The sequence below is a fragment of the Shewanella sp. OMA3-2 genome (assembly GCF_021513195.1).
Lineage (GTDB): Bacteria > Pseudomonadota > Gammaproteobacteria > Enterobacterales > Shewanellaceae > Shewanella.
On record NZ_CP090974.1, the window covers coordinates 779,044 to 894,386 of the forward strand.

General features: G+C 41.6%; 94 protein-coding genes, 1 other RNA gene and 4 pseudogenes (2 of these 99 only partly in view). 47 read left to right on the forward strand and 52 right to left on the reverse strand.

What is annotated here, in order from left to right; genetic code table 11:
• From L0B17_RS03535 to gmk, 27 genes and pseudogenes are all read right to left on the reverse strand, one after another.
• On the reverse strand, positions 1 to 1,118 hold the 5' portion of the coding sequence (locus L0B17_RS03535) for a beta-ketoacyl-[acyl-carrier-protein] synthase family protein (RefSeq protein WP_235087619.1). 79 nt of this gene lie to the left of the window's left edge; the window shows 1,118 of its 1,197 coding nt (coding positions 1–1,118); the start codon lies at positions 1,116 to 1,118; the stop codon falls past the left edge of the window.
• 62 nt (positions 1,119 to 1,180) lie between these two features.
• The gene (locus tag L0B17_RS03540) at positions 1,181 to 1,768 is read right to left on the reverse strand and encodes a DUF3261 domain-containing protein (RefSeq protein ID WP_235087621.1); all 588 of its coding nucleotides are present in this window, start codon (positions 1,766 to 1,768) and stop codon (positions 1,181 to 1,183) included.
• Positions 1,769 to 1,853: 85 nt separating this feature from the next.
• Positions 1,854 to 3,113 (reverse strand): NAD(P)/FAD-dependent oxidoreductase, encoded by a 1,260-nt coding sequence (locus L0B17_RS03545; protein ID WP_235087622.1) that lies wholly within the window; start codon positions 3,111 to 3,113, stop codon positions 1,854 to 1,856.
• A 1-nt stretch (position 3,114) separates the two neighbouring features.
• The gene (locus L0B17_RS03550; RefSeq protein ID WP_235087624.1) at positions 3,115 to 5,493 is read right to left on the reverse strand and encodes an MMPL family transporter; all 2,379 of its coding nucleotides are present in this window, start codon (positions 5,491 to 5,493) and stop codon (positions 3,115 to 3,117) included.
• Positions 5,490 to 6,425 (reverse strand): outer membrane lipoprotein carrier protein LolA, encoded by a 936-nt coding sequence (locus tag L0B17_RS03555; protein WP_235087626.1) that lies wholly within the window; start codon positions 6,423 to 6,425, stop codon positions 5,490 to 5,492. Before L0B17_RS03555 ends, L0B17_RS03550 begins: the two co-directional genes overlap by 4 nt.
• Positions 6,409 to 6,897, reverse strand: coding sequence for an acyl-CoA thioesterase (locus tag L0B17_RS03560; RefSeq protein WP_235087627.1), 489 nt, complete (start codon positions 6,895 to 6,897; stop codon positions 6,409 to 6,411). The genes L0B17_RS03555 and L0B17_RS03560 overlap by 17 nt, the downstream gene beginning before the upstream one ends.
• Positions 6,897 to 8,462 (reverse strand): HAL/PAL/TAL family ammonia-lyase, encoded by a 1,566-nt coding sequence (locus L0B17_RS03565; protein WP_235087629.1) that lies wholly within the window; start codon positions 8,460 to 8,462, stop codon positions 6,897 to 6,899. The genes L0B17_RS03560 and L0B17_RS03565 overlap by 1 nt, the downstream gene beginning before the upstream one ends.
• Before the next feature lie 4 nt (positions 8,463 to 8,466).
• Positions 8,467 to 10,164 carry a glycosyltransferase family 2 protein gene (locus L0B17_RS03570; protein WP_235087631.1) on the reverse strand — a complete coding sequence of 566 codons (1,698 nt, stop codon included), beginning with the start codon at positions 10,162 to 10,164 and terminating at the stop codon, positions 8,467 to 8,469.
• Between the two features lie 3 nt (positions 10,165 to 10,167).
• Positions 10,168 to 10,530, reverse strand: coding sequence for an ApeI family dehydratase (locus tag L0B17_RS03575; RefSeq protein ID WP_235087633.1), 363 nt, complete (start codon positions 10,528 to 10,530; stop codon positions 10,168 to 10,170).
• Positions 10,523 to 11,893: an AMP-binding protein gene (locus L0B17_RS03580; RefSeq protein ID WP_235087635.1), complete on the reverse strand. Its 1,371-nt coding sequence runs from the start codon at positions 11,891 to 11,893 to the stop codon at positions 10,523 to 10,525. Before L0B17_RS03580 ends, L0B17_RS03575 begins: the two co-directional genes overlap by 8 nt.
• The gene (locus tag L0B17_RS03585; RefSeq protein ID WP_235087637.1) at positions 11,886 to 12,437 is read right to left on the reverse strand and encodes a hypothetical protein; all 552 of its coding nucleotides are present in this window, start codon (positions 12,435 to 12,437) and stop codon (positions 11,886 to 11,888) included. Before L0B17_RS03585 ends, L0B17_RS03580 begins: the two co-directional genes overlap by 8 nt.
• Positions 12,437 to 12,685 (reverse strand): acyl carrier protein, encoded by a 249-nt coding sequence (locus tag L0B17_RS03590; protein WP_235087638.1) that lies wholly within the window; start codon positions 12,683 to 12,685, stop codon positions 12,437 to 12,439. Before L0B17_RS03590 ends, L0B17_RS03585 begins: the two co-directional genes overlap by 1 nt.
• 9 nt (positions 12,686 to 12,694) lie before the next feature.
• Positions 12,695 to 12,952 carry a phosphopantetheine-binding protein gene (locus L0B17_RS03595; protein ID WP_235087640.1) on the reverse strand — a complete coding sequence of 86 codons (258 nt, stop codon included), beginning with the start codon at positions 12,950 to 12,952 and terminating at the stop codon, positions 12,695 to 12,697.
• 9 nt (positions 12,953 to 12,961) lie between these two features.
• Entirely contained in the window at positions 12,962 to 13,801 is an 840-nt protein-coding gene (locus L0B17_RS03600; protein WP_235087641.1) for a lysophospholipid acyltransferase family protein, read from the reverse strand.
• The gene (locus tag L0B17_RS03605; RefSeq protein ID WP_235087643.1) at positions 13,794 to 14,531 is read right to left on the reverse strand and encodes a beta-ketoacyl synthase chain length factor; all 738 of its coding nucleotides are present in this window, start codon (positions 14,529 to 14,531) and stop codon (positions 13,794 to 13,796) included. The genes L0B17_RS03600 and L0B17_RS03605 overlap by 8 nt, the downstream gene beginning before the upstream one ends.
• A gap of 213 nt (positions 14,532 to 14,744) precedes the next feature.
• Entirely contained in the window at positions 14,745 to 15,644 is a 900-nt protein-coding gene (locus L0B17_RS03610) for a DUF3014 domain-containing protein (RefSeq protein ID WP_235087644.1), read from the reverse strand.
• Between the two features lie 120 nt (positions 15,645 to 15,764).
• A complete protein-coding gene (recG, locus tag L0B17_RS03615; RefSeq protein ID WP_235087646.1) occupies positions 15,765 to 17,840 on the reverse strand; it encodes an ATP-dependent DNA helicase RecG in 2,076 nt (691 codons plus the stop codon).
• Positions 17,841 to 17,972: 132 nt separating this feature from the next.
• Entirely contained in the window at positions 17,973 to 18,599 is a 627-nt protein-coding gene (locus tag L0B17_RS03620; RefSeq protein ID WP_235087648.1) for a response regulator transcription factor, read from the reverse strand.
• 55 nt (positions 18,600 to 18,654) lie between these two features.
• Entirely contained in the window at positions 18,655 to 19,749 is a 1,095-nt protein-coding gene (locus L0B17_RS03625; protein ID WP_235087650.1) for a sensor histidine kinase, read from the reverse strand.
• A gap of 126 nt (positions 19,750 to 19,875) precedes the next feature.
• Positions 19,876 to 20,565 (reverse strand): hypothetical protein, encoded by a 690-nt coding sequence (locus tag L0B17_RS03630; protein ID WP_235087651.1) that lies wholly within the window; start codon positions 20,563 to 20,565, stop codon positions 19,876 to 19,878.
• 298 nt (positions 20,566 to 20,863) lie between these two features.
• The gene (locus L0B17_RS03635) at positions 20,864 to 21,796 is read right to left on the reverse strand and encodes a calcium/sodium antiporter (protein ID WP_235087653.1); all 933 of its coding nucleotides are present in this window, start codon (positions 21,794 to 21,796) and stop codon (positions 20,864 to 20,866) included.
• A 152-nt stretch (positions 21,797 to 21,948) separates the two neighbouring features.
• On the reverse strand, positions 21,949 to 23,604 hold the full coding sequence (locus L0B17_RS03640) for an AMP-binding protein (RefSeq protein ID WP_235087655.1): 1,656 nt from the start codon (positions 23,602 to 23,604) through the stop codon (positions 21,949 to 21,951).
• Between the two features lie 387 nt (positions 23,605 to 23,991).
• A pseudogene (trmH, locus tag L0B17_RS03645) lies at positions 23,992 to 24,693 on the reverse strand (tRNA (guanosine(18)-2'-O)-methyltransferase TrmH).
• Positions 24,694 to 24,774: 81 nt separating this feature from the next.
• On the reverse strand, positions 24,775 to 25,158 hold the full coding sequence (locus L0B17_RS03650) for a RidA family protein (RefSeq protein WP_235087657.1): 384 nt from the start codon (positions 25,156 to 25,158) through the stop codon (positions 24,775 to 24,777).
• 42 nt (positions 25,159 to 25,200) lie between these two features.
• A complete protein-coding gene (spoT, locus tag L0B17_RS03655; protein WP_235087659.1) occupies positions 25,201 to 27,306 on the reverse strand; it encodes a bifunctional GTP diphosphokinase/guanosine-3',5'-bis pyrophosphate 3'-pyrophosphohydrolase in 2,106 nt (701 codons plus the stop codon).
• Between the two features lie 13 nt (positions 27,307 to 27,319).
• Positions 27,320 to 27,598 (reverse strand): DNA-directed RNA polymerase subunit omega, encoded by a 279-nt coding sequence (rpoZ, locus tag L0B17_RS03660; RefSeq protein WP_188735731.1) that lies wholly within the window; start codon positions 27,596 to 27,598, stop codon positions 27,320 to 27,322.
• A gap of 61 nt (positions 27,599 to 27,659) precedes the next feature.
• The gene (gene gmk, locus L0B17_RS03665) at positions 27,660 to 28,283 is read right to left on the reverse strand and encodes a guanylate kinase (RefSeq protein WP_235087661.1); all 624 of its coding nucleotides are present in this window, start codon (positions 28,281 to 28,283) and stop codon (positions 27,660 to 27,662) included.
• A gap of 186 nt (positions 28,284 to 28,469) precedes the next feature.
• Here gmk and L0B17_RS03670 point away from each other — a divergent pair, with 186 nt between their 5' ends.
• From L0B17_RS03670 to yjjG, 3 genes are read left to right on the forward strand one after another with little or no spacing between them, the layout of a single operon-like run.
• The gene (locus L0B17_RS03670; RefSeq protein WP_235087662.1) at positions 28,470 to 29,786 is read left to right on the forward strand and encodes a DUF805 domain-containing protein; all 1,317 of its coding nucleotides are present in this window, start codon (positions 28,470 to 28,472) and stop codon (positions 29,784 to 29,786) included.
• Between the two features lie 48 nt (positions 29,787 to 29,834).
• Entirely contained in the window at positions 29,835 to 30,902 is a 1,068-nt protein-coding gene (locus L0B17_RS03675) for a phosphotransferase enzyme family protein (protein WP_235087663.1), read from the forward strand.
• 44 nt (positions 30,903 to 30,946) lie between these two features.
• Complete coding sequence (gene yjjG / locus L0B17_RS03680; protein WP_235089528.1) at positions 30,947 to 31,630, forward strand: pyrimidine 5'-nucleotidase; 684 nt, start codon at positions 30,947 to 30,949, stop codon at positions 31,628 to 31,630.
• Positions 31,631 to 31,713: 83 nt separating this feature from the next.
• Here the strand turns inward: yjjG and L0B17_RS03685 are convergent, their stop codons facing one another.
• Entirely contained in the window at positions 31,714 to 34,263 is a 2,550-nt protein-coding gene (locus L0B17_RS03685) for a penicillin-binding protein 1A (protein ID WP_235087665.1), read from the reverse strand.
• 186 nt (positions 34,264 to 34,449) lie between these two features.
• Between L0B17_RS03685 and L0B17_RS03690 the strand changes: the two genes are divergently transcribed.
• From L0B17_RS03690 to L0B17_RS03730, 9 genes and pseudogenes are all read left to right on the forward strand, one after another.
• Positions 34,450 to 35,529, forward strand: a complete 1,080-nt coding sequence (locus tag L0B17_RS03690) for a pilus assembly protein PilM (RefSeq protein WP_235087667.1) — start codon at positions 34,450 to 34,452, stop codon at positions 35,527 to 35,529.
• A pseudogene (locus tag L0B17_RS03695) lies at positions 35,517 to 36,099 on the forward strand (PilN domain-containing protein). The gene L0B17_RS03690 and the pseudogene L0B17_RS03695 overlap by 13 nt, the downstream one beginning before the upstream one ends.
• The gene (locus tag L0B17_RS03700) at positions 36,096 to 36,713 is read left to right on the forward strand and encodes a type 4a pilus biogenesis protein PilO (protein ID WP_235087669.1); all 618 of its coding nucleotides are present in this window, start codon (positions 36,096 to 36,098) and stop codon (positions 36,711 to 36,713) included. Before L0B17_RS03695 ends, L0B17_RS03700 begins: the two are co-directional and overlap by 4 nt.
• Positions 36,714 to 37,232, forward strand: coding sequence for a pilus assembly protein PilP (locus tag L0B17_RS03705; RefSeq protein ID WP_235087670.1), 519 nt, complete (start codon positions 36,714 to 36,716; stop codon positions 37,230 to 37,232).
• A gap of 22 nt (positions 37,233 to 37,254) precedes the next feature.
• Positions 37,255 to 39,303, forward strand: a complete 2,049-nt coding sequence (locus tag L0B17_RS03710) for a type IV pilus secretin PilQ (protein ID WP_235087672.1) — start codon at positions 37,255 to 37,257, stop codon at positions 39,301 to 39,303.
• Between the two features lie 224 nt (positions 39,304 to 39,527).
• Entirely contained in the window at positions 39,528 to 40,043 is a 516-nt protein-coding gene (gene aroK, locus L0B17_RS03715; RefSeq protein WP_188842299.1) for a shikimate kinase AroK, read from the forward strand.
• Between the two features lie 5 nt (positions 40,044 to 40,048).
• Complete coding sequence (gene aroB / locus L0B17_RS03720) at positions 40,049 to 41,128, forward strand: 3-dehydroquinate synthase (RefSeq protein WP_235089530.1); 1,080 nt, start codon at positions 40,049 to 40,051, stop codon at positions 41,126 to 41,128.
• Between the two features lie 19 nt (positions 41,129 to 41,147).
• Positions 41,148 to 42,539 carry an AAA family ATPase gene (locus L0B17_RS03725; protein ID WP_235087674.1) on the forward strand — a complete coding sequence of 464 codons (1,392 nt, stop codon included), beginning with the start codon at positions 41,148 to 41,150 and terminating at the stop codon, positions 42,537 to 42,539.
• 61 nt (positions 42,540 to 42,600) lie between these two features.
• Positions 42,601 to 43,443 carry a Dam family site-specific DNA-(adenine-N6)-methyltransferase gene (locus tag L0B17_RS03730; RefSeq protein WP_235087675.1) on the forward strand — a complete coding sequence of 281 codons (843 nt, stop codon included), beginning with the start codon at positions 42,601 to 42,603 and terminating at the stop codon, positions 43,441 to 43,443.
• Between the two features lie 10 nt (positions 43,444 to 43,453).
• On the opposite strand, the gene L0B17_RS03735 is transcribed toward L0B17_RS03730, so the two are convergent.
• Together L0B17_RS03735 and L0B17_RS03740 are read right to left on the reverse strand one after the other, a co-directional pair.
• Positions 43,454 to 43,633 (reverse strand): DUF2970 domain-containing protein, encoded by a 180-nt coding sequence (locus L0B17_RS03735; RefSeq protein ID WP_235087677.1) that lies wholly within the window; start codon positions 43,631 to 43,633, stop codon positions 43,454 to 43,456.
• Positions 43,634 to 43,635: 2 nt separating this feature from the next.
• Positions 43,636 to 44,001 carry a hypothetical protein gene (locus tag L0B17_RS03740; RefSeq protein ID WP_235087679.1) on the reverse strand — a complete coding sequence of 122 codons (366 nt, stop codon included), beginning with the start codon at positions 43,999 to 44,001 and terminating at the stop codon, positions 43,636 to 43,638.
• Positions 44,002 to 44,383: 382 nt separating this feature from the next.
• On the opposite strand from L0B17_RS03740, the gene rpe reads away from it, so the two are divergent.
• The 3 genes from rpe to trpS are packed head-to-tail and all read left to right on the forward strand — an operon-like array spanning position 44,384 to position 46,800.
• Positions 44,384 to 45,052, forward strand: coding sequence for a ribulose-phosphate 3-epimerase (rpe, locus tag L0B17_RS03745; protein ID WP_235087681.1), 669 nt, complete (start codon positions 44,384 to 44,386; stop codon positions 45,050 to 45,052).
• Between the two features lie 36 nt (positions 45,053 to 45,088).
• Entirely contained in the window at positions 45,089 to 45,769 is a 681-nt protein-coding gene (locus L0B17_RS03750; protein WP_235087682.1) for a phosphoglycolate phosphatase, read from the forward strand.
• A gap of 32 nt (positions 45,770 to 45,801) precedes the next feature.
• Entirely contained in the window at positions 45,802 to 46,800 is a 999-nt protein-coding gene (gene trpS / locus L0B17_RS03755; RefSeq protein WP_235087684.1) for a tryptophan--tRNA ligase, read from the forward strand.
• A 42-nt stretch (positions 46,801 to 46,842) separates the two neighbouring features.
• Here the strand turns inward: trpS and L0B17_RS03760 are convergent, their stop codons facing one another.
• A complete protein-coding gene (locus tag L0B17_RS03760; RefSeq protein WP_235087685.1) occupies positions 46,843 to 47,742 on the reverse strand; it encodes a LysR substrate-binding domain-containing protein in 900 nt (299 codons plus the stop codon).
• A gap of 281 nt (positions 47,743 to 48,023) precedes the next feature.
• Between L0B17_RS03760 and L0B17_RS03765 the strand changes: the two genes are divergently transcribed.
• A complete protein-coding gene (locus tag L0B17_RS03765; RefSeq protein ID WP_235087687.1) occupies positions 48,024 to 48,926 on the forward strand; it encodes a DMT family transporter in 903 nt (300 codons plus the stop codon).
• Between the two features lie 63 nt (positions 48,927 to 48,989).
• On the opposite strand, the gene L0B17_RS03770 is transcribed toward L0B17_RS03765, so the two are convergent.
• From L0B17_RS03770 to L0B17_RS03785, 4 genes and pseudogenes are all read right to left on the reverse strand, one after another.
• Positions 48,990 to 49,571 (reverse strand): BON domain-containing protein, encoded by a 582-nt coding sequence (locus L0B17_RS03770; protein WP_235087689.1) that lies wholly within the window; start codon positions 49,569 to 49,571, stop codon positions 48,990 to 48,992.
• Positions 49,568 to 50,161 (reverse strand): phosphoheptose isomerase, encoded by a 594-nt coding sequence (locus L0B17_RS03775; RefSeq protein WP_226412843.1) that lies wholly within the window; start codon positions 50,159 to 50,161, stop codon positions 49,568 to 49,570. Before L0B17_RS03775 ends, L0B17_RS03770 begins: the two co-directional genes overlap by 4 nt.
• A gap of 113 nt (positions 50,162 to 50,274) precedes the next feature.
• Positions 50,275 to 50,601: a YraN family protein gene (locus tag L0B17_RS03780; RefSeq protein WP_235087691.1), complete on the reverse strand. Its 327-nt coding sequence runs from the start codon at positions 50,599 to 50,601 to the stop codon at positions 50,275 to 50,277.
• A pseudogene (locus tag L0B17_RS03785) lies at positions 50,598 to 52,425 on the reverse strand (penicillin-binding protein activator). Before L0B17_RS03785 ends, L0B17_RS03780 begins: the two are co-directional and overlap by 4 nt.
• An 89-nt stretch (positions 52,426 to 52,514) precedes the next feature.
• On the opposite strand from L0B17_RS03785, the gene rsmI reads away from it, so the two are divergent.
• The 6 genes from rsmI to L0B17_RS03820 all read left to right on the forward strand — a co-directional run bounded on the left by rsmI (position 52,515) and on the right by L0B17_RS03820 (position 63,596).
• On the forward strand, positions 52,515 to 53,357 hold the full coding sequence (gene rsmI, locus L0B17_RS03795; RefSeq protein WP_235087696.1) for a 16S rRNA (cytidine(1402)-2'-O)-methyltransferase: 843 nt from the start codon (positions 52,515 to 52,517) through the stop codon (positions 53,355 to 53,357).
• Positions 53,358 to 53,423: 66 nt separating this feature from the next.
• Positions 53,424 to 53,791, forward strand: an RNA gene (gene rnpB, locus L0B17_RS03800) — RNase P RNA component class A.
• A gap of 212 nt (positions 53,792 to 54,003) precedes the next feature.
• Complete coding sequence (locus L0B17_RS03805) at positions 54,004 to 58,908, forward strand: PAS domain S-box protein (protein WP_235087698.1); 4,905 nt, start codon at positions 54,004 to 54,006, stop codon at positions 58,906 to 58,908.
• Positions 58,908 to 59,843, forward strand: coding sequence for a diguanylate cyclase domain-containing protein (locus L0B17_RS03810; RefSeq protein WP_235087699.1), 936 nt, complete (start codon positions 58,908 to 58,910; stop codon positions 59,841 to 59,843). Before L0B17_RS03805 ends, L0B17_RS03810 begins: the two co-directional genes overlap by 1 nt.
• 483 nt (positions 59,844 to 60,326) lie before the next feature.
• Entirely contained in the window at positions 60,327 to 61,943 is a 1,617-nt protein-coding gene (locus L0B17_RS03815) for a methyl-accepting chemotaxis protein (RefSeq protein WP_235087701.1), read from the forward strand.
• A gap of 186 nt (positions 61,944 to 62,129) precedes the next feature.
• Positions 62,130 to 63,596 (forward strand): carbon starvation CstA family protein, encoded by a 1,467-nt coding sequence (locus L0B17_RS03820; RefSeq protein WP_235087703.1) that lies wholly within the window; start codon positions 62,130 to 62,132, stop codon positions 63,594 to 63,596.
• 252 nt (positions 63,597 to 63,848) lie between these two features.
• Here L0B17_RS03820 and L0B17_RS03825 read toward each other — a convergent pair whose 3' ends face one another.
• Positions 63,849 to 65,522 carry a hypothetical protein gene (locus L0B17_RS03825; RefSeq protein ID WP_235087705.1) on the reverse strand — a complete coding sequence of 558 codons (1,674 nt, stop codon included), beginning with the start codon at positions 65,520 to 65,522 and terminating at the stop codon, positions 63,849 to 63,851.
• A 312-nt stretch (positions 65,523 to 65,834) separates the two neighbouring features.
• Positions 65,835 to 67,055 carry a threonine/serine ThrE exporter family protein gene (locus tag L0B17_RS03830; RefSeq protein ID WP_235087706.1) on the reverse strand — a complete coding sequence of 407 codons (1,221 nt, stop codon included), beginning with the start codon at positions 67,053 to 67,055 and terminating at the stop codon, positions 65,835 to 65,837.
• 186 nt (positions 67,056 to 67,241) lie between these two features.
• Here L0B17_RS03830 and L0B17_RS03835 point away from each other — a divergent pair, with 186 nt between their 5' ends.
• Complete coding sequence (locus L0B17_RS03835) at positions 67,242 to 67,637, forward strand: MAPEG family protein (protein ID WP_235087708.1); 396 nt, start codon at positions 67,242 to 67,244, stop codon at positions 67,635 to 67,637.
• 207 nt (positions 67,638 to 67,844) lie between these two features.
• Positions 67,845 to 70,193 (forward strand): YgiQ family radical SAM protein, encoded by a 2,349-nt coding sequence (locus L0B17_RS03840; RefSeq protein WP_235087709.1) that lies wholly within the window; start codon positions 67,845 to 67,847, stop codon positions 70,191 to 70,193.
• A gap of 142 nt (positions 70,194 to 70,335) precedes the next feature.
• Here L0B17_RS03840 and L0B17_RS03845 read toward each other — a convergent pair whose 3' ends face one another.
• Positions 70,336 to 71,127, reverse strand: coding sequence for an AraC family transcriptional regulator (locus L0B17_RS03845; protein ID WP_235087711.1), 792 nt, complete (start codon positions 71,125 to 71,127; stop codon positions 70,336 to 70,338).
• A gap of 106 nt (positions 71,128 to 71,233) precedes the next feature.
• Between L0B17_RS03845 and L0B17_RS03850 the strand changes: the two genes are divergently transcribed.
• Together L0B17_RS03850 and L0B17_RS03855 are read left to right on the forward strand one after the other, a co-directional pair.
• Positions 71,234 to 72,442 (forward strand): MFS transporter, encoded by a 1,209-nt coding sequence (locus tag L0B17_RS03850; protein ID WP_235087712.1) that lies wholly within the window; start codon positions 71,234 to 71,236, stop codon positions 72,440 to 72,442.
• Between the two features lie 245 nt (positions 72,443 to 72,687).
• On the forward strand, positions 72,688 to 73,281 hold the full coding sequence (locus L0B17_RS03855) for a hypothetical protein (RefSeq protein ID WP_235087714.1): 594 nt from the start codon (positions 72,688 to 72,690) through the stop codon (positions 73,279 to 73,281).
• A 669-nt stretch (positions 73,282 to 73,950) separates the two neighbouring features.
• Here the strand turns inward: L0B17_RS03855 and L0B17_RS03860 are convergent.
• The 4 genes from L0B17_RS03860 to L0B17_RS03875 form a co-directional block, all read right to left on the reverse strand.
• Entirely contained in the window at positions 73,951 to 76,569 is a 2,619-nt protein-coding gene (locus L0B17_RS03860; protein ID WP_235087716.1) for a family 20 glycosylhydrolase, read from the reverse strand.
• 4 nt (positions 76,570 to 76,573) lie between these two features.
• Entirely contained in the window at positions 76,574 to 77,425 is an 852-nt protein-coding gene (locus L0B17_RS03865; protein ID WP_235087717.1) for an ROK family protein, read from the reverse strand.
• 77 nt (positions 77,426 to 77,502) lie between these two features.
• Positions 77,503 to 78,783, reverse strand: a complete 1,281-nt coding sequence (locus tag L0B17_RS03870) for an MFS transporter (protein WP_235087719.1) — start codon at positions 78,781 to 78,783, stop codon at positions 77,503 to 77,505.
• Between the two features lie 350 nt (positions 78,784 to 79,133).
• Entirely contained in the window at positions 79,134 to 80,408 is a 1,275-nt protein-coding gene (locus L0B17_RS03875) for a carbohydrate-binding protein (RefSeq protein ID WP_272491884.1), read from the reverse strand.
• Positions 80,409 to 80,954: 546 nt separating this feature from the next.
• On the opposite strand from L0B17_RS03875, the gene L0B17_RS03880 reads away from it, so the two are divergent.
• From L0B17_RS03880 to L0B17_RS03890, 3 genes are all read left to right on the forward strand, one after another.
• A complete protein-coding gene (locus L0B17_RS03880) occupies positions 80,955 to 83,525 on the forward strand; it encodes a TonB-dependent receptor (RefSeq protein WP_235087721.1) in 2,571 nt (856 codons plus the stop codon).
• 67 nt (positions 83,526 to 83,592) lie between these two features.
• Complete coding sequence (locus L0B17_RS03885; RefSeq protein ID WP_235087722.1) at positions 83,593 to 85,068, forward strand: tryptophan halogenase family protein; 1,476 nt, start codon at positions 83,593 to 83,595, stop codon at positions 85,066 to 85,068.
• Positions 85,069 to 85,205: 137 nt separating this feature from the next.
• Positions 85,206 to 86,075 carry an AraC family transcriptional regulator gene (locus L0B17_RS03890; RefSeq protein ID WP_235087724.1) on the forward strand — a complete coding sequence of 290 codons (870 nt, stop codon included), beginning with the start codon at positions 85,206 to 85,208 and terminating at the stop codon, positions 86,073 to 86,075.
• Positions 86,076 to 86,279: 204 nt separating this feature from the next.
• On the opposite strand, the gene L0B17_RS03895 is transcribed toward L0B17_RS03890, so the two are convergent.
• The 4 genes from L0B17_RS03895 to L0B17_RS03910 form a co-directional block, all read right to left on the reverse strand.
• Positions 86,280 to 86,858 carry a lipid-binding SYLF domain-containing protein gene (locus tag L0B17_RS03895; RefSeq protein ID WP_235087725.1) on the reverse strand — a complete coding sequence of 193 codons (579 nt, stop codon included), beginning with the start codon at positions 86,856 to 86,858 and terminating at the stop codon, positions 86,280 to 86,282.
• 127 nt (positions 86,859 to 86,985) lie between these two features.
• The gene (locus L0B17_RS03900; RefSeq protein ID WP_443019934.1) at positions 86,986 to 89,025 is read right to left on the reverse strand and encodes a S9 family peptidase; all 2,040 of its coding nucleotides are present in this window, start codon (positions 89,023 to 89,025) and stop codon (positions 86,986 to 86,988) included.
• 36 nt (positions 89,026 to 89,061) lie between these two features.
• Positions 89,062 to 89,949, reverse strand: a complete 888-nt coding sequence (locus L0B17_RS03905) for a hypothetical protein (protein ID WP_235087729.1) — start codon at positions 89,947 to 89,949, stop codon at positions 89,062 to 89,064.
• 68 nt (positions 89,950 to 90,017) lie between these two features.
• A complete protein-coding gene (locus L0B17_RS03910; RefSeq protein WP_235087730.1) occupies positions 90,018 to 90,404 on the reverse strand; it encodes a nitrous oxide-stimulated promoter family protein in 387 nt (128 codons plus the stop codon).
• A 322-nt stretch (positions 90,405 to 90,726) separates the two neighbouring features.
• On the opposite strand from L0B17_RS03910, the gene L0B17_RS03915 reads away from it, so the two are divergent.
• The 7 genes and pseudogenes from L0B17_RS03915 (at position 90,727) to L0B17_RS03945 (ending at position 96,562) form a co-directional block, all read left to right on the forward strand.
• Positions 90,727 to 91,431 (forward strand): hypothetical protein, encoded by a 705-nt coding sequence (locus L0B17_RS03915; protein WP_235087732.1) that lies wholly within the window; start codon positions 90,727 to 90,729, stop codon positions 91,429 to 91,431.
• Between the two features lie 246 nt (positions 91,432 to 91,677).
• Positions 91,678 to 92,013 carry a hypothetical protein gene (locus tag L0B17_RS03920; RefSeq protein ID WP_235087734.1) on the forward strand — a complete coding sequence of 112 codons (336 nt, stop codon included), beginning with the start codon at positions 91,678 to 91,680 and terminating at the stop codon, positions 92,011 to 92,013.
• A 45-nt stretch (positions 92,014 to 92,058) separates the two neighbouring features.
• A complete protein-coding gene (locus tag L0B17_RS03925; RefSeq protein WP_235087735.1) occupies positions 92,059 to 93,537 on the forward strand; it encodes a protein adenylyltransferase SelO in 1,479 nt (492 codons plus the stop codon).
• A 12-nt stretch (positions 93,538 to 93,549) separates the two neighbouring features.
• Positions 93,550 to 93,849: a DUF3630 family protein gene (locus L0B17_RS03930; protein WP_235087737.1), complete on the forward strand. Its 300-nt coding sequence runs from the start codon at positions 93,550 to 93,552 to the stop codon at positions 93,847 to 93,849.
• A 98-nt stretch (positions 93,850 to 93,947) separates the two neighbouring features.
• Positions 93,948 to 94,936 (forward strand): annotated as a pseudogene (locus L0B17_RS03935) (serine/threonine protein kinase).
• Positions 94,937 to 95,112: 176 nt separating this feature from the next.
• On the forward strand, positions 95,113 to 95,730 hold the full coding sequence (locus tag L0B17_RS03940) for a thiol:disulfide interchange protein DsbA/DsbL (RefSeq protein ID WP_235087739.1): 618 nt from the start codon (positions 95,113 to 95,115) through the stop codon (positions 95,728 to 95,730).
• A gap of 625 nt (positions 95,731 to 96,355) precedes the next feature.
• Entirely contained in the window at positions 96,356 to 96,562 is a 207-nt protein-coding gene (locus L0B17_RS03945) for a DUF1107 domain-containing protein (RefSeq protein WP_235087741.1), read from the forward strand.
• A gap of 14 nt (positions 96,563 to 96,576) precedes the next feature.
• On the opposite strand, the gene L0B17_RS03950 is transcribed toward L0B17_RS03945, so the two are convergent.
• Entirely contained in the window at positions 96,577 to 96,777 is a 201-nt protein-coding gene (locus L0B17_RS03950; protein WP_235087742.1) for a cell division protein ZapB, read from the reverse strand.
• Between the two features lie 253 nt (positions 96,778 to 97,030).
• Between L0B17_RS03950 and L0B17_RS03955 the strand changes: the two genes are divergently transcribed.
• The 3 genes from L0B17_RS03955 to L0B17_RS03965 all read left to right on the forward strand — a co-directional run bounded on the left by L0B17_RS03955 (position 97,031) and on the right by L0B17_RS03965 (position 99,581).
• Positions 97,031 to 97,381: a RidA family protein gene (locus L0B17_RS03955; protein WP_235089541.1), complete on the forward strand. Its 351-nt coding sequence runs from the start codon at positions 97,031 to 97,033 to the stop codon at positions 97,379 to 97,381.
• A gap of 159 nt (positions 97,382 to 97,540) precedes the next feature.
• The gene (locus tag L0B17_RS03960) at positions 97,541 to 98,632 is read left to right on the forward strand and encodes a branched-chain amino acid aminotransferase (protein ID WP_235087744.1); all 1,092 of its coding nucleotides are present in this window, start codon (positions 97,541 to 97,543) and stop codon (positions 98,630 to 98,632) included.
• A gap of 226 nt (positions 98,633 to 98,858) precedes the next feature.
• Complete coding sequence (locus L0B17_RS03965; RefSeq protein ID WP_235087746.1) at positions 98,859 to 99,581, forward strand: SDR family NAD(P)-dependent oxidoreductase; 723 nt, start codon at positions 98,859 to 98,861, stop codon at positions 99,579 to 99,581.
• A 65-nt stretch (positions 99,582 to 99,646) separates the two neighbouring features.
• Here the strand turns inward: L0B17_RS03965 and L0B17_RS03970 are convergent, their stop codons facing one another.
• The 3 genes from L0B17_RS03970 to L0B17_RS03980 are packed head-to-tail and all read right to left on the reverse strand — an operon-like array spanning position 99,647 to position 101,498.
• Entirely contained in the window at positions 99,647 to 100,657 is a 1,011-nt protein-coding gene (locus L0B17_RS03970) for a phosphotransferase (protein WP_235087747.1), read from the reverse strand.
• 1 nt (position 100,658) lies between these two features.
• On the reverse strand, positions 100,659 to 101,297 hold the full coding sequence (locus L0B17_RS03975) for a flavin reductase family protein (protein WP_235087749.1): 639 nt from the start codon (positions 101,295 to 101,297) through the stop codon (positions 100,659 to 100,661).
• A 60-nt stretch (positions 101,298 to 101,357) separates the two neighbouring features.
• Complete coding sequence (locus L0B17_RS03980; RefSeq protein ID WP_235087751.1) at positions 101,358 to 101,498, reverse strand: hypothetical protein; 141 nt, start codon at positions 101,496 to 101,498, stop codon at positions 101,358 to 101,360.
• Between the two features lie 222 nt (positions 101,499 to 101,720).
• Here L0B17_RS03980 and L0B17_RS03985 point away from each other — a divergent pair, with 222 nt between their 5' ends.
• From L0B17_RS03985 to L0B17_RS04015, 7 genes are all read left to right on the forward strand, one after another.
• The gene (locus L0B17_RS03985) at positions 101,721 to 103,046 is read left to right on the forward strand and encodes a M20 metallopeptidase family protein (RefSeq protein WP_235087752.1); all 1,326 of its coding nucleotides are present in this window, start codon (positions 101,721 to 101,723) and stop codon (positions 103,044 to 103,046) included.
• A gap of 98 nt (positions 103,047 to 103,144) precedes the next feature.
• Positions 103,145 to 103,642, forward strand: a complete 498-nt coding sequence (locus L0B17_RS03990) for a peptidylprolyl isomerase (protein WP_235087754.1) — start codon at positions 103,145 to 103,147, stop codon at positions 103,640 to 103,642.
• Positions 103,643 to 103,917: 275 nt separating this feature from the next.
• Positions 103,918 to 104,709 (forward strand): EcsC family protein, encoded by a 792-nt coding sequence (locus L0B17_RS03995; RefSeq protein ID WP_235087756.1) that lies wholly within the window; start codon positions 103,918 to 103,920, stop codon positions 104,707 to 104,709.
• Positions 104,710 to 104,772: 63 nt separating this feature from the next.
• On the forward strand, positions 104,773 to 106,353 hold the full coding sequence (locus tag L0B17_RS04000) for an FG-GAP repeat domain-containing protein (RefSeq protein WP_235087758.1): 1,581 nt from the start codon (positions 104,773 to 104,775) through the stop codon (positions 106,351 to 106,353).
• Positions 106,354 to 106,476: 123 nt separating this feature from the next.
• Entirely contained in the window at positions 106,477 to 108,261 is a 1,785-nt protein-coding gene (locus L0B17_RS04005; protein WP_235087759.1) for a hypothetical protein, read from the forward strand.
• Positions 108,262 to 108,631: 370 nt separating this feature from the next.
• On the forward strand, positions 108,632 to 110,251 hold the full coding sequence (locus tag L0B17_RS04010; protein ID WP_235087761.1) for a methyl-accepting chemotaxis protein: 1,620 nt from the start codon (positions 108,632 to 108,634) through the stop codon (positions 110,249 to 110,251).
• Between the two features lie 179 nt (positions 110,252 to 110,430).
• Positions 110,431 to 112,080 carry an amidohydrolase gene (locus L0B17_RS04015; protein WP_235087763.1) on the forward strand — a complete coding sequence of 550 codons (1,650 nt, stop codon included), beginning with the start codon at positions 110,431 to 110,433 and terminating at the stop codon, positions 112,078 to 112,080.
• Between the two features lie 159 nt (positions 112,081 to 112,239).
• Here L0B17_RS04015 and ubiK read toward each other — a convergent pair whose 3' ends face one another.
• Positions 112,240 to 112,488 (reverse strand): ubiquinone biosynthesis accessory factor UbiK, encoded by a 249-nt coding sequence (gene ubiK, locus L0B17_RS04020; protein ID WP_226412923.1) that lies wholly within the window; start codon positions 112,486 to 112,488, stop codon positions 112,240 to 112,242.
• Between the two features lie 142 nt (positions 112,489 to 112,630).
• Here ubiK and rep point away from each other — a divergent pair, with 142 nt between their 5' ends.
• A complete protein-coding gene (gene rep, locus L0B17_RS04025) occupies positions 112,631 to 114,643 on the forward strand; it encodes a DNA helicase Rep (RefSeq protein ID WP_235087764.1) in 2,013 nt (670 codons plus the stop codon).
• A 90-nt stretch (positions 114,644 to 114,733) separates the two neighbouring features.
• On the opposite strand, the gene L0B17_RS04030 is transcribed toward rep, so the two are convergent.
• Positions 114,734 to 115,343, reverse strand: the 3' portion of a protein-coding gene (locus L0B17_RS04030; protein ID WP_235087766.1) for a sensor domain-containing diguanylate cyclase. Its footprint extends 1,985 nt past the window's final position; the window shows 610 of its 2,595 coding nt (coding positions 1,986–2,595); its start codon lies off the right edge, out of view — the gene reads right to left on this strand; it ends in the stop codon at positions 114,734 to 114,736.

Consider the following 115,343-nt stretch of genomic DNA (forward strand, 5'->3'; position numbering starts at 1 on the left):
ATTTTTGCGCGGGTTTGCCCTTGTATAACGAAGGGTAATGCGGGGTTGTTGGGGTCAATTACTTGGTCCCATAATTGTGGTGGCAAGCCATTTTTGTCATTAAGATCACTTAATACTAAATAACAAAAAGCAGCCTCAATAGCGCCAGCTGCACCAAGTAAGTGACCGACTATTGGTTTAGTTGAACTGCAGGGGGGAATCGCGCCTTTAAATAAGCAACTTACGGCGCGGGACTCCATCGCATCATTCTTAGGTGTGGCAGTGCCGTGTAAGTTAATATAATCAATATCGTTAATGCTGATATTGGCCGCTTGAAGTGCTTGCTGCATTGCTGATATCGCGCCATGCCCTTCAGGATGCGGGGCTGATATATGGTGGGCGTCGGCAGATTCACCTACGCCAGCTAACATCACTTGAGTCATTTTTTTCTCTAAGGTAAACAGCACCGCACCTTCACCGATATTGATCCCGTCTCTATTAAGGCTAAACGGGTTACATTGACCTTTTGATACTGACTCTAAGGCATTAAAGCCGTTTAATGTCAGTTGACAAAGGCTGTCAACGCCTCCAACAATGACCATATCGCATAAGTTGGCTTGTAATAACCGTTTGGCTGCAGCAAATACTTTGGCACTGGATGAGCAGGCTGTAGATATGGTGTAACAAGGGCCTTGTAAGTCGAACAGCATTTGTAAGTATAAACTGGTGCTACCAAGTTCTTGTTGAGAATAATGGTAACTTGGCGGAAATTTGCCGTGTTCTGCGCGGTAACTTAATGCAGCTTCGCCTTTTGAGATGCCTGAGGTGCTTGAACCTAAGATAACGCCAATGCGATCAGCGCCATATTCAAGTTTTGCTTGTTGTACGCTATGTTGAATTTGCATTGCTGCGGTATGAAGTAGGCGATTATTTCGACAGTTAAATTTTTGTAAGTGCTGAGGAATGTCGAGCAAGACATCATCACTAATGCTACCCACCAATGTAGGCTTTTCAAATAATAAGTCGTCACGCCATTGCATTGCAGAGGTGTCACCTTGCAATAATTTTGTTAACACGGATTCTGGAGTGTTACCCAGAGGAGTACACAATCCGATGTGTGTGATGCCTATGCCTGTCATGTTTTTTGTCTTTCGCGTGTTAATTAGTGAGGTCGTTTATTTGTAGCGCTTATGTATGATGCTTATTGTAACGCTTGAATCTTTATCTGCACATTAGCTTGTGCAATACGAATGTCGATAGCAGCCTGCCAAGGGTCAATATGGCTATATTCAGCAGTTAATACTGGTTCGTTACCGTACTGTACTAGTTGACGGCATAAAGGTGAACCGCATTGTTTTTGTTCCCATGTACCCGCGGATAGGTGTTGATTTACTGTTTCTGTCGGCCAGTATGCAAGTTGTAATATCGCCATTAAGTATTCTGCTTTAAATTGCTGCCCAAGTAAGCTACTTTGCTGACTGACCAAGGTACTACCATTGTAAACTATGGTAAACAGTGGTTGGCCTAATGGTGCTAATCCGACTAATGTCATGGTTTGATTATCAATTTGCAGCTCGGTAATTAACTGGTGTGATTTACCATCATGGGTAAACTGCACCATTTGGCTGTGAGCATCCTGTTTAACCTGATCAATAAGAGACGCTAAGCAGTAATCAATATTATTGGATAAGGTTACGCACGTTTGGCGTTGCAGTTGCTGGCTACAAGCTCCCAATAACAAACAGAAAAATATTAATAGTCCTAACGGGTATCGCGGATTCAATATCATTTATTTAGTACCATTAATGGGTTGCTCGCCATGACCGTTATTTATATTTTTGAGGTTATTTTTAATTGTCATTTACTCGCTGACGTTAGGCTACGGTTGTACTACAAAGGGCGATAATGGTGTTTAAGCGCCTCTCTGATTCAGCCACAAATGGATTTGTTTCATCCCAGGCGTAACCCGCAAGAATAGAGCAAATCATTTGCTTAATTTGAGGGTTGGCTTGTTGATAAAAAATCACATCTTGAAAACGACCATCGTACCAAGCTTGCACATAGGTTCTAAAGGTATTAACTCCTTTCATCAATGGCTCGGCATAGTCTTGTTGCCAATCAATCAACTGACCATCAAGCTGTTTTAGCAAGCTGTCTACTGCCATAGTTGCTGATTGCATTGCAATGGTTACGCCAGATGAAAACACCGGATCTAAAAATTCACCCGCATTACCCAGTAACGCAAATTTATCTGTTGCTAGGGTGCTGACATTGGCTGAGTAACCTTTTAATGTGGCGCACTCTTGCACAATGTTAGCGTTAGCCAATAAGCGCTTTAAACCAGGCTCTTGATTCACAATGGTCAATAATTGCTGCGCGAGAGTGCCTTCAAGGTATTTAAGTAAGTGTGGCTCACCCACCACACCCATTGAGCAGCGGTTATTGCTGAAAGGAATTAGCCAATACCAAATATCTTTATGCTGTGGATGTACGCTGATCAGTATTTTATTACGGTCAAATGCTGGATCACTAATATTGTCTTCTATGTGGGTGAAGATTGCACTGCGAGAAGGCAGGTTTGATGGTTTTTCTAAATCTAATAAGCGCGGTAATACGCGGCCAAACCCACTGGCATCAAGAATAAACTTAGCGTTAATTTGATAGGCTTGATTGCGTTCATCGCTGACGTATAGCACAGGTTCAGCGGTTAAATCGACTTGATTAACCGTATGACCATAATGAATCGTTACACCTTGCTTGGCAGCTGTATCGGCTAATACTTTATCAAACTGAGCACGCTGTACTTGAAAGGTGGTACCTGGGCCTGGGGTAAATTTATCGGTGAAATCAAAGGTGGTGTACTTGTCTTGATAGCGAAAAGCCGCACCATTTTTAAACTGAAAACCGGCTTGTTCAACCGCTTCTAACATGCCGGCTTGTTCAATAAACTGCATGCAGCAGGGGAGCAAGCTTTCGCCGATAGAAAATCGGGGGAAATGTTGTTTTTCTAGTACTACAACGCGCTTACCTTGCTGGTGTAAAAGGCTGGCGGCAATAGTGCCCGCTGGGCCTGCACCAATAATAGCGACATCAACGTCCAAATTGTTGAGTAGAGTTAACGGTTGGCTGTGCATGTTAATGCGATTTCCTTGTTATTAATGTCATAAAGGGGGCAAGTAAAAAGGTGAAACCGATACCAAACAATAGGGTTAAGCCAAAAAAATGTATGGCGTGGGTTTGGCTAAAAGCCAGTAAGCCAAAGGCTAATAATGTTGAGCACGCCGACATAAATATCGCCATCATCACGCCGCGGTTAGCTTGCTTGGCCTCTGCAAAAAATAAGCTGTAGTCTATGCCAATACCGAACACTAAAATGAGCGCTAGTGCATGAAATAAGCTTAATGGCGAGCCAACAATACCTAAGCTGCTAATAGTTAATATAATGGCAGCCGTTGGCACACCAATAACCGTTAATGCCAGTTTTATCGGGTATTTTATGCTAAAAATGATCGTTGCTATGAGTAATACCACGGCTAGCAGATATAAGGTAAGTTGGCGATACTGGCCCATAAGATCAGAAATATCACCGACTTTATCGACCAGTTGCACTTTTGCCTGCACTAAATTGGTGTGTTGAATACGCAGCTTTAAGGCGGGTAAGTCTGCAATGTTAGTCAATAACACTATGGCACCGACTTGCCCATTATCATTAGGTTTTAGCCATAAGTCGGTGAATGTGTTTTCACCGAATTTGAGTAAGTCTGTTACGGTTAAGTAATCATACTTTGCTGCTTGATAATCCGTTAGTAATGCCTGGGTTAGTGAGCCGGAGTCATCAGTTAAACCCAGTCGGTTGATGATGTCGGTTAAATGTTGCTGATAAATCAAACCCTGAAGCTGGTAGTTTTGATCTTGCTGCTGGCGACTTGGCAACATGTTGGCAAGACTAAAAAACCGCTCCAGTTGCTGTTGCTTTACCGCGTCGTTAAGTACAGGCGTTAGTTGATGTAACCCTTCTAAAAGCTGCGCTTCATTATTGGCAGTGACCAGAATAAACTGATTGTCAGCACCACCGCTTAACCACTGTCTTAGCTGGTTGTCTTCATCTGTGAGGTGTTGTGGACTTTGTTGTAAATTGCGAATGTCATCGTTATGACTTAATTGGCTTAACCCCAATGCGCTGTGCATGACTAATAGGCAAGCTAACGTCATGGTGATTTGCTTTTTAGCAGCAATGTGACCGATAAAATTTAAGTAATCTTGTGCCCAATTCAGTGCCTTTGAGGGAGTTAAAGGACGATTAGCCAGTAGCGGAAAGGCCAGTACTAAGGTTAAATATGCCCCTAATAAGCCTGCGGCACAAAATACTGCCACTTGTTGCATCCCCGGAAAAGGCGTAAAACCAATGCCAATAAAAGCCAGTGAGCTGGTGGCTAGCGCTAATGTCATTACAGGTAAAATACTGTGAATAACTTGGTTAGCGTTTGCTTCAGGACGATTCAGCTTTTCGCAGTAAAAATGAAAGCTGTAATCAATGGCTATACCAATCAAGCTAGTGCCAAATACTAATGTCAGTAGATGAAGTTCGTGAAACAAGCTTAGCGTTGCAACTAAGGCCATAACAAAGCCGCTGGATAAGGTCAGCAATGCCAAGCTTAAAGGCATTAAAGTACCAAAGCCTAACCAGACTAAAATCATTACTCCCAATAACGATAGGCCGCCAATAAAGCTAATTTCTTGTTTGGCCGACTCAGTAGCTGCTTGGGCATGAAACAGTGCACCAGCTTTTAATATAATGACCTTTTGCCCGTCTACAGCGGCAAACGCATTTGCCAGTGCATGTAATTGTTGTTGCTGAGCGTTAGGATTAAATGCGCTTTTTGTCCCCTTCGCCATGACTATTGCGGCCACATTGTCTGCTTGTTGATTAAGTAAAATGCCATCTTCTTGGCTCAAAGAAGAGTGAGCGCTTAACGCCAACAGGTTATCGGTAAACAGAAGCAGTGGGTCTTGACTAATAAGCTGGCTGCTGGCAAAACCAAATGCGCTATATAATTGCTGTTGGACGTTGGCGATTAAACTGTCGAGCTGATTTGTGCTCAGTGCTTGTTGCTGTTGATGGGTGAGTAGCTTAAATCTGTGCTTGAAATACCATTGACCGATAGCATTAATATCTGTGTCGTCGGCACTACCTATCTGGGTAAAAGCCTGTGTTGGATCTTGCTGTAGGCTGTTGATAATCGTTTTAGCGGCATCAATTACGCTACTTTTTTGCGGTGCAATAATGGCGATATACACTTGGTCGGCCAAACGTTGTTCAACTTGCTCAAGGGCTGCATGGGTTAACTCATCTTGTTGGAGCTGAGGTAGCATGGCCAAAATATCACTTTGAATTTTGGCCCCTGATTGCCATAAATGAATGCCATACAAAACCACTGAACTAAACAGTAGGCACCAAATTACCAAGCGCCATTTGGCTGTGAGTGATTGTTTATCTTGTTGCGGGTTATTCACGGCTGTACCGTCACTTTAGGCTGTTTTTCTGCTGATGGTTGAGCGTCTGTGTTGATATTAGCCGCTTTAAACCAAGCAGTATGTTCAGGTGTGAGAGGGCCATTATTCACATCAATAAATATGATGTCGGTGATATCAAACGGACTATTTGGGCCTGCTAATGATGTACTTTGCTGCTGACTGAGCATAACAATGCGGCTAACCTGTTGCTGACCCTGTAGAATGATTTTGCCTAAAGCCTGCTGTAAACGCGTGTCTTTGGCTATGAGTCCTAAGGTCCAAACTTGAGTGTCAGTCGTGACTGTCGGCAGGTAAAATAATGAAAAATCGGCTTGTAGCGCGATTAATTCTCCGCTGAGTAAATGCTGCATTAATTGAGGGGTTTGCTGCATTAAAGGATTATTTTGTTGGCCAGTATTTGACTGTGTTTGTTGGATATTGCCTTCACTATCTATAGTGGTCAGCTGCTGGTTTTGCATCACCATAGTGGTTGCAAAGGGAGATTGCTGATGCCAAATCATGCCCCACTCAGGGTTAAAAGCAAATGTCCCGCTGCTGAGCAAGGGACGCTTTAACACGGCTAAACGCCTTGTTTGGGTAAATTGCCCTTGGGTGTTGTGCTGTGACAAAGACACCTGTTTAGCCAGTTGTTGCAGGTTTTTCTCGTTGGCAGGGTATTCAAATACCCGCGCTAAATCAATAATTGAACTCGATGGACTTTCCGTTGTTGCCGCTGTTGTTGCCGCTGTTGTTGCCGCTGTTGTTGCCGCTGTTGTTGCCGCTGTTGTTGCGGTAACTTCGGCGGCTTGTAGCGGATTAAATTTAACCAGTATCAAGCATAAAAATACCGTTAGCAGGCACAGCTGGCAGATAAATATCAGCTGTTTAATGATTTTGGCAGCCTTACTACGGCTATTACTGGGCGGATTCATTTAACGGTCCGTTATTGTCATTATCGCTAGGTAAATGATTTTGTAAATTGTCTACCTCAAGCCAAGGCCGAATTTTATCTTGAAACACATCCGGCGTAATAAAACATAACTCTTCAGTGCGCATATCGACAGCTGCTTGAATAGTGTGCCCCTTGGTAATACGTTGCTGGGTGTGACTGTCTATGATTTGATAGTTAATTTTTAACCGGTTTTCCCATTCGACAATGTTGGCTTTTACGGTGATTTGTTGATCAAAAACACTGCTTTTTACATATTTTATGTGCACGTCAACCACAGGCCAGGCAAACCCAGATGCCTGCATTTGGCGGTAGTTATAGTCCAGTTTGTCGAGTAACTTACAGCGAGCAACCTCAAAGTAACGTAGGTAATTACCGTGCCAGGTAATTCCCATAGAATCGACATCATGGAAGGGGATAATCATATCTATTTCAATGCTGAGTATGCTTTTCATTAACATACCTCCCATTCACCTTGCTGGATTTTGGTTACCGTTTGTCGTAATACCGCTTCTAGTGGACGGTCTTCTACCAGTAATTCAAAGTCTGCACTGACCTGAGCAAGGGTTATGGCTAATGATGGCGTTAAGCTATTAGCGGCTAATTCATTTTGGCTGATACGTAGGTTAATACCCTGGCTCATGGCCAATAGCGCTGCAGCAGCAACCTGTTCTGTCAGTTGTAAAATGCGCATGCAGTCACGGGCGGCTATTGTGCCCATACTGACTTTATCCTGATTGTGGCATTCGGTAGAGCGGGAGAATACACTGGCTGGCATGGTGTTTTTCAATGCTTCAGCTGTCCATGCCGATACGCCAATTTGTACCGCTTTAAAACCATGGTTAATGGCGCGGCGATCACCGGTTGCAGCGGATAAATTAGCAGGTAAACCATTATTGAATTTAGTGTCCATTACTAACGCCATTTGGCGATCAATTAAATCGGCAATATTGGCGATGGTGTTTTTCATCGAATCCATTACAAAGGCAATGTGGCCACCATAGAAATGCCCACCATGAAGAATATGCTCACCTTCAGCATCGACAATTGGATTATCGTTGGCGCTGTTTAATTCGGTTTCAATGAACTGGCGCATAAAGGGTAGAGCATCTTGCAGTACGCCAATCACATGTGGCGCGCAGCGAATTGAATACCTGTCCTGTAGGCGGTCAGAATTACGTGGGTGGCTATGATGGTTTAAGTCTTCACGTATCCATGTTGCCACCTGACTTTGGCCAGGGTGTGGTTTTGCGGTAAATAAAATTTCATCAAAATGATTTGAATTCCCTTTTAACGTCAAGGAGGCCATGGCAGTAATACGGCTGGCTAAGCGTGATAAATATTGGGCGCGATCATAGGCTAAGCAAGCTAATGCCGTCATTACCGCTGTGCCATTCATTAAGGCTAACCCTTCTTTAGGGCGTAACGTTAGCGGGGTAATATTAAGCGCTTGATAGACCTCTGTAGTTGGGAGACGCTTACCTTGATAAACAACATCGCGTTCACCAATTAATACCGCTGCAAGGTATGATAGTGGCGTTAAATCTCCGCTGGCACCAACAGAGCCCTCTTCGGGGATAACCGGAGTAATATTGTTATTTAATAACCATTCAATGCGTTGTAATAATGCATAACTGACGCCTGATTTGCCCACGGCTAATGAGTTTAAGCGGCACGCCATCACCGCTCGGGCTTGGGTTGGGCTAAATACATCGCCTAAACCGCAGCCATGAAAACGTGATAAGTGCAGTGGCAATTCATGGACTAGTTCTAAGCTAACATTAACCGTGCAGGAATCGCCATAACCTGTGGTTACACCATAAACCACGCCTTCTTCATGTAGCAGGCTATCGATAAAGCGGGCGCCTTTTTCAATATAATCTTGATATTCTGGCGTGTCATTTAATTTGACTGGTGCGCCTTTAGCAATAGCGACAACTTGTTCAATAGTCAGCTGGCCTTGGTAAAAATCAATGTGACCTAAATGAATAGTTTCAGACTGCGAAATCGAATGCGTCATCGGGTTACTGTTCCTGCTTAGATGGGGCGGATTGGCGCAGACTTTTATCGTCTTCTCGCCAAAAATCATAAAAATTAAACCACTGTAATGGGCTGAGTTGGGCAAAGTGGGCTAAACGTTGACTGTATTCGGTCATGGCCTGGGTTAATCGCTCAGTGCGGCCTTTTCTTGGGCCTTTTAAACTATTGGATAACGGTGTCACATGGACTTGATAACGGCCATTTTGACGCAGGCAAAACATAGTAAACACTGGGCAATCTAACAAGCTGGCCAAAATAAATGGCCCTTGAGGAAATGGCGCAGGCTTACCCAGAAATGGCAGATTAACCACTCGGCCTTGGCTATTAGATGATGTTCTGTCGGCCGCAATAACAACCAATTCACCTTGGTCGACTTTTTGTTGCAGTAGCATGGCGGTACTGGGGTCGAGTTCGTTGACTTGAATTAAGTTTAAACTACTTTGTGGATTCAATTGCTGAAGTACTTTATTGAAGTTTTCCGCATGGCTGGTCAGTACCATCACGTTCACTTTTACTTTTTTCTGGTGAATAGAAATTGCGCGACACAATTCTAGGTTACCTAAATGCGATACCAATAATACCGCGCCTTTTCCAGTGTCAATTTGGTCTGCCAGAATGCGCCTATCGGCAAAGTCTACTTCATCGAGTTTAATGCGATCGCACCAGGCATCAATTCTGTCTAATGCGGCGTTACCAAAAGACAAAAAGTGCTTGAGGCTATCACGCCATGTAATGTCTGAAGATAAATCAACATGCTGTGGATTATGCAATTTCGCTTGCTGTAAAAATGCCATTGAAGCGTTGCGAGTTGCGCCGCCAGTCAGGAAAAAGTAGCCAATCACTGGATACATAATGGCGCGACACAGCCAATGCCCGCCGAAACGGTAACTTTCGGCCAGTATTTTTATGCCCCAATAACTGCCGCGCTCTTGCATTGCAGACCAATGTTGCTGGTCGTTATTATGCAATAGCTTTTGCGGTAGGCGCGTTAGCATGCCGAAAAACAGCTTAGTGTGCATCCAACTTATACGCACATTATCTTGTATTCCTTGGAAATGGCTAATGCCATTTTCTGGATAAATCACTTTAGTGGGCAGTTGAATGATAGATGTGTGTTGCCAATGCAATTTCACCATCACTTCAATATCAAAATCCATACGCTCACCCAATGATTGGGTTTTAAATAACGCTTCGGTTGCAGCCAAGGGATAAATTCTAAAACCGCACATTGAATCTTCAATATCGAAACTTAGGGTTTCTATCCATACCCAAAAATGGGTGATATAACGGCCATATAAACGCCCCTTGGGTACCGACTCATCGTATACAGGTTTGCCTGAAATCAATGCTTGAGGATTAGCTGTAGCGCATTCAATCATGGCTGGGATATCGGCTAGGTTATGCTGTCCATCAGCATCAACTTGTAAGGCATGGCTGTAGCCGTCAGCAAAGGCGCGTCTTAAACCGGTGACTACAGCGGCGCCTTTACCACGATTAAAAGGGTGGTGGATCAGGGTGACCCAGGCAAACTTGTCCGCCATTGCTTGTAGCGCATAGCGAGTCTCATCTTGGCTGCCGTCATCGATAAGGTAGCAAGGCAGATCAAATTGCGCCAGTGCGCTCAGCGTATTTTCAATTTCAAGGTGATGATTGTAATTGGGGATAATAAGCGCCAGTTTCATACGCTATACTTCAGTTTCTGTGGCGATGACAATACGCCCTGATGAATAACATTTATCACCTTCGCTATATTGGAAAGTTAGTTTTGCTTTGTCTTTATTATGACTGATAGTGAGATCCACATGACTATCGGGTAATAGTAGCTGCTGGAATTTCAACACTTCAAGGCTAGCCACTTTGGATTGATAGCCAAACGCTTTACAGCCGAGTTGCACTGCCCAATCTAGCTGAGTCACTCCTGGGAGCACAGCTTGCTCAGGAAAATGACCTTTAAAAAAATCTAAACCGCCATCAACAAATAAACGCCAAGTGATGCTGTTATCTTGCTGCTGTTGGTTAACAATTTGCGGTAATACGGATTTAATCATGTTTTTTAAATAACGAAATCAGCTCGGCTTGAACTCGTTTTCCTTGCGAATTTTGCGGTATAGTTTCTGGGTAACGCCAACGTCTAGGTAATGTGACTCGTTCAAACTGACTTAATAAGTGTTTTTTTATCAAGTTGTTGATAGTGAGCTTACCGTCACTGGCTAATATTTTTTTACCTTCATCCGTCAAAGTAATAATCGCGCCTAGCATATGTCGTGGCTTGGTCAGTATGGTTACCGCAGCATCAAGTACTAAAGGATGCTCGCACAGTAATAGCTCCATTTGCACCATAGAAATGCGCTTTTCTTCAACCTTAACAATGCGATCAAGCCGGTTGAGTAAGGTAAATTGCTGTGGGTTAATCAGTTCGATGCTGTCATCACACTTATGCCACTGGGTAGTATTTTCTAGATATGATGATTGAATACATAATGCGCCATCGTCTTCATCTTGCTTGATGTTAACCGGGCTGAATATCTGCCAGGGCTCGTCGGCATTATGCTGGCGTCGATAAGCTATGCCGCCAGTTTCAGTGCTACCGAATATTTCGATAGGCAGTTGACGATAACATTGCTCAATATCTGTGGCGGCTTCAAAACTGAGTGGCCCACCTGAGCTGAAAATCAAGCTGGGGCAGCGATGTTGTAATTGCTTGTCTAACGCGTCTGGTAAACGAGAAAGCTGAGCCAGGCTACTGATCAAGCAAAGGTTAGGCATAATGGCCAAATAGTAACTTAGGGTTTCTGGGTATTCTATTTGTTCACTTAAAAAAGGCCGGTTTGCCGCCAGCGGCCATAATATTTTAAACAACAAACCATAAATATGTTGGTGCGAAACGGTTGATACCACAGAGCAATGGGGCAGATGATCGGCAAAGGTACGCTCGAGTGTGCTCACTTCTGCATCTAACTGTGCAATAGACTTTTTAACGGCTTTAGCTTCGCCGCTACTGCCAGAGGTAAACAGGATTAATTCACCTAATTGGGCGCTTTGAGGCCATTTTGCTGCCGGTGGTGTTATGTCACTGGTCAGCGGTATATAGATTCCGGCATCACAAATAGGCTCATCGGCAATAACAGCATCAAATTGGTGCTCGAGTTGAGTTATAGTGCCCGCTTGGATGTTGGCGGGTAAAATGATGGTTTTGCCTGCTAATAGTCCAGCGCAAAGCCCAGCAGCAAACAAGTCACTTTGCTTGGCTGCAAGTAACCAACGTTTAGCGGGTTGGTCGTGTAATTGTTGGTACAGGTAAGTTACCTGTGCACAAAAACGGGTGCTGGTCATAATAGCGTGATGATTAAAACTGATTAATTGCTGGGTGTTGGGCCCTGTTTTAAGCCAATTAAGTAATAAATTATCCATGTTTTTTCAACCATAAAGTACGATATAGCCATTCACCACCCAATAAAGCCCCTATTAACATATATGCAATAAGGCCATTATAAAGGGTCCATGTTTCTATGCTTGTTGCCAGCGCAGTATAAAGCGCCATTAATCCATTAAATACAAACAGCGCACACCATAACTTTGTCACTTTGATTAAATAAGGTGTCGCTTTTGCAGGTAAATCAGGCTCTTTTAATTTAGCAAGGCGCTCAATCATACTTGGGCCATGATTAAGTGAGTGGATAAATAAAGCCAACATACTGAGGTTAATTACCACAGGGTAAAACAATAACCAGTCATGCCGTTGGGCAATAAAACTGGCGGCGGTTAGCCCTATGCCTACTAGCAATGGAGCTAACAGGGGGGTTAACTGTTTTTGACTTAATGACAGCCGAGTGATTAACAAACCACATAACACTAAGGCGATTACCCCGTTAGGTAAATATTGCAAACCGAAATAAACCGCGATGGGATAGCCCATGACAGCCAGCGCAGATATTACCTGCAATAGCGCTTTCATTATTGCTGCATTAAACCATCAATGGCATTCACGACATCATTGACTGTGCGAACGGATTTAAATTCCTCAGGTTGAATTTTTTTACCGGTCAATTGTTGTAATTTGATTACTAAATCAACAGCATCAATACTGTCTAAGTCCAGCTCATCATAGAGTGTGGAGTCGAGACTAATATCAGCGGGCTCTATTTCAAATTCGTCGACTAAAATGCTACACAGCATGTCATAAATTTGTTCACGACTTTGCATTTTTAACTCCTATGCTCGCTGCGATTCAATAAAACTGGCAAGGCTGGCAATACTATAAAAGTGTGCTTTAGTCGTATCTGAGTTAGCTTCAATTTTAACATCAAATTTCTTTTTAATCGCTAAACCTAACTCTAGAGCGTCAATAGAATCTAAACCTAAGCCTTCACCAAAAAGTGCTGCGTCGGTGTCAATATCATCAATAGCGATGTCTTCAAGGTCTAAACACTCAATGATGAGTTGTTTAATTTCATTATTTAAATTAGTCATTTACTGTTCTTATGGTTGTTGTTTTTCAAAAGTAATTGGATGCACTAATTGTGCTTTATAAAATTGTTCAAGCTCTCGCGTTAGTTGCCTAGCAAGTTTTGCTTCACCAGCATCACGCTGATGATAAGTTTGATAAGCAAAAGTATGGCCTATTTCTACTGACATATTAATCGTTTGGCGAGGAATTTCATACCATGGTTGTTGTTTGGTGAGGCCTGCAACATCGGTACGCAGCACAACGGGAACAATATCAGTGTGGGTGCGTAAGGCAATATTAGCGGCTCCTCTAGCAAAGGGGTTAATGATGTTACCGATTAAGGTGCGCGTGCCCTCAGGGAAAATAATTAAATTAGTGCCGCGTGATAAAACTTGAGTGCAATCATCTAGCAAGAGTGCTGCGCCGCGGTTAGGTATGTAGCCTGCACAGGACAGGACTCCGCGCATAAAAGGGTTGTGCCATAGGGTTTGTTTTACCACGCAGCCAACGTTGGGCATTAAACTTATTAATACAACTACATCAACTAAAGTCGGGTGATTGGCGACAATAATACTGCCTTTAATATGACTCAATTGCTGCTGTGCTGTTTGGCTGACTCTAATTACGCCCGCAAAAGCTAACATGGTCACAAATAAGCGAAACATCCAACTCACAAAGCGTTGTACTCGTGCGATTCTGACGGCATAACTACCAGGCCAAAATCGTAAAGCAGGCACAATGGTTAGCGAACTGAGCAAACCGCCCAATCCAAAGGCAAAGTAACAGCACACGCCGCCTACCCAGCGAGGGAAATAAGCGATACCAGAAAGTTTGCTCGCTGAGGCTGAGTCGCTATTTTTAATGTTAGCCATTAGGAGTTAAAGTCCAATGCCATTGGCACATTTCGCCTTGTAATGCTGTTTGCGTCGCAAGATGATGGATTAATTGGCTTAAGCCAATGGCACTATAGGGAGCCGTTTGGGGTAAGGAATTGTTAATCGAAACCTGAGCGATACTTTGTGGGTGTGGATGCTCACTTGCAATTGTCAGTAATAAGCCGAATCCGATGGGGAATTCCACTTCATTGAAAAACTCGTTATACACAGGTGGCACGGGATCATCAGCAAAGATCAATAATACTGGTTGGGGTTGCTCTGCAAGTTGGCCGTAGGCTTCGATAAATGCTTGCGGCAAACTTTGGGCGCCAGCGGCAATTGACGTTGAACTGGTTTTGTTAGCGCTTAATATGCCAAATATGCCACTGCCAGTATTGTGTACAGATTGGCTAAAGGCCGTGGGGGAAAGAGGCTGTTTTGCGACCACATCTTCCAGTAGACCTATAGTGCGATTGAGTTCACCGTGTCGGGAAGCAAAGATGCTACGGGTGGAGTTTTCGGCCTGACAGTCAAATGCAACAGTAAGCATCATTTTGGTTAGTCGACTGAATCGACGCCTTTGCATTGCAGGTATTTCAGAAAGTGCCGGAGATACCTTGCTGAGTGCGGTTTGTTGATTTGGCTCCTGCCAGAGCGACCAACTTTCTCTTGTTTGAAAGTCAGGTGTCCAAGCGCTCCACGATAAAATATCAAATGCTAACTGCACTACATTGCCTCTATGTTGCCTAGTCGTCCTTATCTAAGTATTCATTTTTGTTTAATGGCGAACAAATGGGGAGTCATCAAACAAAAATTAACAGGTTAATTGTACACTAAAGTATGACAGGCTAAACAGTCATGCAGGCATAAAAAAGCAGCGAAAGAAGGGTTCTTTCGCTGCTGCTGCATACTGTCACTCAAATGTGGTTGAGTTGGCAGGTTATTGGGGTAATAAAGGTTGTAAGCGTTTTACGGCATTTTTAATTTTACGGGTATTTTCTGGACCCATTCTAACCAGTAGCTTTTGTGCATTAGGTAGCGCCTCTATCCTTGCATCAACATACTGGTAATTAACCGATATTGAGGTTAATTCAATAGGATCTTCAATAATAGGTGCATCGGCAATCATTTTAAAAGCTTGTTGCATGCGTTCATCAAAGTTCATATTGGCGTAACCAAGCTCGATAAATGCTTCTTCAAATAACGGCTTAAGCTCGCGATAAGTGGCGGCTAATTCTTGATCATTTAGCCCAGAAATAAAATCTGCATATAAATCGTAACGGTGATAGCTGTCTGGATTTAAATAGGTTTTGTTAGTTATTTCACTTACAGTAAACTTATTATCAGGACCTTGCATTGGGCTGGCTTTACGGATTAACTCGCCTTGGGCTAAGTTATCAATAAAGACCACAAATTGACGCGCCATATCCTTCTTTAAAATAAGCGGTTCAATTTTCATCCCGTTTGCTACGGCTAAGGTTTTCTTGGCGACAAAGTCGTCAGATTCCGCTAATGGTGGTAAAGGCTCAGCAACCACTTCAGGTGTTTGTGACTCACCCAGAGGCACAATATCTGATGCCGAAGATTCAGGTGCATCTACATCAGTAATCGATTCTTCAATGGGTGCCTCTTCGATAGGATTCATCGGCATAGGTTCAGGTAACTCAATAGGTGTTGGCATGGCCGGTTCTAATTCAGTTGAGTCTTCGCCACTCATATAGAAGTAACCTGCACCGACTATCAGTGCAACGATAACGCCACCGATAATGGCGTTATTGGTATTGGGTTTCGCTTCAGCTTCAGTGGTGGGTGTCGCTCTATCTTCTTTATTAACCTGCATTGCAATTCCTTAGCTGTTTAAAGCTGATAATACGGAACAGAAAAAGTAAATACTGTCTCTATTGTGCAAGATTACGCTTGCATGTCTATAGGATGGTTAAAATATAAATAAAAAATCATCTTATGCTTGCACGTATTGCTGTCGTTCACCTAGCCATCGTTGAATGATTAAGTCGACATTATCGGGCACTTGCTGATAAATATGTACAGCAAGCTTTTGAATGCTGGGGATCAGGTGTTGATCACGGATTAAATCAGCAATTTTCATGTCAGCGAGCCCAGTTTGTTTAGTGCCTAACACTTCGCCAGGGCCTCTGATCTCTAAATCTTTTTGAGCAATAACAAAACCATCATTACTATTACGTAGTACACCTAATCGTTTGGTCGCGGTTTGTGATAATGGTGCTTTATATAGCATGACACAATGACTTGCCACCGCACCACGGCCCACACGTCCTCTTAGTTGGTGCAATTGAGCCAGCCCTAAACGTTCAGGGTTTTCAATAATCATCAAGCTAGCATTAGGCACGTCAACACCCACTTCAATCACAGTTGTCGCGACTAACAGCTGTATTTCACCGGCTTTAAATTTGGCCATGACCTGTTGTTTTTCTGCACTTTTCATTCGTCCATGCACTAAGCCTACCGTGAGTTCAGGTAATATCTCAGTGAGTTCTGCTGCGGTATCTTCTGCGGCCTGACATTCTAACACCTCAGACTCTTCAATTAAGGTACATACCCAATAAGCTTGACGATTATCTTGTCGTGCGGCTTGCCTAACTCTTTCAATTACATCATTACGGCGACTATCTGATACTGCTACCGTGGTAACGGGTGTTCTGCCAGGGGGAAGTTCATCAATCACTGAAGTGTCTAAATCTGCATAGGCTGTCATGGCCAACGTTCTTGGTATTGGGGTGGCGGTCATAATGAGTTGATGTGGATGAAAACCTTGGCTAACGCCTTTTTCGCGTAAACCTAAACGTTGATGAACCCCAAACCTGTGTTGTTCATCAATAATAATTAACGCAAGTTTATGAAAATGAACCGCATCTTGAAATATCGCATGGGTACCTATAACGATTTGTGCCGCACCCGAAGCAATGTCTTCTAATGATTGCACTCTGGCTTTGCCTTTGATTTTACCCGCTAACCAACCCACTTTTACCCCTAAAGGTTCAAACCATTGGGCGAAATTAATCGCATGCTGCTCCGCTAACAACTCAGTGGGTGCCATCATAGCCACTTGATAACCATTTTCTATGGCTTGCAGCGCGGCCATGGCAGCAACTAATGTTTTGCCTGAGCCGACATCGCCTTGCACTAATCTCATCATAGGGTGTGATCGCTGTAAGTCTTGGCTTATTTCAGCGACAACGCGTTGCTGTGCATCTGTTGGCTTAAAAGGAAGGTTTTTTAAAAATGGGTTGAGTAATTGACCGCTGGCAGCGATTGAAATGGCCGCATCACGCTGTGATTTTTGTCTTAGCTGCAACATGCTTAAGTTATGGGCCAGTAATTCTTCTTGCACTAAACGTTGCTGGGCGGGGTGCTGACCTTGTTCAAGCATAAATGGGTCGACATATTTATCTGGTCGATGCAGTAGAATAAGGGCTTGCGGCAATGTCAGGTTGTTGGGTTGTAGATTGACCGGAATAAGCTCAGGCAAGCCGCCTTGATTTAGCATCAATAGGGCTTGGTCGGTTAGCTTGATCCAGCTTGCCTGCTTTAGCCCTTCCGTTGTCGGATAAATAGGGGTTAAGGTTTCACTTAAATTACTGTCATCACCGGGTTGGATAATTTTATATTCAGGGTGAACAATTTCAGCATGATGATTACCACGACGAATTTCACCATAGGCGCGGATCATAGCGCCTTGTTGCATGCCATTACGTTGTGCCATTGAAAAATTAAAAAACCGTAATGTCATTGGCCCGGAGTCATCACGCACATTGCAGATAAGCATTCTGCGACGACCTTGAATAATTTGCGTGGACTGTACTTCGGCTTCTATGGTGCCATAGCTGCCAAATGACAGTGCGCTAATAGGGTAGATTTGAGTGCGGTCTTCATAACGCAGCGGTAAATGAAACAGCACATCTTGTACTGTTTTAATGCCTAGCTTATTCAGCCTTTCAGCCATTTTTTTAGCCACACCTTTTAGCTCGGTGATGGGCACTAAATCTAAACGCAACAAACGTTATTTACTCCACTAAGTTATGCTTAACTCAATTTGCTTAGCACTGACATAGTACTGTGATTATATACATATGTTTTACTATCTTAGCAGAGATTAGATCTAAGGCAATATCAAGATATTAGCTTAAATTTATAACCAACCTTTTTGTTTGGCGATTCGGGCTGCATCAATGCGGTTGCTGGCATTGAGTTTGGCAATAGCTTCAGACAAGTAATTACGTACCGTACCTTCAGCAATAAAAAGTAATTTGGCAATATCGCTGGTGGCTTTACCTTCGCTGGCTAATCGTAGTGCTTGGCGTTCTTTACCATTTAGTGGGTCAATTTCACCTATGGCGGCAAAGGCCAGCTCAGGGTCAATCACGCGTTTGCCTGACATGACCTTGACAATGGCACTGATTAACTCATCTGACGGAGCATCTTTTAATAAAAAACCATTTACACCGTATTCTAATGCGCGTTTGATGTAACCGGCTCGGCCAAAGGTGGTTAAAATAATGACCTTGGTTGTACTGGATTGTGATTGTAGCCATTGGCTTAAATCAAGGCCGGTTTTATGCGGCATTTCTATGTCGGTGAGTAATAAATCAACAGGCTGTTTTTTTAGCAAAGCTAAAGCTTGTTCGCCATTTTCGGCTTCGATAATTTCAAAGCTATTAGCTAACTGGGGGTGAAGTAATTTATCTTTTGCCAGCGTAAGTAATGCGACTAAGGCGCCACGGATCATAGCCTGGTCTTCTGCGAGTAAAATTTTCATCCGGTATCCTTATCCTTGGTCTGTCTTTTATGTTTATAGCGATCTGTTATTCGCTTTATTGGGTGGTATTAGGCAGAGTGATATTAAGCGTAAACACTGGCGTGATTTGATATGAAAATGTGCCATTTAGTAAATCTACCCGTTCACGTATGCCTTTTAAACCATTGCCTTCGTTGATCTCTTTGGTGGCCGTATTTTGGCTAAGACTAAGATGAATATTATGCTCATCTTGGGCGAAAACCAGGCTCACCTTTTCGGCATGACTATGTTTGAGGCAATTGTTAACAGCCTCGGTCAAAATGAGCGCTAATTGCGACTCGACCAACTCTGTTGATGATGGGGTATCTCCTTCGACATGCACTTCCATGCCTTGATCGCGCAAAGATTGTATTAATGTAGGCAAACAAGCTTGCAGGCCTTTGTGTTTGTAATTCGACACAGTTTGCCGAATTTGGCTAAGACTATCACGGGCAATGTCGGCCAATTGGGTTAATTGTATTTGAGCTTGTTCTGCTTGATTGGCCTGGAGTAACTTAGTCGCAAGCTCAGCTTTTAAGGCGATGGAAGATAAATTGTGGCCCATAATGTCGTGTAAATCACGGGCAATACGTTCACGCTCTAATGCCGTTGCCAGTTGGGTTATTTCGTCTTGTGAACGCTGATGTTGACGTTTAATACGCTGACGATTTTGTTCAATAATGCCAAAAATACCTACACCTAAGCTAATGCCCATACCATAGAAAGCAAAATAGTAGCCTTCAATATTGACCACTTGATTCAATGCAAATAGCAGCAAGAAAATCGCTGAAAATCCAAAAAGAGCGGTGGGTAATGTGTAGAAAAAACCAATAAAAAAGCACACAAATGAGAACAATGAAATAGTGCCGGAGGTAAAGGGAGTTGCCACAATCGCGCAGGTTAGCATTACGGCAATGGGATAATGTGCTTTTTGGGTGCTGCTGTTATATGCCCAATAATACCCGAAAATAAAAGGCACTAATATTAACAGTGCCACTATAATATTGAGCCATTGACCTTGCATGAAAAACAGCGGGATAAAATAAAAACCTAAATTTAACAGATAAACCCAAGCAGTTTTTTGCTCATAGCTTTGTTCTGCCGTTTGGCTGTTGTTATTAAAGTAACTCATGGTGCTTATTCCAATATAATCATTAGGCCGTGCAGGCAATTAAGACGCTGTTAATCATATGTTAACTGCGCCTTAATTGCGCGTATATAGGTAAGCCTTTATTTAACAAGGTTTTTAATATGACTCTTACTTTGATATCTGCTTTGCCGTTTGTTGGCTAAGTAAAAATTTAGCCCAACCATATTGTGCATCAACCGTTAATGCGGTTTGCCAGTCAGAAATTGCACCCGCCAGATCGCCATCTTCTTGTTTCGCTAGCCCGCGCCATGTGTAGGCTTCGGCATGTCCCCAGCAAATATTTTCACAGGGTGCTTCAAAAAGGCTAATGGCTTCTGTAGCCAGTGTTTGCGCTTTTTCTATACCGCCACCGAATATTGATGGGGTATTGAATGCGCTAATGGCTTGCACCAACTTAACCCTTGGGTTAGTGGCATCAAGTTGTTCTGCTTGGGTAAGTAAACGCGATGACTTGATACCTAAGGTGGCCGCTTGACGACTATCAAAAGCGATTTTCATGCCATAGATTGATGCTAACAGCGCGCTGGCATCGGCACTGTTTTCTCTGCTAATCAATTGCTCAAGGTTTACTTGGGCCGAATCTAGGTGGGTGTTGGCAAGTTGTCTTTGTCCCAAAATATTAGCGGTTATGGCTAAGCGATAATCAGCATAAGCTTTTTCATAATCAAAAGTTTGGCTACTAATTTGCTTTAGCTGCTCAATATTCATGGTGTTGGCCGCGGCATCAATTTGGTTTATGTCAGCAAAGCTTGCGTGGCTGATAAGGGTTAAGCTGCCAATTAAGAGTAGTGTTTTCATGTCAATCTCCATTTTTTGATGTTAATAAGCCAAACCAGACTGGTTTGAAACTGAGATAATTATGTCGACAAACAGTGAAACTTGGCAGGCACATAGGTCATGGATTTGGTATGACAAATGTCATCAATTACAGGTGAGTTTTGTCGGTAAGCAGAAAAGGGTATCAAAAAACCGTCTATAAAATGAGACGGTTTTTTTGAGGACACCAGGTAGTGACTTTGGTGAGTAAATCAATTTAAGCGTTTATCAACACTTGAGTTAAACGAGGTTTTTAGACCTGATGATGAACATGTTTAAGCTAAGCAACCACTTGAGAAACCAAGAAGCCGGTATAACCCAGATAGCCTGTTAGTAATACCGCACCCTCGCGACGACCGATACGCAGTCCGCTCCAAGCAAAAGGTAGTACCATAATGGCGAAGAGAAGCATGGCGATAAAGTCTATTTGATTAAAGCCTTCAGCAGATACCGGATGGATTAATGCTGTTGCGCCCAATATGCCTAATACGTTAAAGATGTTCGATCCCACTACGTTGCCAATAGCAATATCACTTTGGCCTTTGAGTGCCGCCATAACGGATGTTACTAGCTCTGGCATACTGGTGCCAATAGCCACAATTGTTAAGCCGATAATCACTTCACTAATACCAAACATTTTGGCGAGATCTACCGCGCCATCAACAAACAGAATTCCGCCGCCAACCAACATAGCAATACCAACAACAATAAGCCCTACAGACAGTAATGGGTTTTGCGGTTTGGTATCAATGTCTAATTCTTCGGGTGCATTTTTTGAACTCACATAACTAAAGACTAAGTAACTGACTAATAAGCTAAATAGAATTGCACCGTCGATAAAGCTGACTACACCGTCAAGTAACAAGGTCCACACTAAAATGGATGCACCAATCATGATTGGAATATCACGTTTAACCATTTGTGATTGTATTTGAATCGGTTTAATTAAGGCGGTAATAGCCAGAATTAATCCAATGTTAACAATGTTTGAGCCAACAACGTTACCTAAGGCAATGCCTGGATTGCCGGCAAGAGCTGATTTTATACTGACCGCAAGTTCTGGCGCACTGGTACCAAAAGCAACAATGGTTAAACCAATAATCAACGGGGCAATACCGAGCTTAAGTGCCACAGCACTTGCGCCACGTACTAGGGCTTCAGCCCCAATGGTTAAAATAATAAATCCGCCAAGAATGGCCAATGCAATTAACATGTTACTCTCATTTTAGTCAGTGGTTTTGGGCTTAGCCATTAACCACTTTTTGGTTGTCGATATAATGAGGCGTATGTTGACAGAATATGTCAAAAAAATACACGCATTCAGCGTGTATTTTTTGTCTATTGAATGAATTTTAGTTCATCAATTTATAGCTCATCTTCCCAGCGGATTTTTGCACCACGAACACCCTCTACTTTAGCGCTAAAAGCCTTTTCAAGCACATGGCGTTTAATTTTAAGTGTTGGGGTTAATACATCGTTTTCGATAGTCCATGGTTCTTTGACTACGATAATTGCATCAACATGTTCATGGGATTCAAGGTTAGGGTTAATGCTGTCTAAGGTGGCTTTTAATGACGTACGCACTTCTTCACGGGGTTGTAAATTAGCCCCTTCAGACAATTGAACTAGGGCTACGGGATGCGGTAGGCCTGAGCCGATAACGCAAATTAGTTCAACGTGTGAATCTTGAGCCAGTTTGCGTTCGATAGGTACAGGGGCAACGTATTTACCTTTTGATGTTTTGAAATTATCTTTTACACGGCCGGTAATATCAATATAACCATCACTGTCTATTTCACACAAATCGCCGGTATGAAAAAATCCATCGGAATCAAATGCCGCCGCGGTAGCCTCTTCTTGTAAATAGTACCCTTTCATCAATCCAGGGCTTTTTACCAGCAACTCACCTTGTTCGGTGCGGCGCACTTGGCACCCTTCAATTGCGCGACCCACAGTACCAATTTTATTGACATTAAAAGGGTAGTTAATAATCGAATAAGCGCAGTTTTCAGTCATACCCCAGGCTTCACAAATATTCATTCCAATACTGTGATACCACTTAATTAACGTCGGTGGAATTGGCGCCGAGCCTGAACCGAGTAAACGACAATGTTCTAAGCCTAGGCCTTTCTGAATTTTGCGTTTAATAATGCTATTGATAATAGGTAATTTAAGCAGGAAATTAAGTTTGTTTTCACCAATTTTATTGACAATATTAAGTTGGAATAAAGTCCATAAACGGGGCACAGAAAAGAAAACCGTTGGCCGACAACGTTTTACGTCTTCAACAAAGCTATCTAAGCTTTCAACAAACGCCACCATTGAGCCGGAGTAAAAAGATGACCCTTCCATGGCAATACGTTCAGTGATGTGGGCCAGAGGCAGGTAAGACAGCAGTCTATCAGCAGTGTTGGTTTGTAAATCACGCACTACCGCTTCACAGGTCCAGCTGTAAGTAGCAAAGGTATGAATAGCACCTTTAGGTTTACCTGTTGAGCCAGAGGTATAAATGATGGTCATAGTCGTGTCGGGCGTTGGATGTTCTGCATCAACCAGAGGTTGCCCCAATGACAATAATTGATCCCATTGATACTGGGCTGGCATAGTGTCATAGGGCATGGCGAGGCGTAAAAGTTCACCGCCGACACCGGCTTCTTGGTCTGCCCAGTAGTCTAATTTACCGATAAAGATAGCTTTAGTACCACTGTGTTCTAATACATAACGAATCGTATCGGCATTAGCGGTTGGGTAAATAGGTACACTGATGTAGCCGCCTAGCATTAAGGCTAAGTCGGTAATGAACCATTCGGCACAGTTTTTAGATAAAATAGCCACTTTGTCGCCAGGCACTAACCCTAGATGGCGCAAAGCCCCTGCGATTTGTTGAGCTTTTTGTTGTACTTCTCGCCATGTGAAGTCGTGATAGTTGCCATTGATTGGTTGGCGTAAGTAAACTTTATCACCATGTGTTTCAACCCAATGCTCAAGCATTTCAACGGGTGTTTTAATTGCATTATTCATAGGGCTATTCTCTGATTTATTGTTTTTAATTAAGATTAGTTTAAACATGCGTTTGAACCAGTATGGCGAGTTTTGTGAGCCGGCGCAAATAGTTTGAGCTGATGAGACAGTAAACGTTATGAATCAATGGAATACTCTGGCTAGCTCTGAAGTGGGCAATGATTAACTGTTAGTTATATCGTGATTTTCTATGCGGTGCAGGGAATATTTAAAATGGCGACGTAGTAGGGGTTATCGTATTTGCTGTTAAATGACTTAACTTAACCGTATTACAGATATTACGGAGTTTTAATCTTTTAATCGAAATCTTACTCGACAATACTGAAACGACAACCCACTTGTTAACTTCACTGCAGCTTTCAACTGAGTTACTTTGTTATCTAGTTCTTATACTTCTTCAGCATGAGGATCAGGCTCTCGCATGCGTTGCCACCAATTATCCTCGGCTTTTATTTGTCCTTGCTGATCAATTTGCGGGTAAGGGATATTTTTACGGCGACAAGCTTTGGCATAAACCGGGTGGCCTTGTTCGAACAACATTCTCTGGCAATAAGCCTCATCTTATTGACGGGTGCCATACATGCCTGCTTGTTCCCGTTGGCGTTGTGCTTCATACATAATCAATGCCGAAGCAACCGATACATTCAGTGACTGCACCATACCAAGCATAGGAATAATGATATGTTGGTTAGCAATCGCTAGTCCTTCATCACTGACACCATCGCGCTCGTTACCCATAATGATCACCGTTGGTTTGGTGTAGTCTATTTGGCGAAAGTCGACGGCAGTGTTAGAAAAGTTGGTTGCCAGCACTTGCATGCCTTGGGCCTTAAACTGCGAAGCCGCTTGGTTCATATTGTCGTGCACTATGGTTTTTACCCATTGCTGACTACCAGATGCTGTATTACCTGATACCCGCATCTGAACGTCAGGCCATACCGCATGAACTTGGTGTATACCTACAGCATCTGCAGTGCGGATAACCGCGGCAATATTTTGGCTTTTATGGACAGTATCTAGACATAGGGTCAGATCAACCTGACGATTGTCTAGCATTTTATTGATACGGGCGAAACGTTCTGGGCTCATAATAAATGTTCATGTTGAGAAAACGAAAAGGGCGCATAAGCGCCCTCTATACTGAGTAATTTTGGACGTTAATGACGGAGCTTATAGCTCCATAATACCGTCCATTTCAACCAATGAGCCTTTTGGTAGCTCTTTTACCCCAATAGCAGCACGGGCTGGGTAAGGTTGTTGGAAGTAACGGCTCATGATGTCATTAACCGTAGCAAAGTGTGATAAGTCAGTTAAGAAGATATTTAACTTCACTATGTCTGACATTTTTCCGCCAGCGGCTTCGCACACTGCGGTTAAGTTCTCAAATACTTGCACAACTTGCGCAGAAAACTCATCGCTTACCATAGTCATCGTTTTAGGATCTAATGGAATTTGACCTGATAAATAAACGGTATTGCCAACTTTTACAGCCTGAGAATAAGTGCCAATAGCCTGTGGAGCTTTGTCAGTTGCAATGATAATTTTTTCAGCCATTTTGTGCTCTCTTGTTGATTATTATAATGATTTATAAAAGGGTTATCTGTTCCGTGAGGTACGCAGCACTTCAGGAAGTACTCTTATACGGCGCATCACATTGGCTAAATGTACCCGATCGTTAACCGAAATACGCAAATTAATTAAGTACACGCGACCATCTCGCTCTTCGGTACTCAAGTTATGAATATTTGACCCTGCTGAGGCAATAATTGAGGTGATTTTGGCTAATGCACCTTGATGATTTACAATTTCAACGCGCAAGTTAGCATGATATTCCACACCTTCGGTATTATCCCACTGCACTGAAATATATTTGTCTGGCTCGCCCTGGTAACCGCGAATGTTGGCACAGCTTTCCATATGGACCACTAAACCTTTACCTGGACTGACATGGGCGATCACCGCATCTCCGGGAATTGGGCGACAACAATTTGCATAAGTAACCAGCATGCCTTCCGCGCCGCGAATTGGCATCATGTTGCCGTCTTTACTTGAGGCTGAGTCAAGCTTGTGACCTAACAAACGCTGGGCGATAACAATGCTCATCGCATTGCCCAATCCAATATCTGCTAACAATGAATCTAAGTTAGCATGCTTGGTCTCTTTGATGACCTTTTCGATTAACTCTGGCGGAATCGTGTCAAATTTAGTTGCGCCTAGTGCATGATTCAATAAACGACGGCCAAGTGTGACGGCATTGTCACCCTTTAAGCTTTTCAATACTTGACGAATTTTACCGCGTGCTTTACCTGTTACCACAAAGTTAAGCCATGCAGCATTAGGACGTGCACCTTTTGCGGTAATAATTTCAACGGTTTGGCCTGAAATTAGCGGTTGGCTTAGTGGGTAAGCTTGGCGATTCACTTTTGCACCCACGCAGGTGTTACCCACATCAGTATGCACTTCATAGGCAAAGTCGACCGCGGTGGCATTCACCGGCAACTCTAAAATACGGCCTTCAGGAGTGAATACATAAATTTCGTCAGGGAAGAGTTCAGTTTTAACGTTTTCAACAAACTCAAATGAGCTAGATGCACTTTGCTGTAATTCAAGTAAGCTTTGCATCCATTTACGGGCTCTGACTTGGGTAGTATTTTGCTGGCTAGCATCGGTTTTGTTTTTATACATCCAATGCGCGGCAACCCCTTTATCAGCCATTTGGTCCATTTCTTCAGTACGAATTTGCACTTCAACCGGAACTGCATGGGGGCCAAATAATGAGGTGTGCAATGATTGATAACCATTGGCTTTAGGTATAGCAATGTAATCTTTGAAGCGGCCGGGATGAGGTTTGTATAACCCATGCATGGCGCCAAGTACTCTATAACAAGTGTCAATGCTGTCAACGATCACTCTGAAGGCGTAAATGTCCATTACTTCTTCAAATTGCAGCTCTTTGTTGCACATTTTACGGTAAATGGAGTAAAGATTTTTTTCTCGGCCTTTGACCTTGCCTGCAATGCCAGCATCTTCTAATCGCGTTTCAATGGCACCTTCTATACCAATGATTAATTCTTTACGATTACCTCGAGCAGATTTAACGACTTCTTTTATCACCCGATATCGCATAGGGTAATAAGCTTGAAAGCCTAAATCCTCTAACTCTATTTTGATATTATGAATACCAAGTCGGTTAGCGATAGGTGCATATATTTCGAGGGTTTCGCGGGCAATACGACGACGTTTGTCAGGGCGAAGCGCGCCTAAGGTGCGCATGTTATGAGTTCGGTCAGCCAGTTTGATAAGAATAACCCGAATATCTTGGGTCATGGCCATCATCATTTTACGAAAATTTTCAGCTTGGGCTTCTTTTTTATCGCGAAATTTGATCTTATCTAACTTTGATACGCCTTCGACTAATTCGGCCACATCTACACCAAATAACTCAGCAAGTTCTTCTTTGGTGACAGGAGTGTCTTCGATGGTGTCATGAAGCAGGGCAGCCATTAACGTCTCATAATCAAGACGCATGTCTGCCAGGATGCGGGCAACCGCAACCGGATGGGTAATGTAAGGCTCGCCACTTGTGCGCATTTGCCCTTCATGGGCATCGCGCGCGACCAAATAAGCCTGCTTGAGTAATTCTACTTGCTCCGGCTCTAAATAAGCGGAAGCTGATTCTTTGAGACCTTCAAACAGATACAAGTGGCGCTACTCCTTAAATTACACGACCTTCCGCAATGGCGGCAACAGCAGCTATTTCAGCAGCTTCGCGTTCACGGACAGTTTGACGCTCATCAGCATCTAAAGTATTCGAGGTGACTAAACCTAATTCGATTTCGCGCAATGCGATAACCGTTGGCTTGTCATTCATCTCTTCTACCATTGGATCTTTACCTTGCACGGCGATTTGGCGTGCACGACGCGCTGCAACTAGGATCATATCAAAACGGTTGCCGATTTTATTTACAGCGTCTTCTACAGTTACGCGAGCCATGTGTGGAAACTCCAGTGTTATCTATGGGGAAAAAATGACGCAAAATTGTACACTAAGACAATTAGTTTGCCAATAGATCGACAAGCATATCATTGTGAGTGTGTCTCTGACTAGCACAGGTTAATCTTTGACTACTAATTATGGCTTTTAAATTGTCTAACGCAGTGTCGAAATTATCATTGATGATGACAAAGTCATACTGAGTAAAGTGCGACATTTCTGCGACAGCTTGCGCCATACGACTATCAATAACCTCCTGGCTATCTTGGCCTCGGCCGGTTAAACGGCGCGCTAGCTCGGCTTTTGACGGCGGTAAAATAAATACCCCAATCGCTTCAGGCATAAGATTTTTAACTTGCTCGCCACCTTGCCAGTCTATATCTAAAAAAACATCTACACCTTTGACTAAGGTTTGTTCGATAACAGTACGGGACGTACCGTAGTAATTACCAAATACTTCAGCCCATTCAAAAAAGGCGTTTTCAGCGATTAACGCTTTAAATTGTTCAACCGTGACAAAATGATAATGCTGGCCGTTAACTTCACCAGGGCGTGGTTGGCGAGTGGTATGAGATACAGATACTTGCATATCGCTGGGTTTATCTTTTAACAGTGCGGAGATAAGAGACGATTTCCCAGCGCCGCTAGGGGCTGACACAATAAAAAGATTTCCACGAGTACTCATAGTTTTGCTGTTCTCACAATACGGTTAAGAAAGTTTAATATTATAACTCAACCAAAACTGCCTACAAAGCCATAAAATCCCTGCTGATTGAGATTGAAATTCAATGCTCTCTTTTTTCACTGATTCATACTAAAATACGCCCAGCGACCCAAACGGGTTGCCTTGCTTACGATTCAAGGATTTTTCATGCAGTTAAACACGCTTTGGTGTTATCAGGGCCGCGACAATGCCTTCCGCTTTTTGGCCATCATTTTAGCCAGTTTTAGTTTTTTGTTTTTAGTCGGCTTAGTTTTTCCGCAAAGCATGATTATTTTATTTGCTGCACTGTTAACAACTACTGTGATTAGCTTGTCAGCGCTAAGACGTTTACATGATGCAGGAAGGCCAGCTTTTTGGGTGTTACTTGCTGTATTACCTCATTTATTATTTATATTGAGTTGTTATTTATTTTGGCCTTTTGCTGCTATTGCAGGAGTCGGCCTATTAGGTATTGCCTGTAGTGTTTTTATTAGTTTCTTTCCCGCTAACAGTCAAAAGGTGCCTTATTATATTGAAGGCTATTATGGCCCTAAAGCTCAGGCTAAGTCAGAATTAGGCGGTGTTAGAAGACGCCGTGAACCACAAGTTTTTGGCCAGGCCACTCGTGCAGATGTTAAACCGGTGGCTGCTGAAGTTCATCATGTTGTTGATGATGAGCGGGAGCAAAATGAGGTATCAGATTTTGGTATACATCAAGTCTCATTTGATAATGCAGAAGTTAATGGAACAGAGCCGATAAGTAGCGAACATATCGAAATTGATGCTACCGACGATCCTTTAGTTGCGCCAATGCATTTTTCTGCTAGCAATAAGGAACATACCCCAGAGCCAATGTCTGCTTTTAAGCAATCTTGGCAGGCTTCTCATCGTTTTGATGTTGATCGTGATGCACTTGATACCGGTTCAGTGACTGAACTGATCAAATCTTGGTTAAACCGCTTAAAGGAACATCGTATTCCAGTGATTCTGGGGGCTAAGGTGTTGGGTGTATTACTGGTTTCTGGTTTAATCGTCTGGTTGTTAGTCAGCCTAACTGGTGACGATGAAACAGATCAGAAAGAAATTGCAGAGGTTAAGGTTACTGAGTCGGGGCAAGTTGGCAGAGTTAGCGCTAAGTTGCCCGATGGTTTCTGGATAGTCATGCAAGACAGCATATTTATAGTGCGCTGGTTGGGTGATAACGGTGCGGAAAAAAATCTGTGGCGGCTAGATACTGCTCAAGGCGATAAAACCTGTAGTGAGCTGGTTTTTAACGATGGCAGTGAATATCGACCTATGAGTGTTGATTTAATGAGCGATGAGGCAACAGAGGCGCGTTTTTCACCTTTAGATAACAAATCTATTATTAATCATATTGCAATGCGTGGTAGTTTTAAACTTTGTGGCTATGACTTTAGTTTGAAGGGCAGTCAAGCCACTTTGATGCAGCATCAAGAGTTTGCTGATTATCTACCAACAAATTAACTGAATATATTGATACGATTTAACTTAAAAAGACTATGGAGCATGTGAGTGAGTGATTTTATTAGGCAGCAAGTGTTGCCTCATTTTGGCATTGATTTAGATAAATTCACCATCTCAACGCTTGGAAATGGACATATTAATCAGACATATCTAGTACGCTGGCCTGAAGGTGAATTTGTCTTACAAAGAATAAATGTCGATGTATTTACCCAGCCAGACATACTGATCACCAATGCAGTCCATGTTAGTGAACATCTTCTACAGCAAGCTGAACAAGGGCATTATCAATTACAAGTTGTTAAGCCTGTTATCACCCAAGATAAACAATATGCTATTAATCTTGGTGAAGGTGGTTATTGGCGGGCAATTACTTATTTACCCAATAGCCATACTATTGAAGTGGTCACCAATACTGAACAAGCAAAAATGGCGGCCAGCGCCTTTGGTCATTTTGCCGCGGCATTGAGCTCACTAAACCCCGATTGTATTAATGATGTTATTAAAGATTTTTTGAATTTTCCTTTCAGATTACAACAGCTAAAACAAGCGGTAAGTGATGATAAATGCCAGCGCTTATCAGCATGTCAATACTGGGTTGATTTGGTTTTTAGTCAACATGAGTTATTTGATGAGCTGGAGCAGGTTGAATCGCTATTACCTTTACGTGTTTGTCATAATGATACCAAAATTAACAATATGCTGTTTGACCAGCGTGATATGTCAAGGATGGCCATTATTGATTTAGATACTTGTATGAAAGGCTATTTGATGTATGACTTTGGCGATATGGTGCGGGCCTTTTGCTCGCCAGAGGAAGAGGATTCTACCGCATTAGATAGGGTTATAGCACGACCAGAGATTATTGCCGCTGCCAGCGAAAGTTACATCAAAGCACTAGCTGGGGTGATTACTCCGATAGAAAAGCGAAGCTTATGGTTAGGTATAAAAGTTATGGCATTGATGTTGGGGAGTCGCTTTTTAGCAGACCATATTAATGGCGATGTTTATTTCTGTATTCACAGGCCCAATCATAATTTAGATCGTGCGACTAACCAGTTAACTATTTTTAAAAGTTTGTTAGCGCAAGAGGCGAGATTAAAACCACTTTTCGAATAATATTGAGTCGACTATAAAGGTTAATTAATGGGTGAATTTAAGTGATGCATATTTCAAAATATCAGTGGATTTTATTTGATGCAGATGAAACCTTGTTTCACTTTGATGCTTTTGCGGGACTGAAGTTATTATTTGCAAAATATAATGTTGAATTTAATCATGCTGATTTTGCTCATTATCAAACGGTAAATAAACCTCTTTGGGTTGAATACCAAAATGGGGTGATAGATGCCAAAGAGTTACAGACACAAAGATTTGTTGAGTGGGGGCAGAAGTTAACCGTACAACCTGAGCTGCTAAATCATGGTTTTTTGATGGCAATGGCGGATATTTGTGAACCTCTACCCGGTGCTAGGGCGCTGGTTGAAGCTTTAGTGGGCAAAGTTAATTTAGGTATTATTACTAATGGATTTACCCAACTTCAACAAATTCGCCTCCAAAAAACCGGAATGGATACAGCATTTTCTCAGGTAATTATTTCTGAACAAGTGGGTAAAGCTAAGCCAGATAAAGCGATATTTGATCATGCATTTGAATGCATGGGGCAGCCTGAAAAGCATAAAGTGTTAATGGTTGGTGACACATTGCAGTCAGATATTTTGGGTGGTATTAATGCAGGTATCGACACTTGTTGGCTAAATCCCGCAGGTTTAATGGCTGACAGTAATATTCAACCTCATTATCAAGTCAGCTCATTAACCGAGTTACATCAACGACTATTACCATAATTAATCGATTTTCATATTCAAACGAACATAAAAAACCGTATTAAGCATTCACTTAATACGGCTATATCATCACCTATAAGCTGCTATTGAAATAAATCTTCCGTAGCGCTATCAATAAATATCTCACCAGAACTCTGGGTCTCTACTGCATACTCTTTAGGTTCAGTGCCAGCAACAAAATACTCAAATGCTGTGGTGTGATCTGTTTTTCGAGTCAGTTTGCCAGTTTCTAAATCAATACGAACAGAGACAATTCCTTTTGGTGGCTCAGCCGATACTTCTGCAGTGCCTTTTAGTGCTTTATTCATAAAGTCATTCCAACCCGGACCAGCCGTTTTCGCGCCAGCTTCTCCACCTGATATTTGATCAGGTGCACCGCTTGCCATCCAGCTAGCTCGTCCCAGTTGACGGCCATGATCATCAAACCCAACCCAAAATGTTGAGGTTAAAGTTGGGTTGAAACCACTAAACCAGGTATCACGTGATTCGTTAGTTGTTCCTGTTTTACCAGCAATATCATGGCGCTTAAGTAACTTAGATGCACGCCATGCAGTACCGTTCCAGCCAGTGCCCTTACTCCAATCTCCACCACCCCAAATAACACTTTTAAGTGATTCTGTGATCAAAAAGGCCGTTTGCGCTGAAATGACTTGCTTAGCATAGCGGCCATTTTGACGATTACAGACTAATTCAGTATCCGAGTTAGCAGCTGATAGCTCTTGATTCATTGCCGCAAAAGGATCGCTGCTAGTTTCATCGTTTAATGGCTCGTTAATGGGCTGGTCATTCAACTCTGAGGAACAAGCCAGAGTAGGAGAGGCTTGTTCAATTACATTATCGTATGAATCTGTTACGTGGTCGATAAAGTAAGGTTCAACCAAATAACCACCATTGGCAAACACGTTAAATGCTGTTGCCACTTGCAAAGGTGTCACTGAAGGGGAGCCCAGAGCTAAGGACTCATTGCGTGGTAAATCTTTAGCATCAAAGCCAAATTTTACCAGTTCATCCGTGGCATTTTGCAAGCCCACATGACGCAGTGCGCGCACCGACATAACGTTAATCGATTGAGCTAAACCTACCCGTAATCGAGTTGGACCACCATAGATATCCGGCGAGTTTTTGGGGCGCCAGGCTGTTCCTTGACGAGTATCAGGTTTATTAATAGGCGCATTGTTAATTAAGGTGGCCAGGGTCCAATCTTTCTCCAAAGCCGCAGCATAAATAAATGGCTTAATATTAGAACCTAATTGACGCTTAGCTTGAGTTACCTGGTTAAACTGGCTTTGGCTAAAACTGAATCCACCTACAAGTGAGCGGATAGCGCCATCAAATGGGTCTAAACTAACCGTTGCACTTGAAACCTCAGGGATTTGCGATAATTGCCAGAAGCTGCCGTTATTGCGTACATAGACTTGCTGGCCCTGCGATAAAATATCGGCAGCAAGTTTAGGGGGTAAACCTTGACGTTTATCAGTGATAAATTTACGCGCCCACTTTAACCCAGACCATTCAATGGTTATTTCTGAACCATCGGCAAGCAGCATCTTTGCTTGCTGATCAGTAACAGCCATAACCGCTGCGGGTAAAATACCTTGCATAGGAGGTGTTTTGGCTAACTGTTCAATAATCTCTGCCCGTTCGAGTGGCGTTTCTGTCCAGAGTTGTGAAATTGGACCGCGATACCCGTGACGTTGATCGTATGCGAATACGTTATCTCGTAACGCATCTTGAGCCATTAACTGTAAATCGGATGAAATAGTGGTGTAGACATTATAACCATTGGTATAAGCTGCTTCTTCACCGTATTTTTGGATCATGTAATCACGGGCCATTTCAGAAATATATGGTGCATATAAATCTATTTCAGCACCATGGTATCGTGCGGTAACAGGAGTATTAATCGCTTCTTGATATTCTGCTTCAGTAATGTTGTTTTTCTCCAACATTCTGCTTAATACCCAATTGCGGCGTGCTGTCGCTCTAGCAGGATTACGAATGGGGTTTGCCGCAGAGGGAGCTTGCGGTAAGCCTGCAATCATTGCCATTTCTGGTAATAACAATTCATTTAAGTTCTTACCATAATAAACTTGCGCCGCCGCTCCAACACCGTATGCACGGTTACCTAAAAATGAGCGATTTAAATAAAGCGTTAAAATTTCGTGTTTAGTAAGGGTTTTCTCAATTTTTAACGCGAGAAATATTTCTTTTATTTTACGAATATATGTTTTTTCGTTTGATAAGAAAAAGCCTCGAGCAACTTGTTGAGTAATAGTACTCGCGCCTTGGCTTTTCTTGCCTGTAGTAATTAAAATGGTTGCAGCACGAATAATGCCGATTGGGTCAATACCTTTATGTTCGAAAAACCTCGCATCTTCGGTATCAAGTACAGCATTGATAAGTTGTTGTGGTACATCTTCAAACTCAACTGGAACTCGACGCTTCTCACCAAATTGAGAAATGAGTTTTCCGTCACTACTATATATACGCAGTGGTGTTTGTAATTGAACTGTTTTTAGTGAGTTAACATCAGGTAGGTCAGGTAAAACATAAAAATATGCTGCAGCAATAGCACCTACACCAAGTAAAGAGAGACTAAAAAAAGCAATTAATAATCGTTTAAACCACTTCACGCATGTATTCCAAAAAATCTTAAATAGTGCCCTAGTATATAAGCCGCAACCATTTTGGTGAAGTAAAAACGTATAAACAAAAAAATTGTGTTTGTACAATATAGAAACATTTTATACAAATAAGTGTAACGAGATGATTTTGTGCTACTATATTTTAAAACAATAAAAGAATTGTGATGACGGAATATGCTTTCTAAATTATGGAGGCGTCAAGCTCCGCAAATGGTGGGTGTCGATATAGGCTCCCATGAAGTAAAAGCCATATTGCTTAGTAAGACTGCTGATGGATATAAAATTCAAAATTATGCGACTGTGCCAATTAAAAAGGGTGCAGTAGCCGATCACGACATTCGCGATTCTGAGGCGGTATTAGAATCGTTAAGACAAGTGAAACGATCTTTGCCTAAAGGGGTGAAGTTTGCGTCTGTTGCCGTTTCAGGGTCAGCGGTTATGACCAAAGTGATTTACATGGATGCTTCATTGAATGAAGAAGAAATGGAAGCACAAATTGAAATTGAAGCAGATAACTTGATCCCCTATTCACTTGATGAAGTTAGTATCGATTTCGAAACACTGAGTCAAAACAGTACCGACCCGACAAAGGTGGATGTTTTACTGAGTGCTTGTCGTACAGAAAATATTGACTCACGTGTTGATGCTTTAGATGCGGTCGAATTAGATGTCAAAGTAGTGGATGTTGAAGGATATGCGCTAGGGCGATCAGCTGAGCTGATTTATGCACAACTTCCCGAAGGTGCTAAAGATAAGACCATAGCCATGGTTGACGTCGGTGCTAATATTACTACGTTTGCCGTTGTCGAGCGTGGTGAAACGACATTTATACGTGAACAAGCATTTGGTGGTGAGCTATTTACTCAATCTATTTTATCCTTCTATGGCATGTCATATGCAGAGGCTGAATTAGCTAAAGTGAGCGGCAATTTACCTAGAAATTATATGTTTGAAGTGTTATCCCCATTCCAAACTCAACTGCTGCAACAAATCAAACGTACTTTACAAATATACTGCACTGCCAGTGGTCGCGAGAAAGTGGATTACGTTGTGTTATGTGGTGGGACAGGCAAATTAGAAGGTATGGCAACCGTATTAACCAATGAACTTGGTGTTCACACTATTGTTGCAGATCCTTTTCAAGGTTGTTTGTATGCCGATGAAGCAATTAAATCCCAATTACAACCATCAATTAATAAGTTCATGGTAGCAAGTGGCTTGGCGCTGAGGAGTTACGCTCAATGGCGAACATAAATCTACTTCCGTGGCGCGAAGAGGCGGGAAAAACAAAAGCGCGACTTTATCGGTATCCTCGCGCTAGTCTTTTTAGTGACATCATTATTAGTTTATTTGTTTATTAGCTATATAGAATTAGTGACAGACGATCAACGTCAGCGGAATCGTTATTTAATGTCTGAAATTTCCTTTTTGGATACCCAAATTGCGGAAATTAGCGAAATAACTAAACGTAAAAAAGACATCGAACGTCGAACTGAAATTATTTTAGCGCTTCAGCAATCTCGTAACTTACCGACTCATGTATTAGACGAGTTAGTGAGAATCGTTCCTCCAGGAATTTATTTATCGAGTATTGAGAAGAAAGGCAGCACCCTTTGGATTGAAGGTCGCAGCGAATCAAATAATAACGTAGCGAATATGATGAGGAAAGTCACAACTTCTGACTATTTAACGGATCCAAGCATGCAGTCAATTATTTCTCAAAATGAAGAATTACGCCAGTTGCAGCGGTTTAAGTTAAAAGTATCTATTACTAATGAATTTGGTAATCAAGTCCTTGATATGCAGCAAGGAGCGAAAAAATGAATCTTGATTTAGACCAATTTAATGATATTGATTTTGAAAATATTGGTGGCTGGCCTAAGTTAGTCAAGATCGTTTTTGCAGCGTTCTTATCTATATGTGTTATTGGTGCCAGCTATTATCTATTTATTGCAGATACTATTACGGTAATGGAGTCTGAACAGAAAAAAGAAATCGAATTAAAAGCTGATTTTGAAACTAAATATCGATTAGCTGCTAATCTAAAGTTATACCGTGAGCAACTTGTGATTATGGAAATGCAATTTGCAGAGTTATTAAAAATGCTGCCTTCTGAAAATGAAATGCCAGGATTACTCGATGATATAACTTTTGCCGCCACGGATGCAGGTTTAAGAATAAACAGTTTAGATTGGGATAATGAAATTGAGCGTGATTTTTATATCGAGTTTCCCATTCGATTAAATGTTGAGGGTGATTACCATGAAATCGGCAATATGGTTAGTGGGGTTGCAAAACTTCCTCGTATTGTGAGTTTGCATGATTTTACTATTAGCTATAAAGAAGGCGGTGGTTTATCTATGGCTATTTTAGCTAAAACCTACCGCTTTAAAGAAGGTGCAGAGTTACCTAAAGAAAATGCAAAGGGGAAGAATTAAATGAAACTCTTACCCGTTTTTATTGGTGTTAGCTTGTTATTAACTGGCTGTATTGGTGACCGCAGTGATTTAGAGTTATTTGTAACAACAACTAAAGCACAGCATGTCGCACGTATTCCGCCACTAACAGAAACACCAAAGTTTGAGCATTTTTCATATCAAGCAGAATTAATGCGCAGCCCTTTTGTTCCGCCTTCAAGAGAGTTAACCGAAGAAGTCATTGATACGTCAAAAGACTGTTTACAACCCGACTTGAAAAGACGTAAGGGACGATTGGAAACCTACGCGCTAGATAATTTAAGAATGCGTGGTACGTTAAGTGAAGACGATAGTATTTGGGCATTAATCGAGTCAGCTGATGCTAATGTTTATCGGATGGGAGTGGGCGAGTATTTAGGGCTTTATCATGGTCGCATTTCAAATGTATCGCCCCAATATATCGAAATTATAGAATTAATTCCTGATGGTTCAGGTTGTTGGGCTGAACGCCCTAGCAACTTAGAATTATCAGGCAAGTAACCATGCGAAGGATGAGCGAATAATGAAATCTTCTGCCGCGATGAGAAAATCAATGACGAATTCATCAATAATAAAAACCCTTTTAGGGTCTGTGCTGTTAATTTGTGCTTTGCCGAGTGCGTTTGCGGCTAATCGCCTGCTGGATGTGAAGTATCATTCAGTTGTCGATCATCAATTAGAATTAGAGCTGGTATTTGAGTCTGAAATTACTTCCCCTACAGTGGATCTTTCAGCCAATCCGGCCGAAATTATTTTAAACTTTGATGACACTATCTCTAGTTTAGCTAAAGACAAATTACCTATAGATAGCGTAGGTGTTAAATATCTGACAGCACAGCAACAAGCGAGTGATCTTTCAGTTATTGTCGCGCTTAAAAGTGTTAAGCCTTATCAGGGTAAAATAGAGGGTAATACTTATCGTTTAACGATTAACGATGCGGTATCAGGGCCTTCTAGCGCAGATAACCCATTTGTTAATGCGATAAATAGCATTGATTTTAGACGAAATGCAAAAGGTGGTGGAGAGTTATTATTTAATCTTAGTAATCGCTCTGTGGCTGCCAATGTTGAGCAGGTCGGCGCAAAACTCGAAATTAAACTATATAACACTAATATTGGTGATGACTTATTGTATGTAATGGATGTCCAGGATTTCGCGACTCCAGTCAGTAGTTTTGAAACATTCAAAGAAGATTTAACTGCACGAGTATTAGTCGATGTTGGTGGCAACTATGAATACAATTATAAGCAAGATGGTAATGTGTTTACTGTCAGTATCGATAAAATAGAAAGAGTATCGGTTGCCAAAGAGGCTAAAAAATATAATGGCCGCTCTTTATCATTAAATTTCCAAAATATTTCAGTTAGAACTGTGTTACAGATTATTGCCGATTATAATAATTTCAACTTAGTGACCAGCGATACCGTTGAAGGAAATATTACATTACGTTTAGATGATGTACCTTGGGATCAAGCATTAGATCTAATTTTGCAAACCAAAGGACTAGATAAGCGAATTGAAGGTAATATTTTAATGGTTGCGCCGAGTGAAGAATTGGCTATCCGCGAAAGTAATGACCTTAAAAATAAGCAGGAAGTAAAAGAATTAGCGCCATTATATTCGGAATACTTGCAGATTAATTATGCTAAAGCGGTTGATATTGCAGAGCTATTAAAAGGTACTGATTCCAGCTTGTTATCTACTAGAGGTAGTGTTGCGGTTGATGAGCGTACTAACACTTTATTGGTGAAAGACACTGCTGAGATTTTAGAAAGTATTCATCGTTTAATTGAAGTGCTAGATATTCCAATCAAACAAGTGCTAATTGAAGCCCGTATGGTGACAGTTAAAGATGATGTTTCTGAAGACTTAGGTATTCGTTGGGGCATCACAGATCAGCAGGGAACGAAAGGCTCATCAGGTTCACTTGAAGGTGCAGGAAGTATTGCTGGTGGAATAGTGCCTAGTTTAGATGACCGTTTGAATGTCAACTTGCCTGCAGCGATTTCTAATCCAACCAGTATTGCATTCCATGTGGCAAAGTTAGCCGACGGTACCGTGCTTGATTTAGAATTAAGTGCTTTAGAGCAAGAGAACAAAGGCGAAATTATTGCTAGCCCACGTATCACAACCTCAAACCAAAAAGCGGCTTATATTGAGCAAGGTGTTGAAATTCCATATGTGGAATCAGCATCAAGTGGCGCCACATCAGTCACCTTTAAGAAGGCTGTATTGTCGTTACGTGTTACCCCGCAAATTACCCCAGATAACCGTGTCATTTTGGATCTAGAAATTACCCAAGATTCACAGGGTAAAACGGTTCAGACTCCCACTGGTGAAGCAGTATCTATCGATACACAACGCATTGGTACTCAAGTGCTTGTTGATAACGGTGAAACGATTGTATTAGGGGGGATTTATCAACAGAACCTAATTAGCCGTGTTAGTAAGGTGCCGGTTTTAGGCGATATACCTTTAGTTGGATTTTTATTCAGGAATACTTCGGATAAAAACGAACGCCAAGAGCTATTGATTTTTGTGACACCAAAGATTATTTCTGAAAAGTTATAACATACAATAAAATGATAAAGGCCAGCTAACTCTAAGCTGGCCTTTGCTTTTAGCTAGATTAGTGACTTTTATTTAATATAATTGCCACCATCACTTGCCAGCAGTAGCCTTAAGCTGAGATAATCCTCCGTCAAGTCTCAGTAGAGCAAGGTAATATTTTAAGCGGTCGGCTGTATCTTTAGTCGATCAGGCATTCTTTTATATAAGATTCAGACGTATACGAAATGGCTGAAAAACGTAATATTTTTCTAGTAGGCCCTATGGGCGCAGGTAAAAGCACAATTGGCCGTCATTTGGCTCAAATGCTGCATTTAGAATTCCACGATTCTGACCACGAGATTGAACAACGTACAGGCGCTGATATCGCTTGGGTGTTCGATGTTGAAGGTGAAGAAGGTTTCCGTCGTCGTGAAGCACAAGTTATTGCCGATCTTTCAGAGAGGCAAGGTATTGTGTTAGCAACTGGCGGTGGTTCAGTTCAGAGTAAAGATATTCGCAATTATCTTTCTGCTCGCGGAATTGTGGTGTATTTAGAGACGACTATCGATAAGCAAGTTGCTCGTACGCAACGTGATAAACGTCGTCCATTACTGCAAGTTGATGACCCACGCGAAGTTCTTGAGAACTTAGCAGAATCACGTAATCCTTTGTACGAAGAGATTGCAGATGTCATCGTAAAGACAGATGAACAAAGTGCGAAAATTGTCGCAAATCAAATAATTGAGCAACTCGGTTTTTAGGTAAAATAATGCAACAAATTCAGGTCGACTTAGGTGATAGAAGTTATCCTATTTATATAGGCCAGAGTTTGATGCATGATAGCGCGCTTTTTAGCCGTTACCTTGCAAACAAGAATATACTCATCGTTAGCAATGACACTATTGCCCCTCTGTATTTATCTACATTGGAACAGGCAATGGTGTCTTGTGCGTCAGTTGAAAAAATTATTCTGCCTGATGGCGAGCAATTCAAAAATCTTGATCATCTGGATATTATTTTTTCAGCTTTGCTTGAGAATAACTTTGCCCGTGATTCAGTTCTCGTTGCTTTGGGTGGTGGTGTGATTGGAGATATGACCGGTTTTGCTGCTGCCTGTTATCAACGTGGAATCGATTTTGTTCAAGTACCAACGACATTATTGTCTCAAGTGGACTCTTCTGTTGGTGGAAAAACGGCTGTAAACCATCCCCTCGGCAAGAATATGATAGGCGCATTTTATCAACCTAAAAGCGTTATTATTGACACCGAATGCTTGAAAACTCTTCCTGCTAATGAATTTGCTGCCGGTATGGCTGAAGTTATTAAATACGGTATTATTTGGGATGGGGAGTTTTTTGCTTGGTTAGAGCAAAATGTCGACGCTTTAAAAGCACTAGATACACAAGCGCTTGAATATACCATATCTAAATGCTGCCAGATTAAAGCGGATGTTGTCACACAAGATGAAACAGAGCGCGGTGTTAGAGCGTTACTTAATCTTGGGCATACTTTTGGCCATGCTATAGAAGCTGAAATGGGCTATGGTACCTGGCTGCATGGTGATGCTGTAGCAGCAGGCACAATTCTTGCTGCATTAACTGCGCAAGAACTCGATTTAATAGATAAGTCAATAGTTTGTCGTATAAGGGATTTATTTGTCGCATTTGATCTGCCGGTTAATGCTCCTAAGTCGATGGATTTTGATAGTTTTATTAAGCATATGCGGCGTGACAAGAAAGTGTTAGCTGGTAAGATTCGATTAATTTTACCAACCGCTTTAGGTCAAGCAGATGTTTTCAGTGATGTTAGTGAAGACTTACTTGAGCGGGTGATCAGCCGCGCATAATTGACGTGTGGTGGATTTTTTGACTTCAGCATTATTATTACTTCCAACCCAAGAAGAGCTAGTTGAGCGACTTCAGCATACCGCCAGTTATAGTGGCCAGCTACTGCTATTATGTGGTCAAAAGGGATCGGGTAAATCGACCTTAAGTGCCGCATTAGCTAGTGAACTTGATGATTATAATTCAGCGCTTGTACTTTGCCCTCAGCATGCTGCTTCAGCAGAAATCCGACGTAAAATTTTAGTTCAATTAATTTCTTCGCCTATTTTTGACGATGAAATACCTCTTATGGATACAATTATGCGTATCCAGTCAACGCTGACTAAGCCACTGCATATCATTATTGATGATGCCCATTTATTGCCAAAAACCTTATGGGCAGAATGTATTCTGCTATCAAAAATTCAATGTGCTGGCTCAAATGTGTCAGTGACGATGGCCATGGACTCATCTTATCTATCAAAATTAATGGCTGAGTTATCTAATGACATGCGTGAGTTATTATTGCCTATAACGATTGAGCCATTGCCGATAGCAGAACGAGATGGCTTATATCAAAGCTTATTAATGAGATCCGGTAGCACGTCTTTTATCGCCAGGGATATTATTCATCGTCAGCTGGAGAATCAATCAGGCACACCATTTGAGGTTGTAGAGTTACTGCAATTAGCATTAACAGAGCCTAAAAAAAATAACTCAGGTCGGGGAATAAAAATCAAATTAGCCTGGCTGTTAATACTGTTAACTGTATTGGTGGTAATGGGTTATTTGTTTAAAAATGAGCCAAGGTTTAATCGAATAGAATCAACCCAGCCGCAAAAACAATTGACAGCACTTCAACAGCAACAAAGAGATAGTGCTGAAGTGTTCATCGTATCTTATGGCAAGATATTGATATCACCTATCATGTCAGCAATAAAAAAGAATCAAGCCTATCAGCCCCTTATGATATTAGATAATAAGCCCACTACGGATGAAAAGGTGAGTTACATTCAGGAAGTAGACTCTGTAGCGCTTAATCAAACCAAGTCTAATGCTGATGCCATAAGGCCTAGGTTAAAACCTAAACCCGTTAGTTTAGAGACATCAAGGGGCGGTAAAGCTGCGAGTAAGCCAATATCGACAAAGGAAAGTGACAATAATAAGCTGCCTAACAAGGGTTATACGCTTCAGTTAGCCAGTGTAATAGATAAGAAGTCATTAGAATCGATAGTAACTAAAATCGGTAATAAAGAGGCTGTGTATATCGCTAAACATAAACAGCGATATGTGTTGTTATTCGGTCTATATCTTTCCCCGCAACAGGCTCAAAATCAGGCTCAGCGCTTACAAACTGAGCATGGTATAAGTGCGCCTTGGATGAGAAAGTGGGCTGATTTAAGCGAATATAGAATTGAACTGGAAAGTCGATGATAAATAAGTGTAAACAGAGTACAATCTTCAGCTTTAATTTTAGCCGCAAGTAACTCACTTTATGACAAAAAAGCATCGAGCCTTTCTTAAATGGGCGGGGGGAAAGTTCAAACTCGTCGAGGAGTTGTCGAAGCATCTCCCTGAAGGTCAGCGATTAGTTGAACCTTTTGTTGGTGCTGGCTCAGTGTTTTTAAATACCCATTTTGACGATTACTTATTGTGCGATATCAATCCAGACTTAATAAACCTTTATGAAATAGTAAAGCAACAGCCAGAAGAGTATATTAAAGCGGCTAAAGCATTATTTGTTGCTGAAATGAATAATAAAGAAGCTTATTATCGTATACGTACTGAGTTTAATTTAAGTCGCGACTCCTTCACCCGCTCAGTGTATTTCTTATATTTAAATCGATTTGGGTTTAATGGTTTATGCCGTTATAACCGCAAGGGGGGCTTTAATGTGCCCTTTGGTTCATATAAGAAGCCTTATTTTCCTGAAGCTGAAATTCGGTATTTTTCCGCCAAAGCTAAAAATGCCACTTTTAAGTGTATCGGCTATGAAGATGCATTTGCGCTAGCAGGAGATGGTGATGTTATTTACTGTGACCCTCCATATGCACCGTTATCGACTACTGCCAGTTTTACGACCTACGCAGGTCCAGGCTTTAGCTTAGATGATCAAGCTTTGCTGGCTAGGCACTCACGCCATACAGCGCATAAACGCAATATTCCCGTGCTGATTAGTAATCACGACATTCCATTGACCAGAGAGCTTTATCGGGGCGCAAAACTAGCAACAATATCTGTGCAACGAAATATTAGCCAGAAGGGCAGTTCGCGAACTAAAGTAGATGAAATTATGGCGCTATATGACCACCACTATTTTGATGATGATGCGTGTTAGGCTTGAGGGATTAGCTCAGAACTTGTTGTACAATAAAGATTAACGTTAAAACCATCACTATAGCCAAAGCAATACCCATTAGAATAAAAGGCACAGGCGAAGTTGTTTTAAAATCTCGTTGACGATTGCTATTGGTTTGCACTCCAAAAAATGCCGCAATCGTGCTGCTAAATACCCGCCAAAAAGACACGGTTAAATCTGCTCAGGATTATTTGATGCAGGTATATCCGTAAGCGGCTTATCTTTATGACCATATAATAATTCAATTAAATCGATAAAATGAAACTGACTTGAACGGCTATTACCAGAGATCCAGTTTTTCCAACTGACATCATGCTCTTTAACTGCGCAGCGGTTAACTGGGTGGCTAGAAGGCAGGCTTGAATTATAATTAACATTGGCCTTACAGGCGCAGGCCTGATCGGAACTTTGTTTGGCTGACGATGAAAATGCAAAGCTAATTAGCACAACTAAAGTTGACGTCGTTACCATAGCAAAGATGGAAATCATTGGTTTTGCGCTAAGGTACGAAAATAAACGATGTGGACGTAATTCCATAACAGGATCCTTGCCATTAAATAATGCCAGAACAGTACTGACATTTTTCGTTTTCATCAAACTTAATATAAAAATAATATTTTTACTAAAAAGTAATTTAATAACTTAATTAACAATGTGTTAGGTTGTTAAAGTCATATTTAGCTTTGTTGTATTTATAGCTAACTAGTCATACGAGTGCATCGATATCAGAAGCAGTACTTGTAACATAGCCAACATCTTGGTCATTATACCAAATCCGTATAGTTTATGAACATATACAGCATATTTATTTTTAATATCAAACTTGTTACCTAGGTAAGGCATTTTTTTGTCGTTTAACTAGAGGCTTTTCGCCTCAAAGGGTAAACTATTGCTTCATTCATTTTGCTGCGAGACCAAGATGCAACCTTATTTAATTGCTCCATCAATCTTATCTGCTGACTTTGCCCGTTTGGGTGACGATGTAAAAGCTGTACTCGATGCGGGTGCAGATGTGGTGCATTTTGATGTAATGGATAATCATTATGTTCCTAATTTAACCATTGGTCCTATGGTTTGCACAGCCTTACGACAATATGGGATCACTGCAGATATTGATGTTCATTTGATGGTTAAACCCGTTGATAGAATTGTGCCTGACTTTGCTAAAGCAGGGGCATCAATTATTACCTTTCACCCAGAAGCCTCTGAGCATGTTGATCGCACTTTACAGTTGATTAAAGAGTCAGGATGTAAAGCGGGTTTAGTGTTTAATCCAGGCACGCCATTACATTACCTAGACCATGTTATGGATAAATTAGATGTCATTTTGCTGATGTCGGTTAACCCTGGTTTTGGTGGTCAGTCGTTTATTCCGTCAACATTAGATAAATTACGTCAAGTACGTCAACGTATTGATGCCAGTGGTTTTGATATTCGTTTACAAGTAGATGGCGGGGTAAAGGTTGATAATATTGCCGCAATCGCAGCCGCAGGTGCAGATATGTTTGTTGCCGGTTCAGCTATTTTCAATCAACCTGACTATAAAACCGTGATCGATGAGATGCGCAGCGAGCTAGCAAAAGTATAGGCAATAACGTCAAGTTCATTAGATAGTAGCCAAGCCATGACAAATTTTGATCGAATACGTGCCATAGCCTTTGATTTAGATGGCACTTTAGTTGACAGTGTGCCTGATTTGGCAGCTGCAACCAATGCAACATTACTTGAATTGGCTTTGCCGCAAGCAAGTGAAGAGCAAGTAAGGGGCTGGGTAGGTAATGGCGCTAGAATGCTTATACACCGAGCACTCAGCTTTGCACTGGCTAAAGAGGTTGATGAAACGCTATTAACAGACACTATGCCTAAGTTTATGCGCCATTATGGCGAATATCTTGAAAAATATAGTCGTTTATATCCTAATGTTTTATCGACGCTAACCACTTTAAAGCAGGCGGGTTATCGTTTAGCTGTGGTGACCAATAAACCTTATCGTTTCACTATTCCGTTATTGGAAGCGTTTGGTTTAAGTGACTTTTTTGACTACGTCTTAGGCGGCGACTCATTAGCAAGAATGAAGCCTGACCCTTTACCCCTTAATCACCTGTTGCAGCAATGGCAAATTCAGCCGCAGCAGTTATTAATGATAGGCGACTCTAAGAATGATATCTTAGCGGCTAAATCGGCCAATGTTGCGGTCATAGGATTAACCTATGGTTATAACTATGGTGAACATATTAGTTTAAGTGAACCGAATGAAGTGTGTGACGATTTTGGCCAGATCAGCCGTTTTTTACTCACTCAATAATTTTAAATACAGTAATTGGAGCAACAAAACCCATGACTAAACCCATAGTTTTCAGCGGAGCACAGCCATCGGGCGAACTCACCATAGGTAATTATATGGGCGCGCTACGCCAGTGGGTGGCAATGCAAGACACACATGACTGTATTTATTGTGTCGTTGATTTGCATGCAATTACTGTTCGTCAAGACCCAGCTAAATTACGTGAAGCTTGCTTAGATACATTAGCGCTTTATTTAGCCTGTGGTGTTGACCCTGATAAAAGCACCGTGTTTGTGCAGTCACATGTGCCACAACACACTCAGTTAAGTTGGGCGTTAAACTGTTATACCCAAATGGGTGAGTTAAATCGCATGACCCAGTTTAAAGATAAATCACAAAAGCATGCTAACAATATCAATGTTGGCTTATTTGGTTACCCTGTATTGATGGCTGCAGATATATTACTGTATCAAGCTCAGTCAGTACCTGTAGGGCAAGATCAGATGCAGCATCTTGAACTGACACGCGATATTGCCACTCGATTTAATAATGCCTATGGTGACACTTTTACCGTGCCTCAGGCATATATTCCAGAGCACGGCGCTAAGGTGATGTCATTACAAGAGCCGCTGAAGAAAATGTCTAAGTCTGACGATAACCGCAATAATGTGATTGGTCTGCTTGAAGATCCGAAGATAATTCTTAAAAAAGTTAAAAAAGCCATGACCGACAGCGACGAGCCACCAGTAGTGCGTTTTGATGCTGATAATAAGCCGGGAGTGTCAAACCTATTGAGCCTGATGTCAGGTGTAACAGGTAAGTCAATTTCGACCTTAGAAGCTGAATTTGAAGGTAAAATGTACGGTCATTTGAAAGTCGCAACAGGCGAGGCAGTTGTGGCTATGCTTGAGCCATTGCAAGAGCGTTTTAAGCAGTATCGTGCTGATGAAGCCCATCTTGAAAAAGTGATGAAGCAAGGCGCTGAAAAAGCCAAAGCCCGTGCCCAAGAAACAATTGATTTAGTGTATAAAAAGATTGGTATGATCGTTTAACTTTCGAGTGTTGTTATTTTTAAAAAACCAGTATCACTAGGCTTAGATACTGGTTTTTTTATCCTCTTTGGTTTGTTGCTGTAGCCATTCAATGAATGCGGCAACACCGGGTAGCTTCTTCTTTCGGTGTTTACACAAAAAATTAAACGTAAAATCAGTAAATACTGGCGGTAAATCAAGTGCCACCAAACGACCCGCTTTTATATCAGAGTCCACCATAAAGTCAGATGCCAAGGCAATGCCTTGTCCTGCATTAGCCGCTTCTATCGCCAGTAATACGTGACTAAAAACATGTCTTTGCTGGGTATGGTTAAAGTGCCATTGATTGTGTAGTCCCCAAAAATCCCAATCAAGACCCAAGCCAGGTTCATCGACCGCCAGTAACGATTGCTTTTTAAACCAATCGGCATCGAATAGATCCTGTTGTTGGAGTAACTCTGGGCTACAAACAGGGATTAAACGTTCATTATGAAGCGTCGTTTGCCAAAATCCCGCTTGCTCATGTCGACCGCAGATAAACATGTCCGCCACAGCGTCGCTTAGCATGGGTTCATCTGTAATCATATTCAGGCGAATATTGTATTGAGGATATTGGCGTTTAAAATCACCTAAGCGAGGAATAAGCCATTTAATCGCAAAAGAACTGAACACGGCCAGTTGTAAATGTTGATTTTGCTCACCGATGATCCGTAAGCTTAAATCGTTTAATTGATTGAATATTTGCTCTAGTTCATCAAATAGGATCCGGCCTTTTTCAGTTAACTGGAATTGCTTTCCCGAACGATTAAACAGTGTTTCCCCAAAGTAGTTTTCAAGCTGCTTTACCTGATGTGATACCGCGCTTTGAGTGACGCACAATTCTGTTGCAGCAAGTGTGAAATTGAGGTGTCTCGCAGCGGCTTCGAAAACATGTAAGCTTCGTAGTGGAGGAAGTTTTCGCATTACTGAATAGTGCCTTGTTGGTCGGTGGTAAGGGTGAATTAACTGTTGCTATGTTGCTAAAGGTAATGATGAATAAACATTAGCTGGCTGTATTAGCTGGCTGTATTAGCTGTACTAATAGTGAAGACCAAATTGCACACCACCAAGGGCGGCTTAATAGTGTATTTTAAGATATTCAACATCAGGTATTAATTTAACTCATACATTGAAAAAAAACATCATTATTATTCATATAAGGTGATCGCTATGATGGCGCCATATTAAATTGTAGTGAGCAAGATATGCAGCCATCAGCTTTGTTGGGTATAGGGTTATTGATTATCGGCAATGTTTTTAGTGCCCTTTATGATGTGTCGGTTAAATGGTTACCATCGAATGCAGATGCAGCCAGTTTTTTATTGATCAGGCAATTATTATCAGTGTTAATGATATTACCGCTATGGATATATAGCGGTCGCCCACAGACAACCCATTATAAAATGCACCTTTTTCGTGCCAATATTGGTGCCATTGGCGGATTGTGTTTTATTATCGGTTTGATGTCTTTGCCTTTAGCCACGGCAGGCGCCTTGTTTTTCTCTGGGCCTATCATGATTATGGTGTTGGGAGCGCTACTGTTTAAAGAAAAGGTTACTTCGCTGCAGTGGGTTGCTGTATTTCTAGGGTTTATCGGTATCATCATTCTCCTGCGGCCAACACAAGTAAATTGGTTTGCTGTGATCGTGCTGGTTAGTGCGCTGACGTTTGCGATTAGTCAACTGACACTAAAAAAATTGCCATCGGCTGAAACACCTGCATTAACGCTGATGTTATATAATTTATTCAGTTTACCGTTAGTGTGTTTGATGGTGGTGTTTTTTGGTGAGTTGACAGTGTCTATCGACATCATTTTAGTGGCTTTATTAAGTAATGTTTTTCTACTGATATACCAATGGTTTTGCTTTTTTGCTTATCGAAAAACACAGGCTAGCGACATTGCGATTGCCGAATATACAGGGCTACTTTTTTGCGTTTTTTTTGGTTGGCTTTGGTTTGATGAATGGCTTGATGGATTAAGCTGGCTCGGTGCGGGATTGATTATTCTGCCTTCGTTAGTGCTGCCCTATATCGCGTATCTGTGGCGAAAACAGCAGAGTGATAAACAGGCTCTAATTAAAAAAACACATCCTTTGATTAGTGGATAATAGAAAATATTAAAGCCTCTAAAATAGAGGCTTTAATGCAATTACTTGCTTTTTACGCGGTGATTAATCTTCTTCTTTGGGCTCGATATATTCGAACACTTTAACCACTTTACGTACTCCGGCGGTATTTCGTGCCACTTCAACGGCCAAGTCAGCTTGTTTGCGCTCAATCAAACCGAGCAAAAATACCTCGCCATTTTCAGTAATCACTTTAATACGTGTCACATCCAATGCTTTTTCATTCAGCATCCGACCTTTTACTTTAGTGGTTACCCAGGTGTCATTACTACGGGTGGTAAAAGAAGTGGGATTACCAATACGTATTTGATTATGAATTTTACCGCCAATATTTAACTCTTGTACTGCCTTAATCGCTTTGTCGCGCAACATAGAGTTAGGCGCTTGCCCATACATCAGCACGTTACTATTCATCACCACACCAGTAATGTTGGTTTGGTTACTTAAGTCTTCATGTTTGGAAAGCGCGCTTGTTATTTCAAAGTCAGCATTGGTATCGCTGATTTGGGTAGACATACTTCGCTCATCATTAGCCATCTTGGCGCCACCTACGGCACCAACCATCACTGCCCCAGCGCATCCTTGCAATAAGGCTATAACCGAGATGATGACAACAAGCCTTATCATGCCTGTTCATCCTGAGGGAATAAAGTGCGGTCAATATTGTCACATAAACAGTGAATGACTAACAAATGCACTTCTTGAATACGTGCGGTCACATTTGACGGCACACGAATTTCCACATCACCAGCGCTCATTAAGCCTGCCATAGCACCGCCATCTTTACCTGTCATGGCAACAATGGTCATATCGCGGCTTAAAGCAGCTTCCATAGCTTTGATAATATTACCTGAGTTACCACTGGTTGAAATGGCTAGTAAAATATCACCGGGTTGGCCTAAGGCTAAAATTTGTTTAGAGAAAATTTCATCATAGCTATAGTCATTCGCAATTGCTGTGATAGTAGATGTGTCACAGCTTAACGCGATAGCCGGTAACGGTGGACGCTCAATTTCATAGCGGTTAAGCAGCTCAGCAGAAAAATGCTGTGCATCACCGGCACTGCCGCCATTACCACATGAAAGAATTTTATTACCGCCGAGTAAACATTGCACCATCATTTCAGCAGCTTTTTCAATTGACTCAGGTAAGGCTTCTGCCGCATCAATTTTGGTTTGAATCGATTCTGTGAAACTGTCTTTAATACGTTCTAACATGCAACAATCCTTACGATATAGAATTTTTACTGGCGGTTAACTACCAGGGTGTATTGTCGCCAAGTTTGTGTCGATATAATGCCATAAATCAATGCTGTGGTAACTATGGATGCTTAAAAACATCCCTGAATCCAACTTATTTGTGTGTTATTTATGGCAATAACATCAAAACGGCAAGGTGGATTAATGCCTTGTTGTTGTAAATAAGCGTTTGCACTGAGGCGAATGCGATGAATTTGTTTAGCACTCAGTGCATTTATTGCGCCGCCAAAAGCCTGAGATTGACGATATTTTACTTCAACAAACACTAAAGTCTGTTGCTGCTTCATAATTAAGTCAATCTCGCCGAACTTATAGCGCACATTTGCGGTAACAAAGGTTAACCCTTGTTGCTGTAAATATTCGCGTGCTTGTTGTTCAGCGAGTTCGCCAGATGTCATAGTGGCGTGAGTTTACCTTTTTCGTATTTGCCCCAAGTTAATTGACGATCAATTAACCCATTAGGTTTTAGCGACAACGCACCACTGCGGCCACTGAATTGATATCCTGGAAATGCACGCATTTGGGCTAAACGATTGACTAGGTCAAGCGCGTCATATCCCATAACATATAGCCGTTTTTGGCTATTATTCCAAGTAGACCATAAAGATTCCACCATGCGGGTTTCATTACTTGGTTGCATTAACCAAGGTATGTCACTGATCATCACTTTATTTAATTCTTGTGCAGATTGAGTTGATTCATTTTCTAAGCGGCCACGACTCGAAGTATAAAGTGCCACTGGCTCAGCAAATACACTGAAGTTAACGTCTAAAAAGGCTTTTAATAACGATAAGTCTTGGTAAGCCGACACCATATAAATGGCATCTATGTCTTGGCGAGAGCGAAAATCAGCCTCAAGTTTGCTGCCCAGTATTTCTTTCATACGAGCAATTCTAGCTTGACTGTCTTTTACCCCTAAGGCTTCTTGTACGGTCAGCTTCATTTGGTCGCCGCTATCAAAATAATGAATTTCAGCGTTATTTTCTGTTAGTGATAACCAAGTTTGATTGAAACTTTCAGCCATACGTTTACCTATGGCATCATTACTGGTTAATAACAAAGGTAACTTAATCCCATCGGCATACAACTTACGCGCGGCATCACTGGCTTCTTGTGCAGGTGATAACGAGAAGTAAAATTGATTAGATTGTGGCTCAAATTGTTCTAGCTGATTTAAATACAGTTGCGGAATAAGCTGCGGTTTACTTTGGTTTGCGCGTTGCAACTCTTCTACTTCATTAGGTAATAATGGCCCGATAATGAAGTCGGCACCGGTATTCGTTGCTTGTTGATAAGCAGCTTTGATCCCTATCTGACTGTCAATAAAGTGCAGGGTGACATTACTATCAAATTCGGCCATATAACTGGCCATAATTCCCATTTTTATGGGTTCAGCAACTGCCGAGCGAGGACCTGAAAGCGGTAATAGAACCGCAATGTTCTGTGGGCGATAAGGTTTAGCATTCAGCGCTTTTTCTAAATCCGATGGTAACTTTACCGCGGCTGGATGATGAGGGTTATTACGTTGCCATTCCCCTAAATAACGCACCAGCTGGGTTGGCTCTACGGCATAATGTTTAGCAATATAAGCAAGTTGTAGCCAGCCTGAGAATATCGGATTTGCAGGTTCGCGCATGAAGCTTTTAATGGCTTCCTCTTGCAATGGTTGTAACACTTTCCAAATAATATCATTAACCTGAGTCGATTCAGATTTAGGTAAATAGTTACTTAATAGACTTAATTGTCTAATTTGATCTATGGGCTGCTGCAGGGTTTTATAAAGACGGGCTTTATACTGATGATATGTTGCCATTTGCCAGCGAGGTAATTGCCAATGGGGGGGGGTATTGTAAGGTGGTCAATGCTGCCTGCGCATTCTGAGTTTTCTCATCAATACGGGCATTTAAGTAAATATGCTCAGCCTGAATGGTAGGTACTTTTACCATGTTTTTTAGCATCGACGATAAAATGCTACTCGCAGAGCTGTAATTACCATCATTAATATAAGCATGCGCCGCCAGTAGCAGGTTGCGATCACGTTTTTCAGGTAAGCTGCTTTTACTGGCTTCGGATAAATAAACATTAGCAGGTTGCTCTACTGACGCTAAGGATGTATTGATCACTTGATCAATACTTTCGGTTTTATTGGTTGCACAACCAATCAATAATGTTGGTAGTGTCAGTGCCAATAGAAATTTAATTGAAATCAGTCTTTTTAACACAGGGCTTCACTCTGGTAAGATATTGGCTTTAGTTTAACCTGCTCTTACGCTTGGCGAAAGACTTGTGCAAAGAGATTATTGAGGTAGTTATGGATCAAGCAGCAGCACTTTATATTGTGCCCACCCCCATCGGCAATTTCGCGGACATGAGTAGCCGTGCAATTGAAGTGTTAAATCAAGTCAGCTTGATAGCCTGTGAAGATACTCGTCACAGTGGTAGATTGTTAAGTCATTACGGTATTGAAACCCGTAAAACGGCTCTACATGACCATAATGAACGTGACCGCGCTCAATGGATTGTTGAACAATTACAATCAGGTCAATCAGTTGCACTTATTTCTGATGCAGGTACGCCGCTGATATCCGATCCTGGCTATCACTTGGTTAAACATGTTAGAGAAGCGGGTCATCAAGTTATTCCGCTGCCAGGACCTTGTGCGGCAATTACCGCACTAAGTGCTTCAGGATTACCATCAGACCGATTCAGCTTTGAAGGTTTTTTGCCGGCCAAAGAAAAAGGTCGTATCGATAAATTGACTGCGTTGAAAGAAGACCCTCGCACGTTAATTTTCTATGAATCACCGCATCGCATTGTACAAAGCTTGATGTCAATTGTTGCTGCTCTGGGAGCTGAACGCCAAATTGTTATGGCCAGAGAAGTCACTAAAACCTTTGAAACCTTCTTATCAGGTACAGCTGAAGCTGTATTAGCGATGGTGATCGCTGATGAAAATCAGCAAAAAGGTGAAATTGTTATTATGTGTCATGGTTTTGCTCAAGCCGACGATGAAGCCATTCCTAAAGTCGCTATTGATACGTTAACCTTACTTGCAGCAGAGTTACCACTTAAGAAAGCGGCGGCAATCGCCGCGCAAATATATGGTTTTAAAAAGAATGCATTGTATAAACTCGGGCTCGAACTTGGTTTATAACAAAAGTCGGGTCGATAAAGCTAACTATGGATTGGTTTGTTGGCAGGCTTAGGCTATAATCCGCGCCGAGTTGGCCAGACAGTTGCCGCGTATGCAAGTACGGGGAGGAAAGTCCGAGCTTCAAAGAGCAGGGTACCAGGTAACGCCTGGGCGGTGTGAACCGACGACAAGTGCAACAGAGAGGAGACCGCCATTTTGGCTTCGGCTGAAATGGTAAGGGTGAAAGGGTGCGGTAAGAGCGCACCGTGCGGCTAGCAATAGTTCGTAGCAAGGTAAACTCTACCCGAAGCAAGACCAAATAGGGTTCCATTACTTTAAATAGTATATGCGCTGCTCGCGTAGGAACCTGGTAGGTTGCTTGAGCCTGTGAGCGATTGCAGGCCTAGATGAATAACTGTCCACGACAGGACCTGGCTTATCGGCCAACTCAAACCTTTCGAAATAAAAAGGCCTCACAGCGATGTGAGGCCTTTTATGTTTGTGTCTCTTTAGCTACATCGACAGCCCCTAGTGAAGTAATGCGTTATAAATTCCTTAACCATTAATAATATATAAGGATAATTATCATTGGTTAATGATATTACTGGCGAAATTGTTCCGCCTAGTCCAATATTATAACTCTATGATTTTTGGATATTAGGTGATTATGAGTTTGTCTTTGGGGGATAAAACGGCGGCTAAGTGGGGCTGTGCAGTATTGTTTATTGGCTTAGCTATCAGCCTTGCTGTGGCATTGACAGTAAATAGTCGTAACTCAACGGCAGTAAATGAAGCCCTTCAACGTACCGTAGAGCAAATTAGTTATCAGGTCTTAAATCGCCTTACATTATACCAATATGGCCTTCGCGGCGTACGCGGAATGGTTGTTATGGCTGGTGAAGATGAAATTTCTCGGCAAACGTTTGGTCGCTATAGCTTAACGAGAGAGGTCGCCGAGGAATTCCCAGGGGCGCGAGGCTTTGGTTTTATTCGTATCGTTTCACCTCAACAGCAAGCTTCTTTTATTCTTAAAGCACAGCAAGATAGTTGGCCAATCTTTGCAATCCGTCAGCTGACCCCCCACGATAATGATCGTTATGTGATTCAGTATATTGAACCCGTTGAAAGTAACCTTTCAGCAGTGGGTCTTGATATTGGTTCAGAAGTACAACGGCGAGAAGCCGCGGATGCGGCAATGTTGTCTGGTGAGGTGCGTTTGTCTGGGCCAATTACGCTAGTGCAGGCTACGGGTAAACCACTACAATCTTTTTTAATTCTATTACCTATTTACCATAATGGCTCAACCCCCTTAACCCCTGAAGCCCGCAAAGCTACAATATTTGGATGGAGCTATGCGCCTTTGGTCACCAATGAGGTGTTAAGCGGGTTAAATTTACCCCTGCAAGCTGCCCAGCTAACCCTAAGTGATGTTACTCAAGCTAATCAACCGATTCCGTTCTATACCACAACAGCAGATGATGAGTTAACTGATTCTCAATACTCTGTTGTAAAAGAAATCCTTGGGCGTAAATGGCAATTTAAGGTTAAGGCATATCCTAAACTCATCAATGGATTGAATCTTAATCGTGCGAGTTTGGTGTTTGCCTATGGTGCTCTTTTTAGCGTTTTATTGGCAGCATTAGTCTTGATGTGGTCAATGTCGGTACAGCGAAAGCAGCAAGTGTTAGCCGAACAGGCTAGACGAGCCAGTATGCTTGAACATTCGCTTGATGGCATTATTAGTTATGATCTTGATGGGTTTATTACCAGCTGGAATCGAGGTGCTGAATTACTGTTCGGTTATAAGGAGCCGACAACGATTGGCTTACGCAGTACTGAGTTAATTGTTCCCCCTGAAAAGGCTGAATTGGAAAAGGGCTGGTTTGCTAAAGCGTTAGCAGGAGAAGTGATCTTAAATCAAGTGTCATCGCATCAATGTAAAGATGGGATGATTTTATCGACATCTATGACAATGTTAGCCATTGTTGGTGAGCATGGTGATACTGTTGGTATTAGCCAAACTATTCGCGACATTACAGCGCAAAAAGATGCAGAGTTACGCATTTTAAAGTTGAATGAAAGCCTAGAGTTTAAGGTAGCAAATCGAACACAAGAGTTACAACAGGCTGTATCTGAAAATAAAGCATTACTTAAGTCGATTAATAATCAACTCATCTCAGTTGTCACCAATATTGACGGTGTGATTTTAGACGTTAACGACTACTTTTGTCGTATCAGTGGTTTTTCTCGCGAACAACTCATTGGTAATAATCATTCATTATTACGTTCGAGTGAACATGATGACGTATTTTGGCAAAATATGTGGGCACAAATTAGCTCGGGTAACTCTTGGCATGGTGAAATTTGTAATATAGACAAGCAAGGCGATACACACTGGTTAGATACCGTTATTGGTCCTGTGGTCGATGAAAATGGTCATATAGAACGTTTTGTTGCATTAAGTACCGATATTACCGAACGTAAATTTGCTCAAATAGAGAAGAACAAACTTGGCTCACTATTAACCAGCGTACTCGATGCTGCTTCTGAAATGTCGATAATTTCCACTGACGAAAACGGCATAATTAATATATTTAATCGTGGTTCAGAGCAGTTGTTAGGTTATAGCGCAAATGAGTTAGTTGGAATATCTAGCCCAGCCTTAATACATTTACCAGAGGAAATTAATGCGCGATCTATTGAGTTATCGGAACAATATGGTCTAGTTATTGAAGGCTTTGATGTATTTGTTTATAAGGCCAGAATGGAAGGGTCAGAAACCCGAAATTGGACCTATGTAAAGAAAGATGGCTCTCACTGTCAAGTATCTTTATCTGTAACTGCAATACGTGATATTGACAACAATATTGTCGGTTATTTAGGTATAGCAGTAGATATCACTCAAACATTACAGCAACAAGAAGCATTAGTGACTGCCAGTAACCATCTTCGTAAGGCTGCTGAGGTCGCACAGCTGGGGATGTGGACTTTCAATGTGTCAGATAGCCATTTAGATTGGAATGATCGTATGTTTACTATTTACGATCATCCGCTTAGCTTGCGAGAGGAAGGCCTAAATTACCAACATTGGATAATGCGGGTTCACCCTGATGATGTTGCCATGATGGAACAACAACTGAATAATGTAATTGACGGGCAAGGAAAATACGATCTTATTTTTAGAGTACTAACGACTCGTGGTCAAGTGCGTTATGTTCAGGCGGCAGCTGAGGTTGAAAGAGATAAGCATGATAATGTGATTCGAGTTATTGGCATCAATCTCGATATAACAGAGCAACGTGAAGTAGAAAAAACCTTGCGAGCAGCGAAACAACAAGCCGATGATGCCAATGCGGCCAAGTCGGCATTTTTAGCGAATATGAGCCATGAGATCCGCACCCCGATGAATGCCGTGTTGGGTTTGTTGCAATTAATGCGTCATACCACCATGTCCCCCCAGCAAGAGGATTATATTCATAAGACCCAAACTGCAGCGAAATCCCTATTAGGCTTACTTAATGATATTTTAGACTTTTCTAAAATTGAAGCGGGTAAGTTCCAGCTTGACCCTGAGCCTTGCGAAATCGAAGTGTTGATGCGCGAGCTTGCGGTGGTGTTATCAGCTAATTTGAGCAATCGAGATGTTGAGGTGATGTTTAATCTCGACCCAACCATTCCATCTTGGTTGCTGATTGATAAGCTCAGATTACAGCAAGTATTGATCAATTTAGCTGGTAATGCATTGAAGTTTACCCGTCATGGCCAAGTCATTATAGGGATCGAATGTCTCGAATCAGTTGAAAATAGTAAAAAGCTGCGTTTTTCTGTGACAGACACAGGGATTGGGATCAGCAAAGAGCAAATAAGTCGTATTTTTAATGGTTTTGAACAGGCTGAATCTTCAACAACTAGACGTTTTGGTGGTACAGGGTTGGGATTGGCCATCAGTAAGCGTTTAGTTGAATTAATGGGCGCAGAATTACTGGTAACCAGTCAAGTTGATGAGGGCAGCTGCTTCTGGTTTGATGCGACTTTCTCAGTCGTCCCTATTACGACGGAAGTGGCTATTGATATTAAAGGGCGTCGAGTGTTGGTGGTTGATGATAACCGCACAACTACCGAAATTTTACAGAAGATTCTGGTTGATTTTGGTTGTTCAGTCGATTGCGCTTATAGCGGCGCAGAAGCTATAGACAAATGTAATCAGGCACATAATGCCCAGCTTCCTTTTGATGTCGTCCTTATGGATTGGAATATGCCTGAACTTAATGGCATAAAAACGGCTAAGCTATTGCGAGCATCGATACAAGATTTGCAAGGTAGTATTCCAGCGGTCATTATGCTGACGGCTTATGGCGAGGAAGTGTTCAGGGAGGATGATAAAGAGCATGGTGCGCCTTTTGTGCATTTTTTAACTAAACCGGTGACATCTCAATTATTAGCCGAGTCCATTAGCCAAGTGATGTCCGGAAAATTCATGGCGACATCCGTTAAGCCGATAGCACAAAAGCGACTGCAGGGATTAACCATTTTAGTGGTTGAAGATAATCAATTAAATCGACAAATTGCCGATGAACTGCTTACTTTAGAAGGGGCTAAAGTTGTGTTGGCTGAGGGCGGAGTGGAGGGCGTTGCCTTAGTGACTCAGAGCCCACAGGTATTTGATATCGTCATTATGGATGTACAGATGCCTGATATGGATGGCTTAGAAGCCACTCGGTGTATTCGAAAAGATCCTCGTTTTGAGTTATTACCTATTCTGGCTATGACGGCTAACGTCTCTCAGTCAGACAGAATTGAGTGCATTGCCGCTGGGATGAATGATCATACCGGTAAGCCTATTGATATGAACCTGTTAGTCCCCAGCATTTTAACGCTTGTCGGACGTGAATTAAGCGAGTTAGTCGTTGATAACTATTCATTTAGTGACGATGCGTCTGATTTGCTAGAGCCCCAAATTCTCGCAGATCAATATGTATTAGACAGTCTTGCAAAGGTGTTGAGTCGATTTGGCGGCAATGAGGTGTTTTTTAAAAAAATGGCTAAAGGATTTGAAGCGGAAATAAACAAGCAATTGTGGCACTTTGATAATGCTTTCACGCAACAAGAGACATCACAGCTTGTTGCCGTTAGCCACAGTATTAAAGGTGTAGCAAGTAATTTTGGTGCCAAAATGCTAGCTGATTTTGCTGCTTATTTAGAAGTGCAGTTTAAACAAGGTAGCCATAAGCCGTGGCAAATTAAGCAGTGGCAAGATAAGCTGGCTTTATTAACTCGACTTAGCGTTGAGCAGCTTGCTAAATATATCTCTGAACCACTCAAAAATGAGTCACTAGCGGTTATTAAATCAGCACAAGATAAACCTCAAAACATTGAGCTTGTTCAGAAACAAATCATGCAATTGAAAGAGCAATTACAACATAATAATCTTGATGCTATGTACGCAGTGGACGAGATAGCCAGTTCATTATCTCACCATAGGTGCTGGGCTGAATTTTATGAGCAAGTACAAACTCTTGATTTTGAAAAGGCATTGACCTTATTAGCGATTATTGAGGCGGAGGTAATTTAATGTCCAATTCTGAAGTGTTGAGTTTGGCGAGCAGTGATAAAGGCAAAATTTTAATTGTTGATGATCAGCCGTTAAATATCAAAATATTGCATCAGTTATTCCAGAATGAATGCGATATCTATATGGCAACCAGTGGCGAGCGAGCTATTGAAGTGTGCCAGAAAATAAAGCCTGATGTGATGTTGCTTGATATCGAAATGCCAGGAATGACCGGGCTGCAGGTTTGTGAGGCAATAAAAAATAATCCAATAACCGCTAATACTGCCGTTATTTTTGTAACAGCACATTTTGATGAAGAACAGGAAGCTAAAGGGTTTCAGTTAGGTGCAGTGGATTATATTCACAAACCTATCAACAGTATTATTACCACAGCAAGAGTGAATAATCAGTTATTGTTAAAGCGCCAATCTGATATTTTGCGGGCTATTGCCTTACTTGATAGTTTGACAGGGTTAGCCAATCGTCGTCAATTTGAACGCAGCATACCTGAATCATGGCAGCACTGTAGCCGCCAGAATAAGCCGTTATCATTGGTGATGCTCGATGTTGATTTCTTTAAACACTACAACGACACCTATGGGCATCAACAAGGTGATGATTGCCTTCGTTTAGTCGCACAGGCTATTTATGCCGTTGCTCGTCGCCCTTATGATCTGGTTGCCCGTTATGGTGGTGAAGAGTTTGTTTGTATACTGCCAGAAACAGATAGCTTAGGGGCAACATTAATTGCACAGAAAATGATAAATGCAGTGCAGGCATTAGCTATTGAACATGCTGGCTCCAGCATTTCGTCAACTGTCACCATTAGTGCGGGAGTGGCAACCACTTATCCGACTATTGACTCTAGATGGGATAAGCTATTGAATGAAGCTGATATGCAGTTATATCAAGCTAAAGACAGTGGACGTAATCAAGTTAAGTGCATAGCTTTGTAACCATCAACATTGCGATTAGGTTGACCCTTTGCAATAAGTTTACCTTTTGCCGTGTTCATTTTTGAGATTTTATCCCGCCAACAACTGGTATATCACATAGTTCATTTTTAGATGATGTGTGTGATATAGCAACTAATTTGTTAATTGTTCAAGCAGCTTACACTTCTGTGGCTATAATTATAGTCAATTCACAATTCTAAATATTAACGTTATATAACGCTTATAAATTAGCCATGTAGACGATGACATTATTTTTGTCGCTTGGTTTGGTATTAAGTCACCTCCGTTCGGGATAACACCTGAGTTGAGGTTAAGTATTAACTGATTTTTATTGAACATATTGCGACAATGAAATTAGATTTTGGCTGAGCCGAAATAGCGCAACATTGGAGTGAAAAATATAAAGATGCATGGATAAAAAGTAACGGTAACTTTAATCTAATGGTTATGTATTGAACTGAATAATGGCTAGGTAGGTGAAATATGAATTTTCAAAGTATTAGAGTGAAGAGTAGCATTCCCATGGTGTTGCTTGGCGCTACAGTGATCCTCATTATTGTTATTTTCTCTTTCTTGCTAAAGCTGCAGAGCGTAGCGTTAGAGGTGCAATCACAACAATTTATGAAGGCTATTTCATTGGTGTTAAATGCTGATCGTGATCTTTATCAAGCCGAATTAGCAGAAACCAGAATCATAGCTAAGTTAGGTGACTTTGACACCGAGCAACAAGATAGATTAGAAAATGCGCGGCAAGTTAAAACACGCTTTGACGAATATATTCAACTTTTAAATCAATACCCTGATGTGACCAGCCAGTTTAGTGAATTTGATAATGTATTTGAGGGTTGGTTAACAGCATCGAACCAATTTGTTGATGCGGCTAGTCAAGGTCATAACGAATTAGCTCAGTATGAACAAGATGCATTGCAAAAGTTTAAACAATTAAGAGTCGTACTAGATAAAGCAGGTGTAACGGCCGAAAATAAAGCTGATGAGCTTAAAATCGAGTTGGATAATAATATATCTACCTTGGCTGTAATAGCCTTTGTTATTGTATTCGCAGCACTGATTATTGCAGGCTGGTTTAGCTATTTAGTCCCCAAAGCCTTAACCTCTCAAATGCGTTTGCTAACACGACAAATTGCTGAAATTGCTGATGGAGATGGTGATTTAACTACACGGATAGATATTCACAACCAGGATGAATTTGGGGATCTTGCCGTACAGTTTAATCGATTTGTTGCAAACTTAAGGGAGCTCATTACGACTATTTTAGCTCAATCTAGCGACCTCAAGGCGCTCACTATTGTGTTATCGGATTCTGCTGTGAAATCTAAATCTATTACTCAAACACTAAATGTAGCATCTGATTCGATTGTCAGCGCAGTGCATGAGATGAGTGCCTCTAGCAAAGAAATGGCAGAGATCGCTAGCACCTCTGCGGATGAGGCCGTTAATGCGAGCAATATGGCCACCACAGGGATAACAGTTGTGGCAAACTCAAATGCCAGCATTAACGAATTATCTAATCAGATGGATCAAGCGCTGAGCAGTTCGCTTGAGTTACAGAAAAGTTCTGCAAGTATCGCCTCGGTTTTAGATGTGATCAGAGGGATAGCTGAACAAACTAATTTATTAGCATTAAATGCAGCAATAGAAGCTGCTCGTGCAGGCGAGCAAGGGCGTGGTTTTGCCGTAGTGGCAGATGAAGTGAGAACCTTGGCAACACGTACCCAGGAAAGTACCAACCATATTCAAACAATGATTCAACAGTTACAGCTAAGTGTTAATCAATCAGCGGACGCTATTTCTTCAGGTAAACAGCTTGCAGACAAAACGATTGATATTTTTGAAGAAGCTAATCAAGTATTTAAAAACCTACAACAGTCTTCGACGCGAGTAAACGAAATGTCGACTCAAACAGCGTTGGCAACCGAAGAACAAACTGCAGTATCAGATGAAATCAGTCAAAATCTATTTGCTTTGAATGAACAAACAAGCTCGGCCAGATCAGTTGCACAAACAAGTGAACAACTTGCCAGAGAAATAAGCGCGTTATCGAATACATTGAGTCATTTGGTTGAAAGGTTTAAGGTGTGATTTTTATTATGTTGCATGTTGCGACATTGAGGTTTTAGTGGCGATATTGATGTTGTAAAAGCAAAAAATATGCAGCTAAAGAGGCTTTTGTAGACCTTCGTCTAAGGGGGATAACCTTGACCTTGTAGGGCAAGTCGTTGACACTTCTAAGCTACAATAATACCTTCCTCCTATTGGACAAATATTATGCTTATATTTTTCATATGTATTGCGTTGCTGGTGCTAGCTTATAAATTCTATAGTCCATTCGTAGAACGCCAAGCTGGAATCGATCCAACACTCAAAACACCCCAAGTTAGATTTAACGATGGCGTCGACTATGTTGAGGTTCATCCTGTAAAAGCTTACTTAATTCAATTTTTAAATGTCGCTGGCGTGGGTCCAATATTTGGACCTATTCTGGGAGCTTTATATGGCCCAATTGCTTTAGTATGGATTGTCATCGGTAATATTTTAGGTGGCGCGGTTCATGACTATTTTTCTGGTGTATTGAGTATCAAAGAAGATGGTAAAAGTTTACCTGAAATCGCGGGTCACTATTTCAATATATTCTTTAAAGGTTTGATGCTGATTTTTACTGCGATGTTACTGTTTTTTGTGGGCGTGGTATTTATTATGAGCCCAGCAGGACTATTAAGTAATTTAAGCTATTTTGAAGGAACATTCTTAAGTGGCAATACTTTTTGGGTATTGGTTATTTTAGCTTATTACTTTTTAGCGACCTTGTTACCGATTGATAAAATTATCACTAAGTTATATCCCGCATTTGGGCTGTTAATGATTGTAATGACCTTGTCGTTAGCTGTGGCATTATTGATCAATGCACCCCATTTACCTATGGCCGGAGACTTTTTAGCCTACTTTGATCATAGCCATTATAACAATGATTTATTAGAGCCTAATCCTGATGGATTACCGACATGGCCATTATTATTTGTCACCATTACCTGTGGTGCTATCAGTGGTTTTCACTCGACTCAAGCGCCCATTATGGCGCGTTGTTTAACCAATGAAAAATACGTTCGCCCAGTTTACTTTGGCGCAATGATGTCAGAAGGTGTGGTGGCATGTGTGTGGGCAACAGCCGGTATTGCGGCATTTCCTGGTGGTTATATCGAGCTTAAAGAGATTTTGGCTCAGGGCGGCCCAGGGTTAGTGGTTAACCAAGTCGCAACCTCTTATTTAGGTGTAGCAGGTGGCATTATGGCGATTATTGCCGTGGCTATTTTCCCTATCACATCGGGTGACACCGCGTTCCGTTCATTGCGCTTAACCATTACCGATGCGTTTAATATTCCGCAAAGTATGCGTAACCGCTTATTGTTAGCTGTGCCGATTTTAGTGATTGCTTATTTCATGACTAAGATTGATTTCACCTTAATTTGGCGTTATTTCGCTTTCTCAAACATGCTGTTATCGACCAGTGTGTTGTGGTTAGCCACTAAGTATTTGTTTGACCGTGGTACTTTCCATTGGATTGTCAGTCTGCCAGCCATTATTGGTACCAGTATTACGGTATCTTATATTATGACCGCAGGTATTGGTTTAGGACTCCCTATAGAGTTAAGTAAGCCGGTAGGTATTGCTGTTGGCGTGGTGTTATTGATTGTACTTTTGCTGGTACATCAAAAGCGTAAAGCTGCCGCTGTATAAAAATATATGACACAATGAAAATGACCTTGCGCTGGCAAGGTCTTTTTTTGAGTTAACAATCTGCTTTCATTCCTAAATTAACCGTGGGGCAGAGATTTAGTATTATAGTCATCGTGATTTTATCCCCTTGTACCTCACCCCCCACTATAAGATGTTCCAGAAGCTAAGTTACTCATTATTTGCTAGTCCGTTACGCCTGGCCCCACATATTTTCTACGGTTCAGCTCCTATGTTTGCTATCGAGCTGGTGGGTTAGAAGTGATCTTTAATTTGGAATCTAAACTCCCAGCTATTCATGTCTTGCCCGTTAGTGAACGGCTTGGCAATATCAATGTGGGCAATATTGCCGTAACTGGATTTTGATGAGTAAATACGAGCGCCAATACCAATGCTACCTATAGGGTCATTGACTTCATTAAATTCATCTGTGCCACCAAATGCCTGGCCAACATCGGTAAATAAAGCCCAGCCTAAATCGGCAAGTTGATATAAATTAATATTAGGATAATTTCTTAATTCAGCGGTAAACACCCATTGATTGTCACCGTGTTGGTAATCATTAGGATACCCTCTAATGCCAGTTTCATCACCTAAAGCAAAGGTACGGTCAAGGTAGTTATTCTGAGAGGTTGCCACCACAGCTTTGGTGTAAGCCGTCCATTTATCTGTGATGTTATAGAAGTATTCAGATGCTAACGAAATATTATAAAAATCTTGTTGGCCGGTGGCTAAATCAGCCTCGCCCTGTAGCTTTATTAAAAACAGATGTCTGTCTGATTGCCAACCACGAGTACTGAGTAGGTTCAGGTGATATCCCAGGTTAGCATCATCAGCCACATCATTAGTTTCAAAACCCAGCTTAACGGTATGATGCCAGCCTAAATTAAAATCTTCGTTGTTGCCGATAAGGTGAATATTATTAAGAACAGTAAACTCATCTTGTAAATATTCATAACCTATCCAAGGGTAGATAAAGTCACGATCAACCGGTAATTCATTGAGTGGATACATTTCAAGGTTTTCAAAGTAATGGCTATCTTGAGTCACCCCCAGTGTCACACGGTTAAGCTCATCTTTACTTCGGTTTAATAACCAACCATAGGTAAGGTTAGCAAACTCGACATTATGTTTAAATTCGTTTACGTCGACACCATTTTGCCTAATGATGTCTGTTCGCTCATCTTGTACCCAAGAGGCGCCATACATGTTTTTAGTATCTAAAGCATAAAAAGGTTTATAAAAGGCTAACGCAGTGGCTTGGCCGTCACTATTATCGTAAAAGTCTGCTGCAACAATGGCATGCTTGATGGCTTTTACCGGTGCGCTAAAGGCAAACTTATAGCCAGTTCTGTCATCGCTAGCTTGATATTTTACTCGGGTATTAATACCTAAACCGAGTAAGTTATCCTCTTTAATGCCGAAAGAGTATTTCGTGCCACCGCCATTTTTACTCAAGCTCATCGTCGGCAACAGGGACCAGTTATCCCATGTTTCAACCAGTACGGTTTGGTCTGCGGTGGCATCAGCGTCGGGGGCTTTTTGGGTAACGGTAATTTTTGCATCACGAATGTAAGATTCAGATCGTAAAAGGCGTTGTGCTTCTAGCATGTCTTTTTGATTAATATCATCACCCACTTCAAAGCTTAAATTATCTATGATAGTTGAGTCGGTGGTATTGATATGTAGATAGTTTGCCCAGCGATGAATAAAGAATGACTCGGGGTCTGACTCATCAAAAATAGGGTTGCTTTGCACCACTATTTTACTGACTTTAACCGTCGAATTTGGTGCATCTTTCGCTACGGGGGAAGTTGTTTCTGTTGGCTGTATTAACGACTTATTATTTGGAACAACCTCAGCTGAAAAGGCGGATAATGGCAAAGTTGAACACGCGATGCTCAGTAACACTAAACAGGTTTTGGGCATCAAGATGTCCTTTAAATGATTATTTCTAGGGTAATTGTTTCTAAAATGATTTTTTAATCGCTTATTAATGTTTTATTTTTGTTGTTATCATGTTTAATAACACACCTGAATTGATAGAGAGTCAAGTGTTTGCTGTATTTGATGGGTATTGTTTTTGATATTGGCTATTTAAAAGCCTAACTGACGAGTTTAGCTAGGTTGTAGGTCACTAGAATGGTTAAGTACTAAGCGGACTGAATAATATTGTGAAGCTAAAAAATTAAGCAGGCCGAAAAGTCGTCGCCTGCTGATTTATTCAAATATAACTACAGCTTATAAAGATCGCCTAGGAGGGACTATGACGTTAGCAAAAATAAGCCCTGCAATAAGCGACATAAAGATTAAGAATATTTGCGAGCCAAGGTGAGCCTGATTCAACATAGTTTCACCTGAAATAAGCGCGTTGAGACCAATATAGGTTTTGCTGCCGGGCACCAAAATAACAATGCCTTGTAACAGAGCTATAGACGCGGGAGCTTTCATCCAACGTGCATATAAATTGGAATAAATACCTACAGCAAGTGCACCCACAAAAATACCAATGGATTCGCCTAAATAAATTCCGCCTAACATGGCTGAGAAAAATGCCACTATGCCTGCAAATACGCCCCATGGGGAATCTTTAAGACGGGCTTTAAAGATAATAACCAGTGACATAGATAGCATAGGCACCGCAGACCAAATGGCCCATCTAGGCAATGGTTCAGGGTCAATGTAAATCGCTTCGCCAAAAATGGCTTTACCGATTGTCATCCCAAGTACGGCGCCAAAATACAGTTTAAACAACTGCATAACGGCATCCATTATGCGTGCCGTGCCTGATATTAAATCTCGCGCGGCTAACTCTGCTAAGCCCAAGGTCAATGCTAAACCAGGGACAAAGATAATTACTCCAGACAAAATAGTAACAGGTAAGTTAATACTGGCATCAAATTGAGCAATACCGCAGGCCAAGATAGCAACAACAACCGCGGCTAAAGGCTCTAGCATTTCGGCAACGCGTTTAGAGCGCTCAGCCCAAAACACTAAACTGTATACAATTAGCCCCAGCATGGCAGACCAGAAAACATCATGCCAACCCGTGCCCATCAGCATAGCAAAGGCACCCGCACTTGAGCCGAAGGCTAATAAAGTGAGTTTATGGCCGTAGGGATTAGGTTTATTGGCAATTTCCTCTAAACGGTCAAGCGCCTCTTGCAAAGTGCGTTGGCCAGAGCTTAACTCTTCAACTAACTCAAAGGTACGTGCCAGTGAGCCTAAATCTAAATCACCGGGTTTGACACGAGCAACATGGTTGTATTCTTGTTCAGTATCATGCTGTAAAACAAAGGTCATAGACGTTGGCGAGATAAGAAAATAACCCTCAATACCAAGGGTGTGAGATACCGTCTGCAAATGAGATTCAAGGCGATAAGCTGGCGTGCCAAACTTGTGTAATGCTTTACCTAATTTAATGATAAATCTACGTTTTTCGATAAAGTCTTGATTATCCACTGGCCGTCAGTCACTCTTAATTAATCTTGGGTTAATAATGCAGCGAATAGTAACCGATCCGCTGTTATTAATCGATAAACTATTTACCTTCAATACTAGTCATTAAACTCTGAGCTGAGTTTATCAAGGTGATAGTTTAGAGATTTATGGTTATGATAGCGTGACAAAAATAGACAGGAGCAAAAAATGGCTTTATTGGTAACGGGTTTGTACGCTAGTTTGACCAGGTTATTGGTTCTCGCAATGGCTTATCGTATTGTTAAATTACGACGTTTTCATGCTATCGGTATTGGTAGTGGTGGCAATAAAGATTTATCGTTAGCTATGCGAGTCCATGGCAACTTATTAGAAAATGCACCAATGGTGCTAATTTTACTTGGACTGGCAGAAAGCAATGGTATGCCTGTTTACTTGCTTCATTGTTTTGGTACTGCTTGGATTGTGGCACGTTTGCTACACGCCATAGGGTTAACCCACGGTAAAGGCGGCTATCATTTCGGTCGTTTCTGGGGAGTATTAACCACCTGGATCGTCACCCTAGGTTTAGCTTTGGCTAATATTGGTTTTTTTATCGGTTTATAATCAATTAGCTGCTTTGCAAGTTACCCGCAATCGCAGCTATAAATAAGTGGAAGCCTGCTATATCCACTTATTTAATAGGGTTTTAGTTCTACCTGAAACATAAAATTATTTTACCTTTGCTGCTTTTTTAGTCACACTTCCGCTTTACCAACTGCTATACTTCGCGTCCGCTTCTTTGGCGTATTTTTCAATTTTTAGGTCATACACATGCAAGTTGAGTCAACATTATTTAGTTATCCCAAATTTTGGGCCGAAAGCTTCGGCGCGGCGCCATTTTTACCTATGTCCCGCAAAGAAATGAATAAGCTGGGTTGGGATAGCTGTGACATTATCATTGTGACTGGCGACGCTTACGTCGACCATCCTAGTTTCGGCATGGCAGTTATCGGCCGTATGCTAGAGGCGCAAGGTTATCGGGTGGGGATCATTTCCCAACCTGATTGGTCAAGCAAAGAAGACTTTATGCAGTTAGGACGACCAAACTTATTTTTTGGTGTTACCGCTGGCAACATGGATTCGATGATTAATCGTTACACCGCTGATCGAAAATTACGCCATGATGATGCCTATACCGCGGGTGATATTGGTGGTAAACGCCCTGATCGCGCCGTGACGGTTTATACCCAACGTTGTAAAGAAGCATTCAAAGAGGTTCCGGTAATTATAGGCGGCATCGAAGCGAGTTTACGCCGGATAGCCCACTATGATTATTGGTCAGATAAAGTGCGTCGCAGTGTTATTTTTGACGCTAAAGCCGACATTTTAGTTTACGGCAATGCCGAACGTCCTTTAATGGAAGTTGCTCGCCGTATCGCCAGTGGTGAAGCGATTGGCGATATTGACGATGTGCGTGGCACAGCAGTAATGCGTAAAGAGGCTATGCCAGGCTGGCGCGGCATGGATTCACGTAAAATTGATCAACTGCATAAAATTGAACCTATTCCTAATCCTTATGGGGCAGATGACGTTGGCTGCGCTAAATTATCAGGGCCAACTGATAACAAAATTTTTGATAACGATGCACCCAAAGCGATCAGCGTACAACCGCCAAGACCCAAACCTTGGGATAAAACCTACGTATTATTGCCAGCCTATGACAAGGTTGCGGGTGATAAGTATTTATACGCCCACGCATCACGTATTTTACACCAAGAGCAAAACCCAGGTTGTGCCCGTGCGTTATTCCAGCCACACGATGCTAATCGCGGTGTGTGGGTTAACCCACCTGCTTGGCCGTTAAATACCGATGAAATGGATGCGGTATTTGATTTGCCTTATCAGCGTGTGCCACATCCTGTTTATGGCCAAGAAAAAATACCTGCTTACGACATGATCAAAACTTCAATTAACATTATGCGAGGTTGTTTTGGTGGTTGTTCATTCTGTTCGATTACTGAACATGAAGGCCGTATTATCCAAAGTCGTTCACAAGAATCGATTATTAAAGAAATTAAAGATATTCAAGAAAAAGTGCCAGGCTTTACCGGCGTTATTTCTGACCTAGGTGGCCCAACCGCTAACATGTATCGCTTAGGCTGTACTAGCGAAAAAGCCGAAAAAACCTGTCGTCGTTTATCCTGTGTTTATCCGTCTATATGTGGTCATTTAGGCACAGATCATAAACACACCATCGACTTATATAAAGCGGCACGTGAAGTACCAGGTATTAAAAAGGTATTGATTGCATCGGGTGTTCGTTACGATTTAGCGATTGAAAACCCTGATTATATTAGAGAGTTAGCTAAGCATCATGTGGGTGGTTATTTAAAAATTGCTCCAGAACATACCGAAGAAGGCCCATTAAGCAAGATGATGAAGCCAGGTATGGGCACCTATGATAAGTTTAAAGAATTGTTCGACAAGTTCTCTAAAGAGGCGGGTAAAGAACAGTTTTTGATCCCTTACTTTATCTCAGCTCACCCAGGCACCACAGATGAAGATATGGTCAACTTGGCACTATGGCTTAAAGGTCAAAAATTTAAGTTAGACCAGGTACAAAACTTTTATCCATCGCCTATGGCTAATGCCACCACGATTTACCACACTGAGTTAAATTCACTTAAAAATGTGAAGCACACCAGTGAGATAGTCAGTGTGCCTAAAAAAGGTCGTCAACGTAAATTACATAAATTCCTATTACGTTACCACGACCCAGCAGGCTGGCCGATGATCCGTGAAGCTTTAATCGCCATGGGCAAAGAATCACTGATTGGTAATAGCCCAAGCTGTTTAGTGCCGCCAGAAACCCGCAACGAGCAAACAAAACTTAAGTGGGGCCAAAAACCGGCTAAGTCGTCTGCCAAAGCCGATGGTAAGCAAGATGGCCAAAAAGCCATGACCCGTTTTTCATCAAATCAATTTGATGATCGTAAGGGCGACACCACAGCAGATAAAAAGCCGAAAGCGGCGAGTGGACAAGCTAAAACTGGTGCAAATAAAGCTAATGCTAACAAAGCTAATGCCAGTAAAACGGGTGGTAAAAGTAGTGGTTGGGCAACACCGTCTAAGCATCAACGTAAACCCGTAAATGCTAAATCAGCCCAAGGGGCAAAGTAGCTTTTAAGCTATTGATAATATGTTGCTACCGAAGTGATCGCTAACTCAGCTTACTTAAGCTGAGTTTAGCGTTATTTTGTCAGTACATAATGTTGAGGTTAAGCGTTAAAACTGTGATCTTAAGGTAAGTTAGCACAACTTATTATGGGTAAGTGTTTAATTCATTTATGTATTTCATCGGTGATTTCAGCATCACTTTTTTAAACATAGTAATGAATGCACTTACCGATTCATACCCCAATAATTCAGATACTTGCTGTACACTTTGATTATCTGATAGTGCTTGTAGTGACATAATAATATGCAGCTGCATGCGCCACTTTCCAAACGTCATTCCTGTTTCTTTTTTTATCAACCGCGCCAGTGTGCGTTCTGTTAGTGCAAACTGTTCGGCCCATTGTGGCAGCGTCTTGCGATTATTAGGCTGATTGATCAGCTGTCGGCTGATGGTTTGAATAATAATATTTTTAGATAATATAAAATCTAAGGGCTGAATAGGCATATCGATTAGCTGTTCAAATAATACCTGCGCAAGGCGTGCGGTTTTACTGTTTAAATCGTAATGTTGATCGCAATCAGCCAGCGTACAAATTAATTCTTTTACCAGTGGTGAAATCGCTAATGTGCATGTATTGGTAGGCATGCCTTGTTTACTGGCATCAATAAATAAATGGCATAATTTAGCGTTGTCAGAAGCTCTATTGCTGTGGACTTTATGTGCAGGGATCCAAATAGCGCTATGGGTTGGCACCATCCACATTTTGGCAGACACTTCGCAAGTAACATATCCATGTAAGGCTAAAATTAACTGCCCTTTAGGATGAGTATGTAAAGGGATTTCATGACTGGCGTAAACATGTTCTTTTTTGGCAATAATAGGCTGTGCCATATATTCAAAATTTTCTATTTCATCCCAGCCAATAGGTTTAAACATGTTTTTGTCTGTTTTTAGTTATTTTATGTCACAATTTCCAAATTATATAACTGGCTAAACTTTTATACTAGTCACCATTACTAGAGGCATGAAACGAACATACTTTATGGCAATATCTAAGTTGGATCATATACCGCACTCCCGTTTGTCAGGCATATTACTTGTTGTGGGTATTTTGCTTATTGCGGCTAATTTACGTGCTCCTTTCACCGGAATTGCCCCTGTGTTGGCGCAAATTATTGATCACTTTGGTTTTAGTGGATCACAAGCGGGCTTTTTAACTACCTTACCGCTAATTGCTTTTGCCGTTATTTCCCCTATGGCCGCCACGCTTGCTAGAAAACAAGGGTTAGAGCATGCGCTATTTATTGCTTTAATACTTATTATGGTGGGTATTGCCTCTCGGTTTGTAAACTCAGCTGCAATGTTATTTATTGGCACAACTATTATTGGCGTGGGCATTGCCATTGCTAATGTGTTATTGCCTAGTTTAATTAAGCGTGATTTTGCCACTAAAGTAGCACTAATGACGTCAGCCTATGTGTTAACTATGGGAGTAACATCAGGTGGTTTTTCAGCGATGGTATTTCCGCTGAGCCAGTTAAACGGTTTGGGGTGGCAACTTGCACTTGGCTCAGCTGCAATATTGACGTTAGCCAGTTTAATTATATGGACTGCACAATTAGGTAAACATACTCGTCCCGCTAATATTGCGCCGCTATCTGCCACCGCAAAAAGTGTATGGCGTTATTTATTAGCCTGGCAAATTACCTTATTACTCGGGTTAAACTCTTTATTAACTTATATCATTATTACTTGGCTGCCGAGTATTCTTACCGATACTGGCCACTCTGCGATACAAGCTGGTACTTATCACGGCGCTTTTCAAATAGCGACAGCATTACCTGGTTTGGTGTTAATCCCTTTACTGACTAAGTTAAAAGATCAGCGTGCATTAAGCTTTATTTTGGGCATGTTCAGTGCTGTAAGTGTATTAGGATTACTGTATATGCCTCATTATGCTTTTGCATGGACGATAACTTTAGGCTTTAGTTCTGGGGCATGTTTTATTTTGGGATTATCATTTATTAGTTTACGCACAGATAGTGCACAACAGGCGGCCTCGCTTTCTGGTATGTCACAATGTATGGGTTATTCTCTGGCGGCTGTAGGGCCTATGATTGCTGGATCGCTCCACTCTACAACAGGAAGTTGGGATGCTGCATTATGGTTATGCGCTATTGCGGCGGTATTGTGTGCATTGTTTGGCTTAGGTGGTGGTAGAAATACCACATTAGAAAAATCTACCGACTAAGCTATAGCTTTATGCTTAGTCAGCGATAGCGTTTCTACCAGTAATGTTCTCGGTTAGTATTCATTAATATACCTATTAAGTGGTTGTCCGCGCCTAGCTTGCGCAGCAGCAACTGGGCAAGCCAATACCGTTCAGGTTCAATTAAATAAACCTTGATATGGTAAGTGCTTAACGCATAATTCTACTGTTAACCCAAACCAGTTTTATGCAATCTTGATAGTATTTCTACTCCAATAGGTAAAATAATGATAACAACTCCTATGTTAAAAACCGTGACCTTTTCTCTCGCCATAAGTGCATTGGCTTCATCTTCTGTGCTGGCGGCTGATGCTACCCAAGAGCAATATTTTGATGCTTTATCCGCTCAGTGTGGCAAAGCATTTGAAGGCGTTGTTACTGCTGGTAGCAGTGCTGATGATGGCTTTAGTGGCAAGAAATTAGTGATGCATGTACGTGAGTGCAGCGACACTGAATTGAAAGTGCCATTTCATGTTGGCGACGACCATTCTCGTACTTGGGTAATCAGCAAAACCGAAACCGGTTTACGCTTAAAGCATGATCACCGCCATAAAGATGGTACAGAAGATAAAGTCACTATGTACGGTGGCGATACCATAGATTCTGGCACCGTTACCCAACAATCATTTCCAGTTGATGCAGAGTCTATTGCAAACTTTAAACAGAATGGTCTAGACCAGTCAGTAACGAATGTATGGCACATGTATATTGAGCCAAACTCATTTACTTATCGCCTTACCCGCGAAGCTCGTGATTTTAGAGTTGATTTTGACTTAACCAAACCAGTAGCATTACCGCCAACGCCTTGGGGGCATAAGTAACAGTCGATTAAGTTAAAGGTTGAGCCAAGCTTTTGCTGAGTAAAGGTAAGTGGGTGTTATTTAAACTGGCCACTTAACCATTGCCAGCAGCTTGGCTATATGTAAATACTTCTTCGGGACGCTGTACGGCATCCGTGGCCGCTTAACGAAAACATCCCTGTTTTCGATACCCTCAACCGCATCTACACTTCGCCATTCAATTTCTTCGATTTAGCCTAATTAGGATATATCTATACAAGTATCTATTTTTAATAATAAATTCAGATATAAATGTGACAGAAAATCTTGAATTAAATCCACAAATCAGAGTAGAGTATAACCACTACACATGACGTGTTAGTCTTTATTAATCGAACCAATACCAATAATCTATTGGTAAATAGTTGGCACAGGGTTAACGTTATACAAGACATCTCTCATTCAATTGCCCATTTTGCTCGAAATACGTGCTATTCCAACTAGCGATAATAATAAAAAATAAAATGGCTGCCTGAGGTAGCCATTTTTATTGGGTACAAGATGTAATGAGCCCCATGCAGGCGAGGGCAAGTTATTCCGCTAGCGAGCAAAAAACACAAGATAGCAGCCTGCCAAGGCTTACGCAGTGGAAACTATTAAGCGTAAACCTGAGCAATGCGCAATGCTGTGGAAATGATACTTGCTTTAAGGCTACAGATGTAACGTCCTGCCTTTACGTGTGCCGTCAGCACTTATGGCTCTAATATTTATTGACCCGTTTACTTTTACCTCAGAGGTGTAAGGTATCCATTTCGCAGCGTCTTGGTTGGGCGCTTGAGCTTTATCAATATCACTTTGTTTTAAGACTTGCTGATATTCAATGGCGATACCAGGGAAGGGAACGATAACCTTTAAATGACCGTCTTCAATTTTAGCTCCAACGGTAGGGATGCGATAAAATACGTCATATTTTGCTAGTTTCGCTAACTCTTTATTGCCAACGGTAGTAGCGAATCGCTGCCAGTCCAGCTCTCTTGCTTGCTGTGCTTGTTGGGTAAAGTAGCCTGTGTTTTTATCGTAGACCTTACCTGAGTAGTCGTATTTAAGTTCCCATTCTGCTTTATGCCAAGCACGCTCAGCTAAGGCGAGTAGACGTGGAAAAAGCATAAACTCGGCTTGTTGATCGCTTCTTATCATCTCACTCCATAAATGTCCCTGCATACCTTTGTAGCGTACGCCTGGTGCAAGTGGAGTGTTGCTGTCATCAGTGCGGTAGGGGTGATTGGTGCTATCAAACCAAAACTCGGCGTGAGCCGGTAGATTATCTGGCATAAACTCAAACACTTTACGGGTGCTAATGTTTCTTGCTGCCCAATGGTTTCCAGGTTCTTCTGGGTGTGCTTGATATGGGAAGTCAAAATAGGTGGCTTCAGGTGTTGATATGACAGTATCCCAGCGATAATTAGCCTGTTTATGGGTAGGGATATGGCCTTTTTCGAACAGCAATGACCATGAGTTGGTTTGTACTTGAGCTGGCATATTCTGTGGGCGAGTTTCCCCCATACCATCGTTCCAACCCGCTACTTTTATACTCTTGCCTAACAACATGGCTGATATACGTTCAATGAAGTAGCCATTGAGGGTGTGTAGCCCCGCAATTTGGTCTGCTTTTTGGCTTCTTAATATGTCACAAGCTGGCGAGTCTATCCAAGCACCTGCTGTTTCATCGGCGCCAATATGATAGGTATTTAGTGGTGTTCCTGCTTGTTGATGAATGGCTTGAACTTCACTAATCACCTTGTCGATAAAGTCATACGTTGACTCTAAACAAACGTTCAGCGTGTTATCCGAGTAATGTTGAATCGAGCTATATTGAGTTTTGTCCTCAGGTTCGACTAAGCGATATTGGTTGGCTTTATCACTTTCCCCTTTCGATAAGTAGTGTTGATATCTGGCTTCCATGGCGTGGATTGCTGCGCGGCTATGACCGGGCATGTCCAGTGAAGGAATGACTTGTATATGCCTCGCTTTGGCAAAAGCTAGAATCTCTTGGTAGTCCTTTACACTGTAGTAGCCATCACTTTGGCTCACTCCGCTAATATCACTGCCAAGCTGTGGCATTAGGCATTTATCGGGAGCATTAAAACATCGCTTTGATCCTACGTTAGTGAGCTCTGGTAGCCCAGGGACTTCGATGCGCCAACCTTCGTCATCGGCAAGGTGAAGATGCAGTTTGTTGAGCTTATATGCCGCCATCTGGTCAATAGTTTTTAAGAGAAATGCTTTAGATAAAAAGTTTCGTGCGACATCAATATGCAAACCTCTAAAGGCATATCGAGGTTGATCATTGATCGCTAGTGAAGGGATGGTCTGGTCATCAATGGAGACTAAACCGGCGAGGGAGATAAGCCCGTAAAAGGCGCCAGTATCTGTTTTGGCATTGATGGTGATGCCGCGCTGTTGGCTGATAAAGCGGTAACCTTCATTATCCATAGCGACGTTATTATCGACGTTAATCGTTACCGGTAAACCTTGGGAGTTTAGGTGAAAACCAAATAAATTGAGTCTGGCAATGGCGGGAATGAGTGATTCTACCGATATCCCCTGCAAGTTCAATGCTAAACCATTATCAAGCTTGATTTTGACATCAGAAAGCACCTTGGTCGATGTGGGTTGTGGTACTAAGCTGCTGCTGACATCTATGTTATCAGGCACCTTGGCGGTGTTTGCATAAAGGTATGCAGCATCAGCCCAGCGGGTGTTATCGGTAGGGGTTAATTTAAATTGAGACTGTTTGTTGGTAAAAGGCAGCAAGTAATTTTGAGTTTCAAGCCCTGTTTCCGGATCGATACCAGTACGGGTGCTGTCGATGATTTTGGCGCTTAGCCCATCTGCATGAACAAAGTAGTTGGGCATAAACTCTGAGCGCGTAATCTGAGTTCCATAGCTATAAAATTCAATGCTAATAGGGTGGTTTGCTTTAAAGCCAGTAAACTTATCTGTAGGAGTGATGCGGTGCAAATCGCCATTGATATGATGGATAGTAAACTCGTCAGAATAGTCGACCTGTACTGGGGTTAACTGGCTAAAGTAGATCCCCCAACCTTCAATGTCAGGGTTGAAGTCTTGAGGATATAGCAGATGAATTTTAGATAAATAGCACTGTTCAAGTTCGTTAGGGCAGTTTTGTGGGTTTGAGTCGATAAATTCATGTTGCACCTGTAGCCCATGGGCCAGTTTGTTGATTGTTATCTGGCTGGTGGCCATTGCTGAATGGCTCGAAAGACTAAAGAGTGCGAGTAAACTAATCAGTATTTTATTATTATGCATAGTGTTACCTAACAGATTCTAAATGCAGTTGTGCAGCACCTAATAGGGCACTGTTACTTTGAGTTGATTGAACGATTACCAGATTATCGACTACTTTTTGGTAGGGAAACGTGGATAATCCTTGCCTGACACCTTCGATAAATAGATCAAAAGAGTGCGCGACTGAGCCACCGATAACAATGACTTGAGGGTCGATTATCAGTAATAGATAAGAGATGGCCTGTGCTAAATGCAGACCAAATTGTTCGAAGGCGTCAATGGCTTCTTTATTGCCTGATCTAGCTTGCTTGGCAAGTGTGGCACCATTGACGCCATACTCAATGTCGAAGAATCGCCCAGAGCAATAGTCATCAATAGAGGAGTTGAGGTATTGCACTTCACCCACTTCACCTGCGCTGCAGTTACGCCCTTGGTAGAGTTGGTTTTGAATGACAAAACCAGCACCCACTCCAGTACCTAAACATAAGCCGACAATAGCATCATAGCCTTTGCCTGCACCAAAAATGTGTTCACCTACGGTAAAACAGTTAACGTCGTTATTAACATAAACTTTGAGTTTGAAATGGGCTTCAAGCCTGTCTTTTAAAGCAAACTCTTGCCATGAAGGAATATTCACTGCGTTATAAACCACCCCTAGCTGAGTATCAACAATACAAGGCACCCCTATGGCGATGCCTACAGTGCTTGGTAGTAAAAAAGCGTCAATGCAGTGAATAATAAAACGCTCAATATCATCAGAGCTGGAAGTTGCGTAAAACTCGTATGCATGCGATTGTTCGATTACACCGTTAACGTAACGGCCTGCATTGATTTTAGTGCCACCAATATCGAGAGTGACAATGGAAGGAAAACTCATATTAAACCTAGACGTTACTCTGCTTTTAATGACAGATTAATTAAGATGGTTACTTGTTTTTATTAAGCGTGTGTACGCTACAAGTTACTTGTTTTGACCGTGTCTTTATTGCTGTTTTTAAATAGATTAATTGTCTTATTATGAATAAGTGGCTTGGCCCAGAAACCGACGCCGAATATGTAAAATAGAGTAATATAAATCACGATCATGCCTAAACGGAGATTACCGGATAGGTCAGCTATTACGCCGATTATGGGGGAGGCGAGTCCGCCGCCAATAATTCCGGTACACAGAATGCCTGCCACCGAACCATGGTGCTCAGCAACTGAATTAAGCGCGAGTGAGAAGATCACTGACCACATAACAGAGAGGAAAAAGCCGACTAATGGGAATGCGACTAATGCCAGCTGCGTATGGCCAAATAGCGCCAAAGTGAGCGACACTATCGCGCTAAGCGAGAATATTTTTAATACGAGTCTGCTGTCTAGAAACTTCACTAACACGAGCCCAAGCAAACAGCCAAGGGTTAGCATCAACCAAAATTGACTCAACACGTCTACGCCTTCTGTAAGAGGGTCTAATCCGTGGTACTCTTGCAAAAAAATAGAAATAAAATTAGCTACACCTTGCTCTGTTCCAACGTAGGCCGCAATCGCAATAAAGAAGAGTAAGATTTTCTTATCTTTAAACAGCGTGATATATACTTTTATGGCACCGACCGATTCAGTGTTCTTACGGTTTACCTTAGGAAATTTAAGCATGATGATTAGCGCTAACATCACCAAAGAGATCAGGGCGAATATCCAGTACATCGACACCCAAGTCATATTGGCAGGAACGAGTGTCTGAAGTGTGCTGATCAAAAAATTGTTACTCTCAGGTTCTTCAATGGCAAGCACGACCTTGCTGTAGACTAAAGGGCTAAGGGCACCTGCAGCACCAAAAAGAAGTTGACCAGAAACCGAGTAGAAGGCGAAATGCTCCTCCCCCCCAACTACCCTTAATAGAGGGTTAATCGCAACTTGTAGCATGGCCATCCCAGTGCCAATTAAGAATAGTGAGAACATGGCCATGTAGAAACTTGGCGATATTGCGAATATAGATGAGCCTAAGGCGGCCATCATAAATGCCATAAAGAGTACGGTTTTTTCACTCAATCTATCGACCAATATTCCCGAGGGGATAGACATGACGCCATAGGCCACAAAAAATGAAAAAGGTAAAAAACCGGCTATTGCTAGGCTTAAATTAAAGTCCGCGACCAGCGAGGGAAATAGCGGGCCAAGTATATTAGTGATGAATGACACCACAAAAAATGTCAGTAAAACTAAGGCCAAAATCAGCGTGTTTTTATTCATCTTTCAGCATCCTTTGCGTGATTAATATCTAGTGTATATATAAGGTATTAGGTGTCGCTCGATTTAGTTTAATTAACGTAACTTTTATTATTTTTATATAAAATTATTTTCTGTAACGCTTATACTGCCTGTATTTAAAGTTTGTAGAGATATTAAACTATCAACTTATGATACTTTTCAACTGCTGTTGATTTTTTACATTGGCTGGCTATTTATTACTGTTATATTTTTTTATCAACATCATTCTTATGCCAAGTTCAGTATAAAGATAAAAGGTCAGTGATTTAATCACTGACCTTTTATTTTGGCTGCTTAAAAGTGAGCTTGATATATTAACTATTAAGGAGTAATTAGTTGGCTATAAATAGAGTGTCACTCACATTTGGCGTCCATGATGTTTGCGAAATGTGGTCTGCAATGATGGTATATTCAAGCCCCATATAAGTGATGACATTTCCTGATTGATAGCTGACATTCTCAGACCAAACAGAACTTGGAGTACTTTTTAACCAAAGGTTTGAACTGGCGGTTGGAGCCCAGTTATCCTGAGATGTATGAGCAGATACCGCTTTATATACTGTGTTGTTGTAGGTGACGTAATCACCCGCTTGATAGCTGTTTTCAGTTAACCATTGTGGTGCGTAGTTATCCATAGTATCGAATTTATAACCCGCTTGTTGTGCTAGTTCGATAAACTTAGCCAGTTTAGGCAGGTTCAACGTTGCCCCTTGTCCACGCTTAGCATCTTCGAATAAAAAATCATGGGTCAAAATAATCACTTTGTCTGCGTGCAGTGAATCACCACATGGGAAAGTTTGTGTTTTTGAATTTACGGGGTTTATTGAGATAGGCGCACAGGAGTTTAGTGCAGCATCTACATACGTTAAAAAGACTTCAGCTTCTGTTAGGCTGTTGGCTGGAAACGCGATCCCCCAGTTTTCAGGAGCCCAATCAAGGTCCCAGCCGTGAATAATATACTCTTTATCGGCGAGAAGGTTTGATACTACAACCCCAGCTTTTGAACTGTTTGATGGGTTCGCTGGGTCACATATATAACCAGCCTCCCAAGGTTTGAAATCGTCAGAGGTTGCACATAAACCATCGCCTTTAAGCTCGCCGCTTGAGCGCCAGCCATTAGTGTATGGCAGGCGCGCTAAACTGGCGGCTTTATAGTTAGGATAGCTTTGAATATTGGGAATATAAGATTCCAATACCGTTAGGTTTTTACTGAACATTGAAGTATCGAAAACGGGATCTTGATATGAGTTAATTTGGTGATCGCCGGTTGCATTGCACTCAGCTCCGCTTGTAGGACCAAACTCATCAACACAGTTATGTACCATATGATCATAGCTATGATTAGCGACGATATGACCACTGTTTAACGTCTGAATTAATGCTGCTAATGCAAGATCTTCATTTTCATCCGCTATACCATCTAAATGCCATGCGTTGATATAGAAAGTGGCTTTAATTCCCGCGTTATCTAAGGTTTCAATGAGTGCTGGGGTTGCATTCATCGGGCCATCATCGAAGGTTAAGTAGATAGTTTTGTTATTAGCTTGTGCATATGAAATAGAAGCAAAAGCAAACGTTAGTGCACAGGTAAGTGATGTTAATTTCAAAGTGAGATCCTTAGTGTTATTCAGAGGGAAGAAACATAAATTGCCAATTATTTTTATAATCAGTCTTATATTCGTATGAATAACTTAATCCTTGTTGGTCGTCTCTGGTTATAGGATTCACATCTTTTTCTATATTATTCTATGCAATTTTAGTTTTAATTTTAATTTTAGTTTTAGTTATCTCTTGATGATATTTACTCCTAAGTGGAGTAATAACCTATGAACTATTCATGCTGTTTAGATATGTCATGTCTAAAAATACATAGCTAATCTGTCATGATTATTACTCATCTAAGGTTATTTATTCACACTTAAAAGTAACTAAAAATTCACATTTGTTTTTATTTTCGTCTAAAAATGGATTGTTACGATAGATAAGTATCAGAACTTGATTGAAAGGTACCTAATTGCAGGGGGATATCAGTATAGATTAGTAATGTTTTTTAACATTGAATGTGATTGGAACATAGGACTAGCATGAAAATTAATAATAATTTGCAACAATTCAAACGTTCGAGCTTGGCACTTTGTGTCGCAGGAGTCCTAATGGGGGCGTCAAACCCTGTATTGGCTGAAGACTCTCAGGCGACGGATAACATTGAAGTCATTGAAGTGAAAGGTATGCGTCGCTCTTTGGAGCAATCCCTTAATACTAAGCGGTTTGCCAACTCTATTGTTGATGCTATTACCGCTGAAGATATTGGTAAGTTCCCAGATAAAAATGTCGGCGATGCGCTGCAACGTATTTCGGGTGTGACAGTTGACAGACAGTATGGCGAAGTGAGTGGTGTGACGATTCGTGGTACCGCACCTGAGCAGTCACGTATTTTGCTTAATGGTCAGTCAGTAGCGAATACTTCTTGGTACGATTTAGGTCCAGCAACACGTACTTTCAATATGGAGCTATTGGGTGCAGAACAAATCTCATCGGTAGAAGTACACAAAACACCTGAAGCGAGCATCGAAGAGGGAGCTTTGGGGGGAACAGTTAACCTACAGACACGTAAGCCTCTGGATTTAGATGCCAATACTTATATGGTATCTGCAGAGGTAGCACGCAGTTCAATGTATGAAGAAAATGATCCCGGTGGTGCATTTCTAGGAAGCTGGAAAGATGAAGATGAGCGCTTCGGTATCTTAGCGGCATATTCTCTTGAAAAATTGACCAGTGGTCGTCAAGTGTTGGAATCACTCAGTGGATATTATCCCTATTTTGCCGAGAATGAAGCGACAGGTGAAGACGCCGCAGTAGGTGCTTGGGGTATTGGCTCACAGGCATTTAAAGCTGAGCGCGAGAGAACCAGTGCTCAAGTCACCCTGCAGTTTATGCCTACTGATAACGTTGAGCTTACACTCGATTATTTTAACTTCGAATTTGATAATCCCCATGTAAACCATAACTTTTTGACCGTCAGCGCTCGTGGTTCTGAAGCGACAAATGTGGTTAATAATGCTCAAGGTGGTACTGAATCGGCAACCATTCAACCTGCTTACGCTTCGATTATTTACAACCTGGTAGTGCGTCATGCGGTAAACATGAAAGCTGATGTATTGAACCTAACGGGTAAATACACGGGCGACAGTTATACCTTGAGTGGTGTGGTGGGTCAGTCAACCTCTGAAGGCGGAACACAAGGTGGAGCCTCTTCATGGTGGATCCCAGCCACTGACGAAGGCGGCAAGATAGGTGATCCTGCTTTTCCGGATGGGCAAAGCAGTGTTGATGGTGGCTTTAGCTATGACGCGACAGGTCCTTATCAAGTTGAATTGACATCACTGGATGCGACAGATGCATCTCTGTTTAAGCATGCTCAAGAAGCTAACTATGAAACATCAGTTCAGGAACATGATATTGCTTATGCTCAGTTCGATGCTGTTTTTGAGTTAAATAACGACTATATCGACAATGTTGCCTCAGGTATCAAGTACAATTCCAGCGATTTTTCTCGTCAATCTTACAACCGTAACCCAAGTGAGATCTTAGGTTTTGTGCCTAATGGCAATCTGTCTAACTGGACAGGTGGCGTGCTGAGTGATTTACACTCTCAATCACCCGGTAACACACTTAACGCATACGCTTACTTAGATGAAAATAAGTGGTGGGATTTTATTAGCGAAAAGTATCAAAATGGTGAGCTTGAAGAGGTTGTAAACCAAGGTAATACTTTTGCTGTCGATGAGAACATGTTAGCCCTGTATGCACAGGCTGATTTTTCTGGTGACAATTATCGCGGTAACTTTGGAGTCCGTTACGTGACAACAGAGCAAAAGTCGACTGGCTTTGCAGATAGTAAAGTATTTGAAGAAAGCATAGATTACGATAACTGGTTGCCGAGCCTGAACCTTGCTTATAACTTGGCGGATGATCTTATTGTGCGTGGCGCGGCGTCACAAGTGATGGCGCGTAATAACTACAGTGATTTAAAGCCAGGTTTGAACATTGCGGCTAATATTGGCAGCGCAAGCGGGGGCAATCCAGATCTACAACCTTACAAGTCTAACCAAGCCGATTTAGGCATCGAATGGTACTTTTCGTCTTCTTCTCTGCTTTCTTCTGCTATTTTTGTCAAAGAAATTGACAACGTTGTCTTTAATACCGAAAGCGTCGAATTTGTGGAGAAATGTGGCCCAACAGAGGCGGATTGGAATGAGTGTCGTGTTACCCGTCCTCGTAATGGGGGGACAGGATCAGTACAAGGTATTGAGTTTCAACTACAGCACAGCTGGGATTCAGGATTTGGCGTCTTGAGTAACTACACTTATGTTGACAGTGAAACCACCCGCCCAGATGGTGAAAAAGAGATGGTTCCTGGTGTATCAGAGAACTCTTTCAATGGCTCCGTTTTCTTTGAAAATGATCATATCACCACGCGTATTGCCTATAACTGGCGTACTGAGTGGATTGGTGTTGGTGCTACTCAAGCAGTATTGAACGATGCTTATAGTCAATGGGATGCATCTATTACTTGGCATGCTATGGATCACCTTAACTTAACACTTGAAGGGGTTAACCTGACCAATGAGGTCATTCAGTCACAAGATACCAAATTTGATTTGACTCAAAACACCATTGAGTTCGGTTCACGCTACTATTTGAGCGCAAGCTACCAGTTCTAAGAGTTTGTCGTGCTAAAAAAGGAAAGTCTGTTTACAGACTTTCCTTTTGTTCGCTAAGGAGGATTGGATGAAAAAAATTAACCGAATCGTCATCGTGGGTGGTGGCACTTCTGGATGGATGGCGGCAGCGGCATTGAGTAGCAAGTTAAACACTGATCTATTTGAGATAACACTGATTGAATCAAGCCGTATTGGCACCATCGGGGTGGGTGAAGGTTCAACGCCATATCTGAAGCATTTTATGGATTCGCTGGGTTTTCAGGAATCAGACTGGATGGTGAGATGCGATGCCAGCTATAAAAATGGTATCTATTTCGATAATTGGAACGGAGATAACAGCCGCTATTTTCATCCTTTTTATTTTTCTCTAGACGTTAACCCCGCTGAAATATTTTTTAACTGTGCTAATGCACGCAGACGAGGAATTGGGCCACATATTAAGGGTGATAATTTCTTTGTTTCAGGACATTTAGCCCAACATCACCTCTCGCCAATTGCTGATAAAAAGCTGCCAGTTCAAACCGAGTATGGTTATCACTTTGATGCAGCAAAGCTTGCAGGAGTACTCAGCGAGTTTTCACTCTCTCAAGGGGTTAAGCATATTAGTGCCGATGTTATTAACGTTAATCAGAATGATAGCGGCGATGTTATTTCTTTAGTGTTAGGCGATGGTAGTGAAATTCAAGCGGATTATTTTATCGATGCCAGTGGCTTTAATGCACTGTTGATTGGTAAAACACTGCAAGTTCCCTTTGAGCCATTTGACACAGAGTTACTCAATGATTGCGCAGTAACAGTCAGTACTCCAAGAAACCTGAGTGAAAAGTTGGCCACGTATACTCAGTCTACAGCGCTGTCCGCAGGGTGGATGTGGAGAATTCCGCTCACTTCTCGTACCGGTAATGGTTATGTCTATAGCAGTCAATATCTCTCTAAAATAGAAGCTGAAAAAGAGTTAGCTGCAGAGCTCAATCTTGACGTTAAAACTGTTAACTTCAGGCACATCAGTATGAAGGTTGGCATGCGTCGTAAGCCTTGGAGTCAAAATGTGGTGGCTATCGGTTTATCCCATGGGTTTATTGAACCGCTTGAGGCTACAGCTTTGATGATCACCCAGTGGAGTATTGAGTATTTCATTCGGTTGTTAACGCAGGTGGATATTTCTATAGAGCAGAGACAGCTGAAGTTCAATGAAGGGGTCACGCGACTCATGCTAGGGGTTAAAGAGTACATACATGGCCACTATGTGACCAGTAAACGGTGTGATTCTGACTACTGGTGCAGGGCAACCTCGGAGCAATACCTTTCACCGCGTTTATCTGCCCTATTAGCAAGATGGAAGAGTGGTGCTGATTTCGATGAGTTTCTGCATCGTCATGAAAGGGATATGGCCTATTTTAGACCCTCTTGGTATGCCCTATTAGCTGGCATGGATTATCGAGATGACACGCTGGTTATGCCGCACCAAATGTTAGATTTAGCATTAATTGAGCAGGCCAAGAATTATAGTGAGTTTTTGGTTAAGGAATATTTTCATGAATAATTTAATCTTTGTTTTATAAGAATTAAATCTAGATATATCACAAAAAAACATATGGTAAATAGGTCTAATACCCTTTGATGATAACCCTGATAGACTCTAACGAAATTTGGCGGCAATAAATAAATGGACTTATTTACATGAAACCTATGTGCGAGAAAGTGATTCCATCGAGTAACAGCTCATGGCGTTTTGTTAAGTACGAACTGCCAAGTATCGATTTTTGCTGGCATTACCATCCTGAATATGAGATCTGCTTGACCTTAAATAGTAAAGGACTGAGATATATTGGCGATCACATTGAGGAGTATTCTGAGCAGGAGCTTGTTTGTATCGGCCCACATATGCCTCATACCTGGCACTCAGGGGCTAATGAGGATGAATCGACTCAAGTGGTATATGTGGCTCAAATCCCAAAGGTCTGGCTCGACTCTCAGGTTGCTGAGCACCCCGAGATGCAAGGATTGCAGGAGATGCTAATACGTTCTTCAAGGGGGGTTTTGTATAGTTCAGAGTCCACGGCACAAGCCCTTTGTTTGTTTCAACAGATGGAGAGTGCAGATCCCTTTAGCCGTTATATCTTGTTGATGAATTTACTCAACGTCATGATTCAAGATAATCAGTCTAAACTGCTATCTAGTCGCTTTTTTACCTATGATGATAAAACAGACTCGGGGATAGATAAATTAGATAGGGTTATCGAGTTTATCTATGACAATTTTGACCAGGCACTCTATGCAGATGAGTTGGCAGCCATTGCTCATATGAGTACCAATCACTTTCACCGCTTTTTTAAGAAACGCACCGAACGTACTTTGACTGAATTTATTAACCAGTTAAGAATAGGCAAAGCCTGTAAGTTATTAATAAACTCCAATCATCCTATTTCGGTGATTAGTGATCGATGTGGCTTTAATAATATTTCCAATTTCAATCGCCACTTTCTCTCAATTAAAGGTTGCACGCCTAGTCTATTCAAAAAAAGCCTCAGACTAAAACATGCACAATAGTACCATTATGGTCATTGGGTTAGTTGGGGCTGGGGAAACTTTTTAAAAAGGCACTTTATCATTCAATTCCCTCCCCACTCTGCTCGACAGGTACGCTATTCCAATCAGTGATAAGAATAAAAAATAAAAATGGCTACCTGAGGTAGCCATTTTTATTGGGTAAAACTAACTGGAAGACACTAAATCATCGCAGTTTAATCTGAGTTACTTTGCATCAAAAGTAAATGACTGACCCGCTAATGCGGCTTCGTACATCAAACCACCTTTTGCTGCGGTGAAGATGGCCATATCATTGATGTACACCGCGTTTGCTGCATGGTTACTGCCAGCTTGTCCGGCGCCTGCTGAGTTGCCAGTGGTGCCTACTTGAGCACTGGCACCGACGTTAATCGCCACAGCCGAGGCTTGGGCGCTAAACTCAAAACTGCCGCTGGTGAAGTCATTATAAGCTTTGGCATTTTTGAAGAAGATAATTTCGCTATAGGCTTGACCACCTAACTGAAAACCAATCGATATTTGGGTTAAGCTTGAGTCGCCTGTGTGTGCGCCACTTTTGTACACACGGCCTTTACCATATGCAGCACCAATGCCAATGCCCCCTTTACCCACTGTTGGGAATAGCGCATAGCCATATGCGGTATTAAAAAATGCCTGGGTTTCAGATGCTTTTTTGAAATTAGTAATCGCATCGGTATAACTAGATTCATCAGCATAACTAGCAGGGCTTAATAACAAAGATAAGCTAACAATAGTTGCACTGAACAGGGTGAGTAAACGTGTCATAAATACCTCAATATGGTGCATTAGTTTAGTGATAATATAAGTAAGCTAACATATTAAGCATACTCAATACCGTTAAAGATTAATGTTAATTAAGCTAGCCTACTCTTATTCTATACAATTAACTGTTTTATTGTTTATCCAGCACATAATATTCAAACCACTTCTTGTCCCACTCCATTTTGGCTTTACGGTGTTTATAAAGGTTGAGTCCGTGTCCTTCACCAGGATAAACAATTAACTCTACCGGAACATTTAAGTAATGCTTTAAGCTGCGGTAAAGCCCTTGAGCATGACCAACAGGAACACGTTGATCATTCTCGCCAATATGAATAAGTGTTGGGGTGGTAATTTTATTCGCATAGGTTAAAGATGAGGCTTTATCATACGCTTCTGGCTGTTCCCAAGGCAGTCCTTGCATAAAGTTAATCACATGCCCTGGCGTGTCTTCTAGCATCCATTGCAAACGTTGGTCGAACACGCCAGCGCCAGAACTTGCCGCTTTAAAGCGATTGCTGGTGCTGATTAATGCATTGGTGAGGTAGCCCCCGTTACTCCAGCCCATTACCGCCATTTTGTCGCCATCAACAATGCCATCAGCAATTAACGTGTCGACTCCAGCCATAATATCCGCCACCTCGATTTGGTGCTCTTTACCGACAAGATCAGTTAAAAACTTATCGCCATAGCCAATAGAACCACGATAATTCGGCGATAACAATGCCCAGCCGGTAGCTGGAAATGTTGCTCGCCCATACGAGCGGTGTTGCAGTGAGTAAGGCGTTGCTGCGGTAGGGCCACCATGAATTTGTACCACTAAAGGTAACTTACCTTGGGATTTTTTATAGCCGTATGGCAGTTCTAATATGCCTTCCACGGTCGCACCATCGGGTGCTTTCCAGGTCACCACAGATATTTGTGGTAACTGCCAGCTATCGACTTGCGGATTAATGTTAGTTAAGCGTTTAAATTGACTGCGCTTATAGTCGGCATCAGCAATAAATAAGTCATGGAAATGAGTCAGACTATTGTGACTAAAAACCACTTGTTTGCCTGATGCGCCAAAACTGTAACTGCCTACCACGGTATCACCGGCTAGCACGCTACGTGTATCACCCACTTTACCTTTGTTGATTTGGCTGCAGAATAATTGTGTACGTGCAGCTTGCGCGCCGAGATAACATAATTCATTACTTTTAGGACGCCATTGAATATTGCCACCTTCAAAGGTGGTTTTACCGATTGGCTTAAGCTCTATTGTGGGGATATTTGCATTGGTATTAGTCACAAATAACTTACCCGGATAGCCATCAAAATCGATTCTAAAAGCCAGTTGCTGGTTATCTTGATGCCAATCTAAACCCAATAACCACCCATAAGCTGAAGGAGCTTGTTGGCGCCATTGTGTATCATCGATGACTTTATTGCTGGTGGTTTTAACATCAAAAATTTCAATATTTGACCAGCCTTCATAAAAAACTAATTCATTATCGCTGGTGGTGATACGGGCTATTTTACTGCCGCTGTCATTAACATTAAATTGCCAAACTACTTTGTCATCATCTAGCAAGGTTTTTTGTTTAAAGTTAGTAAGATCAAGCACCTTCAATGGGTTGGTATCGCGTTTACCATGGGCATACTTAGGCACTGAATAATTGGCACGCATGTCGGCCCATTGGTCAGTATCTGTCGATTCTTTATTGGCTAAAAAATAAAGTAATTTACTGTCAGCACTTAATTGGAATGCATTAACGCCCAAGGCTTCTTTGGTCATAGGTTGAATGACTAGGTTAGCTAGTGTGATGCGAAAAACCTGGTTTTTACCGTTATATGGGGCTTTAGCATCATCTTTTTTATCGGCAGAGATAAAATAAATAAACTCTCCATCATGGCTCCAAACCAGGCTTGATTCATTGTCATGGGTAAAGGTTAGGCGCTGGCTTTTCTTATCTTGGGTGTTAATTAGCCAGAGATCTGCTTGGGCTTTATCTAAGGCTTCATCCCAACGGCTTTCCAGCCACACGGCTTGCTTGGCATTAGGGCTAATGGCTACATCTTGCATTTGACCTATATCGAAAAAGTCATCAATAGTTATGGCGTGAGTGCGGGGAGTGGCCGTGGGTGCAGCTTGAACATCAATAGCCAAAGAGCTTGAAAGCAGTATTGCCATCATGCTGATGTAAGAATAAATGCGCATGGTATTCCTTTAAGTTGTCGAGTCTTTGTGTTTATCGGCATCATCGTCAGCGATGACATCTTGCAGATAGCTCAGTTCATCTGCATCTAAAATTTGTTGGCTATTAAGTGAATTACTTGAGCGGGGGATCGTGCGACCACTTAAATAAGCCGCGCGAGTAACTTGGTGTAGACCATAGAAAGCCAGAATATACACAGTTACTAATAAACTTAAGCGGGTTATGGCTTGGGGGAAAATAGAAACCATACCGTCTGAGTAGAAGGGGAAATAGACAATCGTAAATCGCACTAACCAATTTATTAGCATGCCAATCGCTAAAATGGTAATCCAACGCAACCGCATACTGCTTAGTAATGGTTCGTTGTTGATCTTTGCTTGCATTAGCAGTTGGTAAATTAGCGTAAAGTAAAAGACAGCTTGTATTAAAATCAAACTAGGCAGAATAAGCGCAAGTGCATTGATATGACTCAACTCAGCAAGCGAGTTTATTGTATTATTACTGGCTTGTAGATTAATGCCTATACCAAAAAATATTGCCGAACAGATCAAAATTGCCGCTAACATCGCAGCCATAAAGTGCTTGAAAAAATTAGCCTGATAATTGTTGCCATGCAAACTTTGCTTGCTGTAAATATACAGTAAAGGCATTAGTAAAAAGTAAACGGGGTAACATAAGGAGAGTAATAAGTGGATGGGAATAGGGCTAAATTCTTGAGTGAGCAATCCGGTGAGAAAATAGAACCCCACTAACCCCACAATGCCAGCAAGTGACTTATTCTCTGTTGCTTGACCTTGATAACTATAACGAATAAATAACGCCACCCCTAAGCAATGTATACCGCCTAGTAAAGATAGCCACCAATAGGCTTGGATAAAAAAAGTTTGATAGTCTGTCATTATCACTCTCAGTGTTGAAAGTGAATGTTACCTCAAAACATCCTACAGGGGTAATAAACCTCAGCTGGTTAGCCCAATTTTCGTTGGTGACGATTGCTAACACCTTCTGGTGGTTTACCCGGTGCAGGCTTACGTTCAGCGAGTAAATGTTTTATTGCCATTATTGGGTGTGGCAACATCATTCTGGGGCCTGCAAACATCATTATTTCACGTGCTTTTTGTTTCATATGAGGCTTGTAGCAATGCACCGGACATTTATTGCAAGTGGGCTTATCTTGACCATATGGGCAGCGGTCAAGGCGGGTTTCGGCATACGCTAAAAAGTCACTACAAGATTGGCAAACTCCGCAGTCAGGTTTCATTGGATGATGTGCTTTACAGTAAATATCGACCATCGCTGTCATGGTGCGAAACTCATACAGTAACTTAGCAGAAAGTAACTCAGAAACGGCCATTGCTATACCTTAGTGTTTTACTCAACTAATGACAGTGTAGGGCGCTCAATAAAGTGACACAAGTCTATCAGTACAGGTCGTGACGGATGACAAATAAATGAAAAAATTGCTCAGTTAATCACAAAAAATGCGTTGTTAAGCACAAACTCAACGCTTTGTTACAGTTAAATAACTTATATACTTGATTTGTAGGTAGTGATTAGATTATTAATAGCATTGTGTGCTCAAAAAAACAGCGTTGTTTTTCGATAGGCATTAGCCATATTGTAGCGAGCACAACAAATCACACGCGGTTAAACGCGTTTAAACAGGGTGATATAGAATGAAAGTGATCATAGTCATTATTCTTGTTGCGATTGGGGTGTATTTATTTAATCGTGCCAAGGCAACAGCGCAGCAAGAAACATCTGAGAATGAATCATCAAAGCCGTTGAACCGTACTGAAGCTGAAATTAGTGCGCTTGATGAAGCCGAAAGCGTTGAAGTTGAAATAGTCGAACCTAAAGCAGTTGACCCTGCTGTTGTGGCTGTGGTTGATTTGCTGCCAGAGCCAGAGCCAGAGCCAGAGCCAGAGCCAGAGCCAGAGCCAGAGCCAGAGCCAGAGCCAGAGCCAGTCAAAGGGCTTTTATTGCCTAAAACCGGTGCTTGGGCAAGTGACACGTTTAAACAACTAGTCGACCAAGCCAATCATGCTGAGGGTGAACAGGGTAAATTTGACGCAATAACCAATGTCATAAACCATAGTTATAAAATGCGTAAACAGGCCGATTATTGTCAATATGGTGCTAAGTTGCAACAGGGCTATTTGGGGTTATTTGATAAATTATATCAGCAAGATAAGTCACAATTTTCCGATGGAAAAGCCACTGGTCATTTACATCTAGCAACATTGCTTAATGACGTTGGTCGGTTTGACCAAGCCATTTCAATTTGCCAGCATGCACTGACTCATCAACTATCAGATGGCACAATTACAGGGTTTGAGGGGCGACTTGCACGCATCGAAAAAGCGAAACTAAAAGCTTAGCTGTAATTACAGCCGCAATAAAATGTTGCGGTTTAATGTTACGGTTTTAATGCTGCTGTTAGTTAGCTTGGTCTTTTGTGGCCCGCCGGCGAAAGGTAAACAGACTCTGACAATTTCGAGTATCATGTTACTCACTGAAGTAAACAGCGGACATCAGTCCGCTTTTTTTATGCATTGTAATTGTCATTGTGGATTCGGTCATTGTACTGATGAATCGCTGCCATAAGGTGACTCTAGGGATTTTATATGACCGCCAATCTACTGAATAAATTCATCATGTTAACGCTTATGCTTAGCCTGTTTTTACTGAGTGCTTGTATCCGAACCCCTGAGTGGACGTTATTTTATTTTGCTGATGCAGCCGACAAAACCGATTTCACCATAAAGCATGATGTCATTAAAGGTTATTACGACACACTTGAACAGTGCCAAGCAAAAGGTTCAGGTCTACTGCGGATTCAAGGGATAGAGATGACAGAAAATGTTGATTTTATTTGCAGCCAACAGTGTCAAACGTTAGATGATAATCAGCTAGATTGTCAGCAATCTGTTAGCAATAAAGACTTTTTGAAGCAATTGTAATAATAGAAATGGCTGTTTAAAAGAAATTGTAATAAGGATTTCATCATGCGCTTTAAGCAGGACTTTTTTGAACAATTAGCAGGCTTTTATAGCCAAGTTTATCCGCAAGCTATCTCTAACCCTCATTGGTTAGGGTGGAGTGATGAAGCCGCGGCATTAATTGGCTTAGATAAACCCAATGATCAATTATTGATGCAGCTTTCGGCTAATCATGCTGCAGAAGGCGCCACTTATTATGCGCAAGTGTATAGTGGCCATCAATTTGGAGGTTACACCTCGCAACTCGGTGACGGTCGGTCAATTATTTTAGGTGAGGCTATTGGTCCTGATTATGCCTGGGACGTGGCATTAAAAGGCGGCGGACCAACACCGTATTCACGCATGGGTGATGGGCGTGCGGTAATGCGCTCAGCGGTGCGAGAGTTTCTTGTGTCAGAATCTTTAGCGGCATTGAATGTGCCGACATCACGTGCTTTAGCTGTTATTGGCTCAGACTTGCCTGTATGGCGCGAAGGTCAAGAAACCGCTGCCATCACTGTGCGACTGGCTAAAACCCATATTCGTTTTGGTCATTTTGAATATTTCAGTTATACCAGGAAAGGCGATAACAGCAAGCTGACACAGTTGGTGGACTTTACCATTAAACAGCATTTTCCTCATTTATCGACCGATAATGCTGGTTATGTACAGTGGTTTACTGAGGTGGTAGCCGCTACCGCTAAAATGGTTGCCCATTGGCAAAGTGTTGGTTTTGCTCATGGGGTGCTAAACACTGACAATATGTCGATTTTAGGTGACAGTTTTGATTTTGGGCCTTTTTCATTTTTAGACACTTTCAAAGAAGATTTTGTCTGTAATCATTCTGACCATGAAGGTCGCTATGCATTTGGTCAACAACCTGGTGTGTGTTTTTGGAATTTACAACGACTTGCCCAGGCGTTAACACCGCTTATTGCCTCAGATGATTTAGTGCAGGCATTGAATCAATATCAACCCCATTTAGTCGACCATTATTTATTACTGATGAGCAATAAATTAGGCTTACCCGTGTTTGAGTTAGCTTCGGATCAGTCACATGACACCGCGAAAACTCAGCAGCAACAAGATTTAAAGTTAGTGGATCAGTTCACCGCTTTACTTGAAGCAAATCAATTAGATTACACCAACAGTTTACGTCGCTTTGGTGAGTTAGACTTAACTAGTCAACATATAAGTTTACGTGATGATATGGTTGATTTAGCAAAGTTTGATCAATGGTTTGAAGCTTACCAGCAGCGTGTTGGTAAAGTGGATGATATGGTCAATTGGCAGCAAGCTAGAAACGCCGCCAATCCAAAGTATATTTTGCGTAACTACCTAGCCCAAGAAGCCATTATTGCCATTGAAGAAAATGGCGATAACAGTAAGCTAGTGCAATTACATCAGTTATTGCGTCAGCCCTTTGCGGAGCAACCAGAAATGGCAAGCTTTGCTAAGCGTCCCCCTGACTGGGGACAGGGTTTAATTATGTCGTGTAGTAGTTAATTGAGACCTGAAATGAACATAGAATCAGCCACGTTAGACCGCGAAAATTTAACTTTATTGATCAGTGCCAGTGTCGACTTTGAGCAATTCGGCGACTTTGCCGAGCGATTGGCTGCCGCATTAGATTGTCAGGTACGCGAGCGTCAATGGGGCGCGGATCGACATCAATGGTTGCTTGATTTTGAAGGCTGCCAGCTTTGCTTACATTACGAATTTTACGGCGACATTTGCTGGCTAAGCATTGAGCGTCAAGATGAGTTTGACGTGCTAGTGTATTTGCACAGCTTGTTGAAACCCTATATCCAGTCTTAACGACAAGAGAGCATGTTTTTGTTGATCAACTTTTATCTCGACTCGACAAATCAGCAACCTCACTCAGCGTGATCGAAAACCAACTATAAGTGAATGATATGAGCGAACAAGCTACAGAATTTCATTACCAAGCGTTAACACCAGATTTAATTCTTGATGCCATAGAAAGCATTGGTATTTATCCTGAAACAGGCTTACTTGCATTAAACAGCTATGAAAATCGGGTCTACCAGTTCCGTTGTGATGACGCCAAGCGCTATGTGGTGAAGTTTTATCGGCCTAATCGTTGGACCGATGAACAGATCCAAGAAGAGCATGACTACTCACTCGAACTGGCTGAAAACGAAGTGCCAGTGGCTGCGCCGCTGATTATAAATGGTCAGTCACTGCATCATTATAAAGGCTTTCGGATGGCGTTATTTGACTCCATTGGCGGACGATCATTTGAGGTTGATAACCTTGAACAGTTAGAGGCGGTAGGGCGTTTTATTGGCCGTATTCATCAATATGCCACTAAGCAGCCATTTGTGCAGCGTGAAGTGTTAAATCCGCAAGTTTTAGGGGTTGAACCGTTAAATTATCTGCGTGAAAGTGGCATGGTAGCTCCTTCAATGGCTAACGCATTTTTTACTGTAGTAGAGCAGGTGCTCGCTAAAGCAACGGCAATTTGGCAGCGTCAGTCATTTAGTCATATGCGTTTACACGGTGACTTACATCCAGGTAATATTTTATGGACACCCAATGGCCGGGTTTTGTGGATTTAGATGACGCAAAACAAGGTCCAGCAGTGCAAGATATTTGGATGATGTTAACCGGTGACCGTCAACAGCAAATATTGCAGCTTGATATTTTGCTGGAGGGATACCAAGAGTTTGCAGATTTTGACTCACGCCAGTTAAGCTTAATTGAGCCTTTGCGGGCGCTGAGAATGATCCATTACAATGCTTGGCTTGCTAAACGTTGGAAAGATCCGGCATTTCCAATGAACTTTCCATGGTTTGGGGATCTCAAATACTGGGAACAACAAACTTTAGCGTTTAAAGAGCAATTGGCTGCATTAGATGAAGCCCCATTGAGCTTATTTTAAACATACTGGCAAAGTGAAGGTTAAATAAACTTCATTTTTACTGGTTGGTGTAAATTGTTACAAATACAATCGAGCTAAGATTATGGGTTTATTCAATGCTAAAGGTAAGATGCTTGCATTGATTGATGGTTAACCCAATACATTACCCATACATGCGTTACGCAAAAGGAACTAAAATGAAAAAAGCATTATTAATGGCTGCGGCATTACTGTTTACTCCATTGGCTGCAACTGCAGCAGATTACCAAGAAGGTGTGCATTACACTGTGATTAATGAAGGTCCAGGTTCTGCTAAACCAGAAATTACTGAGTTTTTCTCATTTTTCTGTGGCCATTGTTATAACTTCTCTCAAACGGTTATTCCAAAAATTAACAAGACGTTACCTGAAGGGGTTGCATTCAATCAGTCTCATGTTGAATTTATTGGCCGTGAAATGGGTGTAGAAATGTCGCGTGCTTTTGCTATAGCACACCAATTAAAAGTAGAAGACAAAGTAGAACCTGCTTTATTTGCTGCTATTCACGACAAGAAGCAAAGCTTCACCAGCTTAAATGATATTCGTTTATTATTTATTGCCAATGGTGTTGAAGGTAAAGATTTTGATGCCGCAGCTAATTCATTTATGGTTAATGCGCAAATGTCTAAAATGAAACGCGATGCGACAAATGCCAAAATATCTGGCGTACCGTCATTAGTTGTTAACGGTAAATACCGTGTTGAGACGGGTTCAATCAAATCTTACGATGAGTTGTTAGATATCGCTTATTACTTAGCGCAAATGAATAAAAAATAGTTATTCATTATCCTAAAATAGAAAAGGAGCTTAGGCTCCTTTTTTGTTGGCTCAATAATTTGTCTGCATAATTGGGGGAAGTATAAAGCCTATATAAACAGGCAAAAAAAAACCGTACGCTTTAAAAGCTGTACGGTGCAGAGCTAAATAGCTCTATATACCCTGAGTAACGTGGCAGATAATATCAGCGCGTCAAAACATTGGCAAGTGACATTTTTTTGTCGGTTGTTTTTTGTGATGTGAATACCGTTTCATCAAAAAAAGTTGTTAGGATGCAACTTTGCACATTTATGCTGGTCGAATAACATGCATGTCGGATCAATAAGTAATCGACAAGCATGTTAAGTCATCCATAGGATTATTGATTTTGGAAGATGTTTATTGAATACAGTAATAGAGAGTTGAAACATCAATAATGGCAGTATCAGATTAGAAAACTATTGATGGGATTCAGTCCGCTTTCACTTAATTTAAGCATCCCTTAAGGGTGCTTCATTTATACTGACGATGATTCAAAGTATTCACTTCAATAAGCAATGAATGATATGCAATGAGTCAGGATTAATCACTATTAAGTAACGGCTAAGAGTGATTAATAATACATAGAAAATAATAAGGAGGAGATATGAGAATGTTCCCTGTTTATGCCCCTAAACTTATCGTTAAACACGCAAGAATATTTTTTAATGGCGTGATTTGGGTCAAAGACCTAGGTCGTTTAGAATTTAGTTATGGAAGGTTTTTATTGCCAAAAAAAAGCCTGCCACAGGTGAGGCAGGCTATTTTAGAATTAAATGCGCTAATTGAATCACAACATGATCAACCCGCGTAGAATTTAATATTTGACTAAATTTCGCTATTCAATAAACCAACAAGACCGTTGACCTTATCACTCCATGAGTTTAGGTCTTGCTCTAATTGTTGGTTTTTTGCTGTTAGCGTGACATTCTTTTGCTTCTCTTCTTCAAGCTCCATTTTTAGTAGCTCAATGTTTTCAAGAGTTGCCTGGATTTTGGTTTCCAGTTGGGACAATAATTCAAGGCTCATGGGGAGTCCTAATGGTTTCTGGATGTAAACCTCATTCTAGCAGTGACAGCCCCCTGTGGAACAGTCTTAATCGCTAAGTGAGTAAAAAATAAACTAAATTTAATACTATTTTTACGTTTAAGCCTATCTTAGCCCAAACCTGCTCATGTCATTCGATAAATTCAACATCGCTAGGCCCATTGTCGCTAGTAAAAAAGCCAATGTTCATGATACTTTTTGTGTTCAATTAAATCATGATGGCGACAACAGCAAGATGATCAACCGAATCGATATCAATCAACGTATGAGCAGTATTGTTATTCACAATAAAACCGTTTATTTATGTGGCCAGGTCGCAACTGATAAATTTGCTGATATCACCACCCAAACCCACACTATGTTAGCTGAGGTTGATGCGTTACTTATTCAAGCTGGTAGTCAACGTGATCATATTCTATCAGCCACAATCTACCTTAAAGATATGCAAGATTATGATGCCATGAATCATGTTTGGGACAATTGGCTGCCTCAAGGGCATGCCCCAGCTAGAGCCTGCGTTCAGGCCGCTATAGCAGAGCCAGAATATCTAGTTGAAGTGTCAGTTATTGCTGCTGTGATAGCGTAAGCTCTGGGTTGTTTTTTAGCTGTAAAAAGCTTATTTGAAAAAAAATACTGATGCTTGTTACGTTGAATTGACGTAATCTTCGCAACAAAAGAGACCGTAAACTTGACTTTATTTACCGCTCTCAATAGTCTTCAAGCTCAGTTTTTAAGGTGGTATGCAATGGATATAAAATATAATTTAAAACCCGCGTCAGAGCGCCGCACTGAGCAGTTTACTCCCGAAGGTAATGTGGGCTTTGGTAAGCTGCGTACCGACCATATGTTTTTGATGGATTATCGTGACGGTCAATGGTGTGATCCTCGCATTGTACCTTACGGCCCTTTTGAAATGGCTCCAGGTGCAATGACCTTGCATTATGGCCAGTCTATTTTTGAAGGCGCGAAAGCCTTTATGCATCAAGATGGTGAAATTTACACTTTCCGTTTAAACAAGAATGCCGAGCGGATGAATCGCTCAGCAGACATAGTGTGTATTCCTAACATTGATGAGCAAACCCAGTTAAATGCAATTAATAGCTTAATTGATGTCGATAGAAAGTGGTTTCCGATGCAAGATGGCGCATGTTTATATATTCGCCCTTTTATTTTTGCCACAGAAGATCGCCTATCAGTTAGCCCGAGTCAGCAATACACCTTCTGCGTTATTTTAAGTCCATCTGGCGCTTATTATGCGTCAGGTGTGAATGAAGGCATTCGCTTACTCATTACCACTAAGTTCCACCGTGCGGTTTCAGGTGGTACAGGTGCGTCAAAAGCTTCTGGTAACTATGCTGCATCATTACGAGCCGGTAAAGCAGCGGCAGAATATGGCGCTGCACAGGTGCTGTATTTAGATGCGACTAACAAGCAAATCGAAGAAGTGGGGGCAATGAACCACTTCCATATTTTAAAAGATGGTACTGTGATTATTCCTCAGTTTACTGACACCATTTTAAAATCGATTACCTCGCAGTCTATTTTAGAACTTGGTGAGTTACTGGGTTGTAAAGTACGCCAGGAAACCGTGATGTTAGATAAATTCATCGCTGATATTGAGTCAGGTGAAATTATTGAAGCCGGTGGTTTTGGTACTGCGGCAGTTGTGTCGCCAGTAACCTCATATATCTTTGAAGATCATCGCATTGTTACCGTTGGTGATGGCAAAGTTGGTCCGAATATTAAAAAGATTTATCAAGTCTTTACCGATATTCAAAAAGGTAACATCCAAGGCCCACAAGGCTGGGTTAAGCGTGTTGAACAGGTAGCACCTTAAGCTATTCTTGTTAATAGCTTAATGAAGCATACTCTTGTGTGACCCTATCAATCCGATATCAATCAATGATGTCGGATTTTTTATGCTTAAAATCTATCCCGACTCACGCTTTACCTGGGTAAAGTTCGGCATACTATTAATCTGAGTTGAGATTAGTAACATCAAACGATTTCTATAAAGTAAAACATAAACATAAACATAAACATGAATTAGCTGAAGGGTGAATATGATATTAATTACCGGAGCAAGCAGTGGTTTGGGTGCGGCATTAGCTAAATGTTATGCAGAAGAAACACAGCAAGTGGTTATCAGTGCCAGAAATGCTGCACGGTTAAACCTTGTTGCCGCTACACTTAATCAGAGAGTGCTAGGTCAGCAAGTTCAAGATCAGGGAGCGCAAGCAGTAAGGGCAATGAGTGCAGATTTAACCTCGGAAACCAGCGTGATTGCACTGTTTGATCAACTTCAGCAGGCCGAAACCGATTCATCCCCCTTAAACACGGTTATCCATTGTGCTGGCAGTGGCTACTTTGGCAATATTGACACCCAAGAAGCCGACTCGATAGCTAATTTGATTCAAAACAATGTCACCTCGGCTATTTTACTGGTACGTGAATTAGTGAAGCGCTACCGTAATCAAGCGGTTAATGTGGTGATAGTAATGTCTACGGCTGCGTTAGCCGCTAAGGCGGGGGAATCCACTTATTGCGCCGCTAAATGGGCCGTTCGCGGTTTTATCGAGTCAGTTAGATTAGAGCTAAAGGGCTATCCGATGAAAATTATTGCGGTATACCCAGGAGGAATGGATACCCAATTTTGGCCAACGAGCGGTAAAGCGCTCGATACATCTACGTTTATGAGTGCAGATGAAGCAGCAATTATGCTCAAACAAGCCCTAATTGCCACTGAACATGGTTATATCGCCGATATCACCATCAATCGAGGTTAGTCGTCTGTTTAAGCCGTTAATCTGCTTGGCAGACGACTTATCGAGTTTTTAGGCTAATTTTGTCATCATATTAATTGCAACAAGGCTTGCTGGGTTAATGCTTCCGAGTAAGCATTGATTTTTTGATGCTCAGGGCTCCAGCCTTTAATAAAACGATGAAAATCAGCCCAGGCAATAGGGTAGAGTGATCGCCAGGAGTTAACTAGCGCGCTAACATCGATATCGGGATGGTAATGACCAACGCTTTGACTTAACTGAATAAAATAAAAGTCGAGGTACGTTTCTACAGTGGTTTCTATTGTGGATATTGGCTGATTGAATGGCAGCACGCTACTTAAAAAATACACCACATCTTTCATGCCGCATCCTTGACCCACATACTGAAAGTCTACCGCTGCGGCTTGGCAATTATCTGGGGTGAAACAAAAATTAGCTAACTTAGCATCGCCATGTACTAAGGTTTTAAACGGGCAATTATTAAGAATGTAGTCTAACTCAGTTGCCGCATTTTTGAGTTTATCATCTTGTAATACGGCCAGTTCATCCGGCCGGGTGGCTAAGTGCCAGTAGGTGCCGATAGGCCATAGATCTTGGCCGTCATGCTGCATAAATTGACCGTGAAAATGTGCCAGCCAAGTTAAGCTGGCTTGAATAATAGTGCGATCACCGTGATGGTTAATACGGCTAAAGCCTATTTGAGTTAAATCTTCAAGCACCAGTAATATGGCATAACAATCATCTGCATTTGGCGAGGTTATAGCATTACCCAGCCATAAGCATTTAGGCACCACACAGTCTGCTGTGCAGTGGTTGGCGTAATCTTGATACCAATAAGACTCAACTTGGTAAGAGCGCAATTTTCTTTGATGAGACAAGTCAGTCGCCCAACCTTTGGGGTGAGTTTGAGCTTGTGGCAAGGTGATATGCTTAACAATAACGGATGCATGACGGTAACCGGTTAAATACACCTGGACTAACTCACCATAACCACCCCAAAGCGACTGAATGGACTGTACTGATTGAACACTTGTGGCGCCCAATACGTCGATAATTGCAGCTAACTGCTGAGGTTGCATATTATTTAGGGCTTATTATTGGGCGAGATAAATCAAATCGATTATCTTCAGAAATACCATAATAAGCTGAAGGGCCGCCAGCGCGAAGCACGGGTTGTGCTAAAGCCGTTTGGTAAATGCCATTGGCATCAATTAAGTGCTTGGCAATATGCACAGCAACCACTTCACCTAATACTAACCAGGTATCAATATCGTCACCTTGGGCATTTTTAAGTTGAATACACTGACTTAACTTACATTCAAAATTGACAGGGCTTTCAGCAACCCGATCAACCGAGATTATTTTGCTGGCAACAGGCGTTAGCCCTGCAAAAGCAAACTCATCTTCACCTGGGGGTAAAGTGGCAGAGGTTAGGTTCATTTTTTCCGCTAATTCACGGGTGGTCAAGTTCCAAACAAATTCACCGGTTTCAACTATATTAGCCACACTGTCTTTCCACGCTGTGCTGGCAAAACCAATAATGGGTGGAGTGTAGTTGAAACAGTTAAAAAAGCTGTAGGGCGCCAGATTACGCTGACCTTGGCCGTTGCGTGATGAAATCCAGCCTATTGGGCGTGGGCTAATAATGGCATTAAGTGGGTCATGGGCAAGGCCATGACCTTTACTGGGTTGATAAAAGTGCTGCTCGTTTGACGTCATGTAACCCTCCTTATTTGAATTTGATTGGGTAGCTTGAATAGCCCAAGGCACCCGCCAACGCTATGACTTAACGCCCACAGTATCGGTATCTATGTCATCTGCATCAGCCACTTGTTTTGAATTGATGTCATCAGCTGCGGATGTAGAAGTTGATAGTCGTAACAATATCCCAACAGTGCTGCGCCATATTTGTTGCCACATGAGCAAATCATTGAGGTTTACATGATATTAAGGTGCAGTATGCTGGTTCAATATAGGTGTTTTATGCCTGTAGATCTAGAATTACATCCTAATGATTTACATAAGCTTTAACCATTTTTATTGGTAACTAAAACATGTTAGTTGCTGGTTTTATGCAGTAGTCTAGTTTAGAGTGAATACTAACTAAATGGCAGTGTAGCCAATAAATCACAAGGAACACGAATGAATCTTACCAAGCTTGCGTTAGCTATGTCGTTATCGATTAGTCTGCTAGTTGTTCCGTATGCACAGGCTACCTCATTAGATCAAAGCGTCAAGCAAGCCTTGCCACAACTGGAAACGCTTTATCTGCATTTACATCAACATCCTGAGCTGTCATATCAAGAGAAAAACTCCAGTGCAAGAATGGCAAAAGAACTAAAAGCCATAGGATTTACTGTTACCGAAAACTTCGGCGGTTATGGCGTGGTGGGTATATTAAAAAATGGTGATGGGCCGACGATTATGCTCCGCGCAGATACCGATGGTTTACCCATTATTGAACAAACGGGAAAACCCTACGCCTCTAAGGTCACCACACTGGATGCAAATAACAATAAAGTGGGTGTTATGCATGGTTGTGGTCATGATATTCATATGACCAGCTTAATAGGTACTGCGCAGCAATTAGTACAACACAAAGCGGATTGGAAAGGCACATTGATGATGGTGGCTCAACCTGCAGAAGAAGTCGGTGGCGGTGCTAAAGCTATGTTGAAGCAAGGCTTGTTTAGTCAGTTTTCAACCCCTGATGCGGTATTAGGTTTGCATGTTAGTGCGACTATTCCTGCCGGTAAAGTGGGCGCTATTAGTGGTTATGCGCTGGCGAATGTTGATTCGGTTGATATCAAAATAAAAGGTAAAGGCGGCCATGGGGCTTACCCGCATACTACAATCGATCCTGTGGTATTGGCGGCCAGAACCGTCCTTGCTTTGCAAACAATTCCGAGTCGTGAAATATCACCGCTTGAGCCTAATGTGGTGACAGTCGGTTCGATTCACGGCGGTTCAAAGCATAATATTATCTCTAACGAAGTGATGTTGCAGTTGACGTTACGATCATACAATCCACAAGTGCGTGAGCAACAAATTGCGGCGATAAAAAGGATCACTAAAGGCATAGCGATCAGTGCTGGATTACCCGATGAGCTGATGCCTGAAGTGAACGTGCATGATGATGAGGCCATTCCATCTACTTATAATGATCCAACGTTAGCGGCAAAAGTGAAAGCCAGTATTGAAGCCGAAATAGGCGCAGATAATGTATTAGTTGCACCGCAAGTTATGGCTGGTGAAGATTTTGGCTTATACGGCAGAACGGCTGAAAAAGTACCTATTACGTTATTTTGGTTAGGGGCGGTTGAGCCAAACATATATGCCGACAGTGTTGCCAAAGGCGATACGTTACCGTCACTACACTCTAGCCAGTTTGCGCCTGATTACCCGTTAACGATTAGTACTGGGGTGAGGTCAATGACCCGAGCCGCAATAGATTTGTTTAATCAATAAATTAACAATGCCTGCTTACGCAGGCATTTTTATTTGAGCTGTTTTTTATTATAAGGGGTTATAATGCCACAAAATCACTTATTTATTATCGAGCTCACATGACCATTATTTTTACTACTAACGTCGGCGATATTCACATCGAACTTGATATGGAAAAAGCCCCAGTTAGCGCGAAAAACTTCATCAGATATTGTCAGGAAGGTTTTTATGATCAGACTATTTTTCACCGTGTGATTAAAGGCTTTATGATCCAAGGGGGTGGATTTACTGTCGATATGACAGAAAAACCGACTCATGATCCAATAGCCAATGAAGCCAATCGTGGTTTAAGTAATGTGCTGGGCACGATTGCAATGGCACGCACAGATGCACCGCACTCAGCTACAGGGCAGTTTTTTATCAACACTGCTAATAACAGCTTTCTAGACCATACCGCGACGACTAATAATGGTTGGGGTTATGCTGTATTTGGTAAAGTCAGTGCAGGTATTGAGGTAGTGAAACAGATTGAAAAGGTTAAAACAGCAACAATTGCAGGACATGAAGATGTGCCCAAAGAGCCAATTATTATTGAATCTGTGACGATAACCCACTAGACGTAACGAACCAGCAAGACAGTGGACTAAACAACATTCATTACCGAATAAGGATGCGATTCGGTAGTGGGTTGGTGTTCTTCCGCCCCAGCCACAATGATCTACTATAGACAGATTGTCACAGGCTGTTACCAAAAAAATTGCCACTATGACCACCTATCCAAATTTGCATCTTCATTGTGTAGTCTATTGATGATAAAACTAGTACTCATTAGGTGTAGCTAAGTATGTGCTAATGTAATGTTTATCGAGACAGCAGGTTTATTGGAAATACTATGCAGCTTACGGATACAGAATTTCAATGTTTACATCAAGCTAAACAGTTGCTTGAAAACCCTGGACTGGCAGCTAAGTTAACCGATTACATCGGCACACCTATTGAAAAAGGCTTTGCCTTACTGCCAAAAAGCATTAGTTCAACAGTGACTAAAGTGACTCAAGCTGCCTTAATGAAGGCGAGTCAAGCGGCCTTGTATACCTTAAAAAATCAACCCGGAACGCAGTCATCTAATAAGTTACACAAGCTGGGTGTGGCAATGAGTGGTGGCGCAGGTGGTTTTTTTGGCCTGAGCGCGATAGCCATTGAATTGCCAATTTCAACTACCATCATGCTGCGTTCAATTGCCGATATTGCCAGAAGTGAAGGCGAGGTGATCACTGAACCCGAAACACAGCTTGCCTGCTTATCTGTGTTTGCCTTAGGGGGAAATACTGCAGACGATGATCAGTCTGAACAAGGCTACTTTGCGGTGCGTACTGTATTAGCTAATTCTATTGCTGAAGCCGCTGAGTATGTTGCCAGTAAAGGCGTTTCAAAAGAAGCTGCGCCTATGTTGGTTAAATTGGTTGCCATGATTGCGGAACGATTTGGCATACAAGTGACTCAAAAGGTGGCAGCTCAAGCTGTACCCGCTATTGGTGCCGCGGGTGGGATGGTAATTAACACTCTGTTTATTAGTCATTTTCAAGATATGGCGCGGGGACATTTTGTTGTTAGACGTTTAGAGCGAAAGTACGGTGTAACGCTTGTGCGTCAATGGTATGACGACATTGAGTTAACGCCTTAACGATAAACCAAATACTCAAGATCAAAGCAACACGCTTTGTTTCAACTAAGGATAGCCACAATAATGAGATTGAACTCAGCGGTAAAAAGTATTGCTTACAGTGTGTTAGTGTTAGCTGGTTTGCATGTAAATGTGACGGTCGCGAAGGACAAATTAAGCTTTTTGGAACACACCATCGAAGCCGATATAGAATTGGTTCAGCCCACTATATCAGCCAATATTATGGACAATGAAGGCAATGAAGGCAATGAACTGATTGTTATTGGTATCGACGATAATGCACAACGTTGGCTATATATTTATGGATTTAAACAAAACAAATTAAGCTTATTAGACAAACAGCCATTAAGCCAAGCACTGTTTCGCTACGATGTTTATCAGCCTGAAGGTGACGGTCAGCAATTACAAAAACTGTACTTTTTAAGTGCCGATACCCTATGGCAATATCAGGTTGGTCATCCTGCGTTAGCATCAATATCTGAACAAGCCACCCAAAGCAAAATCAGTAAAGTGGCCAGTATTAGTTCAATTACCTTAACTCCCCAAGCTGATTTTATTTCCCGGGGAGAATTTGTTAAAGACATCAATAATGATGGTGTTGCCGATATTATTTTAAGCGACTTTAAAGCGACACATGTACTGCTTGCTAATGATGACTTAGCTACCGAATTACAGACTTTTACCTCACAATCATTACCATTATTACCGAATATTGAACTAACCGATAATGGCGCACAATACAGTCAGCCAACCTTGTTTTTTGCTGACGCTAATTTCGATAACCGAGATGATATTATCAAAGTGGGAGAGGGATTGTTAGAAGTCTATTTTCAACAAGATAACGGCCAGTTTTTGTTATCAGCAACATTTATTCCCGTGAGTCAGCCTATTAGCGGAGTGAACTGGTGGAATAAACGTGACATCTATGGTGGACAGCTAGATCAAAGCAATTTGATGTACCGTAAAGTTGAAAAACTAGACGATATTAATGGTGATGGCATAACTGATTTAGTGGTGCGCTATACCAAAAGTAGCGGTGTATTTGATAAAAGTAATGACTACGAGGTTTATCTCGGGCGCAACAAAGATAATACCCTTAGTTTTGGCCGTAAACCTAATAGTGTTATTCGAGCGGAAGGCACGCTGTCAGGACTCAGTTTTGTTGATTTAGATAAAGACAACATTGATGAAGTCTTGGTATCTGGTTTTGATATTGGTGTGTCACAAATTGTCGGCGCATTGTTATCGGGCAGCATTGATCAAGATGTTTATGTATTTAAAATGGATAAACAATTTAAATTTCCCAAACAGGCTAATGTTACCAAAGAAGTTGAATTAAGTTTTAGTTTAAGCTCAGGCCAAACAGGTGAACCTGTGATTACTTTAGGCGACTTAAATGGTGATGGTTTTCAAGAGTTACTGTTATCTGATACCGAAAAACGCTTGAAAATATTTCCAGGCCAAAGTGGTGGCACGCCCTTTTCTAGCCGCAGTGATGAGCTGGAGTTTACCTTACCAAAAGAAGGCTCACTGGTGTCAGTGACCGATATTAATCATGATGGTAAAGATGATTTACTGGTTCATTATGGCCGCCAGGATGATAAGGCATTACAGCGTAAAATATTGGTGTTTATTGCAGAGTAATGCTTAGCACGAGTTGATTTAATTTTGTTGCCACAAGTCAGTAACATTTTTGAATGTTACTGACTTGTTTATCCTCTCTGAGCATAAGACAATAGTATCAGTTCAACGTTCAAAGGAATGAAAATGTTAGCTCGTTCAATTTTAGTTATCTCGTTATTGCTTCTCTCAGCTTGTAACAGCACCATCAAAAACACTCATATAGACAAAAATCAAACTCTTGATGTAAATCACGGGGTGGTAGGCGTTCAAGTGATTAACAATAGCGATGCCTTAGCCGTTAATCATAAAGGTTGGACCGAAGTGATTGTGGTCAGATTAGATAACATGGAGGTTAGAAAGCAGCAAGCTATCGATAAAGCAAAAGAAAAAAAGAACTACTCAATTGATCAGCCAAGATTTGATTGGAAGCCAGACTTCTACTCGTTAACTCCGACTCAAGAAGGGCTAATCGATAGTCAAATATTTATCGGCTCAATGCCTGATGGTCGCTATATGATCTCCAGTTTATATAGTTTCTATAATGGCGGCGATTACACCTCTTGGTTAACTATGCCTGTAGATGTTATGGCTGGCATTTTTACTGTTAAAAAAGGTCAACTGACCAACTTAGGCAGCATTGTTTTTCAGCCATTATTAAATGTGCAAGAAAAGTCATTTTGGAGTCAACAATCTAGTAAAAAAGCCTACGTTACTCGTTTAAATACCCTGCGTGCAATTGACAGTTTTTTATTCACTCACTACCCGAATTTAGCTAATAGCCTAAATTTAGATAACGTACTGACGTGGGAAAAAGATACTTTAGATAGTTTCAGAAGTGAATTAAGTACCTTATCTCGTCAAAATGCATATGGTAAAACGGCTATGCCACTGTCGATTCATGGTAAAAGTGTTATAGCGTCTAAATTTGGCCAATTAAAATGGCAAGACAAGCAAGATAAATGGCATCAAGTTAATTTAGCGACTAATAGTCAACTTGCAGCGATATTAGAAACAGAAGATATGATAATGGTTGCGGGAGAAAGGGGCGAGATTTTTACTGCCAAAGACTGGCAACAAGCATGGACACCAGTATCAAGAGTGCCTGCAACAGAAGCCATAATTTGGTTTGGAGCAGGTAAAAGCAGCTATTATGCGATGACGCAATCGAGCAACGAATATAGCGCGTATAAATTCTCATCATTGGCCAGCGACTGGCAAAAGCTAACAAGCTTTCAACGTAACACGAATAACTTTTTAACCGTCATTGGTAATGTGTTTCCTATTATCACTAAGTCTGGTCAGCTATCTGTTTTAAATGATAAAAAGCTCTTTCAACATGACTTAATAACGGATACTTGGAAAGAGATTAGAACCGACAGCATGTTAGCTATTGCTTCTTTACCAACCGGTGACTTAGCGGGCGTAGAAGTCAGTCAATGGGACGGTATTGGCGATCAAGTTATTAGTCAAAATTCTGGTGAGTCGTGGATATCGATTAACCGTTATCTAAAATCTTTTGCCGATGGTGAAGCCGAGAAAAGTGTCCCGTTAATGTTAGCCGATGGCACAGTGTTAACCTTAGGTCGAGAAGGATTAAAGTCTACAAACGGCAAGCGCGCGTCGAGTGAGTTGAAAATAATATCAACGCATATCTCAACAGCGAATGATAAAAAATCTTGGCAATACCATGGCTTTGCTAAATCAGATTGTGAAACCTTGTTAGCTCAAATCTCATCAAAGGAAGAATTGTATTTCCTTTGTGATAAAGGCGATATCGTGTTTACCAAAGACTTCGGCATGACTTGGCAATATGTCATTGATATCGAGATTGCTGATATGCAATTTAAGTATAATCAATTAATTGAAGCCATAAAAGTTGAAAACAGTAAAGAGGCAAAGTTGAGTTCTACTCGTTTGAATGAGTACTAGGTTTGTATATCTTCACATAACGATATTCATCTCGACAGATTAATCGGTCCAAATAGGTTGATGATATATCAGCCTATTTTTGTATCTACAGTCCAAAACCTGCAATGTATTGATGTTGTTTCCCGTCTCTTAAAATCAAAACTTAGTCTGTTTACAGGTTCACAATATTATAAGTTTAGCTACGTCTACAATGGTGATTCATGCGATCAATACTGAGTAATTTTACTGGTTTATTGCCTTTTTCGCTCTAATTTTAATATGTTGAATTTTAGTTAAATAAATAATGACATCGCTGTCATTATTGTGGTGTAGTAGGGCAGTAAATCGAAAAAATAATACTATTGCATTACGATAGATATGAGGTTCTCCTATGACATTGAAAACAAAAATAATCTTGTTTGCTACCTTGCTGTTTGTGTCTAATCTAGGCATTGCCCTGGGCGGCCTGCATGCGTTATCTGACTCCAGTCAAAGTGATAATATTGCCCGTATTAATCAATTAATGAAGAACACTGCCAATATTGTGGCTCAATTTGAGCAATTTCAAAGATCAGGTGAACTTAGCGAAACACAAGCTAAGGCATTAGCAACCCAAGTACTGCGTGAAAATAAATATCACGACTCAGAATATGTTTATGTGGTCGACAATAAGATGGATTTTGTTGCCACACCGCACGACCCACAATTGCATGGCACCAGTTTTAATGACTTTGTTGATGCAAGCGGTAAAAGCATTGGCAGAATGGTGCAACAACTTGTGGGTAATCAAACTGGCAAAATTATTACCTATGAATGGACGTCTGAAAGAGATGGTGCCGTTGTCGAGTTAACCTCAGTGGTACAGCAATCTGATGTATGGCATTGGTATGTGGGTACCGGTATAAGCTACGCTGAAGCTGATGCAAGATATTGGTCTGTCGCCAGTGGCTTGTTAAGTTTTGCCATTGTTATCGCGATTATTTTATCACTCAGCTTGGCACGATTTGGCTTTAAGTTACATCATTCATTGGGGGCGGAAATTGAGCAGGTGCATCAATTTGTGTTAAGTGTATCGCGAGGTAATTTACGCCAGCACTCAGCATTTTCTGCCGCCGAGCGCGACAGTGTTGTCGGTGCAATGAATTATATGCAAGTTGGTTTGCAGGGTGTGGTTAAAGGAATTAAAACCGTTACTGACACGCTTCATCAGCAGGCCGACGGTTCAACTAAACGCTCTAATGAGCTAGACCAACTGACGCGAGCCATGCATGATGAAACGCAAATGGTGGCTTCGGCCATAACTGAGTTAACCGCATCCTCAGCCAATGTTGTTGAACACGCTAAACAAGCCGCGCAATCGGTTAATGCGGCAGAGCAACAAGGTATTAATGCCCATAGATTAACCCAAGAGTCAGCCACAACGATTTCGCTATTAGAAAACCAGATTGAAAGTGCGGGTAAAAATATTCAAGTGCTAGACGATGAAGTGAATAACATCGCCAGCGTATTATTAGTGATCCAAGGTATTGCTGAGCAAACTAATTTACTGGCATTAAATGCTGCCATTGAAGCGGCGAGAGCGGGTGAGCAAGGGCGTGGTTTTGCTGTAGTAGCAGATGAGGTTAGGCAGCTAGCGCAACGCACTCAAACCAGTACAGAACAAATTAAACAAATGATTGATAAGCTGCAAAAGGCGACCCAAGATGCTAAAGCGTCTGTAGTACAAAGTATTGCTACCAGTGAAGAAACGGTAACCAAATCAGCACGGGTAACCGACGAGCTTAAAAATATTGCCCAATCATTGTCTGATATTGCTCATATGAGTCAGCAAATATCCCAAGCGGCTACAGAGCAACTAACAGCAGGTGAAGACTCTGCCCAACGCATTGTGGTTATTGCTGACATGGCGTCTAAAACCAATACGGTTTCTGAACAGGCGCACAGTGTCAGTGAAGATGTCAAACAACTGACCTATAGTTTAGAGGCTGAAATTAAAAAATTCGAAATATAAATAGCTTACTTGATGGAAGGCCGCTGATTAGCGGCCTTTTTATTTAGTTTCGTTGTGAAAGTGAGTCACAGGAAAGGGCGCAATTTCAGCTTAGTCTTTAGCTGAATTAATCGACTTGCTTATAACGAATTATTAACATTTAATAGGGGCTGATTTTATTATTCTAATAGGGACGAAACATGAAAAGATTGGCAATAGGTTTGATTGCATTATGTTGTACGCCAAGTTGGGCTGAAACTGCATTAATTCATAACATTCAAGGCTACAGCGTTAATAATGGCCAATTACACACATTTTCAGCAGTTAAGTTTACTGACGATAAAATCACGCAAGTTTATATTGGTAAACCAGATTTAGCGCTTGAAACAGGCGTGACCATCATTGATGGTAAAGGCAAAACATTATTGCCGGGTTTAATTGACGCCCATGGTCATGTTTTGGGTTATGGTCAAAGCTTGCAACGGGTTGATTTAGTGGCCACCCAAAGTGAAAATGATGCCATTAGTCGGGCGCAATCTTTTGTAAAACAAACACCTCTACAGGGTTGGTTACTTGGTCGAGGTTGGAACCAAGAGTTATGGAACAGTAAAAAATTTCCCACAAAAGCCAGCTTAGATAAAGCTTTTGCTGATACCCCAGTGGCATTTGGTCGAGTAGACGGTCATGCCTTGTGGGTTAACAGTAAAACCCTTCAGCTTGCCGGTATTACTGCAGCCACCAAATCACCAGAAGGTGGCGAAATTATTCTAGACAGCCAGGGCCAACCTACGGGCGTGTTAATCGATAACGCAATGAACCTGGTATATGAGGTTATTCCCGGCATGACAACGGCACAGCTTAAGTCAACCTTAGTGACGGCAATGAAGTCGTTAGCCTCTTACGGCTTAACCAGTGTGCACGATGCAGGTGTCAGTATTGATAATATTAACGCCTACCAAGCACTGGCAAAAGCTAACGCCATGCCTATCCGCATTAATGCTATGTTGTCGGTCGAAGACCCTCAATATGCTAGCTATCTTGCTAAAGGGCCGATTAACACCGCTGATGATATGTTTAAAATGGACAGTGTGAAGATATCGGCAGACGGTGCCTTAGGCAGCCGCGGCGCGTCTTTATTGGCAGATTACAGTGATCAACATGGTCATAAAGGCTTAATGCTGTATTCCAACGACAAGTTAGCCGCATTAATTCTAGAGACAATGACCGCAGGGTTTCAGGTTAACACCCATGCCATTGGCGATAATGCCAATAAAGTGGTGCTAGATAACTATCAAACTGCGATAGCAAAAACCAACACAAGCGCCCTAAGACACAGAATAGAACACGCCCAAATACTAGACGTGAGTGATATTAATCGTTTTGCCGAATTAGGGGTAATAGCGTCTATTCAAGCAACTCATGCCACCAGTGATAAGAATATGGCAGAAAATCGTTTAGGCAAAACACGCTTAGCCGGAGCTTATGCATGGCGCAAATTATTAAATGCTAATGCTCGTATTGCTAATGGCTCTGATTTTCCGGTGGAGTCAGCTAATCCTTACTTTGGTTTACATGCCTCGGTCACCCGTCAAGACAGAGATAATCAACCTTTAGATGGCTGGCTATCGGCAGAAAAACTGACCCGTATAGAGGCACTTGATAGTTTCACCTTATCGGCCGCCTATGCTGGTCATCAAGACACCATAATAGGCTCAATTGAAGTGGGTAAAAAAGCCGATTTTATTTTAGTGAGTGATGATTACTTTGGCGTAAAAGCACAAGATATCTGGCGCAGTAAAGTGATAAGCACCTGGGTTAATGGCCGTGTAGTGTATCAGGCTGATCAATAATCCTAAGCCTATGTTTTGGCACTCACTCATTTACACTAACTAAAATATCCTATACCGGATATTTTAGTTAACTTCAGCCTAGATAGCCGAAATAATGCCTAATAAAAAAGCCTCATAAAGAGGCTTTAATGGATGTTAATAACGCATTGAGTTGAGGCATTACTCAGCTAAGCGTTTTTCTAACTCAGTCACTTGAGCTTGTAATGCTTCTAGCTTCTCACGGGTTTTTAATAGTACATGTTGCTGTACTTCAAACTCTTCGCGAGACACGACATCTAGCTTCATTAGTTGGTTTTGCAGTACCTGTTTACTGCGCTCTTCAAACTCTGCGGCAAATTGCTTAACACCGCTGGGTAAGTTTTCGCTGAGCTGTTTGGCCACTTCTTCAATTTTCTTTGGATTAATCATGATTTGCCTTCCTGCACCAATATTGCCGCTATTGTAGCTTAGGCATGAGCCAGCAGCAAAATATGACGTCAAAATTGTTAACTCAACCAAGTTACCATCTGCTATGATCCGCCCTCGTGTTTAACAATGGGAAAGCAATTTAATGAAACTCAATCCAGGACAGAATGAAGCAGTGCATTATGTCTCCGGCCCTTGTCTAGTACTAGCTGGCGCTGGCAGTGGTAAAACGCGAGTTATCATTAATAAAATTGCTTACCTAGTCGAAAAGTGTGGCTATAAAGCGCGTAATATCGCCGCGGTAACCTTTACCAATAAAGCCGCCCGTGAGATGAAAGAGCGTGTGGCTCAGTCTATGGGACGCAAAGAAGCCCGTGGGCTGTGGATTTCAACTTTCCATACCTTGGGATTAGAAATCATTAAGCGTGAACACAAGGTATTGGGCTTAAAAGCGGGTTTTTCGCTGTTTGACGATCAAGACACCTTTGCGCTATTAAAAGAACTGACCCAAGACGAGTTAGATGAAGATAAAGATTTAATCAAATCACTGGCTTCAGCTATTTCTAATTGGAAAGGTGGATTGGTGATCCCGCAGCAAGCGCGCAAGCTAGCTAAAGATGAACAAGGGCAGTTATTTGCCATTTTGTATCAACGCTATGCACAGCACATGAAAGCCTATAATGCGTTAGATTTTGATGATTTAATTCTTATCCCTACTTTATTACTGCGCATGAATGAAGAAGTACGCATCCGCTGGCAAACTCGAATTCAATACCTGTTGGTGGATGAGTATCAAGATACCAACACCAGCCAGTATGAGTTAGTCAAGTTATTGGTGGGAGAGCGCGCAAGATTTACCGTGGTGGGCGATGACGATCAGTCTATTTATTCCTGGCGTGGCGCTAAACCGCAAAATTTAGTCCTATTAGGGACTGACTTTCCTAGGCTTAAATTGATTAAACTAGAACAAAATTATCGTTCTAGCCAGCGCATCTTACGTGCGGCTAATATCTTGATTGCCAATAATCCCCACGTGTATGAAAAAGCCTTATTCAGTGAATTAGCCTATGGTGAACCATTACGGGTATTGATTGCCGCGAACGAAGAACAAGAAGCTGAACGAGTCATTGCGGAAATTATTCGACATAAGTTTGTCGGCCGTACCCAATTTGGTCAGTACGCTATTTTATACCAGGGTAATCATCAATCGCGCTTACTTGAGCGGGCGTTGATGACCAACCGCATCCCTTACAAACTCAGTGGCGGGACGTCATTTTTTTCCCGCGCTGAAATTAAAGACATTATGGCTTACCTGCGTTTAGTGGTTAATCCCGATGATGACAATGCATTTTTGCGCGTAGTGAATTTACCTAAGCGTGGTATTGGTCCGGCAACCTTAGAGCGCTTAGGTAACTTTGCTAATCAAAAACATATTTCAATGTTTGAAGCCATTTTTGATGCGGGGTTAAACCATGAGTTGGCGCCAGCGGCGATTAAATCTTTATATCAATTCGGCCAGTTTATTGTTGATACTGGTGAGATAGCCAAGCGCGGTGAATCTGTCGATGCGATTAAAAAGTTGATCCGCAGTATTAACTATGAAGATTACCTGTACGAGACCAGCACTAGCGCGAAAGCGGCTGAAATGCGGATGAAAAATATTTCAGAGCTTTATCGCTGGGTAACCGAAATGCTTGAGGGCGATGAGCTTGATGAACCCATGACGTTGCCTGAAGTGGTCACACGGTTAACGCTGCGTGACATGATGGAGCGTAACAGTGAAGATGAAGGTGGCGATCAAGTGCAGTTGATGACATTGCACGCTTCAAAAGGATTGGAGTTCCCGTTTGTGTTTATGGTGGGCGCAGAAGAACGTATTTTGCCGCATCAATCCAGTATTGATGAAGATAACGTTGATGAAGAGCGACGCTTAGCTTATGTCGGCATTACGCGGGCGCAACGTGAACTGTGGTTTGTTATTTGCCGTGAACGCCGTCAATTTGGTGAAACCATACGCTGTGAGCCTAGCCGTTTCTTAATGGAGCTGCCACAGGATGATTTAATTTGGGAAAATCGCAAACCGCAACAAACAGAACAGCAAAGAGTAGAGTCGGGTAAAAGTAATATTGCTAACCTACGGGATATGTTTAAAAAGTAATTAGCATAAGTGATAACGTGTGTGAAGTGGGAGTTATCAGGGCGAGGGCACTTGTGCAGCTAGGTCAGCAAGGCCCCATAGCCCCATTAATCAGTGTGCTTGCCTTAACGCTCGTCCCTGGCCTATACGGTAGCCTAATGCTAAGAACTGTTGGCGTTGTTGTAGCGTATCAATACCCGTAGCCACAATTTTTAAATCTAACGCATTAGCGGATAAGCTGTATGCTTTAACTAATTTTAGTTGGTTTTCATTGAGTAAATGTTTGCTGATTTCATTATCTAACATCAAAGTTGATATCGGTAAAAAGCTCAAACTACTGAGAGAACTATAACCCGTTCCAAAGTGATCTACGCCAATATTAGCCCCAAGTTGCTTGATAATATCAAATGCATTGAGATGATTTTCAGTGTCTTTTACCAGAGACTTTTCATTGAAAAAGATGGTTAATTTAGATAGGTCTATGCCGCTATTTTTGACGGTTTTTTTCAGATTTCGCAGTGCATACTTGTGTTTTACATGTTGGCTGGAAATGGACATATATAGTTGTATTTCTTCACCAAACTCTTGCTTCAGTTTAGAATAGTCTTGGTTTAGTTGCTTGAAAATATAGTCATCAAAGTCGAGTTCGAGCTGTGAATTATTGGCCAGTTGCAGTAATTTAGTATGCTCCCATTTACCATGCTTATCGTGGTGCCAGTGT

What these genes read in the sequence shown, in the direction of transcription:
- yjjG (WP_235089528.1), top strand. Translation starts at nt 30,947, where the DNA reads ATGCATATTTCAAAATATCAGTGGATTTTATTTGATGCAGATGAAACC.
- L0B17_RS03825 (WP_235087705.1), bottom strand. Translation starts at nt 65,522, where the DNA reads ATGCCCAAAACCTGTTTAGTGTTACTGAGCATCGCGTGTTCAACTTTG.
- L0B17_RS03940 (WP_235087739.1), top strand. Translation starts at nt 95,113, where the DNA reads ATGAAAAAAGCATTATTAATGGCTGCGGCATTACTGTTTACTCCATTG.
- L0B17_RS03740 (WP_235087679.1), bottom strand. Translation starts at nt 44,001, where the DNA reads ATGGAATTACGTCCACATCGTTTATTTTCGTACCTTAGCGCAAAACCA.
- L0B17_RS03590 (WP_235087638.1), bottom strand. Translation starts at nt 12,685, where the DNA reads ATGCAAAGTCGTGAACAAATTTATGACATGCTGTGTAGCATTTTAGTC.
- L0B17_RS03585 (WP_235087637.1), bottom strand. Translation starts at nt 12,437, where the DNA reads ATGAAAGCGCTATTGCAGGTAATATCTGCGCTGGCTGTCATGGGCTAT.
- ubiK (WP_226412923.1), bottom strand. Translation starts at nt 112,488, where the DNA reads ATGATTAATCCAAAGAAAATTGAAGAAGTGGCCAAACAGCTCAGCGAA.
- L0B17_RS03880 (WP_235087721.1), top strand. Translation starts at nt 80,955, where the DNA reads ATGGGGGCGTCAAACCCTGTATTGGCTGAAGACTCTCAGGCGACGGAT.
- L0B17_RS03555 (WP_235087626.1), bottom strand. Translation starts at nt 6,425, where the DNA reads ATGAATCCGCCCAGTAATAGCCGTAGTAAGGCTGCCAAAATCATTAAA.
- L0B17_RS04010 (WP_235087761.1), top strand. Translation starts at nt 108,632, where the DNA reads ATGACATTGAAAACAAAAATAATCTTGTTTGCTACCTTGCTGTTTGTG.
- L0B17_RS03855 (WP_235087714.1), top strand. Translation starts at nt 72,688, where the DNA reads ATGATAACAACTCCTATGTTAAAAACCGTGACCTTTTCTCTCGCCATA.
- L0B17_RS03920 (WP_235087734.1), top strand. Translation starts at nt 91,678, where the DNA reads ATGACCGCCAATCTACTGAATAAATTCATCATGTTAACGCTTATGCTT.
- L0B17_RS03810 (WP_235087699.1), top strand. Translation starts at nt 58,908, where the DNA reads ATGTCCAATTCTGAAGTGTTGAGTTTGGCGAGCAGTGATAAAGGCAAA.
- L0B17_RS03580 (WP_235087635.1), bottom strand. Translation starts at nt 11,893, where the DNA reads ATGGATAATTTATTACTTAATTGGCTTAAAACAGGGCCCAACACCCAG.
- L0B17_RS03630 (WP_235087651.1), bottom strand. Translation starts at nt 20,565, where the DNA reads ATGAAAACACTACTCTTAATTGGCAGCTTAACCCTTATCAGCCACGCA.
- L0B17_RS03885 (WP_235087722.1), top strand. Translation starts at nt 83,593, where the DNA reads ATGAAAAAAATTAACCGAATCGTCATCGTGGGTGGTGGCACTTCTGGA.
- L0B17_RS03640 (WP_235087655.1), bottom strand. Translation starts at nt 23,604, where the DNA reads ATGAATAATGCAATTAAAACACCCGTTGAAATGCTTGAGCATTGGGTT.
- gmk (WP_235087661.1), bottom strand. Translation starts at nt 28,283, where the DNA reads ATGAGTACTCGTGGAAATCTTTTTATTGTGTCAGCCCCTAGCGGCGCT.
- L0B17_RS03850 (WP_235087712.1), top strand. Translation starts at nt 71,234, where the DNA reads ATGGCAATATCTAAGTTGGATCATATACCGCACTCCCGTTTGTCAGGC.
- L0B17_RS03760 (WP_235087685.1), bottom strand. Translation starts at nt 47,742, where the DNA reads ATGCGAAAACTTCCTCCACTACGAAGCTTACATGTTTTCGAAGCCGCT.
- L0B17_RS03670 (WP_235087662.1), top strand. Translation starts at nt 28,470, where the DNA reads ATGCAGTTAAACACGCTTTGGTGTTATCAGGGCCGCGACAATGCCTTC.
- rpoZ (WP_188735731.1), bottom strand. Translation starts at nt 27,598, where the DNA reads ATGGCTCGCGTAACTGTAGAAGACGCTGTAAATAAAATCGGCAACCGT.
- L0B17_RS03730 (WP_235087675.1), top strand. Translation starts at nt 42,601, where the DNA reads ATGACAAAAAAGCATCGAGCCTTTCTTAAATGGGCGGGGGGAAAGTTC.
- aroK (WP_188842299.1), top strand. Translation starts at nt 39,528, where the DNA reads ATGGCTGAAAAACGTAATATTTTTCTAGTAGGCCCTATGGGCGCAGGT.
- L0B17_RS04015 (WP_235087763.1), top strand. Translation starts at nt 110,431, where the DNA reads ATGAAAAGATTGGCAATAGGTTTGATTGCATTATGTTGTACGCCAAGT.
- L0B17_RS03770 (WP_235087689.1), bottom strand. Translation starts at nt 49,571, where the DNA reads ATGATAAGGCTTGTTGTCATCATCTCGGTTATAGCCTTATTGCAAGGA.
- L0B17_RS03910 (WP_235087730.1), bottom strand. Translation starts at nt 90,404, where the DNA reads ATGGCCGTTTCTGAGTTACTTTCTGCTAAGTTACTGTATGAGTTTCGC.
- L0B17_RS03865 (WP_235087717.1), bottom strand. Translation starts at nt 77,425, where the DNA reads ATGAGTTTTCCTTCCATTGTCACTCTCGATATTGGTGGCACTAAAATC.
- L0B17_RS03965 (WP_235087746.1), top strand. Translation starts at nt 98,859, where the DNA reads ATGATATTAATTACCGGAGCAAGCAGTGGTTTGGGTGCGGCATTAGCT.
- L0B17_RS03625 (WP_235087650.1), bottom strand. Translation starts at nt 19,749, where the DNA reads ATGAGTTACTTTAATAACAACAGCCAAACGGCAGAACAAAGCTATGAG.
- L0B17_RS03985 (WP_235087752.1), top strand. Translation starts at nt 101,721, where the DNA reads ATGAATCTTACCAAGCTTGCGTTAGCTATGTCGTTATCGATTAGTCTG.
- L0B17_RS03950 (WP_235087742.1), bottom strand. Translation starts at nt 96,777, where the DNA reads ATGAGCCTTGAATTATTGTCCCAACTGGAAACCAAAATCCAGGCAACT.
- rep (WP_235087764.1), top strand. Translation starts at nt 112,631, where the DNA reads ATGAAACTCAATCCAGGACAGAATGAAGCAGTGCATTATGTCTCCGGC.
- L0B17_RS03750 (WP_235087682.1), top strand. Translation starts at nt 45,089, where the DNA reads ATGACAAATTTTGATCGAATACGTGCCATAGCCTTTGATTTAGATGGC.
- L0B17_RS03575 (WP_235087633.1), bottom strand. Translation starts at nt 10,530, where the DNA reads ATGATTAAATCCGTATTACCGCAAATTGTTAACCAACAGCAGCAAGAT.
- L0B17_RS03610 (WP_235087644.1), bottom strand. Translation starts at nt 15,644, where the DNA reads ATGCAGGTTAATAAAGAAGATAGAGCGACACCCACCACTGAAGCTGAA.
- L0B17_RS03815 (WP_235087701.1), top strand. Translation starts at nt 60,327, where the DNA reads ATGAATTTTCAAAGTATTAGAGTGAAGAGTAGCATTCCCATGGTGTTG.
- L0B17_RS03705 (WP_235087670.1), top strand. Translation starts at nt 36,714, where the DNA reads ATGAAACTCTTACCCGTTTTTATTGGTGTTAGCTTGTTATTAACTGGC.
- L0B17_RS03620 (WP_235087648.1), bottom strand. Translation starts at nt 18,599, where the DNA reads ATGAAAATTTTACTCGCAGAAGACCAGGCTATGATCCGTGGCGCCTTA.
- L0B17_RS03990 (WP_235087754.1), top strand. Translation starts at nt 103,145, where the DNA reads ATGACCATTATTTTTACTACTAACGTCGGCGATATTCACATCGAACTT.
- L0B17_RS03915 (WP_235087732.1), top strand. Translation starts at nt 90,727, where the DNA reads ATGAAAGTGATCATAGTCATTATTCTTGTTGCGATTGGGGTGTATTTA.
- L0B17_RS03925 (WP_235087735.1), top strand. Translation starts at nt 92,059, where the DNA reads ATGCGCTTTAAGCAGGACTTTTTTGAACAATTAGCAGGCTTTTATAGC.
- L0B17_RS03870 (WP_235087719.1), bottom strand. Translation starts at nt 78,783, where the DNA reads ATGAATAAAAACACGCTGATTTTGGCCTTAGTTTTACTGACATTTTTT.
- L0B17_RS03960 (WP_235087744.1), top strand. Translation starts at nt 97,541, where the DNA reads ATGGATATAAAATATAATTTAAAACCCGCGTCAGAGCGCCGCACTGAG.
- L0B17_RS03995 (WP_235087756.1), top strand. Translation starts at nt 103,918, where the DNA reads ATGCAGCTTACGGATACAGAATTTCAATGTTTACATCAAGCTAAACAG.
- L0B17_RS03595 (WP_235087640.1), bottom strand. Translation starts at nt 12,952, where the DNA reads ATGACTAATTTAAATAATGAAATTAAACAACTCATCATTGAGTGTTTA.
- L0B17_RS03900 (WP_443019934.1), bottom strand. Translation starts at nt 89,025, where the DNA reads ATGGCAATACTGCTTTCAAGCTCTTTGGCTATTGATGTTCAAGCTGCA.
- L0B17_RS03890 (WP_235087724.1), top strand. Translation starts at nt 85,206, where the DNA reads ATGAAACCTATGTGCGAGAAAGTGATTCCATCGAGTAACAGCTCATGG.
- L0B17_RS03570 (WP_235087631.1), bottom strand. Translation starts at nt 10,164, where the DNA reads ATGAAACTGGCGCTTATTATCCCCAATTACAATCATCACCTTGAAATT.
- L0B17_RS03945 (WP_235087741.1), top strand. Translation starts at nt 96,356, where the DNA reads ATGAGAATGTTCCCTGTTTATGCCCCTAAACTTATCGTTAAACACGCA.
- L0B17_RS03765 (WP_235087687.1), top strand. Translation starts at nt 48,024, where the DNA reads ATGCAGCCATCAGCTTTGTTGGGTATAGGGTTATTGATTATCGGCAAT.
- L0B17_RS03540 (WP_235087621.1), bottom strand. Translation starts at nt 1,768, where the DNA reads ATGATATTGAATCCGCGATACCCGTTAGGACTATTAATATTTTTCTGT.
- L0B17_RS03840 (WP_235087709.1), top strand. Translation starts at nt 67,845, where the DNA reads ATGCAAGTTGAGTCAACATTATTTAGTTATCCCAAATTTTGGGCCGAA.
- L0B17_RS03700 (WP_235087669.1), top strand. Translation starts at nt 36,096, where the DNA reads ATGAATCTTGATTTAGACCAATTTAATGATATTGATTTTGAAAATATT.
- L0B17_RS03805 (WP_235087698.1), top strand. Translation starts at nt 54,004, where the DNA reads ATGAGTTTGTCTTTGGGGGATAAAACGGCGGCTAAGTGGGGCTGTGCA.
- L0B17_RS03835 (WP_235087708.1), top strand. Translation starts at nt 67,242, where the DNA reads ATGGCTTTATTGGTAACGGGTTTGTACGCTAGTTTGACCAGGTTATTG.
- trpS (WP_235087684.1), top strand. Translation starts at nt 45,802, where the DNA reads ATGACTAAACCCATAGTTTTCAGCGGAGCACAGCCATCGGGCGAACTC.
- L0B17_RS03860 (WP_235087716.1), bottom strand. Translation starts at nt 76,569, where the DNA reads ATGCATAATAATAAAATACTGATTAGTTTACTCGCACTCTTTAGTCTT.
- L0B17_RS03600 (WP_235087641.1), bottom strand. Translation starts at nt 13,801, where the DNA reads ATGGCTAACATTAAAAATAGCGACTCAGCCTCAGCGAGCAAACTTTCT.
- L0B17_RS03775 (WP_226412843.1), bottom strand. Translation starts at nt 50,161, where the DNA reads ATGTTAGAACGTATTAAAGACAGTTTCACAGAATCGATTCAAACCAAA.
- L0B17_RS03905 (WP_235087729.1), bottom strand. Translation starts at nt 89,949, where the DNA reads ATGACAGACTATCAAACTTTTTTTATCCAAGCCTATTGGTGGCTATCT.
- L0B17_RS03635 (WP_235087653.1), bottom strand. Translation starts at nt 21,796, where the DNA reads ATGTTAATTGCATTGGCCATTCTTGGCGGATTTATTATTTTAACCATT.
- L0B17_RS03710 (WP_235087672.1), top strand. Translation starts at nt 37,255, where the DNA reads ATGAAATCTTCTGCCGCGATGAGAAAATCAATGACGAATTCATCAATA.
- L0B17_RS03955 (WP_235089541.1), top strand. Translation starts at nt 97,031, where the DNA reads ATGATCAACCGAATCGATATCAATCAACGTATGAGCAGTATTGTTATT.
- L0B17_RS03980 (WP_235087751.1), bottom strand. Translation starts at nt 101,498, where the DNA reads ATGTGGCAACAAATATGGCGCAGCACTGTTGGGATATTGTTACGACTA.
- rsmI (WP_235087696.1), top strand. Translation starts at nt 52,515, where the DNA reads ATGGATCAAGCAGCAGCACTTTATATTGTGCCCACCCCCATCGGCAAT.
- L0B17_RS03560 (WP_235087627.1), bottom strand. Translation starts at nt 6,897, where the DNA reads ATGAAAAGCATACTCAGCATTGAAATAGATATGATTATCCCCTTCCAT.
- L0B17_RS04000 (WP_235087758.1), top strand. Translation starts at nt 104,773, where the DNA reads ATGAGATTGAACTCAGCGGTAAAAAGTATTGCTTACAGTGTGTTAGTG.
- L0B17_RS03780 (WP_235087691.1), bottom strand. Translation starts at nt 50,601, where the DNA reads ATGACATCTGGCGAACTCGCTGAACAACAAGCACGCGAATATTTACAG.
- L0B17_RS03820 (WP_235087703.1), top strand. Translation starts at nt 62,130, where the DNA reads ATGCTTATATTTTTCATATGTATTGCGTTGCTGGTGCTAGCTTATAAA.
- L0B17_RS03930 (WP_235087737.1), top strand. Translation starts at nt 93,550, where the DNA reads ATGAACATAGAATCAGCCACGTTAGACCGCGAAAATTTAACTTTATTG.
- L0B17_RS03690 (WP_235087667.1), top strand. Translation starts at nt 34,450, where the DNA reads ATGCTTTCTAAATTATGGAGGCGTCAAGCTCCGCAAATGGTGGGTGTC.
- L0B17_RS04005 (WP_235087759.1), top strand. Translation starts at nt 106,477, where the DNA reads ATGTTAGCTCGTTCAATTTTAGTTATCTCGTTATTGCTTCTCTCAGCT.
- L0B17_RS03895 (WP_235087725.1), bottom strand. Translation starts at nt 86,858, where the DNA reads ATGACACGTTTACTCACCCTGTTCAGTGCAACTATTGTTAGCTTATCT.
- rpe (WP_235087681.1), top strand. Translation starts at nt 44,384, where the DNA reads ATGCAACCTTATTTAATTGCTCCATCAATCTTATCTGCTGACTTTGCC.
- L0B17_RS03565 (WP_235087629.1), bottom strand. Translation starts at nt 8,462, where the DNA reads ATGACGCATTCGATTTCGCAGTCTGAAACTATTCATTTAGGTCACATT.
- L0B17_RS03650 (WP_235087657.1), bottom strand. Translation starts at nt 25,158, where the DNA reads ATGGCTGAAAAAATTATCATTGCAACTGACAAAGCTCCACAGGCTATT.
- L0B17_RS03975 (WP_235087749.1), bottom strand. Translation starts at nt 101,297, where the DNA reads ATGACGTCAAACGAGCAGCACTTTTATCAACCCAGTAAAGGTCATGGC.
- L0B17_RS03845 (WP_235087711.1), bottom strand. Translation starts at nt 71,127, where the DNA reads ATGTTTAAACCTATTGGCTGGGATGAAATAGAAAATTTTGAATATATG.
- L0B17_RS03545 (WP_235087622.1), bottom strand. Translation starts at nt 3,113, where the DNA reads ATGCACAGCCAACCGTTAACTCTACTCAACAATTTGGACGTTGATGTC.
- L0B17_RS03970 (WP_235087747.1), bottom strand. Translation starts at nt 100,657, where the DNA reads ATGCAACCTCAGCAGTTAGCTGCAATTATCGACGTATTGGGCGCCACA.